This window comes from Novosphingobium cyanobacteriorum (assembly GCF_029436685.1).
GTDB lineage: Bacteria > Pseudomonadota > Alphaproteobacteria > Sphingomonadales > Sphingomonadaceae > Novosphingobium > Novosphingobium cyanobacteriorum.
Map to the genome: position 1 here is coordinate 1 of NZ_JAROCY010000011.1, position 111,959 is coordinate 111,959.

The 111,959-nt window shown below is 65.9% G+C and carries 107 protein-coding genes and 1 tRNA gene (1 of these 108 running past the window's edge); 57 read left to right on the forward strand and 51 right to left on the reverse strand.

The window, feature by feature from the left end; translation table 11 throughout:
* Positions 1-69 precede the first annotated feature (69 nt).
* The gene (locus tag POM99_RS12275) at positions 70-381 is read right to left on the reverse strand and encodes a hypothetical protein (protein WP_277278206.1); all 312 of its coding nucleotides are present in this window, start codon (positions 379-381) and stop codon (positions 70-72) included.
* A gap of 105 nt (positions 382-486) precedes the next feature.
* Between POM99_RS12275 and POM99_RS12280 the strand changes: the two genes are divergently transcribed.
* Positions 487-1,371 (forward strand): class I SAM-dependent methyltransferase, encoded by an 885-nt coding sequence (locus POM99_RS12280; protein WP_277278208.1) that lies wholly within the window; start codon positions 487-489, stop codon positions 1,369-1,371.
* 86 nt (positions 1,372-1,457) lie between these two features.
* On the opposite strand, the gene POM99_RS12285 is transcribed toward POM99_RS12280, so the two are convergent.
* Positions 1,458-2,639 carry a vWA domain-containing protein gene (locus tag POM99_RS12285; RefSeq protein ID WP_277278210.1) on the reverse strand — a complete coding sequence of 394 codons (1,182 nt, stop codon included), beginning with the start codon at positions 2,637-2,639 and terminating at the stop codon, positions 1,458-1,460.
* Positions 2,640-2,776: 137 nt separating this feature from the next.
* Between POM99_RS12285 and POM99_RS12290 the strand changes: the two genes are divergently transcribed.
* Entirely contained in the window at positions 2,777-3,703 is a 927-nt protein-coding gene (locus POM99_RS12290; protein WP_277278212.1) for a L,D-transpeptidase family protein, read from the forward strand.
* A 23-nt stretch (positions 3,704-3,726) separates the two neighbouring features.
* Here POM99_RS12290 and POM99_RS12295 read toward each other — a convergent pair whose 3' ends face one another.
* On the reverse strand, positions 3,727-4,155 hold the full coding sequence (locus POM99_RS12295; protein WP_277278214.1) for a GFA family protein: 429 nt from the start codon (positions 4,153-4,155) through the stop codon (positions 3,727-3,729).
* A gap of 105 nt (positions 4,156-4,260) precedes the next feature.
* Here POM99_RS12295 and POM99_RS12300 point away from each other — a divergent pair, with 105 nt between their 5' ends.
* On the forward strand, positions 4,261-5,001 hold the full coding sequence (locus POM99_RS12300) for a glutathione S-transferase family protein (RefSeq protein WP_277278216.1): 741 nt from the start codon (positions 4,261-4,263) through the stop codon (positions 4,999-5,001).
* Between the two features lie 156 nt (positions 5,002-5,157).
* On the opposite strand, the gene POM99_RS12305 is transcribed toward POM99_RS12300, so the two are convergent.
* Entirely contained in the window at positions 5,158-6,003 is an 846-nt protein-coding gene (locus tag POM99_RS12305; protein ID WP_277278218.1) for an AAA family ATPase, read from the reverse strand.
* Between the two features lie 127 nt (positions 6,004-6,130).
* Here POM99_RS12305 and POM99_RS12310 point away from each other — a divergent pair, with 127 nt between their 5' ends.
* From POM99_RS12310 to POM99_RS12320, 3 genes are all read left to right on the forward strand, one after another.
* Positions 6,131-6,361, forward strand: a complete 231-nt coding sequence (locus tag POM99_RS12310) for a hypothetical protein (RefSeq protein ID WP_277278220.1) — start codon at positions 6,131-6,133, stop codon at positions 6,359-6,361.
* Between the two features lie 66 nt (positions 6,362-6,427).
* A complete protein-coding gene (locus POM99_RS12315; protein WP_277278222.1) occupies positions 6,428-7,207 on the forward strand; it encodes a hypothetical protein in 780 nt (259 codons plus the stop codon).
* A gap of 79 nt (positions 7,208-7,286) precedes the next feature.
* Complete coding sequence (locus POM99_RS12320; protein ID WP_277278224.1) at positions 7,287-7,763, forward strand: cupin domain-containing protein; 477 nt, start codon at positions 7,287-7,289, stop codon at positions 7,761-7,763.
* Here the strand turns inward: POM99_RS12320 and POM99_RS12325 are convergent, their stop codons facing one another.
* The gene (locus POM99_RS12325) at positions 7,764-8,543 is read right to left on the reverse strand and encodes a sulfite exporter TauE/SafE family protein (RefSeq protein WP_277278226.1); all 780 of its coding nucleotides are present in this window, start codon (positions 8,541-8,543) and stop codon (positions 7,764-7,766) included.
* Between the two features lie 7 nt (positions 8,544-8,550).
* Entirely contained in the window at positions 8,551-9,069 is a 519-nt protein-coding gene (locus tag POM99_RS12330) for a rhodanese-like domain-containing protein (RefSeq protein ID WP_277278228.1), read from the reverse strand.
* Between the two features lie 89 nt (positions 9,070-9,158).
* On the opposite strand from POM99_RS12330, the gene POM99_RS12335 reads away from it, so the two are divergent.
* Positions 9,159-10,034: an MBL fold metallo-hydrolase gene (locus POM99_RS12335; RefSeq protein ID WP_277278230.1), complete on the forward strand. Its 876-nt coding sequence runs from the start codon at positions 9,159-9,161 to the stop codon at positions 10,032-10,034.
* Positions 10,035-10,043: 9 nt separating this feature from the next.
* Here POM99_RS12335 and parE read toward each other — a convergent pair whose 3' ends face one another.
* The gene (parE, locus tag POM99_RS12340) at positions 10,044-12,035 is read right to left on the reverse strand and encodes a DNA topoisomerase IV subunit B (RefSeq protein ID WP_277278232.1); all 1,992 of its coding nucleotides are present in this window, start codon (positions 12,033-12,035) and stop codon (positions 10,044-10,046) included.
* 102 nt (positions 12,036-12,137) lie between these two features.
* The gene (locus POM99_RS12345) at positions 12,138-13,349 is read right to left on the reverse strand and encodes a penicillin-binding protein activator (RefSeq protein WP_279644624.1); all 1,212 of its coding nucleotides are present in this window, start codon (positions 13,347-13,349) and stop codon (positions 12,138-12,140) included.
* Between POM99_RS12345 and rsmI the strand changes: the two genes are divergently transcribed.
* On the forward strand, positions 13,348-14,181 hold the full coding sequence (gene rsmI / locus POM99_RS12350; protein WP_277278236.1) for a 16S rRNA (cytidine(1402)-2'-O)-methyltransferase: 834 nt from the start codon (positions 13,348-13,350) through the stop codon (positions 14,179-14,181). The two genes, POM99_RS12345 and rsmI, sit on opposite strands and share 2 nt — an antisense overlap.
* Before the next feature lie 9 nt (positions 14,182-14,190).
* A complete protein-coding gene (locus tag POM99_RS12355) occupies positions 14,191-14,547 on the forward strand; it encodes a YraN family protein (RefSeq protein ID WP_277278238.1) in 357 nt (118 codons plus the stop codon).
* A gap of 22 nt (positions 14,548-14,569) precedes the next feature.
* Here the strand turns inward: POM99_RS12355 and POM99_RS12360 are convergent, their stop codons facing one another.
* The gene (locus POM99_RS12360) at positions 14,570-14,743 is read right to left on the reverse strand and encodes a hypothetical protein (RefSeq protein ID WP_277278239.1); all 174 of its coding nucleotides are present in this window, start codon (positions 14,741-14,743) and stop codon (positions 14,570-14,572) included.
* A 126-nt stretch (positions 14,744-14,869) separates the two neighbouring features.
* Between POM99_RS12360 and gshB the strand changes: the two genes are divergently transcribed.
* Together gshB and POM99_RS12370 are read left to right on the forward strand one after the other, a co-directional pair.
* The gene (gene gshB, locus POM99_RS12365) at positions 14,870-15,817 is read left to right on the forward strand and encodes a glutathione synthase (RefSeq protein ID WP_277278241.1); all 948 of its coding nucleotides are present in this window, start codon (positions 14,870-14,872) and stop codon (positions 15,815-15,817) included.
* Between the two features lie 85 nt (positions 15,818-15,902).
* Positions 15,903-16,529 carry a DedA family protein gene (locus POM99_RS12370; RefSeq protein ID WP_277278243.1) on the forward strand — a complete coding sequence of 209 codons (627 nt, stop codon included), beginning with the start codon at positions 15,903-15,905 and terminating at the stop codon, positions 16,527-16,529.
* Here POM99_RS12370 and POM99_RS12375 read toward each other — a convergent pair.
* The 6 genes from POM99_RS12375 to POM99_RS12400 form a co-directional block, all read right to left on the reverse strand.
* Positions 16,513-17,052, reverse strand: a complete 540-nt coding sequence (locus POM99_RS12375) for a hypothetical protein (RefSeq protein ID WP_277278245.1) — start codon at positions 17,050-17,052, stop codon at positions 16,513-16,515. The two genes, POM99_RS12370 and POM99_RS12375, sit on opposite strands and share 17 nt — an antisense overlap.
* Positions 17,053-17,308: 256 nt before the next feature.
* Positions 17,309-18,655 (reverse strand): acetyl-CoA carboxylase biotin carboxylase subunit, encoded by a 1,347-nt coding sequence (gene accC / locus POM99_RS12380; RefSeq protein WP_277278247.1) that lies wholly within the window; start codon positions 18,653-18,655, stop codon positions 17,309-17,311.
* Positions 18,656-18,665: 10 nt separating this feature from the next.
* Complete coding sequence (gene accB, locus POM99_RS12385; RefSeq protein ID WP_277278248.1) at positions 18,666-19,154, reverse strand: acetyl-CoA carboxylase biotin carboxyl carrier protein; 489 nt, start codon at positions 19,152-19,154, stop codon at positions 18,666-18,668.
* 257 nt (positions 19,155-19,411) lie between these two features.
* A complete protein-coding gene (gene aroQ, locus POM99_RS12390; protein ID WP_277278251.1) occupies positions 19,412-19,846 on the reverse strand; it encodes a type II 3-dehydroquinate dehydratase in 435 nt (144 codons plus the stop codon).
* Between the two features lie 77 nt (positions 19,847-19,923).
* Positions 19,924-20,277, reverse strand: a complete 354-nt coding sequence (locus POM99_RS12395; RefSeq protein WP_277278253.1) for a hypothetical protein — start codon at positions 20,275-20,277, stop codon at positions 19,924-19,926.
* Positions 20,278-20,485: 208 nt separating this feature from the next.
* Positions 20,486-21,394, reverse strand: a complete 909-nt coding sequence (locus tag POM99_RS12400; RefSeq protein WP_277278255.1) for an MBL fold metallo-hydrolase — start codon at positions 21,392-21,394, stop codon at positions 20,486-20,488.
* 62 nt (positions 21,395-21,456) lie between these two features.
* Between POM99_RS12400 and POM99_RS12405 the strand changes: the two genes are divergently transcribed.
* The 3 genes from POM99_RS12405 (at position 21,457) to POM99_RS12415 (ending at position 23,718) form a co-directional block, all read left to right on the forward strand.
* Positions 21,457-21,663 (forward strand): hypothetical protein, encoded by a 207-nt coding sequence (locus tag POM99_RS12405; RefSeq protein ID WP_277278257.1) that lies wholly within the window; start codon positions 21,457-21,459, stop codon positions 21,661-21,663.
* 223 nt (positions 21,664-21,886) lie between these two features.
* Positions 21,887-22,846 carry an MFS transporter gene (locus POM99_RS12410; protein WP_277278258.1) on the forward strand — a complete coding sequence of 320 codons (960 nt, stop codon included), beginning with the start codon at positions 21,887-21,889 and terminating at the stop codon, positions 22,844-22,846.
* 158 nt (positions 22,847-23,004) lie between these two features.
* Complete coding sequence (locus tag POM99_RS12415; RefSeq protein ID WP_277278260.1) at positions 23,005-23,718, forward strand: SDR family NAD(P)-dependent oxidoreductase; 714 nt, start codon at positions 23,005-23,007, stop codon at positions 23,716-23,718.
* Here POM99_RS12415 and POM99_RS12420 read toward each other — a convergent pair whose 3' ends face one another.
* The 3 genes from POM99_RS12420 to POM99_RS12430 all read right to left on the reverse strand — a co-directional run bounded on the left by POM99_RS12420 (position 23,719) and on the right by POM99_RS12430 (position 26,054).
* Complete coding sequence (locus POM99_RS12420; RefSeq protein ID WP_277278262.1) at positions 23,719-24,477, reverse strand: SDR family NAD(P)-dependent oxidoreductase; 759 nt, start codon at positions 24,475-24,477, stop codon at positions 23,719-23,721.
* A 117-nt stretch (positions 24,478-24,594) separates the two neighbouring features.
* Complete coding sequence (locus POM99_RS12425) at positions 24,595-25,113, reverse strand: cupin domain-containing protein (protein ID WP_277278264.1); 519 nt, start codon at positions 25,111-25,113, stop codon at positions 24,595-24,597.
* Positions 25,110-26,054 (reverse strand): fumarylacetoacetate hydrolase family protein, encoded by a 945-nt coding sequence (locus tag POM99_RS12430; protein ID WP_277278266.1) that lies wholly within the window; start codon positions 26,052-26,054, stop codon positions 25,110-25,112. The genes POM99_RS12425 and POM99_RS12430 overlap by 4 nt, the downstream gene beginning before the upstream one ends.
* Positions 26,055-26,215: 161 nt before the next feature.
* Between POM99_RS12430 and hisD the strand changes: the two genes are divergently transcribed.
* From hisD to POM99_RS12470, 8 genes are all read left to right on the forward strand, one after another.
* Positions 26,216-27,547, forward strand: a complete 1,332-nt coding sequence (gene hisD / locus POM99_RS12435; protein ID WP_277278268.1) for a histidinol dehydrogenase — start codon at positions 26,216-26,218, stop codon at positions 27,545-27,547.
* On the forward strand, positions 27,544-28,308 hold the full coding sequence (locus POM99_RS12440) for an SDR family NAD(P)-dependent oxidoreductase (protein WP_277278270.1): 765 nt from the start codon (positions 27,544-27,546) through the stop codon (positions 28,306-28,308). The genes hisD and POM99_RS12440 overlap by 4 nt, the downstream gene beginning before the upstream one ends.
* Before the next feature lie 4 nt (positions 28,309-28,312).
* The gene (locus POM99_RS12445; RefSeq protein ID WP_277278272.1) at positions 28,313-29,494 is read left to right on the forward strand and encodes a cytochrome P450; all 1,182 of its coding nucleotides are present in this window, start codon (positions 28,313-28,315) and stop codon (positions 29,492-29,494) included.
* Positions 29,495-29,508: 14 nt separating this feature from the next.
* Positions 29,509-30,660 carry an alpha/beta hydrolase gene (locus tag POM99_RS12450; protein WP_277278274.1) on the forward strand — a complete coding sequence of 384 codons (1,152 nt, stop codon included), beginning with the start codon at positions 29,509-29,511 and terminating at the stop codon, positions 30,658-30,660.
* A gap of 161 nt (positions 30,661-30,821) precedes the next feature.
* Positions 30,822-30,977 (forward strand): hypothetical protein, encoded by a 156-nt coding sequence (locus POM99_RS12455; RefSeq protein WP_277278276.1) that lies wholly within the window; start codon positions 30,822-30,824, stop codon positions 30,975-30,977.
* Positions 30,970-31,377, forward strand: a complete 408-nt coding sequence (locus POM99_RS12460; protein ID WP_277278278.1) for a VOC family protein — start codon at positions 30,970-30,972, stop codon at positions 31,375-31,377. The genes POM99_RS12455 and POM99_RS12460 overlap by 8 nt, the downstream gene beginning before the upstream one ends.
* Positions 31,374-32,018, forward strand: a complete 645-nt coding sequence (locus tag POM99_RS12465; RefSeq protein WP_277278280.1) for an O-methyltransferase — start codon at positions 31,374-31,376, stop codon at positions 32,016-32,018. Before POM99_RS12460 ends, POM99_RS12465 begins: the two co-directional genes overlap by 4 nt.
* Positions 32,019-32,028: 10 nt before the next feature.
* Positions 32,029-32,322 (forward strand): antibiotic biosynthesis monooxygenase family protein, encoded by a 294-nt coding sequence (locus POM99_RS12470; protein WP_277278282.1) that lies wholly within the window; start codon positions 32,029-32,031, stop codon positions 32,320-32,322.
* A gap of 26 nt (positions 32,323-32,348) precedes the next feature.
* Here POM99_RS12470 and POM99_RS12475 read toward each other — a convergent pair whose 3' ends face one another.
* The 8 genes from POM99_RS12475 to POM99_RS12510 form a co-directional block, all read right to left on the reverse strand.
* Positions 32,349-33,383, reverse strand: coding sequence for a VOC family protein (locus POM99_RS12475; RefSeq protein WP_277278284.1), 1,035 nt, complete (start codon positions 33,381-33,383; stop codon positions 32,349-32,351).
* Positions 33,384-33,523: 140 nt separating this feature from the next.
* Positions 33,524-33,754 carry a hypothetical protein gene (locus POM99_RS12480; RefSeq protein ID WP_277278286.1) on the reverse strand — a complete coding sequence of 77 codons (231 nt, stop codon included), beginning with the start codon at positions 33,752-33,754 and terminating at the stop codon, positions 33,524-33,526.
* On the reverse strand, positions 33,754-35,340 hold the full coding sequence (locus POM99_RS12485; protein WP_277278288.1) for a phytoene desaturase family protein: 1,587 nt from the start codon (positions 35,338-35,340) through the stop codon (positions 33,754-33,756). The genes POM99_RS12480 and POM99_RS12485 overlap by 1 nt, the downstream gene beginning before the upstream one ends.
* A gap of 2 nt (positions 35,341-35,342) precedes the next feature.
* On the reverse strand, positions 35,343-36,152 hold the full coding sequence (locus tag POM99_RS12490) for an SDR family NAD(P)-dependent oxidoreductase (RefSeq protein WP_277278290.1): 810 nt from the start codon (positions 36,150-36,152) through the stop codon (positions 35,343-35,345).
* Positions 36,149-37,189 (reverse strand): Rieske 2Fe-2S domain-containing protein, encoded by a 1,041-nt coding sequence (locus tag POM99_RS12495; protein ID WP_277278292.1) that lies wholly within the window; start codon positions 37,187-37,189, stop codon positions 36,149-36,151. The genes POM99_RS12490 and POM99_RS12495 overlap by 4 nt, the downstream gene beginning before the upstream one ends.
* 14 nt (positions 37,190-37,203) lie before the next feature.
* A complete protein-coding gene (locus POM99_RS12500) occupies positions 37,204-38,181 on the reverse strand; it encodes a LysR family transcriptional regulator (protein ID WP_277278294.1) in 978 nt (325 codons plus the stop codon).
* A gap of 33 nt (positions 38,182-38,214) precedes the next feature.
* A complete protein-coding gene (locus POM99_RS12505) occupies positions 38,215-39,132 on the reverse strand; it encodes an NAD-dependent epimerase/dehydratase family protein (protein WP_277278296.1) in 918 nt (305 codons plus the stop codon).
* Positions 39,133-39,145: 13 nt separating this feature from the next.
* A complete protein-coding gene (locus POM99_RS12510; RefSeq protein WP_277278299.1) occupies positions 39,146-41,599 on the reverse strand; it encodes a TonB-dependent receptor in 2,454 nt (817 codons plus the stop codon).
* A 162-nt stretch (positions 41,600-41,761) separates the two neighbouring features.
* On the opposite strand from POM99_RS12510, the gene POM99_RS12515 reads away from it, so the two are divergent.
* Complete coding sequence (locus tag POM99_RS12515; protein ID WP_277278301.1) at positions 41,762-42,901, forward strand: FAD-dependent monooxygenase; 1,140 nt, start codon at positions 41,762-41,764, stop codon at positions 42,899-42,901.
* Between the two features lie 474 nt (positions 42,902-43,375).
* Here POM99_RS12515 and POM99_RS12520 read toward each other — a convergent pair.
* Positions 43,376-43,452, reverse strand: a tRNA-Pro gene (locus POM99_RS12520).
* A 219-nt stretch (positions 43,453-43,671) separates the two neighbouring features.
* Here POM99_RS12520 and yajC point away from each other — a divergent pair.
* From yajC to secF, 3 genes are read left to right on the forward strand one after another with little or no spacing between them, the layout of a single operon-like run.
* Entirely contained in the window at positions 43,672-44,013 is a 342-nt protein-coding gene (gene yajC, locus POM99_RS12525) for a preprotein translocase subunit YajC (RefSeq protein ID WP_277278303.1), read from the forward strand.
* Positions 44,014-44,052: 39 nt separating this feature from the next.
* Positions 44,053-45,657, forward strand: coding sequence for a protein translocase subunit SecD (gene secD, locus POM99_RS12530; protein WP_277278305.1), 1,605 nt, complete (start codon positions 44,053-44,055; stop codon positions 45,655-45,657).
* A gap of 15 nt (positions 45,658-45,672) precedes the next feature.
* The gene (gene secF, locus POM99_RS12535; protein ID WP_277278307.1) at positions 45,673-46,650 is read left to right on the forward strand and encodes a protein translocase subunit SecF; all 978 of its coding nucleotides are present in this window, start codon (positions 45,673-45,675) and stop codon (positions 46,648-46,650) included.
* 263 nt (positions 46,651-46,913) lie between these two features.
* Here the strand turns inward: secF and POM99_RS12540 are convergent, their stop codons facing one another.
* Positions 46,914-48,104, reverse strand: coding sequence for a glycosyltransferase (locus POM99_RS12540; RefSeq protein ID WP_277278521.1), 1,191 nt, complete (start codon positions 48,102-48,104; stop codon positions 46,914-46,916).
* Positions 48,101-48,673 (reverse strand): helix-turn-helix domain-containing protein, encoded by a 573-nt coding sequence (locus POM99_RS12545; protein WP_277278309.1) that lies wholly within the window; start codon positions 48,671-48,673, stop codon positions 48,101-48,103. The genes POM99_RS12540 and POM99_RS12545 overlap by 4 nt, the downstream gene beginning before the upstream one ends.
* Positions 48,674-48,895: 222 nt before the next feature.
* On the opposite strand from POM99_RS12545, the gene POM99_RS12550 reads away from it, so the two are divergent.
* A complete protein-coding gene (locus POM99_RS12550) occupies positions 48,896-50,722 on the forward strand; it encodes a DUF885 domain-containing protein (RefSeq protein WP_277278311.1) in 1,827 nt (608 codons plus the stop codon).
* Between the two features lie 14 nt (positions 50,723-50,736).
* Complete coding sequence (locus POM99_RS12555; protein ID WP_277278313.1) at positions 50,737-52,542, forward strand: DUF885 domain-containing protein; 1,806 nt, start codon at positions 50,737-50,739, stop codon at positions 52,540-52,542.
* A 100-nt stretch (positions 52,543-52,642) separates the two neighbouring features.
* Here POM99_RS12555 and POM99_RS12560 read toward each other — a convergent pair whose 3' ends face one another.
* A complete protein-coding gene (locus tag POM99_RS12560) occupies positions 52,643-54,445 on the reverse strand; it encodes an ABC-F family ATP-binding cassette domain-containing protein (RefSeq protein ID WP_277278315.1) in 1,803 nt (600 codons plus the stop codon).
* Positions 54,446-54,628: 183 nt separating this feature from the next.
* On the opposite strand from POM99_RS12560, the gene POM99_RS12565 reads away from it, so the two are divergent.
* The 4 genes from POM99_RS12565 (at position 54,629) to POM99_RS12580 (ending at position 58,176) form a co-directional block, all read left to right on the forward strand.
* The gene (locus POM99_RS12565; RefSeq protein ID WP_277278317.1) at positions 54,629-54,928 is read left to right on the forward strand and encodes a PepSY domain-containing protein; all 300 of its coding nucleotides are present in this window, start codon (positions 54,629-54,631) and stop codon (positions 54,926-54,928) included.
* Positions 54,929-55,226: 298 nt separating this feature from the next.
* Positions 55,227-55,904 (forward strand): response regulator transcription factor, encoded by a 678-nt coding sequence (locus POM99_RS12570; protein WP_277278319.1) that lies wholly within the window; start codon positions 55,227-55,229, stop codon positions 55,902-55,904.
* Between the two features lie 97 nt (positions 55,905-56,001).
* Positions 56,002-57,327 (forward strand): sensor histidine kinase, encoded by a 1,326-nt coding sequence (locus tag POM99_RS12575; protein ID WP_277278523.1) that lies wholly within the window; start codon positions 56,002-56,004, stop codon positions 57,325-57,327.
* Positions 57,328-57,450: 123 nt separating this feature from the next.
* The gene (locus POM99_RS12580; protein WP_277278321.1) at positions 57,451-58,176 is read left to right on the forward strand and encodes a hypothetical protein; all 726 of its coding nucleotides are present in this window, start codon (positions 57,451-57,453) and stop codon (positions 58,174-58,176) included.
* Between the two features lie 25 nt (positions 58,177-58,201).
* Here the strand turns inward: POM99_RS12580 and POM99_RS12585 are convergent, their stop codons facing one another.
* The 4 genes from POM99_RS12585 to rph are packed head-to-tail and all read right to left on the reverse strand — an operon-like array spanning position 58,202 to position 61,642.
* Positions 58,202-59,095: a tyrosine recombinase XerC gene (locus POM99_RS12585; RefSeq protein ID WP_277278323.1), complete on the reverse strand. Its 894-nt coding sequence runs from the start codon at positions 59,093-59,095 to the stop codon at positions 58,202-58,204.
* Positions 59,088-60,290: a radical SAM family heme chaperone HemW gene (gene hemW, locus POM99_RS12590; RefSeq protein WP_277278325.1), complete on the reverse strand. Its 1,203-nt coding sequence runs from the start codon at positions 60,288-60,290 to the stop codon at positions 59,088-59,090. The genes POM99_RS12585 and hemW overlap by 8 nt, the downstream gene beginning before the upstream one ends.
* Before the next feature lie 9 nt (positions 60,291-60,299).
* Positions 60,300-60,929: an RdgB/HAM1 family non-canonical purine NTP pyrophosphatase gene (gene rdgB / locus POM99_RS12595; protein ID WP_277278327.1), complete on the reverse strand. Its 630-nt coding sequence runs from the start codon at positions 60,927-60,929 to the stop codon at positions 60,300-60,302.
* Entirely contained in the window at positions 60,926-61,642 is a 717-nt protein-coding gene (gene rph, locus POM99_RS12600; RefSeq protein WP_277278329.1) for a ribonuclease PH, read from the reverse strand. Before rph ends, rdgB begins: the two co-directional genes overlap by 4 nt.
* A gap of 129 nt (positions 61,643-61,771) precedes the next feature.
* Between rph and POM99_RS12605 the strand changes: the two genes are divergently transcribed.
* Genes POM99_RS12605 through POM99_RS12615 form a run of 3 tightly spaced genes read left to right on the forward strand, consistent with a single transcriptional unit; the run spans position 61,772 to position 63,971 of the window.
* On the forward strand, positions 61,772-62,338 hold the full coding sequence (locus tag POM99_RS12605) for a hypothetical protein (protein WP_277278331.1): 567 nt from the start codon (positions 61,772-61,774) through the stop codon (positions 62,336-62,338).
* A complete protein-coding gene (gene hrcA, locus POM99_RS12610; RefSeq protein WP_277278333.1) occupies positions 62,335-63,399 on the forward strand; it encodes a heat-inducible transcriptional repressor HrcA in 1,065 nt (354 codons plus the stop codon). The genes POM99_RS12605 and hrcA overlap by 4 nt, the downstream gene beginning before the upstream one ends.
* Positions 63,396-63,971, forward strand: a complete 576-nt coding sequence (locus POM99_RS12615; RefSeq protein WP_277278335.1) for a nucleotide exchange factor GrpE — start codon at positions 63,396-63,398, stop codon at positions 63,969-63,971. Before hrcA ends, POM99_RS12615 begins: the two co-directional genes overlap by 4 nt.
* Before the next feature lie 222 nt (positions 63,972-64,193).
* Here POM99_RS12615 and POM99_RS12620 read toward each other — a convergent pair whose 3' ends face one another.
* Entirely contained in the window at positions 64,194-64,868 is a 675-nt protein-coding gene (locus POM99_RS12620; protein ID WP_277278338.1) for a cysteine hydrolase family protein, read from the reverse strand.
* Positions 64,869-65,022: 154 nt separating this feature from the next.
* On the opposite strand from POM99_RS12620, the gene POM99_RS12625 reads away from it, so the two are divergent.
* Positions 65,023-65,280 (forward strand): YMGG-like glycine zipper-containing protein, encoded by a 258-nt coding sequence (locus tag POM99_RS12625; RefSeq protein ID WP_277278340.1) that lies wholly within the window; start codon positions 65,023-65,025, stop codon positions 65,278-65,280.
* Here POM99_RS12625 and POM99_RS12630 read toward each other — a convergent pair whose 3' ends face one another.
* From POM99_RS12630 to POM99_RS12640, 3 genes are read right to left on the reverse strand one after another with little or no spacing between them, the layout of a single operon-like run.
* Complete coding sequence (locus POM99_RS12630; protein WP_277278342.1) at positions 65,281-65,742, reverse strand: hypothetical protein; 462 nt, start codon at positions 65,740-65,742, stop codon at positions 65,281-65,283.
* Positions 65,743-65,776: 34 nt separating this feature from the next.
* On the reverse strand, positions 65,777-66,268 hold the full coding sequence (locus tag POM99_RS12635; RefSeq protein WP_277278344.1) for a vgr related protein: 492 nt from the start codon (positions 66,266-66,268) through the stop codon (positions 65,777-65,779).
* A complete protein-coding gene (locus POM99_RS12640) occupies positions 66,265-66,786 on the reverse strand; it encodes a copper chaperone PCu(A)C (RefSeq protein ID WP_277278345.1) in 522 nt (173 codons plus the stop codon). Before POM99_RS12640 ends, POM99_RS12635 begins: the two co-directional genes overlap by 4 nt.
* Before the next feature lie 167 nt (positions 66,787-66,953).
* Between POM99_RS12640 and dnaK the strand changes: the two genes are divergently transcribed.
* Both dnaK and dnaJ read left to right on the forward strand, forming a co-directional pair.
* Positions 66,954-68,861 (forward strand): molecular chaperone DnaK, encoded by a 1,908-nt coding sequence (gene dnaK / locus POM99_RS12645; RefSeq protein ID WP_277278348.1) that lies wholly within the window; start codon positions 66,954-66,956, stop codon positions 68,859-68,861.
* A gap of 74 nt (positions 68,862-68,935) precedes the next feature.
* On the forward strand, positions 68,936-70,072 hold the full coding sequence (dnaJ, locus tag POM99_RS12650; protein WP_277278350.1) for a molecular chaperone DnaJ: 1,137 nt from the start codon (positions 68,936-68,938) through the stop codon (positions 70,070-70,072).
* A gap of 214 nt (positions 70,073-70,286) precedes the next feature.
* On the opposite strand, the gene POM99_RS12655 is transcribed toward dnaJ, so the two are convergent.
* On the reverse strand, positions 70,287-72,605 hold the full coding sequence (locus tag POM99_RS12655; protein WP_277278352.1) for a patatin-like protein: 2,319 nt from the start codon (positions 72,603-72,605) through the stop codon (positions 70,287-70,289).
* Positions 72,606-72,728: 123 nt separating this feature from the next.
* On the opposite strand from POM99_RS12655, the gene POM99_RS12660 reads away from it, so the two are divergent.
* The 6 genes from POM99_RS12660 to POM99_RS12685 all read left to right on the forward strand — a co-directional run bounded on the left by POM99_RS12660 (position 72,729) and on the right by POM99_RS12685 (position 80,798).
* Positions 72,729-73,013, forward strand: coding sequence for a hypothetical protein (locus POM99_RS12660; RefSeq protein WP_277278354.1), 285 nt, complete (start codon positions 72,729-72,731; stop codon positions 73,011-73,013).
* Positions 73,014-73,156: 143 nt separating this feature from the next.
* A complete protein-coding gene (locus POM99_RS12665) occupies positions 73,157-74,542 on the forward strand; it encodes a TIGR03013 family XrtA/PEP-CTERM system glycosyltransferase (RefSeq protein ID WP_277278356.1) in 1,386 nt (461 codons plus the stop codon).
* A 16-nt stretch (positions 74,543-74,558) separates the two neighbouring features.
* Positions 74,559-76,709 (forward strand): XrtA/PEP-CTERM system histidine kinase PrsK, encoded by a 2,151-nt coding sequence (gene prsK / locus POM99_RS12670; RefSeq protein ID WP_277278358.1) that lies wholly within the window; start codon positions 74,559-74,561, stop codon positions 76,707-76,709.
* Between the two features lies 1 nt (position 76,710).
* A complete protein-coding gene (gene prsR, locus POM99_RS12675; protein WP_277278360.1) occupies positions 76,711-78,075 on the forward strand; it encodes a PEP-CTERM-box response regulator transcription factor in 1,365 nt (454 codons plus the stop codon).
* A 22-nt stretch (positions 78,076-78,097) separates the two neighbouring features.
* Positions 78,098-79,657, forward strand: a complete 1,560-nt coding sequence (locus tag POM99_RS12680) for a tetratricopeptide repeat protein (RefSeq protein ID WP_277278362.1) — start codon at positions 78,098-78,100, stop codon at positions 79,655-79,657.
* A 73-nt stretch (positions 79,658-79,730) separates the two neighbouring features.
* Positions 79,731-80,798, forward strand: coding sequence for a CaiB/BaiF CoA transferase family protein (locus POM99_RS12685; protein WP_277278364.1), 1,068 nt, complete (start codon positions 79,731-79,733; stop codon positions 80,796-80,798).
* Between the two features lie 3 nt (positions 80,799-80,801).
* On the opposite strand, the gene POM99_RS12690 is transcribed toward POM99_RS12685, so the two are convergent.
* Both POM99_RS12690 and panB read right to left on the reverse strand, forming a co-directional pair.
* Complete coding sequence (locus POM99_RS12690) at positions 80,802-81,887, reverse strand: DUF475 domain-containing protein (RefSeq protein WP_277278366.1); 1,086 nt, start codon at positions 81,885-81,887, stop codon at positions 80,802-80,804.
* 69 nt (positions 81,888-81,956) lie between these two features.
* Positions 81,957-82,826 carry a 3-methyl-2-oxobutanoate hydroxymethyltransferase gene (panB, locus tag POM99_RS12695; RefSeq protein ID WP_277278368.1) on the reverse strand — a complete coding sequence of 290 codons (870 nt, stop codon included), beginning with the start codon at positions 82,824-82,826 and terminating at the stop codon, positions 81,957-81,959.
* Positions 82,827-83,031: 205 nt separating this feature from the next.
* Between panB and POM99_RS12700 the strand changes: the two genes are divergently transcribed.
* A complete protein-coding gene (locus POM99_RS12700) occupies positions 83,032-84,555 on the forward strand; it encodes an amino acid permease (RefSeq protein ID WP_277278526.1) in 1,524 nt (507 codons plus the stop codon).
* Between the two features lie 76 nt (positions 84,556-84,631).
* On the opposite strand, the gene POM99_RS12705 is transcribed toward POM99_RS12700, so the two are convergent.
* A complete protein-coding gene (locus POM99_RS12705; RefSeq protein WP_277278370.1) occupies positions 84,632-85,114 on the reverse strand; it encodes a pyridoxamine 5'-phosphate oxidase family protein in 483 nt (160 codons plus the stop codon).
* Positions 85,115-85,332: 218 nt separating this feature from the next.
* Between POM99_RS12705 and POM99_RS12710 the strand changes: the two genes are divergently transcribed.
* Together POM99_RS12710 and POM99_RS12715 are read left to right on the forward strand one after the other, a co-directional pair.
* Positions 85,333-86,088, forward strand: a complete 756-nt coding sequence (locus tag POM99_RS12710) for a hypothetical protein (RefSeq protein ID WP_277278372.1) — start codon at positions 85,333-85,335, stop codon at positions 86,086-86,088.
* The gene (locus POM99_RS12715) at positions 86,039-87,586 is read left to right on the forward strand and encodes a DUF6504 family protein (RefSeq protein ID WP_277278374.1); all 1,548 of its coding nucleotides are present in this window, start codon (positions 86,039-86,041) and stop codon (positions 87,584-87,586) included. The genes POM99_RS12710 and POM99_RS12715 overlap by 50 nt, the downstream gene beginning before the upstream one ends.
* Positions 87,587-87,641: 55 nt before the next feature.
* Here POM99_RS12715 and POM99_RS12720 read toward each other — a convergent pair whose 3' ends face one another.
* Positions 87,642-88,538, reverse strand: coding sequence for an alpha/beta fold hydrolase (locus tag POM99_RS12720; protein ID WP_277278528.1), 897 nt, complete (start codon positions 88,536-88,538; stop codon positions 87,642-87,644).
* A gap of 118 nt (positions 88,539-88,656) precedes the next feature.
* Here POM99_RS12720 and POM99_RS12725 point away from each other — a divergent pair, with 118 nt between their 5' ends.
* From POM99_RS12725 to POM99_RS12735, 3 genes are read left to right on the forward strand one after another with little or no spacing between them, the layout of a single operon-like run.
* A complete protein-coding gene (locus POM99_RS12725) occupies positions 88,657-89,904 on the forward strand; it encodes a putative DNA modification/repair radical SAM protein (RefSeq protein ID WP_277278375.1) in 1,248 nt (415 codons plus the stop codon).
* Positions 89,901-91,337, forward strand: a complete 1,437-nt coding sequence (locus POM99_RS12730; RefSeq protein WP_277278377.1) for a UdgX family uracil-DNA binding protein — start codon at positions 89,901-89,903, stop codon at positions 91,335-91,337. The genes POM99_RS12725 and POM99_RS12730 overlap by 4 nt, the downstream gene beginning before the upstream one ends.
* A 3-nt stretch (positions 91,338-91,340) precedes the next feature.
* Positions 91,341-94,751: an error-prone DNA polymerase gene (locus tag POM99_RS12735; RefSeq protein WP_277278379.1), complete on the forward strand. Its 3,411-nt coding sequence runs from the start codon at positions 91,341-91,343 to the stop codon at positions 94,749-94,751.
* On the opposite strand, the gene POM99_RS12740 is transcribed toward POM99_RS12735, so the two are convergent.
* Both POM99_RS12740 and POM99_RS12745 read right to left on the reverse strand, forming a co-directional pair.
* Positions 94,745-95,527, reverse strand: a complete 783-nt coding sequence (locus POM99_RS12740) for an energy transducer TonB (RefSeq protein WP_277278381.1) — start codon at positions 95,525-95,527, stop codon at positions 94,745-94,747. The two genes, POM99_RS12735 and POM99_RS12740, sit on opposite strands and share 7 nt — an antisense overlap.
* 68 nt (positions 95,528-95,595) lie before the next feature.
* Positions 95,596-98,394, reverse strand: a complete 2,799-nt coding sequence (locus POM99_RS12745) for a coiled-coil domain-containing protein (RefSeq protein WP_277278383.1) — start codon at positions 98,392-98,394, stop codon at positions 95,596-95,598.
* 71 nt (positions 98,395-98,465) lie between these two features.
* Between POM99_RS12745 and POM99_RS12750 the strand changes: the two genes are divergently transcribed.
* The 4 genes from POM99_RS12750 (at position 98,466) to POM99_RS12765 (ending at position 102,445) form a co-directional block, all read left to right on the forward strand.
* The gene (locus POM99_RS12750) at positions 98,466-98,774 is read left to right on the forward strand and encodes an Hpt domain-containing protein (RefSeq protein WP_277278385.1); all 309 of its coding nucleotides are present in this window, start codon (positions 98,466-98,468) and stop codon (positions 98,772-98,774) included.
* Positions 98,775-98,846: 72 nt separating this feature from the next.
* Entirely contained in the window at positions 98,847-100,085 is a 1,239-nt protein-coding gene (locus tag POM99_RS12755) for a hypothetical protein (RefSeq protein WP_277278387.1), read from the forward strand.
* Positions 100,086-100,095: 10 nt separating this feature from the next.
* Complete coding sequence (locus tag POM99_RS12760) at positions 100,096-101,055, forward strand: hypothetical protein (protein ID WP_277278389.1); 960 nt, start codon at positions 100,096-100,098, stop codon at positions 101,053-101,055.
* A 1-nt stretch (position 101,056) separates the two neighbouring features.
* Positions 101,057-102,445, forward strand: a complete 1,389-nt coding sequence (locus tag POM99_RS12765; RefSeq protein ID WP_277278391.1) for a sensor histidine kinase — start codon at positions 101,057-101,059, stop codon at positions 102,443-102,445.
* A 13-nt stretch (positions 102,446-102,458) separates the two neighbouring features.
* On the opposite strand, the gene POM99_RS12770 is transcribed toward POM99_RS12765, so the two are convergent.
* The 3 genes from POM99_RS12770 to gltX are packed head-to-tail and all read right to left on the reverse strand — an operon-like array spanning position 102,459 to position 105,488.
* A complete protein-coding gene (locus tag POM99_RS12770) occupies positions 102,459-102,653 on the reverse strand; it encodes a hypothetical protein (RefSeq protein WP_277278393.1) in 195 nt (64 codons plus the stop codon).
* A 26-nt stretch (positions 102,654-102,679) separates the two neighbouring features.
* On the reverse strand, positions 102,680-103,966 hold the full coding sequence (locus tag POM99_RS12775) for a citrate synthase (RefSeq protein ID WP_277278395.1): 1,287 nt from the start codon (positions 103,964-103,966) through the stop codon (positions 102,680-102,682).
* A 43-nt stretch (positions 103,967-104,009) separates the two neighbouring features.
* Entirely contained in the window at positions 104,010-105,488 is a 1,479-nt protein-coding gene (gltX, locus tag POM99_RS12780) for a glutamate--tRNA ligase (RefSeq protein ID WP_277278397.1), read from the reverse strand.
* Between the two features lie 28 nt (positions 105,489-105,516).
* On the opposite strand from gltX, the gene POM99_RS12785 reads away from it, so the two are divergent.
* A complete protein-coding gene (locus POM99_RS12785) occupies positions 105,517-107,748 on the forward strand; it encodes a ComEC/Rec2 family competence protein (protein ID WP_277278399.1) in 2,232 nt (743 codons plus the stop codon).
* A 53-nt stretch (positions 107,749-107,801) separates the two neighbouring features.
* On the opposite strand, the gene lexA is transcribed toward POM99_RS12785, so the two are convergent.
* From lexA to moaC, 3 genes are read right to left on the reverse strand one after another with little or no spacing between them, the layout of a single operon-like run.
* Positions 107,802-108,497 carry a transcriptional repressor LexA gene (lexA, locus tag POM99_RS12790; RefSeq protein ID WP_277278401.1) on the reverse strand — a complete coding sequence of 232 codons (696 nt, stop codon included), beginning with the start codon at positions 108,495-108,497 and terminating at the stop codon, positions 107,802-107,804.
* Positions 108,498-108,554: 57 nt separating this feature from the next.
* Positions 108,555-109,784, reverse strand: a complete 1,230-nt coding sequence (locus POM99_RS12795; RefSeq protein ID WP_277278403.1) for a molybdopterin molybdotransferase MoeA — start codon at positions 109,782-109,784, stop codon at positions 108,555-108,557.
* Positions 109,781-110,257: a cyclic pyranopterin monophosphate synthase MoaC gene (gene moaC, locus POM99_RS12800; RefSeq protein ID WP_277278405.1), complete on the reverse strand. Its 477-nt coding sequence runs from the start codon at positions 110,255-110,257 to the stop codon at positions 109,781-109,783. The genes POM99_RS12795 and moaC overlap by 4 nt, the downstream gene beginning before the upstream one ends.
* Before the next feature lie 297 nt (positions 110,258-110,554).
* Between moaC and POM99_RS12805 the strand changes: the two genes are divergently transcribed.
* The gene (locus tag POM99_RS12805; RefSeq protein ID WP_277278407.1) at positions 110,555-111,760 is read left to right on the forward strand and encodes a serine hydrolase domain-containing protein; all 1,206 of its coding nucleotides are present in this window, start codon (positions 110,555-110,557) and stop codon (positions 111,758-111,760) included.
* A 67-nt stretch (positions 111,761-111,827) separates the two neighbouring features.
* Positions 111,828-111,959, forward strand: partial view of an NUDIX hydrolase gene (locus POM99_RS12810; RefSeq protein ID WP_277278409.1) — the 5' end (the start) only. Its footprint extends 501 nt past the window's final position; 132 of the gene's 633 nt are visible here — the first part of the coding sequence; it begins with the start codon at positions 111,828-111,830; its stop codon lies off the right edge, out of view.

Below are 111,959 nucleotides of genomic sequence, written 5' to 3' on the forward strand. Positions count from 1 at the left end.
CACCGGTTGTCTGGTCCGCTCTCCGGTCGGGGCTGCGCCCCTCCCTACGATCAGACCAGACAACCGATCCTACCGGCCATCATAGTCGCCGCTCAACCGGCCATCGTAGTTGTCGCCGCGCAGCGGATAGAGCCCGGTGCGCAGCGCCTGCACGACCGGCGGCAGGGGGTATGCGAAATAGCGGTATTCACCCTTGCCGAAGCCGTGGCGTGCCATGGTGACGGTGGAGCGGAAGCGGGTGTCATCGCCGTAGAGCGCGGCGAGGGCGGCGCAGGCTTCGCCATCGAGCAGGCGAGGAGTCAGGGCATAGCCGTGGTCGTCGAGGCTTTGGGCGAGCGCGGACCAATCCAGCGCGGCGATCTGGTCTTTCAGGGTATCCATGCATTCGGCGATAGCTGGCGCGTGGCCTCCGTACACTCCGGGTCTTGCGATGAAATCCTTGCGGGCTGAGCCTTCCTTAAGGGTTTTCGCGATAAGGCGCGGATATTGATCGACAATCGGGAAACCCTTGTGAGCTGCAACTGCTGCGCTTCCACCGGCGCCGACCACCTGTTCCGTGCCAAGGGCTATGATCTGGTGCGCTGCACCGGTTGCGGCCTTGCCTATATCGCCAATCCGCCGACGATGGAGGAATTGAAGGTCCTCTATTCGGCGGGCGCTTCCTATCACGCGGCGCTGTGCGATCCTTCGAGCGAGACTTTTGCAACGCAGGACCGGATCGCAGTGCGGCACCTGGCAGAGACGCGCCGGAGCGTGAAGAGCGGGCGGCTGCTCGATGTTGGCTGTTCGATCGGGCAGTTCGCGGCGCGGGCGAAAGCCACGGGATTTGCGGCGACCGGGCTGGAGATGAACGAAGCCAGTGCAGCCTTTGCGCGCTCCCACTTCGGGATCGAGGTTGCGGAAGGCACGATCCACGATGCGCCGCAGGAGGCGGGCACGCTCGACGTGCTGACGATGTTCGACGTGATCGAGCATGTGCCCGATCCGCTGGGCGATCTGCGCAAGGCCTGGGACCTGCTTGCGCCGGGCGGGCACATCGTGCTTTCGACGCCCAACATCGACGGACTGTTTCCCCGGGCTTCCCTGCCTCTGGCGAAGAAGCTGGACTATTGGCCGCATCCGGAACCGCCTTATCACCTCTACCAGTTCTCGGCGAAGACGCTGGAGACAATGCTGGAGAAGGCGGGATTCGCAGTCACCTCGACGCGGCATTTCGCCATCGATCTTGCCTATACCTTCGGCCAGATGCAGACCCTGCTGAAGATGCCGAAGCGGCTGGCTTATGCCGGGCTGTTTGCCCCGCTGGCGGCAATGGGGCCATGGCTGGGGCAGGGCGACTGGATCTATATGACCGCGCGCAAGGCGACCTGACCGCGCGGCTGGCCGATTGACCTTTGCGGGCCGAGCGGGAAAGGCGCGTCGCCCGTGGTCAATCGGTGCAGATGGCTCGGCTCCGGTCAGTGCTTCTTGCGGGTGAGTTCACGCATGGCGGTGTCCAGCCCTTCAAGCGTGAGGGGGTACATGCTGCCGCCGAGCAGGTCCTTGATCATTCTGGTGGACTGCGAATAGCTCCACTGCTTTTCGGCCACGGGGTTCAGCCAGACGGTGGCGGGATAGGTCTGCGCCACGCGGTGCATCCACACGGCGCCCGCCTCTTCGTTGAAGTGTTCCACGCTGCCGCCGGGGTGGCTGATCTCGTAGGGGCTCATCGCTGCATCGCCGACGAAGATCACTTTATAATCGTGGCCGTACTTGTGGAGGATGTCCCACGTATTGGTGCGTTCGGCCCAGCGGCGGCGATTGTCCTTCCACACGCCTTCATAGAGGCAGTTGTGGAAGTAGAAGAATTCGAGATTCTTGAATTCCGCGGTGGCGGCGCTGAACAGTTCCTCCACCAGCTTGATGAACGGGTCCATAGACCCGCCGACATCCAGAAACAGCAGCAGCTTGACCGCGTTGTGCCGTTCGGGGCGCATGCGGATATCGAGCCAGCCCTGACGGGCGGTGCCTTCGATCGTGCCCTCGAGGTCGAGCTCGTCGGCCGCGCCTTCGCGCGCGAAGCGGCGCAGCCGGCGCAGGGCGACCTTGATGTTGCGGGTGCCGAGTTCGCGCGTGTTGTCGAGATTCTGGAACTCGCGCTTTTCCCAGACCTTGATCGCGCGCTTGTGCCTGCTTTCGCCACCGATGCGCACGCCTTCGGGATTGTAGCCCGAATTGCCGAAGGGGCTGGTGCCGCCGGTGCCGATCCACTTGTTGCCGCCCTGATGTCGATCATGCTGTTCCTCGAGCCGCTTCTTCAGCGTCTCCATGATCTCTTCCCATGATCCGAGGGACTTGATCTTCTCCATCTCTTCAGGGGAGAGGAACTTTTCGGCGATGGCTTTCAGCCAGTCTTCCGGGATGTCTACCGGGCGCTGGCCGTAATCGGTGAGCACGCCCTTGAAGACCTTGTTGAACACCTGGTCGAAGCGATCGAGCAGGCCTTCGTCCTTAACGAAGGTGGCGCGCGAGAGGTAGTAGAACGCTTCGGGAGTCTGTTCGATCACCTGCTTGTCCAGCGCTTCGAGCAGGACGAGGTGCTCCTTGAAGCTGGCCGGGATGCCGGCGGCGCGCAGTTCGTCGACGAAGTTGAAGAACATGGATTGGTCCTTTGGCTTAACCGTGTGGTTAAGCTGCGGGGGCGCGTGGGGCAAGAGGGATCAGGGGACACGGCTTTTTCGCAGGCGCGCAAGGATTCGGTTGAGCGCGGCGCAGGACCGGGTAGCAATCGGAAAGTATGGTTAACGCCGGATTCGCCAGGAAGCCGCTGATCGTGACGCTGTGCCTTGCACTGGCGGGGATGGCTGGTGCCGTGGTGGCGGTGGTCCAGCCGATGGGGCAAGGGGCGAAGGCGCAGGTTCAGGCGCAGGTGCCGGTTCCGGCGCCGCCCGCCATGCAGGCCGCGCCCGCGCCGGTTCCGCCTGTGCCGCCGGAGGTCAAGCCCGCGCTGCCGCTGCCAGTGGCGGAGGTGCTGCAATCGGGCGTGCTGATTGTGGTGAGCAAGCCGACGCAGCGGATGCACGTGTTCAAGGACGGCGTGCCGTGGGCCGTATCCCCCGTATCGACCGGACGGCGCAGGCACGGGACGCCATCGGGCGTGTTCCCGATCCTGCAGAAGGCGCGGTTCCACCGATCGAACATCTACAGCAACGCGCCGATGCCGTTCATGCAGCGGCTGACCTGGGGCGGGATCGCCATCCATGCCGGCCATGTGCCGGGCTATCCCGCCTCGCACGGGTGCATCCGCGTGCCCTATGGCTTTGCCAGCGCGCTGTTCAAGCTGACGCGGGCGGACCGGACGACAGTGGTGGTGACAGGCGAGGCGGTGCGGGACGACCGGCACGCGGTGACGCTGGCGCTGGGCGGCACCGCGCCACCGCCGCGCGTGCTGCAGGTGGAGCAGGCGGCGCTGGAAGATGAGCCGGTGCTGCCGCCGGCGGGCGAGACGATCCAGCTGGCTGCGGCGCAGAGCGTGGGCGAGGCGGAGGCGCACTGGGCGGGCCTGGTGGCGACCTGGCCTGAACTTGCGCGGTTCCGCAAGACGGTGGTGCCTGCGGTGGTCGGATCGCGCCAGCTCTATCGCCTGCGCGCCAGTGCGCCGGGCGCGCGGGCGATGTGCAGCACGCTGAAGCGCGCGGGGCAGGACTGCTTCAGCGTGAGTTGAACAGGCTCAGCGGTTGAGCCGGCTCAGGCGGGCGGCGGTGGTGGCGCCGGTGGCTGGGCTTCGAACTGCTGCAGCGACGGGTCGATCATTGCCCATGGCGGGGCCTCGCTGATCCAGATGGCGGCATCGGGGGCAAGGCCATGACCGGTATCGAGAAAGCCCAGGCGCATGGTGCGGAAATGGGGGCGGGCGCTGGTCTGCGCCATGACCGGGGTTCCGCAGGCCGGGCAATAGGAATGGGTGAGCGTGTTGCCGCTGGCCGCGATGTAATCATGGGTGGCGAGATCGCCCGTGATCGCCACGGCATCGGTGGGGAAGATCGCGTTGCTGGTGGCGGCACCGCCGGCAACCTGCTGACACTGGCGGCACCAGCACTGGCGCACGGCGACTGGTGCATCGGCGGAAATCGTGGCGCTGACCGCGCCGCAGGCGCACTTTCCGGTGAACGACATGGGTTCCCTCCGATTGGGTATTGTTAGTGTTACATACTAAATGTAGGCTGCGATCAACCTGATGCGTTTCCGGCCCAGGCCGGCAGGGAGAGGATAACCGCAAACATGCTCAAGCTCTACAGTTTCGGACCCGGCGCCAATTCGATGAAGCCGCTGTTGACGGTGTTCGAAAAGGACCTGGATGTCGAGAAGCATCGACTGAACCCGGCGGCGTTCGAGCACCATTCGGACTGGTTCAAGGCGATCAACCCGCGCGGGCAGGTGCCGGCGCTGGTGGATGATGGAAAGGTCATCACCGAATCCACGGTGATCTGCGAGTACCTGGAGGACGAGTATCCGACCGAAGTGAAACTGCGCCCGGCGGACAGCTTTGGCCGGGCGCAGATGCGCATCTGGACCAAGTGGGTGGACGAATACTTCTGCTGGTGCGTCTCCACCATCGGCTGGCACCGCTATGTCGGCAACATGGTGAAGGGGCTTTCGGACGCCGAGTTCGAGGAGAAGGTGAAGGCGATCCCCGTGGTGGAGCAGCAGGTGAAGTGGCGGCGCGCGCGCGAGGGCTTTCCGCAGGACCTGCTGGACGAGGAAATGCGCAAGATCGGCTATTCGGTGCGCAAGCTGGACGATCACCTGGCCGACCACGAATGGCTGGTGCCGGGGCAATACACCCTGGCCGACATCTGCAACTTCGCCATCGCCAACAGCATGCAGTTCGGCTTTGCCGAGCTGGTGAACAAGGCCGACACGCCGCACCTGCTGCGCTGGATCGAGCAGATCAACGAACGGCCCGCGGTGAAGCGCATGTTCGCCGAAGTGGAGATGGAGAAGCTGGGGCCGCGGGAGTAGCGCCTGAAATTGGTTCGCGCGAAGACGCGAAGACGCGAAGACGCAAGGTGACCTGTTTCAGCGGACGGGTCACGCTTTGCTTCGGGCACAGCAAGCAAGCATCGGCCTGCGGCGCTACAGCCTTCGCGTCTTTGCGTCTTTGCGCGAATCCTTCAATCAGTTGCCCGGGCGGCGGGACATGAAGGCGAGGCGTTCGAAGAGCATGATGTCCTGCTCGTTCTTAAGCAGGGCGCCATGCAGCGGGGGAATCGCCTTGGTGGGATCGCGATTCTGCAGCACGTCGAGCGGCATGTCCTCGTTCAGCAGCAGCTTCAGCCAATCGAGCAGTTCGCTGGTGGAAGGCTTCTTCTTCAGGCCCGGCACATCGCGCACTTCGTAGAACACTTCGAGCGCGCGGGAGACGAGCGTTTTCTGGATGCCGGGGAAGTGGACATCGATGATCGCCTGCATCGTCTCGCGATCCGGGAACTTGATGTAGTGGAAGAAGCAGCGGCGCAGGAAGGCGTCGGGCAGCTCTTTTTCATTGTTCGAGGTGATGACCACGATCGGGCGCTCGACCGCCGCGATCCGCTCCTGCGTTTCATAGACGTCGAAGCTCATGCGATCGAGTTCCTGCAGCAGGTCGTTGGGGAACTCGATGTCGGCCTTGTCGATCTCGTCGATCAGCAGCACGGGCAGTTGCGGCGCGGTGAAGGCCTCCCACAGCTTGCCCTTCTTGATGTAGTTGCGGATGTCATGCACCCGCTCGTCACCCAGCTGGCCATCGCGCAGGCGGGCGACGGCGTCGTATTCATAGAGGCCCTGCTGCGCCTTGGTGGTGGACTTGACGTTCCATTCGATCAGCGGGGCGTTCACGGCCTTGGCGATTTCATGCGCCAAAACGGTCTTGCCGGTGCCGGGTTCGCCCTTCACCAGCAGCGGGCGGCGCAGGAGGACGGCGGCATTGACCGCGACCTTGAGATCCTCGGTGGCGACGTAGTTGCTGGTGCCTTCGAAACGCATGGGTACCCTCGAACCTTTTAACTGTGCGGTTAAGCGATAGGACGCGGCCGCGCGGTTTGGCAAGCACGCTTTTGGGGAGCTTTCAACCCGGAACGGCGTTGGCGAAGGGTATCAAGGAGACGATGGCATGGCCAAGCCTTTCAAGCTGCCGAAAACCATCAACGGCATCCGCCTTCCCAAAGCCACGCGCAAGCAGGCCAACCGCTTTCTGGAGAAGCTGCACGGCGAGGAGCTTGAAGCGCTGATCGCAGCGGTGGTGACGGCGGTGATCGCCCACATCGCCACCCGGCGGCAGGAGGGCGAGGCTTTGTTGAAGCGGAAGCTGGCGGGCGTGGTAGGAAGCCACCTGAAGCACTGAAACCTGCGACGCGCTGATACACATCGGCCAATTGCGCGGGAGTGCTGCCGGCTGTAGGCGCAGGCGATGCGTGCCGATCCCATGCCCCTTGCCAAAGGCTATGCGCCGAGCCGCCGGGGCCGGTCGGTTGCGGGCGGGTTCGCGCTTGCGGCGAGCCTGGGGCTGCTGGCCACGCTGATCCTGATGGGGCGGTTCGAGGCGCCGGGCGGGAAGGAGGCGGGGCAGCTGACCGCCGTGAACCTTTCCACACAGGGCGAAAAGGACAAGCCGCAGGCGAAGAAGCAGCAGCAGGCGGCGAAGGCGGTGACCGAGACGCACGCCGCGCCGCCGCCGATGACTCCGCCGCGCGTGGTTGTGCCGGCGCAGCAGCATTACGAGATGCCGCCGGGCTTCATCCACATGACACGGCAGGAGTTCGCCTCTTCCGATATCGGCCAGATGAAGCGCGCCGATGCCGGCAGTGCGGGCGCGGGCGCGCAGGGCGGCGGCGGATCGGACGAGGGCGCGGGCGAGGGGCCGGGCGGGGCGCGGGTCTATAACGCCGAATGGTATCGCAAGCCGCGCGATGCGGAGCTGGCGGGCTATTTCCAGGCGGGGCAGCGGCCGGGCGACTGGGCGATGATCATCTGCCGCACGGTGGAGCAATACCACGTGGAAGACTGCCGCGAAGTGGATGAATCGCCGCGCGGATCGGGCTCGGCCCGGGCGCTGCGCCGCGCGGCCTGGCAGTTCCTGGTGCGGCCGCCGCGCATCAACGGCAAACCACAGATCGGCACCTGGGTGCGCATCCGCTTCGACTTCACCAAGGGGAAAAGCGATGGCGAAGGCGATGCCGCTGGCCGGTGAAGCAAAGCCTTTTCGGGCAAGATGAAACCCGATGGGCGATCATGTGTTATGGCGTCGCAATCATCCAAGGGGAAATGACATGGCCAGCCGCATCAAGGACATCGGACCCGCACCGCAATCGTTCGACATCGAGGAAGCCACCAAGGACAACGGCGACTATCGATCCGTGGCGTGGAGCGGGAAGTATCTGCAAGTGACGCTGATGTCGATCCCGGTGGGCGGGGACATCGGACTGGAAGCGCACCCGGAAACCGACCAGTTCCTGCGGCTGGATGCAGGCCAGGGCAAGGTGCAGATGGGCCCGTCCAAGGACAACCTGAACTTTGAGAAGGACGTTTCAGATGGCTGGTGCGTGCTGGTGCCGGCAGGCACGTGGCACAACGTGACCAACACCGGCGACGTGCCGATGCAGCTCTATGCGATCTATGCGCCGGTCCACCACGCGGCCGGCCGCGTGCATGAGACGCAGGAAGCGGCCGAGGCCGACGAGCCGAACGACATTCCGCCGGAATGGTCGGTGCAGCCGGACGAGCAGGCCGAAGACAAGCACGGCTGATCAGAGCGACGACAGCGAGACGTAAGCGCCGACGGCGATGACGACGGCGGCGAAGCCCTGTTCGAGCAGGCGCTTGCGTTCGCTGAGGAGCTTTCCGGCGAACATGCCAAGGGCGGTGCCGACCACGCCGCCGGCGATGAGCACGGCGGTGACGGGCCAATCGAGCAGGCCCGAGAGGGCATAGGACGTGGCCGTGGTCAGGCCGAGGGCGCTGACCACCACAAGTGATGTGCCGACCGCGATCGTCAGTGGCATGCCGGTTGCGGCGATCAGGCCGGGCACGATCAGGAAGCCGCCACCGATGCCGAAGAACCCGGCGGCAAATCCCACGGCAAGGCCGATGGGAACAAGGCGGGGCAGCAGGGTGGCGGCGCTGGTCCGCGTCAGGCGTACGTCGGGCGCTTCGGCGCTTTTACGCTGGCGCAGCATGGACAGGCCGACGCCGATCATCAGCAGGCCGAACAGCGCCAGCAGGCGCTTGCCATCCACCGCCTTGCCCAGTTCAGCCCCCAGCGCCGCGCCCAGCACACCGGCCGCGGCGAAGACGGCGGCGCAGCGCCACTTCACACGGCCGGCGCGGGCATGACCGGCAAGGCTGGCAAGCGCGTTGACGGTGACCGCAAAGGCGGCGGTGCCGATTGCGGCGTGGGGTGAGCCGATCTTCACGAAGTAGATCAGCAGCGGCACCGCGAGGATGGAGCCGCCCCCGCCGACCAGCGCCAAGATGAAGCCGATCAGCGCGCCCGAGGCCAGCGCGGCGAGAATGGTGGCGAGCGCCATGGCGGCCTCACGCGCCGGCTCGGCGGTTCCACGGCATCACGCGCAGCAGTTGCGCCATGCCGCACCAGCCGCTGATCCCGGCAAAGGCCAGGCCCGCCCCAACGAAGGCGGAAAGGCCGAGAAAGGCGGGCGCGACGAACAGGCCGAGCAGCACGCCGGCAAGCACGAGCGTGCCAGCGGCGATCTGCACCTGGCGCATGATTTCCAGGGGCTGGGTCTTGTCGGCCAGCGTGGGGTGGCCTTCACGCCGCCATGCATCGAGGCCGCCTTCGAGGATGAAAGCGGGGCCATCGCCGGCAGCGCGGGCGAGGTCTTGCGCGGCGTTCCCAGTGCGCATGCCCGAGCGGCAGTGGAACACCACAGGGCCGCCATCGCAGGTGAAAGTGGGAAGCTTGTCCAGCGGCACGTTGACGGCGCCGGGGATGCGTTCGCGTGCGTGCTCGTCAGGCGAGCGGATGTCGACGAGGCGGGCGCCGTCCTGCACCTTGGCGCGGGCCTGGGCGGGTGAGAGTGTGGTGATCGGCATCTGTACGGTCCTCCATGGAGGTCTATCTAATTTCAGTGTTGCTAATTTAGAATATAGTAATATAATGTCAAGAGCTAATGGAGGAACCCGTGACCGAACCGCTGATCGAAGCCTTCTTTGACGAGCCGACCAACACCATCAGCTATCTGGTGGCGGACCCCGCGACCGGCGTTGCCGCGGTGATCGACCCGGTGGTGGACTTCGACATGGCCAGCGGCGAGGCCGACACGCGATCGGCAGAGCGCATCCTTGCGGTTGCGCAGGAGCGCGGCTGGCACATCGCGATGGTGCTGGAAACGCATGCCCATGCCGATCATCTTTCCGCCGCGCCGTTCATCAAGGCGCAAACCGGCGCGCGGATAGGCATCGGCGCGCATATCCGCGACGTGCAGCGCATTTTCCGCCCGGTGTTCGCGATGGACGACCTGAAGACCGATGGTTCGGACTTCGACCGCTTGTTCGAAGATGGCGAGCGCTTCGCGATCGGCGGGATGGAGGTGGAGGTGATGCACCTGCCAGGCCATACGCCGGCCGACGTCGCCTATCGCATCGGGAGCGCGGTGTTCGTGGGCGATACGCTGTTCATGCCCGACTATGGCACGGCGCGGGCGGACTTTCCCGGTGGCGATGCGCGCACGTTGTACCGCTCGATCCGCCGCCTGCTGTCATTGCCCGACGAGACGCGGCTGTTCCTGTGCCATGACTACAAGGCGCCGGGGCGCGAGGACTATCGCTGGGAAACCACGGTGGGCGAACAGCGCCGCAGCAGCGTGCACGTGCACGACGGGGTGAGCGAGGATGACTTCGTGGCCATGCGTGAAAAGCGCGATGCAGGGCTGACGGTGCCTAAGCTGCTGCTGCCCTCGATCCAGGTGAACGTGCGCGCGGGTCGCTTTCCGCAGGCGGAAGATAACGGGGTGAGTTATCTGCGGGTGCCGGTGAAGTGGAAGGGCGGGGCTGGCTGAGACAGTCCCTCAAGCGTCGATCATCTCCGGGTCGATCTCTGCCGCGCGGTTCTGGATGAACATGAAGCGTTGGGCGGGGTCGCGGCCCATGAGGCGGTCGACGAGGTCCTTAACCGCGGCGCGGCCTTCGTATTCGGGGGGCAGGGTGATGCGCAGCAGGCCCCGGGTGGCGGGGGCCATGGTGGTTTCGCGCAGCTGCTGCGGGTTCATTTCGCCGAGGCCCTTGAAGCGCGAGACTTCGACCTTCTTGCCCTTGAACTTGGTGGCTTCCAGCTCGGCCCGGTGCGCCTCGTCTCGCGCGTAAGCACTGACGGAGCCGGCGGTGAGGCGGTAGAGCGGCGGTTGGGCGAGATAGACGTGGCCGCGCCGCACGATGTCCGGCATCTCCTGGAAGAAGAAGGTCATCAGCAGGGTGGCGATGTGCGCGCCGTCAACGTCGGCGTCTGTCATGATGATCACGCGGTCATAGCGCAGCGCATCGGGGTTGCAGTCCTTGCGCAGGCCGCAGCCGAGCGCGAGCGCGAGATCGGCGATTTCCTGGTTGGCGCGGATCTTGTCGGCACTGGCGCTGGCGACGTTGAGGATCTTGCCACGGATGGGCAGGATCGCCTGCGTCTTGCGGTCACGCGCCATCTTGGCGCTGCCGCCGGCGCTGTCACCTTCGACGATGAACAGCTCGGTCTCGCCGCTGCCTTCGCCGGAACAGTCGGTCAGCTTGCCGGGCAGGCGCAGCTTGCGCGCGTTGGTGGCGGTCTTGCGCTTGACCTCGCGCTCCTGCTTGCGGCGCAGGCGCTCGTCCATCCGCTCCATCACCGCGCCGAGCAGCGCCTTGCCGCGCTCCATGTTGTCGGTAAGGAAGTGATCGAAGTGATCGCGCACCGCGTTTTCAACGAGGCGCGCGGCTTCGGGGCTGGTCAGGCGGTCCTTGGTCTGGCTCTGGAACTGGGGATCGCGGATGAAGACCGAAAGCATGACCTCGCTGCCGGTGATCATGTCCTCGGGCGCGATGTCCTTGGCCTTCTTCTGGCCGACCAGTTCGCCAAAGGCGCGGATGCCCTTGGTCAGCGCGGCGCGCAGCCCCTGTTCATGCGTGCCACCATCCGGGGTGGGAATGGTGTTGCAGTACCAGCTGTAGGACCCATCGGACCACAGCGGCCACGCGATGGCCCATTCCACGCGGCCCATCTGTTCGCCGGGAAAGTCCTGGCTGCCCGAGAAGGGCACGGAGGTGACGCATTCACGGCCCGAGACCTGTTCGGCGAGGTGATCGGCAAGGCCGCCGGGGAACTGGAACACCGCTTCGGCGGGCACATCGTCGCTGGCGAGCGAGGGGGCGCACTTCCAGCGGATCTCCACGCCGGCGTAGAGATAGGCCTTCGAGCGGGCGAGGCGGAACAGGCGCGCGGGCTTGAACCTGGCGTCCTCCCCGAAGATTTCCGTATCGGGGATGAAGGTGACGCTGGTGCCGCGCCGGTTGGGCGCATTGCCGATCTTTTCCAGCTTGCCGGTGGGCAGGCCACGGCTGAACTCCTGCGCGTAAAGCTCCTTGTTCCGCGCCACTTCCACGCGGGTGAGGGTGGAGAGCGCATTGACCACGGAGACGCCGACGCCGTGGAGGCCGCCCGAGGTGGCATAGGCCTTGCCCGAGAACTTGCCCCCCGAATGGAGCGTGGTGAGGATCACCTCGAGCGCGGATTTGCCGGGGTACTTGGGGTGTTCGTCAACCGGGATGCCGCGCCCGTTGTCGGTGATGGTCAGGCGGTTGCCTTCCTCAAGCAGAACCTCGATGCGGTTGGCGTGGCCGGCCACGGCCTCGTCCATCGCGTTGTCGAGCACTTCGGCGGCGAGGTGGTGGAACGCACGTTCGTCGGTGCCGCCGATGTACATGCCGGGGCGGCGGCGCACGGGTTCAAGCCCTTCGAGCACCTCGATCGCGGAACCGTCGTAGCTTTCGGTGGAGCTGCCGGCGGGCAGCTTGTCGAACAGATCGTCTGCGCTCATGCGAACGTGTATAGAACACGCGCGATTCCGGGCGCAAGCGGCGTGGACCACTTGCCCTGCGGTTTTCCAGCCTTTTTGTGGCCGTTTCCGTTAGATTAGGGCTTACTGGAACTTGGTGGGGGCCGGGCTGACGGTGACGAACGTGCCACCGCTGACCTGGCGCACTTCCATCGCGCGTTCGGCCACGCCGAAATCGTTGAAGCGGAACACGCCGTCGAGCCCGATGAAGCCTTCGCGGTCATAGAGCCGGGCGGTGGGGAACAGCGTGCCCGGCTTCCACCCGCGGGCGATGTTGAGCGTCAGCAGAACGGAATCGTAGCCCAGCGTGGCAAGGCGCGCGGGCGCGCCGCCGAAACGGGTGCGATAGGATTGTTCGAACTGGCCGAAGCGCCGGTCAGACACGGAGGCGAAGAGCGCACCCTTCATCGCCGGGCTCTTGGCGATGGTGGCTTCCCCGCTCCACAGCTCGGTGCCGAGCAGGTGGGTGCCGGTGGCAAAGGGTGCGGCCATCAGCGCCATGCGCGCGCTGTCACCAATGAGGATGGCGTCGATCTTGCCCTTGGCCTTGAGCCGGCGCACCGCGCTGCCGACCGAGGTGTTGGAGCGTTCGTAGCTTTCCACGCCGGCCAGCGTCACGCCGCTGGACCGCGCGGCGGAAACCAGCGCGGTGGACACGCGCTGACCATAATCGCCCGCCGGGATGATCGCGCCAACGGTGTTGACGCCGTTGGCGTGGGCATATTGCAGCACGCGGGCGACCGACTGGGCAGGGCTCTGGCCGAGCACGAAGACGTCACGATCGGCCACGGTGGTGTCGTTGGAGTAGGTGATCATCGGCACCTTGGCCGGGCGGGCGACGCCGGCCACGGCCAGCACGTCGTCACCCATAAGGGGGCCGAGGATCAGGCGATTGCCGTCCTTCACCGCCTTGCTGGCGGCGTTGGCCGCGCCAGTGGCGGTATCATAGGTGGTGATACGCAGGTTGGCGGCGTTGGTATCAAGCAGCGCCATGGTGGCGGCATTGGCGATCGACTGGCCCACGGTGGCGTTCGGCCCGCTCATCGGCACCAGCAGCGCGACGCGGTGGCGATCCTGATCAGTGGGTAGGGTGTTGGCCACCGGAGCGGTTTCGGTGGGCGTGGCCGCTGGCGGCGGGGCGCCCTTGGGGATAACGGTACAGCCCGCCAGCAGCGCCAGCGCGCCGATCGTGGCATAGCGCCGCGTGACCCGGATGCCGCCATTGCCGCCGCCTGTCCGTTCGCCCATCATCATCTGCTTGCCGCTCCCCGAAGCCCGGTCCATGAGGCGCCACATGGACACGCCGCACCTTGAACCCGGGCTGTATATTGTCGCAACGCCGATTGGCAATCTTGGCGACGTGACAAAGCGCGCCGTCGATATCCTTTCGGCTTGCGACCTGATAGCCTGCGAAGACACGCGCGTCACCGGTAAGTTGTTGAATCTTATCGGCGTGAAGAAGCCGATGCGGCGATACGACGATCACGCGAGCGAAGAGGCGCGTGAACGGCTGCTGGCCGAGATGGGCGAAAAAGCGGTTGTACTGGTTTCAGACGCGGGCACGCCGCTGATCTCCGACCCCGGATACAGGCTGGTGCGCAGCGCGCGCGAACGGGGAATCGCGGTGACGAGCCTGCCAGGGCCGAGCGCACTGGTGGTGGCGCTGACGCTGGCGGGCCTGCCCACGGACCGCTTCCTGTTCGCCGGGTTCCTGCCCGCCAAGGACAAGGCGCGCGGCGATGCCCTGATCGAGCTGGCCGCCATGCCTTTTACCCTGGTGTTCTATGAAACCGGGCCAAGGCTGGTGGACAGCCTGCAGGCGATGGCGCGGATCATGCCGGGGCGCGAGATTGCCGTGGCGCGCGAGCTGACCAAGCTGCACGAGGAATGCCGGACCGGCACGGCGGACGACCTGGCCGCGCATTACACTGCGCATCCGCCCAAAGGTGAGATCGTGCTGCTGGCCGGGCCGCCGCCCGCCGCCGAAGCGCCGGGCGAGGCCGACGTGGACGCGGCGCTGCGCGCGGCGCTGGAGACGATGAGCGTGTCGCAGGCGGCGGGCAGCGTGGCCAAGGCCACGGGGCTGGACCGCAAGGCGCTTTATGCGCGGGCGCTGGAGCTGAAGTGAAAGGTTGCGATGAATAGGGCCGAGGCCGAGCGGCAGGGGCGGCGGGGGGAGACGCTGGCCTGCTGGTGGCTGTGGCTCACCGGTTGGCGCGTGCTGGCGCGGCGGGTGCGGATCGGCGCCGGAGAAGTGGACATCGTGGCGCGCAAGGGGCGCACCGTGGCCTTCATCGAGGTGAAGTGGCGCGCGAGCAGAGCGGCGCTGGACGAGGCGATCGACGCACGGCGGCTGCGGCGCGTGGCGCGGGCGGCCGAGGGGCTGGCGGGCAAGTATGCGCGCCAAGGCGAGGATGTGCGGATCGACGTGGTGCTGATCGCACCGGGATGCCTGCCGCGCCGGATCGCCAATGTTTGGCAACCCGGCGCTTGAGGCTCAGATGCGATAGGCGAACTCAGTGGCCGTGGCCGTCCTTGTGCTCATCCTTGTGATCGCCGTCCTTGTGATCATCCTTGTGGTCGCCGTCCTTCGGATGTTCGGTGGGGTGCGGATCGGGGTTGGCGACGGCGGCGCCGGTCCAGCCGAGAATGGCGGTGGTGCAGGCGAGAATGGTGAGCGTCTTGCGCATGAGGTCCCTTTCATGGCGTTCGTTCGGCCCGGCTTGGGCACAGTGAAATTGGTCGCACTGCACCTAAATCCGCTTTAAGGCGGCGCTCAGCACTGCCACTTGCCATTCTGCCATGGAAATTAACCGATGACCCTTCGCGTCGCCGTCCAGATGGACCCGCTCCATTCCATCAACATCGCCGGGGATTCCACCTTTGCGCTGATGCTATCTGCGCAGGAGCGCGGGCACGAGATCTTCCACTATGACGTTGGCGCGTTGAGCCTGGACGAAGACGACCGCCTGATCGCCCACGCCCATCCGGTGACGGTGCAGCGCGTGGTGGGCGACCATTACCACGCGGGCGAGCGCCGCAGGCTGGACCTGGGGCGCGACGTGGACGTGGTGCTGATGCGGCAGGACCCGCCGTTCCACATGGGCTATATCACCGCCACCCACCTGCTGGAACGGATCGAGGGCGAGACGCTGGTGGTCAACAACCCGGTGAGCGTGCGCAACGCGCCGGAAAAGGTGATGGTGCTCGATTACCGCCGCTTCATGCCGCCGACGCTGGTGACGCGGTCGGTGGAGGAAGTGCGCGCCTTCCAGAAGAAGCACGGCGCCATCGTGATCAAGCCGATCCACGGCAACGGCGGCAAGGCGATCTTCCGCGTGGGGCCTGAGGGCGAGAACCTCGGCGCGCTGTTCGAGGTGTTCAACCAGACCTGGCCCGAACCACACATGGTGCAGGCCTTCCTTCCCGAAGTGGCCAAGGGCGACAAGCGCATCGTGCTGGTGGACGGCGAAGTGGCCGGAGCAATCAACCGCAAGCCGGGCGAGGGCGAATTCCGCTCCAACCTCGCCGTCGGCGGCTATGCCGAAAAGACCGAGCTGACGCCGCAAGAACAGGAAATCTGCGCCGCGCTGGGGCCGGAGCTGAAGCGGCTGGGCCTGATCTTCGTCGGGATAGACGTGATCGGCGGCAAGTACCTGACCGAAATCAACGTGACCTCGCCCACGGGGATCGTGGCGATCGACAGGTTCAACGGCACGGATACGGCGGGGATGATCTGGGACGCGATCGAGGGGCGGTTGTAGGATTTACCCCTCCACCACCCTGCGGGTGGTCCCCCTCCCCTTACAGGGGAGGATCAAGAACGCCCTTGAAGGTGTTACACCACGCATGAATGACTGGATCATCCATCTTGTCGAGGGCGGCGGGTACCTTGGCATCGCGTTTCTGATGGCGCTGGAGAACATCTTTCCGCCGATCCCTTCGGAACTGATCATGGGCCTTGGCGGCATCGCCGTGGCGCATGGGCGGATGGAGGTGGTGCCGCTGATGGTGGCGGGCACGCTGGGATCGACCGCGGGCAACTGGTGCTGGTTCGCGCTGGGGCGCAGGCTGGGCTATGAGCGGTTGAAGCCGTTCGTCGACCGGTTCGGGCGCTGGCTGACGCTGGACTGGACAGGCGTGGCGCAGCTGGTGGTGTTCTTCCAGAAGCACGGGCAATGGGTGGTCTTCGCCATGCGCTTTTCCCCCTTCATGCGCACGATGATCTCGCTGCCCGCAGGCCTCGCCCGCATGGGCCACGCGCGTTTCCTGTGCTTCACGCTGGCCGGCACGGCGGTGTGGAACGCGGTGCTGGTATGGGCCGGGTGGAAGCTGGGCCAGAATTTCGGCAAGGTGGAGGAGTACACCGGCCCCGTGGCGCTGGTGTGCTTTGCGGTTATGGGGCTTTGGTATGCCTGGCGCGTGGTGACTTGGAAGGGGCGCGAGGGGGGAAGCGTAGCTAGTCCTCCGGAATAAAGCCGTAGCGGTTCAGATAGTTCTTCTTCAATCTTCGCCATTGCTTGCGTGAAAGACGAGACTCCTGCCCACCTGCTTTCCAATAAGCTTTGCAATCCGGGTCGCATGCGATGGGTGGTGGAGGAGGTGGCGCCGAATACCGCTCGTTCCACTCAGCTTCCGAGTATTCATGGCACGCGGTAGCGCAGTTCACGTGCTTATCGAGGAAAGCCCTGACCATTCGCACCTTTTCGCAATTGGCGCTGGCGTGAAAGAGCACTTCGGACAGCGGGCTTGGCGTCAGCGTGGCCACGACGCCGACCAGCTCCCTGAACTTATCATCAGATATTGACGTCCGGTTCCATTGGATATTCGAATGCTCAACTTCGAGCAGGTTCTTCACGACAAGGTCTTGATCGGTCCAAATGACGTCGATCCAATTGATGGCTGGACCGCCGCAGCGATCCTGACCGTATGTCTCGGCGGCAGGTTCCGCATAGGAGACACCAGCCTGCAGTAGGAGGCAGGCATAAAGCAGCTTCAAGCAGGTTCCCCAGCATCGGCTCATGGCGCAATGGTACGAGGACTTTGAAAGTTTGCCAAGGACGGGGCATTGGAGACCAGCCCTCCCGTGATTTCACCCCCTTCCAAGCTCCGCTAGCCGGTTGCACTGGCAAGCGGCGTTGTCCTTCCCCCATCGAGGGGGAAGGCAGAGCTACTTCCTGCCCCCTCGATGGGGGAAGGACACGGAGGCTTGGCCGCTTGCGGCCTAGCCGCAGTTGGATGGGGGTGAAAGGCGCTCAGGCGTCCTTCGCCAGCCAGTCTTCCAGGTACTTGATGGTGTAGCCGCCATCGAGCACGGTGGGGTCGTTGAGCAGGCGCTGGTGGAGGGGGATGGAGGTCTTGACGCCTTCGATCACCATTTCTTCCAGCGCGCGCTTCAGGCGCATGATGCAGCCTTCGCGGGTGCGGCCATAGACGATCAGCTTGGCGATCATCGAGTCATAGTACGGCGGGATGCGATAGCCGGCATAGAGGCCGGAATCGACGCGCACGTGCATGCCGCCGGCTGCGTGGTAGCTCGTCACCAGGCCGGGCGAGGGGGCAAAGGTGAACGGGTCTTCCGCGTTGATGCGGCATTCGATGGCGTGGCCCTTGAACTCGATCTCGTCCTGCTTGACCGAGAGCGGCTTGCCATCGGCGATGCGGATCTGTTCGCGCACCAGGTCGACACCGGTGATCGCCTCGGTCACCGGGTGTTCCACCTGCAGGCGGGTGTTCATCTCGATGAAGTAGAACTCGCCGTTTTCCCACAGGAACTCGATCGTGCCTGCGCCGCGATAGCCCATGTCGGCCATGGCCTTGGCCACGATGCCGCCCATGCGGTTGCGCTCTTCCGTCGAGATGACGGGCGAGGGCGCTTCCTCAAGCACCTTTTGATGCCGGCGCTGCAGCGAGCAGTCGCGCTCGCCCAGGTGGATGGCGTTGCCGTTGCCATCGCCGAAGATCTGGAATTCGATGTGGCGCGGGTTGCCGAGGTACTTCTCAATATAGACGGTCGCATCGCCAAAGGCGGCCTTGGCTTCGCTGCCGGCCTGCTGGATCAGCGTTTCGAGCTGTTCGGGGCCGGTGCACACCTTCATGCCGCGCCCGCCGCCGCCCGATGCGGCCTTGATGATCACCGGATAGCCGGCGGCTTCGGCGATGGCCTTGGCTTCGGCAATGTCGGACACCGCGCCATCCGATCCGGGCACAAGCGGCAGGCCCAGCGCACCGGCCGTGCGCTTGGCCTCGATCTTGTCACCCATCGTGCGGATGTGTTCGGGCTTGGGGCCGATCCAGATCAGGCCGTGCGCCTCAACGATCTCGGCAAACTTGGCGTTTTCCGAAAGGAAGCCATAGCCCGGATGGATTGCGTCGGACTGCGTGATCTCTGCCGCGGAAATGATCGCGGCCATGTTGAGATAGCTGTCCTTGGCGGCGGGCGGGCCGATGCACACGGCATGGTTGGCCAGCCGCACGTGCATCGCATCGGCATCGGCGGTGGAATGCACCGCCACCGTCTCTATGCCCATTTCGTGCGCGGCGCGGTGGATGCGCAGCGCGATCTCGCCCCGGTTGGCGATCAGCAGGCGCTTTATGGCCATCCGTGCGGCCTCAGGCGATGACGACGAGCGGCTGGTCGAATTCGACCGGCTGCGCGTTTTCGACCAGGATGGCCTTGACCGTGCCGGCGGAAGGCGCGGTGATCGCGTTCATCACCTTCATCGCTTCCACGATCAGCAGGGTTTCGCCCGCCTTCACGCTCTGGCCCACGCTGATGAAGTTATTGGCGCCGGGTTCGGGCGAAAGATAGGCGGTGCCGACCATGGGCGATTTGACCGCACCGGCGAGGTTATCGGCCGGAGCGGCAGGCGCGGCGGCGGCGGGCGCAGCGGCCGGAGCCGGAGCAGCCTGGGCAGGCGCGGCGGCATACGTGACCGGCGCGGCCGCAGCGGTGAGGGTGCGGGCCACGCGGATCTTGCGCGTGCCGTCCTCGACCTCGATCTCGCTGAGGCCGGTATCGGCCAGCAGTTCGGCCAGTTCGCGCACCAGTGCGCTGTCGATGGCCATTCCTTCGCTCTTCGCGCCGCGATCCTGCGTCATTCGTTATCCTCGCGCGGGGTAATTGGGGTTCAAGCAGCGGCCCATGCCCGCAAGGCGGCGCGCTTGCAAGGCTTTGCGGGCGCGGATGGTGGAAAACGGGGATTCCGGCCCCGCTCGATGGTTGAAATTGTTTCGCGCAAAGACGCGAAGAGAGAAATTGGTTCGCGCAGAGACCGCAGAGAGAAGAGAGAGTGAAGGCGGCTGCTCCGCAGGCTTTATCTCTCTCTCTCTGCGACCTTTGCGGTCTCTGCGCGAAACTATAGCCGCGCGGCCGCTTCGAGCGCGACGAGGTAGCTGGTCGCACCGAAGCCGGCCACGGTGCCCTTGGCGGCCATGCCGACATAGGAGTGGTGGCGGAAGTCTTCGCGCTTGTGCGGGTTGGAGAGGTGAACCTCGATCACCGGGGTGCGGATCGCCTTGATCGCGTCATGCAGCGCCACGCTTGTGTGGGTATAGGCGCCGGCGTTGAGCAGCACGGCCCTGACCCCTTCCGCCTGCGCCTCGTGCAGCCAGTCGACCAGATGGCCTTCGTGGTTGGACTGCCGCATGTCGATTTCCAGGCCAAGTTCGCGGGCGCGGTCTTCCAGCATACCGGCGATGTCGTCCAGCGTGTCGGCGCCATAGATCTCCGGCTCGCGCGTGCCGAGCAGGTTGAGGTTGGGTCCGTTGAGGACATAGACGGTCTCGGTCATGCAGGCTCCGGCGCGGGCGATGGATCTGCGCCCTGATAGGGCGGACCGGCGCAGATGGCCAGATTGGCGTGACCGGATCAGCCGTCGTTGCTGTGGACTTCCGGCGCGGGCGGGGGATCGAGATCGTTGTCGAACGAGGGATCGTTGGCGCTGTCGTCGGTGACGGAGGCGGCGTCCTGGTCCACTTCCGGTGGACCGACATTGGCATCTTCGGCGGGGAAGGGCTGCGGCGCCCCGCGCTGGGCAAAGGATTCGGCCGCCTTGGCGCGCTTTTCGGCAGAATCGGCCTTGGCCTCCACCGCAACGAGGCGCTGTTCCAGCTCCGCCGTCTTGCCGGAATCGCCACAACCGCCGAGCGCCAGCGCGGCGATGGCGAGAAGCGGGAGCCCGATCGTGCGGACGGGGCGGACGAGAGAGGTGGTCTTTTCCATGCCGTTCACGGGCATAGCAGGCAAAGATTACCCGAAACTAACCAAGCCGGTGCGCGAGAGCGAAATATTCGGTCGAAAGGTGTTGTAAGAATCCGGGAGCGTCGAACCCCCACCCCCAACCCCTCCCCGCGGGGGAGGGGAGCGAGACTTGCTGCGCTGTAGGCGCGGCCCAGTCGCAGCGGGGAGGGGGCTCGACGCTGGTCTGCGGTCACTTTTCCGGGCCGAAATCGGGAAGGGGGTGGTCCTTGTAATAGCCCGAGACCTTGGCGAGGTTCTCGCCGTGCGCTTCGCGATAGGCCCACCACAGGCTGACGGTCCCGTCCGCCAGTGCCTCGGGCAGGAAGCGTTCGATCGGCTGGGCCAGGATGTCGGCATCGCGCGCGTGTTCGGCCAGGCGACGGATATAGGTGCGGGTCATGTCGATCAGCGCCGGGGTGTATCCGCCCTTGGCGATCACGGCGGGATTGCCATGGTTGGGCAGGATATGGTCGAAGCCCCAGGTCTTCATCGCCGCCAGGTTGCGGTATTGTTCGCCCAGGCTTTCGGGCTCGGCCACGAAGGTCAGCGTGTCCTCCAGCGTGTCTCCCGCCAGCAGCAGGCGATCGCCGGGCAGGAACAGCACGAGGCCGTCGGCCGAATGGATATTCACCGGGCGCAGTTCCACGGTCACCTTGCCGATGGTGACGGTGGCGGGCGCGAGCAGGCCCACACCGGGCACCACAAGCGGCTTCACCGCCGGTGGGCCGGAATAGGCGCCGGATTCGATCGCGGCGCGATTGGCGATCAGGTTCTGCCGGGTCTTCTCGGTCGCCATGATCGTGCTGTCGGCATACACGGCGTTGCCGCCCACGTGATCGAGATGCCAGTGGCTGTTGGCCAGCACGAAGTGGCGCACGCCCTTGCGCGTCAGCCAGTCGCGCACCCATTGCGCCTGCGCGGTGCTGGGGAACGCATCATAGACCAGCGCGGCATCGCCGCTGAACACGGCATAGGTGGCGACGCCGACATAGTTCGCGCCGTGATCCGCCCAGGTCGCCTTCGACTGGTCCACGCTCGCTTCGGCGGGGCGCCCGTCATAGAAGGCGACGAGGTGATCGTTGATGGGCAGCACACGCATTTCGGCATGCGCGACCGGCCCGCAAAGGGCAGCGGCAAGCGCGGCAAATGACCTGATCAGGAATGAAAATCGCACGCGCCAATCCCTCCATCCGCAACCGGCATCAAGGCGGCTTGGGGCGCAGCGGACAGGCGGGCAATAAGCCGAATGGCGCAGGCGTCATCGCCCCCGCAGGGAAGGTGTGGCTTTGTGATCTGGGGATGCGGATCTTTCCGTCTGGTCTGCATCAGATCATCAATCTGCACCAGCACAGCAACTCGGGAATTTGATGGCATCGATTGCTACGATCGTATGCAATGAATTGGTCAGGCGCTCAAAAATCTGCGAACCGCAACAAGGCTCATCGCTTGATCCGGGTTAACCCGGGCGTCTGAGCCATTGCAGCGCGTGCTGCGGTGATCATTGGGGAGGCACAGCGCAGATATGGCGGTTCGCCGCATCCCCGATTGGCGGACCGGGACAGCCTTGCTGCTACCCATAACGCTGACAACCATGGCGATAGTTCTGTTGGCGCCAGTCGTGCCGCAGATGATGCAGGCATTCGCCGACGTGCCAGCACACGAATACTGGGTGCCGATGATCGTGACGGTGCCTTCGCTTTGCGTGGCGCTGCTGTGCCCGTTCGCCGGGATACTTGCAGATTGTTTCGGGAGGCGCACGCTGCTGCTCATCGCTCTTGCAGTTTATGCAGTGGTTGGGGTCGCGCCCGTCTTTCTCCATACACTGCCGGAAATCCTGGTCTCGCGTGTGGGTGTCGGCGTCGCCGAGGCTTTGATCTATGTGGTGTCCACAACGATGATCGGCGACTACTACGGCGGCGCAGCACGTGATCGCTGGCTTGCTGGCCAGACCGCGTTCGCCTCGATGTCGGCGCTTCTGTTCTTCAATATTGGCGGCTTTCTGGGCGAGGGCGGCTGGCGGGCACCATTCTGGGTTTACCTGTCCGCGTTGGCGATGTTCGGACTGGTACTGGCATACACGTGGGAACCGGCACCTGATGACGCGGCAGCACAGACAGAGCGAGCCGTGCCTTCCCGGAGTTGGCATGGCTTCCCTTGGGCGATGACAGCGCTGATCGCGGCGATCACCGTCTATGGCTCGGTATTCTTCTACACTGTGCAGATCCAGGCATCGAGCGGGCTGGTGGCGCTTGGCCTGACAAGCCCTTCGAGGATCGGCTTCCTCACCTCCATCGCCAGCATCGGCGTGCCGCTGGGCACCCTGCTCTATTCGCGCATTGGCGGTGCGCAGTTGGCCCGATTGCTGGTTGCGGAGTTCCTGATGCTGGCGGTGGGTTTTGCGCTGATGGGGCAAACCGCGTCGGTGAACGGTTTTCTGATGGGCTGCTTCATAAATCAGCTTGGTGCGGGAATGCTGCTTCCAACCTTGCTGGTATGGTCGATGAGCGTCCTGAGCTTCGAATATCGGGGACGCGGCACAGGCCTCTGGTAATCCGCATTCGCATTTGGACAATTCCTGAGCCCGATCGTCGTCACCACGGCGGGCAAGATCATGGGAGGGATCATGGGGGCATTCACATTTCTGGCGGCGGCCGCGGCTTTTGGAGCCTGCGCCGTGCTGATCGGGCCAATGCTGGGAGGCAGGCGGGCATGACCGGGCGGCTTGCGGGCAAGGTAGCGGTGGTCACCGGGGCCGGCAACGGCATCGGGCAGGCCTGTGCGGAACGGTTCGCCGAGGCAGGCGCGGTGGTCATCGCCCTTGATCTGGTGGGAACCGGGCACCCGTGTGACTTGCTTGATGAAGCGGCAGTGGCGGCAAGGTTTGCGGCCATCGGGGCAGAGCACGGCAGGATCGACGTGTTGGTGAATGCTGCTGCATTTGCGGTGTTCGACTGGATCGAGACCCTGTCCTACGCCGACTGGCGTCGGACCTTGCAGGGTGAGCTCGATATCGTGTTCCTGCCGACGCGGGCGGCATGGCCGTGGCTGAAGGCCAGCGCGAAGGCGAGCGTGATCAACTTCGCCTCGGCCAATGCGCGTCATGCGCTTGCGGGTTCGCCCGCACTGGCGCACTGCGCGGGCAAGGGCGGGGTGCTGGCGATGACGCGCCAGCTTGCGATGGAAGGCGCGCCCCACGGCATCCGCGCGAACACGATTGCGCCGGGCTTTATCCAGACTGCCGCGACGACGCGCCATCTGGAAGTGGACCCCGCGTTTGCCGGGCGGGTTCTGGAGAAGAACATGCTCAAGATGCTGGGCGATCCCGACGACATTGCCTGGTGCGCGGTGTGGCTTGCCTCGGACGAGGCACGCTTCGTCACGGGCGCTGATCTCGCGGTCGATGGCGGCGCTACAGCCTGGTGATCAGCTGCCGTCGGTGATCAGCGTCCCGCCATCGACGACCAGATTGTGTCCGGTGACGAATGCACCGGCACTGGACGCGAGGAACACGGCCGCACCCGCAACTTCGGCAGGCGTGCCGGGCCGGCGCAGCGGAGTCATTGCCATGCGGTGGGCCATGAAATCAGCGTTTTCGAGCAGTGGCTTTGATAGCTCGGTGGCTATGAAGCCGGGCGAGATCGCGTTGACACGCACATTCTGCGGGCCCCATTCGACTGCGAGATTGCGCGCCAGCTGCGCCACCCCCGCCTTGCTCAGCGCATAGGCATTGATCCGGCCATTGCCGCGCAGGCCCGACAGGCTGGAAATGAGCACCGCAGCGCCACCGCCTCGCCTTGCGATGCGTGGGAGGGCATGATTGCACAGCACGATCTGCGCGGTGAGGTTGATGGACATCACGCGCGCGTAGTCTGTCATGTCGAGATCGGCGAATGGGCCGGGCTGACCCGTGATCCCTGCATTGCCGACAAGCACGTCGAGCCCGCCGAGCGCTGCTTCGCCTTCGCCCACGAGTCGTTCAAGTGCGGCATGGTCAGTCACGTCGCAAGGCACGCCGGGCATACCGAGTTCGGCGGCGACGCGCGCCGTGTCAGCGGCATCCTCGCTCGAGATGACCACCTGTGCCCCGCTGGCGATCAGCGCCTCGGCGATGGCGCGGCCAATACCCCGGGTCGATCCGGTGACAATGGCCCCCTTGCCTGAAAGGTCGAACAGCCCGGTCATTTCAAGGGCAATGCCTTGGCGGGCGGCATTACCACAACGTCAGGGCCGAGTTTGAGGGCGTGACGCAATGCGTGCTGGAACATTCGACTGGCTCTCCGGATAGGCACGCCCCCGATGCTAGAGCTTGTGATCCGGCTTGTCTTCCGGAAGTGGCGCACCGTCGTGGAGATAGGCCGGGGCCTCGATCAGGATGAAAGCGATGCGGCAGACCTTGTCGGTGGTGTTGCGCCACAAGTGGTTGGTGCCGCGCTGAACGATAATGCCGCCCTGCCGCACGGTGCGCTTTGCGCCGTCATCCAGTTCCAGCTCGATTTCGCCTTCCAGCACAATGCCATAGTCGATCGAGTTGGTGCGGTGCATCGGGCTTTCCTTGCCCGGCAGCATGTCGACCACCCGGATCACCGAGCCGCCGTTGAGCGTGAGGCCCGCCTCGCGGTGGCGGCCGTCGGTCTCGTCGTTGTTGTCGGCAGGGACGGTCGCGGTGGTCCAGATCAGGAGAAATGCGGCATCGCCCGAAGGGATCATCCGGGTGGGGGTGACGTCCTCGGACCTGAACACGGCGCGGCCCTGCGCGTCATGGCCGGTGACGACACGCTGGACCGGCGGGAGACCGGAATCGGAAAAGATATCGCTCATGCCTTGACCACCTTCTGCTCGATCATGCCGAAGGGCGCACGGCCTGCGGCGTCCACCGCGACCATCCGCACCGTATCGCCGAAGCGCATGAATTCGGTGCGCGGGGCACCTTCGTCGATCACTTCGATCCCGCGCCGTTCGGCAATGCAGGAGGAGCCGACCTCCCGGAAATCGGCGTTGGAGACCGTGCCCGAGCCGATCACCGTGCCCGCCACCAGATCGCGCGTGCGCGCGGCATGGGCGACAAGTTCGTGGAAGCCGAAGCCCATCGGCTCACCGTTCGCAGCACCGAATTGCCGGTCGTTCCAATCGACTTTCAGCGTCAGACAGACTCGGCCATTGCGCCAGTCATTGCCCAGCTCGTCCGGCGTGATCGCAAAGGCGGCCATGCTGCACGGCGGCTTGGCCTGGATCCAGCCAAAGCCGGTTTTCATCTCCGGCCCCGCCAGCGTGCGCAGCGACCAGTCGTTGATCTGGACGATGAGCTTGATGTGGCCGAGCGCCTGTTCTGGCTTGACCCCCATGGGCACGGCATCGACGATCACCCCGAACTCGCCCTCGAAATCGATGCCGAGCGCCTCATCGGGAAACTTAACATCGTCGCCCGGGCCATAGAACTTGTCCGAGGTGCCCTGATACATCAGCGGCAGGTCGGTCTCGGGCTTGGCGATGCCCAGAACAGCATTCATCAGGTCGCCGTGGCTCTGGTAGGCCGAGCCATCGAGCCACTGCCACGCGCGCGGCAGGGGAGCGATGATCGCTTCGGGATCGAGTGCATCGGGAAACGTGGTGACTGCGGCAAGCTGCGGCGCGGCGTTTGCCCAGTTCTCCAGCGCGGACTGCAAGGTGGGATAGGGCGCGGGCGCGCACGAACCGCCGTCGGGCGATACAACCACGAGCCGGCCATCGGGCGACCCATCCCGAAGCGTTGCGAGACGCATGACTTCTTCTCTCTCCTTGCAATGCAAGCCGGTTTCCTACTGGGCTTGGCGGGGGCGGACAACGTGTTCGGATCGATAGGAAACCATCGACGCAATGCGTTGGTCCACCTGCGGCTCGGCTGGCAAGGAGCAGTTCAATCAGGGCAATCGTGGGAGAGTTCATGGCCATCTGGCTGAAGCGCGGCATGGCGGCGCAGGCGAAGGCCGATGCGGATCGCAAGGTGCGTGATATCGTCGAGGCGGCGCTCGTTGATATCCAGGCACGCGGCGATGCTGCGGTGCGTGAGATGAGCATCCGCTTCGATGGCTGGGACCGTGAGGACTACCGCCTTTCGCAGGGCGAGATCGACGCCGCGGTCGAGAGCCTGACCCCGCAAGAGCGCAAGGACATCGAATTCGCGCAGACGCAGGTGCGGAACTTTGCGCAGATCCAGCGTGCGAGCATGCAGGACGTGGAAGTCGAAACGATGCCTGGCGTCGTGCTGGGGCACAGGAACGTGCCGATCAACGCCGCTGGCTGCTATGTGCCGGGCGGCAAATACCCGCTGCTTGCCAGCGCGCACATGAGCGTGATCACCGCCAAGGTCGCGGGCGTGAAGCGCGTGATCACCTGCGCACCGCCGTTTCAGGGCAAGATCGCCCGCGCCATTGTTGCGGCGCAGGCGATGGCTGGCGCGGATGCAATCTATGCGCTGGGCGGGATTCAGGCGATCGGCGCGATGGCGCTCGGCACGCAGACGATCGACCCGGTCGATATCCTCGTGGGTCCGGGCAACGCCTATGTCGCGGAGGCGAAGCGCCAGCTTTTTGGCCGCGTCGGCATCGATCTGTTCGCCGGGCCGACCGAGACACTGATCATTGCCGATGAAGCGGGCTGCGATGCTGAACTCGCTGCGACCGACATTCTGGGCCAGGTCGAGCACGGGCCCGATAGCCCCGGCGTATTGCTCACCAATTCGGAGAAGCTCGCCCGCCAAACCATGGCCGAGATCGAGCGCCTGTTGCAGATCCTGCCCACCGCAGACCACGCGCGCAAGGCGTGGGATGCCTATGGCGAAGTCATCGTGGCGGAAAGCTACGAGGAAATGGTGCGCATCGCCGACGATATTGCCAGCGAACACGTGCAGGTGATGACCGGCGATCCCGATTACTTCCTTGAGAACATGACGAATTACGGTGCTCTGTTCCTTGGCGCGCGCACCAATGTCTCCTTTGGCGACAAGGTGATCGGCACCAACCATACCCTGCCGACGAAGAAAGCCGCGCGCTACACTGGCGGTCTCTGGGTCGGCAAATTCCTCAAGACCTGCACCTATCAGCGGGTGCTGACGAATGAGGCTTCAACGCTGGTCGGCGAATATTGCAGCCGCCTTTGCGCACTGGAAGGCTTTGCCGGACATGGCGAGCAGGCCAACATCCGCGTGCGGCGCTATGGCGGGCGCAATGTGCCCTATGCCGGGCAGGCCGAACCGAGCGAACTGACCCGCGCATGAGCCTGCCGCGCACGCCCGGCTTCCGGCTCGATGGCCGCCGTGCGCTGGTGACGGGCGCGGGACGGGGCATCGGCCTGGCCCTGGCTGCGGCGCTGGCCGAGGCGGGCGCGGAAGTGACACTGGCAGCGCGCACGGCAGCGGAAATCGAGGCCGGAGCAGAGTCGATCCGCGCGGCGGGCGGCAAGGCTCTGGCCGCGTTGCTCGACGTGTCGGACCTTGCAGCGGCCCAAGCCTTTTTCGCCGCGCGTCCGGCCTTTCACGTTCTGGTCAACAACGCAGGGACCAACCGGCCCAAGCCGCTCTGGGACGTAACCGAGGCGGATTTTGACGCGGTGTTCTGGCTCAATGTGAAATCGGCATTCTTCGTGGCGCAGGCCTGCGTGAAAGCCATGATCGCCGATGGGATATGCGGTAGCCTGATCCATATCGGCAGCCAGATGGGCCATGTCGGCGGGCCGAACCGCTCGCTCTATTGTGCCAGCAAGTGGGCGCTTGAGGGCATGAACAAGGCCTTTGCGCTCGATCTTGCACCCCATGGCATCCGCAGCAACACCATCGCGCCCACGTTCATCGAAACGCCGATGACCAGGCCGTTCTTCGAAGACCCGGACTTCAAGGCCAGCGTGCTTGCGAAAATCAAGCTCGGCCGGCTGGGCACGGTGGAAGATCTGATGGGCGCGGCGGTGTTCCTCGCCTCTGATGCCTCGCAATTGATGACCGGAACCAGCCTCATCGTTGATGGCGGCTGGACGGCGGAGTGATGTGATGATGATCTCGCTCGACTTTGATCCGTTCGATCCTGCAGTGCTTGCCGATCCTTTCGCCCATCACGCCGCTGTGCGAGATGCCGGGCCAGTGGTGTTCCTGCCACGCATCGGATGCTTCGCGATGGCGCGTCATGCTGAGGTTCAGGCCGCGCTCAAGGACTTCGAAACCTTCTTGTCCGGGCGGGGCGTGGGACTGGCCGATTTCAACCGCGAGGAACCATGGCGGCCGCCCTCGCTGCTTCTGGAAACCGATCCGCCGGTCCACGACCGCACCCGCGGCCTGATGAACCGCGTCGCCTCGCTGGCATCGCTGCGCAAGGTCATGCCGGAATGGCAGGCCAAGGCCGAGGACCTGGTGGCAGGCCTGGTGGGGTGCGGGCCGTTCGATGCCGTGCCAGCAGTGGCCGAGGCGTTTCCCCTTTCGGTGTTTCCCGATCTCATCGGCCTGCGCGAGGATGGGCGAGAACACCTCATTCCCTATGGCACGGTGGCCTTCAACGCCTTTGGCCCGCGCAACGCCCTGCTTGCCGAAGCCATGGACAGGGCGCAGGCGGCGACGGCCTGGGTGGCCGAAAGCTGCCGGCGCGAGCATTTGCGCCCCGGCGGGTGGGGGGCGCAGGTCTATGAAGCGGCGGACCGGGGTGAATGCAGCCATGCGGAGGCCGAACGGCTTGTCCGCTCGTTCCTGACCGCCGGGGTCGATACCACGGTCAACGGGATCGCCACCGCCATCCACGCGTTCGCGCGGTTTCCTGCCGAATGGCAGCGGCTGCGCGCCGATCCCACGCTGGTGAAGCGCGCCGTGGAGGAATCGCTGCGATGGGGCGGCACGGTGCAGACCTTCTTCCGCACCACCGCGCGCGATGTTGACGTGGCCGGGGTGGGCATACCCGAAGGCTCGAAGGTTCTGCTGTTCCTCGCCGCTGCCAACCGCGATCCACGCCACTGGAACGATCCGGACCGCTTTGACGTGACCCGCCAGGCAAGCGGCCACGTTGGCTTCGGTTTCGGCATTCACCAGTGCCTGGGTCAGATGGTCGCGCGAATGGAAGCCGAGGCCGTGATTGGCGCCATGATCCCGCGCGTCGCTGACATCCGCGAGGCCGCACCCGCGCGGCGTCGCCTCAACAACACGCTGCATGCGATCGACGCGTTGCCGGTTGAATTCATCCCTGCCTGAGGAAAGTCCTGCCGATGTTCGAACCGTTTCCCGGAAACTATGTCTGGAACCTCGCCACCAACCTCGCGCTGGTGTGCGGCGGCAACCACGGCGAGATCGATGCGGCCAATCGGCCGATCATCGAGGCAGCCAAGGCCGGGGCGGACGCCGGGTCTGCGCTGATGTTCGACAGCTGGGTGCGCGTTGCCGATCAGGTCGCGGCCAACGGCGCGGCGGACGAGGCCGCGGGCTATCGGCTCTCGGCCGGGACCAAGTACCTGCGCGCCTCGGGCTATTACCTTGCGGCCGAGCGGATGCAGAGCCGTGACTACGCACCGCGCTGGGAGGCCTATGCCAGGGGTCTGGAACTCTACCACAAGGGTTGCGCGCTGCGCGGTCTGCACGTCGAAAAGGTCGAGATCCCCTACGAAGGCAGCGCCTATACCGCGATCTTTGTCCACGACGGATCGGGCACGCCGCGCCCCACGCTGGTCTCGGTCAACGGGCTCGATTCGATGAAGGAGCAGGTCAACATGGCGGGCCATGGCCTCGCCAATCTGGAGCGCGGGATGAACACCTTGTTCCTCGACCAGCCGGGCACGGGCGAGGCGATCCGGCTGCGCAGCCTGCCGGCGGTCTATGATGCGGAGCGCTGGGGGAGTCCCGCGCTCGACTATCTGCTGACACGCGCCGACGTGATCCCCGGCAGGATCGGCATCTTCGGGCTTTCGTTCGGTGGCTACCACGCGCCGCGCATCGCCGCCAGCGATCCGCGCTATGCGCTCTGTGCCGTGATGGGCGCGAACCATGTGTGGGGACAGCGCCAGCGCCAGCGGGTGCTAAGCGAGGGTGAAAACCCGGTGCCGCATTATTGGGACCACGTGATGTGGGTGTTCGGTTTTGATGACCGCGATGCTTTCCTCAACTACGCGGACCAGATCACGCTTGATGGTCAGGTGGAGAAAATCCGCGTCCCGTTCCTGATCACCCACGGCGAGAACGACCGCCAGATCCCCGCGTTCAACGCGCAGATGAGCTACGATCAGGCGGTGAACAGCCCCAAGCGCACCCTGCGCATGTTCACGACGTCTGATTTCGAAGTGGAACATTGCGGCGCAGACAACGGCACCGGGATGCGCGACTACATCGCAGACTGGTGTGCCGAGACATTTGCAGAGATGGGGTGAGGGCGATGGATCGGTATCTGCGCACATGCTGGGGCAGGGCCGGTTGGGCGGACGAGACCGGCGAGGCTGGTCTGGTGCGCCGGGTCTTCGGGCCAAAGTCGGCGTTACTCCCCATGGAGTTGGCCGTAACGCGGGTTTTGAGGCCCCTCAGGCGCATATCCTTGTACCTGCGGAAGATCGAGGCTGCGTGTACCCATGCGCGGGGGGAAGACTTCTGGGCCGAAAAGCCTCTTTCGCCGGGTATCGACCATGGTGGCACCCGGGCAAGGCGATTGATGGAAAGCCTGATCGCGCGCGAGGCAGCTGCCAGTGGCTGACTTCTCGTTTCACCACGGCGGCGTCTCAGTGCCCAGCCTCGATGAAGCCATCACCTGGTATGGCGATGTGCTCGGCTTCGAGCTGGAGAAGCGCTTCTATATCGAGGCGGCGCGCAGCCACACCGCGATGGTGCGCAAGGGGCCGCTGCGCTTCGAACTGTTCGAGGTGGAAGGCGCGGCGTGCTTGCCCGAGGATCGCCGCCATCCCCCGCGCGATCTGCAGACCCACGGAAACAAGCATGTCGCCTTCCAGGTCGATGATCTGGAATCGTTTCTGACCGAGATGGAACAGAAGGGTGCGGATGTGGCCTTTGTGGTGCGGGAAGCGTTTGGCAATGGCTGCTTCATCCGCGACTGTGCCGGCAACCTGATCGAGTTTGTCGAGGAAGCGAACCCATGAATTTCACCGATCCTTGCGTCACCGCAGTGTTCGAGACGTATCGGCAACGCGAGGTGGCCGATCAGGCTCGGATGCGCGAATTGGGGCCTGCCGGTTTTGCCCTGCGTGATGAGTTCCTGCTCCCCATCGGCGAGGATGTTGGCGCAGTGCTCCATGCGCTGGTGCTGGCGCGCCGACCGCGGGTGATCCTCGAACTGGGTACGAGCTATGGCTATTCCACGATGATCCTTGCCGATGCGGCGCGCGCGGTTGGCGCGCGGGTGATTTCGATGGAACTGGCCGACTACAAGCAGGCCTTCGCGCGCGCCCGGCTGCAGGAAGCTGGTCTCGCCGATGTGGTGGACCTGCGCTGCGGCGATGCGCCAGCATTGCTTGCCGCGGAGACCGGGCCATTTGACTTCGTGCTGCTCGATATCTGGAAGGAGCTTTACCTTCCCTGCTTCGAGGCATTCTATCCCAAGCTCTCGGACGAAGGCGTGATTGCTGCTGACAACATGATCGAACCGGAGCACGACCGTCTCAAGGTACGAGCCTATCGCGAAGCCGTTCGCGCCAAGGCCGACCTGCAGACGGTTCTGCTTCCCATCGGCAGCGGCATCGAACTGACGATGCGATGGGACGCCGGCAATTCCAAGCTATGAGGAGATCTGCATGATCCAGGAGATCGCATCAATCACCATCGACCCGGCGCGCGCCGCCGAATTCGAGGCGGCTGTCGCCCGTGCCCGCCCGCATTTCGAAGCAGCAAAGGGCTTTGTCTCGTTCAGTCTGAAACGGGTGATAGAGCATCCGGCTTGCTATCAGCTGGTCGTCGGGTGGGAGAGCGTTGAAGCACACATGGTGGATTTTCGTGCGTCTCCCGGATTTCAGCAATGGCGCGCCCTGGCCGGCCCGTACTTTATCGAAGCGCCCACGGTGATCCACCTCCAGACGGTGATCTCGTAGGCCGGTCATCTCGGCTGCAGCCCCTATCAGAGGGCGTGTTCGTCGTCGGGTGTCAACTCGGCAAGCGCGCCGCTGAGCTGCTGCTTTCCCGGCGTGCTCTTTCGATACGGTTCAAAGCTCTGGCGGTCAGCATCGAAGGTCATGTCCCACGGAATGTTCGGTGCGCGGAAAATTGCCGGCGCGTTGTGGGACCACAGCAGCGAGCCGAATTTGAAATCCCACGCGCGGGGTACCCAGCTGTCGTCCACATAGTCGGTATCGGCGTGGTATTCCGCCTCGCCCGCGTGGCCGGGGATCTCGCAATAATAGTAGATCGCGCTGGAAATGCGGTGGCGTGAGATACCGCCGCTGGTGTTCATGGTGGTGTTTTTCCAGCCCTTGTTGTCCATGATGTTGGCGCCGAGCATGACTTCATCGATATCATCCATGCCGAAGGCGATGTGCATGAACTTGAAGTGATCGGGCGCGATCGGCAGGTCGCAGTTGACCCAGAAGATCGAGTGGTGCTCGTAAGTGCCGTCAGCGCGCGCGAAGATGCCGGTGCCCTTGGAGTGGTCGACGTAGCGGAAGCCCAGGTGCCGCTCGTAGAACTCGAAGCTGCCCACATAGTCGGGGCTGAAGAACACGACGTGGTTGATCGTTTTCGGGATCGCGCGTGCGCGCCAGATACGGTGTTGGTTGAAACGCGGCCATTGCGCTGGCGTGTTGACCGGGCTTGCTTCGGAAACGACTGGGCGCTTGTTCCACACGCGCAGCGCAATCGGCTGACCATCGGGGCAGACGCAGCGCACGGTGCCGTCTGCTGCCTGCGTGATGGCGACTTCCGTGGCGAGGCTGGCGGCGATCCTGTCCAGACTGGCCGCGGTATCGACGCCCCAGATGGTTTCCTTGACTCCGTCACCCGCGAAAGGATCGGGCGAGGGCAGGCGCTCGTCGCCGTGGCGCAGGAGGATCACCGTGCTGCCGGAGGGCAGGCGGAAGACGGACTCGCGCTCGTCGCCATGCTCCAGGGTCAGGCCGAAATCGGCCCAGAACCGGGTGTGCTCGGCCAGATCGGCCACGCCGAAAACAACGCTCTCAACGCCAAGAACGGACATGACTTCTCCCGAATTCCATTCAAACGAAGGTATGCCGCAGCGGACCGCCGGGCGGAAACCCATGTTTTCGGTCGTTACCTATCCATGGCAGCGATTGGGCCGGATCACTTGCGGAACGGCAACGTCAGCAGGAACAGGATCGTGCGCAAATCCAGCAACTTGAGCGCTGCACGGGCCTCGGCCGGGGTAAGCCGCGCAACCATCGGCATCGCGCCGAAGATCTTGCCGCGGATGACCAGCGTATTGCCATCCTGTTCGATCTTGCGCACGGCCATCAACTCATTGCCCTGCGCATCGAGGATCGTGGCGCTGGGCACTTTGCGTCGCTGGGTCATCACACAGCCCTCCCGCAGACCTTGTCGTAATCGAGGCCCATGTCATCCATCATCTGGATCGCCGTCGCGCGCCCGGCGCCGAATACGCCGCCGCCCGGATGCATGAACGGGCCGGTGAGGTAGAGTCCCTCCACCCCCGGAACGCGGAAGCTGCCGAGATCGGCGGTCGGGCGATGTCCTGCCGACTGGTAGAAGAACGGCGCACAGCCATGCGCATCGCCTTCCACCATGCTGTTGGGGCTCCCACGTTCATGATCGAGCGGCGAGCAGACCTTGCGACCGAGGATGTTGTCGTCACCCAGGTTGACGAAGAACTTGCGATATTGCTCCAGCGCGCGGTCGGCGTGCTCTTCCTTGGCGGCGTCCCAGCTGGAGGGACCATGCGGGTAGAGGTTGTAGGGCGCGAAATTGACCCCGTAGAACACGCCCGCGCCCTGGGGGGCGCGGCTGGGGTCGGAGATCGTGTTGTCGCCGCCCGCGATCAGCCGGTGCGAGACTTCGCCGCGGCGGAGCTTGTCGTACTCCAGGCACATGTCGCGCACGGTGTAGAAGTCCATCAGCTCGGTCATCATCGCGTTGCAATCATTGCCGGCCTTGAGCCGCAGCTGCTCCTTGAGCGCCAAATGCGTGAGATTGATCGAGAAGGTGGACTGGGTGACACGCTCGGCCCGCGCCAACACGGGTTCGGGTGTTTCGCCAACGAACTGGCGCAGCTTGTGCGGGTGGATCTGCCCGATCACGCCTTCCCGCGCCATGATCTGTTCGCCGTCCTCGAGTTCGAGGCCGACCGCCTTGCCTGAGGAAACCAGCACGCGCTTTACGGGCGCATTGACGCGCACTTCGCCACCGAAATGCTCGATCGCGCGAACGAGCGCGTGGCTAAGCTGTCCGGAACCGCCTTTTGGCATGGAGCAGCCGAACGTGTGCACGATCCCCGGCATCACGAACGCGCCCATGCCGGTGCCGAGCTCATCGGGCATCTGCAGGTTTTCGGTGACCATCCGCACGATGTGGACCTTGAGAAGGTCGCTGTCGAAATAGGCATCGACAATATCGAGCGCGGTGCGCTGCATCAGATCAAGCAGGAAGCGGCCTTCGTCGGACTGGTCCATCATCGCCACGAAGGCGCCAAGCGGGAAGGGCGGGCTGTACATCCCGCTCATCAGCATCGGCAACGCCGTCTGGCTCATCTTCACGAACTTGCGATAGGCCTCGGCGTCCTTCTCAGAGGTCACGCGTGCGAGTTCTTCGCAGGTCCGATCAAGGTCCTTGTAGCTGCGGATGACCGTGCCGTCCTCCCAGATGCTGACATGCACGAGATCGGGGTAGATGTATTCGAGCCCGAACTTGGAAAGGAGGCCCAGTTCGTCGTCACGCAGCAGGGGGTTGCCCTGGATCATGATGTGGACGTTCGAGTGTTCGTCGTGCCAGAAACCGGGCCGGATCAGCTCGCGCGTGGAAACGCCGCCGCCGTAGAAGGGCTTGGCTTCGAGCACGAGCACCTTCTTGCCCGCCTTGGCCATATAGGCGGCGGCGGTCAGGCCGTTATGGCCCGCGCCCATCACAACGACGTCGTATTGGCCCATGCTCAGTGTTCTCCGGAAACGAAAGCGCGGAAGCCGGTGAGGCCCGGCACGTGGCTGGCCGATCCGCCATCGCAGACAAGGACTTGGCCAGTCACGTTGCGCGCTGCGTCAGACGCGAGGAAGGCGGCAGCCTCTGCTATGTCTTCGGGATCGCCGAGCTGGTCGCGCAGCGTTTCATCCTCCACAACCTGCTGCAGCGCGGCCGGGAACGCTTCGCGTAGCGCCGGAGTCATCGTCATGCCGGGGGCCACGGCATTGCAGCGCACGCCCGCCTTGCCGTGGCTGGCGGCAATCGCGCGGGTCAGCTGGATGATCGCCGCCTTCGAACTGCTGTAGGCAGCCTGGATCAGGTGACCTTGAAGTGCGAGGTTGCTGACAGTGTTGACGATATTGCCGCGCGTGGCCTTGAGGTGCGGCAAGGCTGCGCGGCAGGCGATCATCGTGCCGCGCACGTTCACCGCGAACGTGCGGTCCCACAGCGCGGTGTCCATGTGCTCGATATCGCCGTCATGCTGCGCAATTTCCGGGGAGAGCAGCGCTGCGTTGTTGTGCAGCACATCGAGCCGCCCGAAATGCTGCACCGTCTGCGTGATCATCGCCTCGGTCGACGTCTCGCTTTCCAGATCGAGCGCGATGGCAATGGCACCGTGCAGTTCGGCGGCGAGCGCCTCGGCACGATCAAACGCGATATCGGCAATGGCAACGCGCCCGCCGCGTGCGGTGATGAGCCGCGCAGTGGCGGCCCCAATTCCGCCCGCGCCGCCGGTAATGATTGCCACTTTGCCATCGAAGCGGGTTGCGTCGCTGGTCATGCTGCGGCCGCACGTTCGGTGGCGATAAGCCGGTCAAGCGCGCGGCGCACCAGCACGTTGCCCTTGTCCGATGGCAGGAGCGCGGGGCGTAGCGACCAGAAGTCCTGTCCACCGATCCGTCCGGATTGGGCTTCAAGCATGGGCTTGTCCTCGTTGGCAAAGGCATGCAGCAAACTGCTGAGTACGAACGGCGCAATGCCGGGATCGGCGCTCACCGCATCCGAGGTGTGGCAGAAGAAGTAGTGGCTGCTTGTCGCCGTTTCGGGGGTCATGACGTGGCAGGTCATGCTGTCGACCGGCGCGGTCTCCATCTGTCCCGGCAGTGCCAGCATGATGCGTTGGACCATGTTTCCGGGGGCCTCCCACAGCACACGGTTGTAGAGATCCCCGCGTCCATCAGGCGTGCCGAGGGCCTGTGCGTGGAGCGGGGCCAGCATGTCATCCTCAGCGGTCCAAGTGATGGAAATGGCATCGCCCACCTGTTCGACCTCTGCCTTGGCGCGGGTGTTTATCCCACCGCCAAGCAGTTCCGCATGAAGATAGTCGGCGTGAGTCAGGTCCATGATGTTGTCTACCAGCAGGCGGTAGTCGCAGGCTGAATGCAGGTAGCCCTTGACCCGGGCCTCGGGTGCGGTGCGATCGATGAAGCTGTAGTCGGGGATGCGCGCCGGATCGGCAGGCTGCGTGCCAAGCCAGACCCACAGAGCAGCATGACGCTCGATGCAGGAAAACGTGCGGACATTGAGTGCGGAGGATAGGGGACCGTGGGGATTTTCGACGCACTGACCGTTCAGCGCGAAGCGCAGGCCGTGATAGCCGCAGGTCACCGTATCTTGAGCGCAGGTGCCGCGCGATAGCGGCACGAGCCTGTGCGGGCAGGTATCGGCCATGGCATGGACTTCGCCCGCAGCGGAGCGGACAAGAAGGAGATGTTCCCCGGCTATCCGGCGCGCAAGCATGCCGCCCGGGGCGACCTCGTCGGCCCAGGCTGCCAATTGCCAGCAGTTGCGCAGCATCACGTGTGAGTCTACCTGCATGTGTCCTGATTTCCCTAAAGGAGGTCGGCTCGCCTGGCCGGGTCGAACGCGACCACGGTCGGGGAGTTTTCGGTTTTCAGCCGCTCGTTGGATTCCGAGGCGACCAGCGCGATGCGCTCCATCACCCAACGCAGGCATGCATCATTGTTGCTGGCGATGTGCCACTGCACCGCTTCGCGGATCGGTGGCACGAAGAAAGGCAGTTCACGGATCACCAGCGGACCGAACCTGGCGAAATGGCGGGCAAGGCGGCGGTGCATCGTGGCGATGCGGTTGGTTCCCGCAACCAGACCCGGCACGGACAGGAACGACGGCGCGATGACGTCAACTTGCCGTTGCTGCTTCATCCGGCACATGAAGTTGTCTTCGAAAGCGGGAACGCGGGTCTTGCCGAAGCGTGAAGTGACATGGCTGAGGCTGAAGTAGAGATCGCGCGTCATCGGCTCGTGCATCGCCGGATTCTGATCCCAGCCTACAACGACGTGATCATCCTCGAACAGGATGCGCGAGGGGTGATCGGGGCCGAGCGAAGTGTCGATTGTCAGCAGCAGGTCGATCATGTTGCGATCAAGTGCCTCGACCGGCTGATCGAGCATCGGCTGGATCTCGAAGCGCATGAGGGGGGCCGCGGCCGTCATGTCACGCAGCACATCCGCCAGCAGGACTTCGGTGGCATAGTCCGAGGCCATGATCCGGATCTGGCGGTCCGAGGTGAGGGGATCGAAATCCGGTGCGACCGCGATCGTCGAACTGATCTGTGCGAGCACGGCCCGGACCGGTTCGATCAGTTCTTGCGCCCGCGCGGTCAGCACCATGTTGCGCCCGCGCACCACCATCAGCTCGTCACCGAAATAGTCGCGCAGGCGACCGAGCGCGCTCGACGTGGCAGACTGCGAAAGGCACAGCCGCTCCGCCGCCAGGCTCACGCTGCGTTCGGTCAGCAGCGCGTCAAGCGCCACGAGCAGATTGAGATCAAGCCTCTGAAATCGCATTGCCATCTCCCGCGTGCTGTTTTTGGGCCGCGATCAGATCGCCGCGAGCGCGCTGGTGACAAGACGGGCGACGTCCCCGTCATGTGAAAAACCGGCGCGAAACGCGGCGGGGGTTTCCAGCGGCGGCTGCGCTCCGAAGGCGGCTTCGAGCGCGGCATCGGGCGCGTAAGTCACAAGATCTGCCCTCATGCCGCACTGCCGGGCGATCTCAGCGGCGAGGTCGCCCATGGTCAGGCGAAGCGCAGGGAGCGTCACCGCCCGGGTGGGCGGCAGCAGCCCGCTATCGAGTGCCAGGGCATGGACGAAGTTGGCGGCACAGCGCGTCACCGATTGGGCCCAGATCGTCGCCCCAGCCGAAACCGGGCATGTAAACGATTGTCCAGCCTTCAGCGCGTGAAACAGATCGCTCATGAACGCCGATTTCATGCCTGAGGGCCCCTGGGGCCGCGCGAGAATGCCCGGCAGTCGCACCGTTACACCGTCGACAAGTCCGCGATTGGAGAACATCGCAACCACGTCCTCCATCATTGCCTTGTGTCCGCCATAAATCATCTTTGGCGAAAGCGGGGTCGCATCATCCACATGCGCTGGCAGGGGATCACCGAACACAGCGATCGAGCTGGCATAGACGACACGTGGCCGCTGGCCTGCTGCCGCAGCCTCCAGCAGCAGATCGTACATTGCATCGACGTTGATACGGCGCGATGCGGCCGGGTCGGCTTCTGCCGCCCCGCCTGGCACGGTTGCGAGATGGACGAGCGCATCGCACCCATCCGCCAGCGCGGCCGCGCGCACCGCCGGTTCGCCCAGATCCCCGACAACGGCGCGCGCCCCATCAGGAATGCCGCCCGCCGCCGTATCTATCCCCACCACGGTGTGACCGGCGCCAATCAATTGCCCGACGAGCATTCGCCCGATGAAGCCGCCAGCGCCAGTCACCACGATTGTCATCGCAAGCTGTCCCTCAGAACGTCGCGGAAAGACGCAGGCCATAGGTCTGCGGTGCGCTGTAGTGGCCCACCGCAACGCCCAGCGGCGAGGCCTGCGGCGCCAGGTTGCGGCGCTTGTTTTCGATGTTGCGGATATAGCCGGTCAGCGACCATTGCCCATCGGGTTGGCGCAAGGTTAGCGCTGCATCGGTAGTCCAATAAGCGGGGATCCTTTCGAAATCGAGGTACTCGAACGCGCCCCACTGGGTATCGCGCCAGGCTGTGTTGACGTTGGCCACCAGTTCCAGCTTGCTGCCGAGCGGCACAACTTGCTCGGCGCCAAGGTTCACCGTCCACTTCGGGCTGAACAGCAGCGGATTGCCCGAGCAGTTGAAATCCTTGACCGGCGCACCGCCTGCCGTCGCGCCGGTGAAAGTGAACGGGCAGCCGAAGTTGTCGCGCGGAGCAGCGGTGAAGAGGTGCAGGTCGTTGTACACAGCGTCGAGGTACTGCACCTTGCCGTTCAGCGTGGTGCCGGAGAAGGGCTTGGCGAGAATGTCGATGTCCGCCCCCTTGATCGTTGCGCGACCGGCGTTCTCGTTCGAGCTGATCAGCGTGCCGCTGGTGTCGACGGTGAAGTAGGTGATCTGCTGATCGCGATACTTCCACCAGAATGCTTCGACATTCACCTGCAGGCGATTGTTGAGGAAGCGGTTCTTTGAGCCGACCGTGTAGGCCGTGATGAACTCGGGCTTGTAGGTGGTCTTGCTCTCGGTCATCTGCAGACCGCCCGCGCGATAGCCCGATTCCGCCGTCGCATAGAGCAGGCTGGTCGGCGACAGGTCGAACTCGGCCGAAGCCTTCCACGTGACGCGCGAGAACGACTTGGTGTCCACCACCGGATTGTAGGTCTTGAGGATTGCGCCCACGCCGTTGACCAGCGGGAACACCTGATAGCCTGGCTGGTCACTGCTCGTCGGCGCGATCCAGCCGTTGGATTTGAGCCAACCGATCGTATCGCCTGTATTCAGGAAGTTCGGATAGTAGGGCATGTTTCCAGGGGTGGCGCAGCCGGCACCGAATGATGCAGGCGGCGTCAGCAGGAACGGCGGCGGCCCGCCGCAGAACGTGATGAAGTTGTTGATCAGGCCATCGATCGACTTCTTGTCGTGCGTGTAGCGCGCACCGCCAACAAGGCGGACCCGTTCACCCAGATGTGCGGTCAGCTGGCCGAAGGCGGCGTAGCTGTCGGTCTTGTGGCCATAGGCCACGATCGGGAGCACGAACTCCTGATTGTACTGGTTGTTGGCCTTGATCTTCTCACCAAAATAGAATCCGCCGACCACGTAGTCGAACATGCCGGCCTTACCCGCGAGCCGCGCCTCGAGGCTGGTCTGCTTGACCTTCTCGTTGGTGTTTGCGGTGTTGAACGCCGGGCCGTAAAAGAAGGTATGGTCCGTGCTCTCGCGGTAGGCCGGGATCACGGTCAGCGTGCCGAGGCCGGTCTTCCAGGTGAGTTCGGCGTTGACGCCCCAGTACGTCGTATCCAGCTTCTGCGAACGGTTCATGGCGCTCAGGAAGGCGAACGCAGGCGCGCCGAGGTTCTGCTTGCGAAACGCATTGCTCGCCGCGCTGTTGAAGCCTTCGCTCACATCGAGGCCGGAGGGAAAGAAGGTGTAGGTCGCGCCGGGGATGAACCCGCCAACGTAGTTCCCGCCAACCCCGTAGCCGCCCAGCTTGGTATAGTCCGCACCGATCCGCAGCGAGAAATCACTGGAGGGTTCGATCAGAAACTGCGCGCGCAGCGAATCGCGCTTGAGATCATCGGTGCCGTCCTTGTTGTAACCATCGCGCGATGCGTGGGCTGCTGACACGCGCAGGGCGGTCGTCGCACTGGTTGCAAGGTTGACATGCGCGTCCACATCGACGGCATCGTAGTTGCCATAGCCGAGGTTGAAACCCATCCCGTTCCTGCCGATTTCCGGCCGGGCAGGGATGATGTTGACCGCGCCGCCAGTGGCATTGCGGCCATAGAGAATGCCCTGCGGCCCCTTCAGTACCTCAACGCGTGCTAGATCATAGAACGCTGCGCCAAATACGCCCGCGCCCCGACCCAGCACAACGCCGTCATAACTCGGCGTTACTGCTGGATCATTGTAGCTGCTGGTGGTGATATTTCCGACGCCGCGGATGAAGATGGAGGCGGTGTTGCCGCCTGCAGCCGGAACGGACAGAGCCGGGACTGTCTTGGTGAGATCAGATGCATTGCCGATCCCGCGCTGGATCAGGTCATCACCTTTCACCGCATCGATGGCAATGGCTGCCTTCTGAGCCGATTCCACGCGGCGCTGCGCTGTAACAATGATCTCGGAGATGCCTTCTTCCGGACCAGATGCGCCCTCTGCCGCTGCGGCTTCGTCTGCGGCATGAGCCGGTTCGACCAACCAGAACGCGGCCATGGCGGTGGTGACAAGAAGTGCCGTGCGCATCGAAATCCTCCCCAACTGATTGGCGCTTCAGCCCATTGTTCTGGGCTTTCATCACCGCGGTCGATACTCCACGCGCTTCGCAAGGTCCCTCCGATTATATCAATAGCGTCCCATCCACGGTTCGGATTTGCGTCTGCAGAGGTGTCTCAGCAGGAAAGCGGAATGAGCACGCAGAGCATCAGCAACATGAATCGGGCGTTGGTCGTGGGCGGCGGCATCGCCGGCATGGCCAGCGCCATCAGCCTCGCGGAACGCGGCGTGGCGGTGGACCTTATTGATCTCGATCCGGAGTGGCGGGTCTATGGCGCCGGAATCACCATCACCGGCCCCACCTTGCGCGCCTATCACCGGCTCGGCCTGATCGATGCGATCAAGCAGCAAGGTGCGATCACCAACAAGACCCGCCTGTTCCGCTTTGATGGCACACACCTCCAGGATCTGGAGGAACCCGTGATCGAGGAAGGCCTGCCTGCCACCGGCGGGATCATGCGGCCTGTCCTGCACCGGATCATGCAGGCGCGGGTGCACGAGCTTGCCATTCCCGTGCGCCTCGGGCTGACGGTAGATGTGCTCGAAAACACCGGTACCGGAGTTGACGTCACCTTGTCAGACGGCACACGCGGTCACTACGATCTCGTGATCGGTGCCGACAGCGTGGCGTCGCGCGTTCGGGAGCTGGCGTTTCCGCATATGGCTCCTGCACGGCCCACCGGGCAGGGTTGCTGGCGCATTTCGATCGCCAGACCGCCGGGCTTCAATGCCGCGGAGTTCTTCCTTGGCCACGCCAACCCATGCGGGATCACCGCTTGTGCCGCCGACAAGGTCTACATGTGGCTGCTCACGCCGCACATCGAGCGTGATAGCTTCATGAATGATGAAGAGCTGTTTACAACGCTTCATGGGCTGCTGGCGGACTTCGGCGGGCATGCCGGCTGGATCCGCGAGACGATGACGAGCGGGGACTGGATCAACTATCGCCCCTTGGCTGCCGCCCTGCAGCCCGCTCCGTGGTCAAACGGTCGCATTGTTCTGGTGGGCGATGCCGTTCATGCCACGACGCCGCATCTCGCCTCAGGGGCAGGGATGGCCGTAGAAAGTGCGATTGCACTGGCAGAGGAAATTGCGAGAGCAGAGACGGTCGAAGGTGGCCTCGACGCCTATGAGGAACGCCGGTTCGAGCGCTGTCGCGATGTGATCGAAACCAGTGTGCGCATGGGCCAGCTCCAGCTTGAGCACGGGCCGCCTGAAGAGTTCGCCCGGCTGTTGCAAGGCGCTTTGGCAAGGCTCAACGAACCCTTCTGACAAGCCACCAAGCCGACCGGCACAGGCCGGGCAGCCTCGGATGAGGTGGCGCGCCATTGCGATGTCTGAATGGGTCAACTCTCGCCCCACGCGGCGGCATTGATACCGCAACATTGCGACCATGAGATCTTTTGCAGGTGATGCTCATCGGCAGCGGTCGACCATGGCTCTTCTGCCTATGCAGACAAGCCCTTGGCGATGGCTGAGGCTTTGCTCTCGACACATCTCACAACGCCAAAAGCGCTTCCCGACGGCGCAGGGTTTGGGTTGTCCGCAGGTCCCATGATGGACACTTGAGCTGGTCGGAAAATCAAGGGCCCGGGCCCAGCGCACCGACTCTGGCGTGAGCCCCCATTGCAATTGGGCGCAATGCGCTTCGCCTTGTTTCGAAGGCCTGCACCACCACCGCACCATCAGAGGCGATCTTTTTTCGCCTGTGGACTGGAGGATGAGGTGCTGAGTATCTGAAATTGTTGGTCGGGACGAGAGGATTCGAACCTCCGACCCCCACACCCCCAGTGTGATGCGCTACCAGGCTGCGCTACGTCCCGACCGGAGCGCGGGCCTATAACACCGGATTTTCGGATGGCAAGCCTTTCGCGCTCGGTGATTTCCACATCCGGTCGGCAGGGGCGCGAAACGCGGCGGTGAGGTTTGCTTAACCTCTCCCAAGGTGCTAGGCGCGCGGGCTTGAATTCCGTCCCCGGCGTTGCGGCGCGGCATTTATTGCCTCCGCGCCCGCCCGGCCCAACACGAGTCGCGTCGATCCCATGAACGGACCCGCCATGCTGAGCTTTCTCGCTTCCGCCGCCCCCGCCGCCGCAGAACCGCCCCAGTGGCTGAGCTTCCTGCCGCTGGTCGCCATGGCCGGCGTTTTCTATTTCCTGATCCTGCGCCCGCAGATGCGCCGGCAGAAGCAGCACCAGGAGAAGATCGCCGGGATCAAGAAGGGGGACCAGGTGGTGACCGCCGGTGGCCTGATCGCGCGCGTGATCAAGGTGGACGAAGGCACCGTGGATCTCGAGATCGCGCCCAACGTTCGGGTCAAGGCGGTCAAGTCCACGCTGGGCGATGTGGTGGCACCGGGCGCCACGCCCGCCGCCAACGATTGATCCCGCTTTCAAGATTCCCGCGCGAGGACTGACTCCGCCATGCTCGAATTTCCCCGCTGGAAGGTGATCTGGCTCTGGGCGGTGACGCTCCTGTTTGCCGCGGCCTCCCTTCCTTCGATCTTTTCCGTTGCCGGGCTGCCCTGGCCCAGCGCGCTGCCCGCGCCGCGCGTGAACCTGGGGCTCGACCTTGCCGGCGGCAGCCACATCCTGCTGGAGGCCGATCCTTCGCAGGTGCGCCAGCAGCGCATCGAAGGCATGGATGAATCGGTCCGAAGCAAGCTGAAGACCGCCGCGCCCGACGTCCGCATCAGCGACATTTCCAACCGCGACGGATCGCTGACCTTTCTGGTGGAAAACCCCACCAAGGTGGACGCGGTGCGTGAGGCGATCCTGCCGTTGACCAGCGGGGCGGGGCTGACCGGCCAGCGCGACTGGGATATCCAGGTTGTCGATGGCAACCGCTTCGTCCTTACCCCCACGCAGGCGGGCATCGACCAGGCGGTGACCCAGGCCATGGACACCGCGGTGGAAGTGGTGCGCAAGCGTATCGACGCGCTCGGCACCAAGGAGCCGACCATCATCCGATCCGGCGCACAGCGCATCGTGGTGCAGGTGCCGGGGCTGCAGGACCCGCAGCAGCTGAAGAACCTGCTGGGCCAGACCGCCAAGCTGGAATTCAAGCTGGTCGACCAAGCCGCGCTGCCGTCTGACATCGCCAAGGGCATCGCCCCTCCGGGCAGCGAGATCGTGCCCTATGCCAACCCGCGCGAAGGCTTTGCCGGGGCCATTGCGGTCAAGCGGCTGGGAGGCATCCGCGGTGACCAGCTGACCAACGCGCAGCAGACCAACAACCCGCAGACCAACGAAGCGACCGTCTCGATCACCTTCAACACCGAAGGCGGGGCCAAGTTCGCCAAGCTGACCACGCAGAATGTGGGCAAGCCCTTTGCCATCATCCTTGATGGCAAGGTGCTGTCCGCGCCCAACATCAACGAGCCGATCCTGGGCGGCAGCGCCGTGATCAGCGGCAGCTTCACCACCGAAAGCGCCAACGCGCTGGCCATCTCGCTGCGCTCGGGTGCGCTGCCGGTGGATCTGAAGGTGGTGGAAGAACGCACCGTGGGGCCTGACCTTGGCGCGGATTCGATCCGCAAGGGCATGATCGCGATGGGCGTCGGCACGCTCGCGCTGGTGACCTTCATCCTCATCACCTATGGCCGCTTCGGCGTCTATGCCACTGTCGCGCTGGTCTTCAACGTGATGATGATCCTGGGCGTGATGGGCATCATCGGCACCACGCTGACCCTGCCCGGCATCGCCGGCTTCGTGCTGACCATCGGCGCGGCGGTGGACGCCAACGTGCTGATCAACGAACGCATCCGCGAGGAGCGCCATCGCGGCCGCCGCGTCGTCGCCGCGGTGGAGATGGGCTACAAGGAAGCCAGTCGCGCGATCTTTGACGCCAACATCACCAACGTCATCGCGGCGGTGCTGATGTTCGCATTCGGATCGGGCCCGGTGAAGGGCTTTGCGGTGGTGCTGATGATCGGCATCGTCACGTCGGTGTTCACCGCGGTCACGCTCACCCGCATGTGGGTGGCCCAGTGGCTGCGCCGCGCGCGCCCGGCCGACCTGAACCTGTAAGGGGAGGACAGACCCATGAAGCTCCTCAAGCTCGTTCCCGATCACACCAACATCCACTTCCTCAAGTGGCGCGTGCCGTTCTATGTCGTCAGCATCATCCTGATGGCGGCAAGCTGGGGCCTGGTGCTGACCAAGGGCCTGAACCTGGGCGTCGATTTCATCGGCGGCCAGATGATCCGCGTCACCTTTGAACGCAGCGCCGAAGCCCCGGTGGGCGCGCTGCGCGAAGAGGTGAACAAGCTCGGCTATGGCGAGCCGATCATCCAGCGCTACGGCAAGCCCAACGAGATCTCGATCCGCATGAAGCTGCCCGCCGGCGCGGATCACGATGCCTCGCTGTCAGACAAGATGGCGCGCACGATCACCGCCGACGTCAAGAAGAACCACCCCGATGCGCGGATCGACGGCGTCGATTCGGTTTCGGGCAAGGTTTCGGGCGAACTGGGGCAGAGCGCCGCGCTGGCGCTGGGCCTCGCCGCGCTGGCCGTGGCGGCCTATATCTGGCTGCGCTTCGAATGGCAGTTCGGCGTGGGCGCGCTCTTCGCGCTGGTGCACGACGTGACGCTGACGCTCGGCCTCTTCGCGCTGACGCAGATGGAGTTCGACCTCAACATCGTGGCCGCGCTGCTGACGCTGATCGGCTATTCGCTGAACGACACGATCGTGGTCTATGACCGCATCCGCGAGAACATGAAGAAGTTCCGCAAGATGCCGATGCCCGAACTGCTCGATCTTTCGGTGAACGAGACGCTGGCCCGCACCATCGTGACCGCGCTCTCCATGCTGATCACGCTGGTGGCGCTGCTGCTGCTGGGGCCGGACGTGATCTTCGGCTTCACCGCCGCGATCACGCTGGGCATTTTCGTCGGCACCTACAGCTCGATCTACATGGCCTCGCCCATCCTGATCTGGCTGAAGGTGAACCCAAACAGCTTCGTGCCCACCGAAACCGCACAGGAAAAGCAGGAACGCCTGGCGCGCGAAGGCTACTGAGCGCGCGCATCAAGCGTGCCGCGCGAAGGGTTCTGAGGCGGGGCTTCATGGAATTGACGGGCGGGCCGGAGGGGTGACTTCCGGCCTGTTTCCGTCTGCCGGCGAGCTATTTGGGTTCTCGCAAAGGCGCAGAGGGAAAAGAGAGCGCAGAGAAGTCATGGGCGCCAAAGGCGCCAGCATGTCCGTTCCAAAGGTGCAGATCAGTGTCAGCTGCACACTTCTCTGCGCTCTTCCTTCTTTCTCTGCGTTCTCTGCGAGAAACGCTATGTGATGGCGTGGTAGATCCCGGCCAACGCATCCGCATTCGCCTCCCAGCTGAAGCGGGCTGCCGCCTGCGCCACATCGGCCTGTGCAGGCGGATTGGCCAGCAGGTCCTGCACCGCAGCGGCAATCGCGGCCGGCGTCCGCTCAGCAATGCGGCCCACGGCGGGGCGGTCCACCACTTCGCGCGCACCGCCGATGTCGGGGATCACCACCGGCGTGCCGCAGGCGAGCGCCTCGATCCAAGCGTTGGCCAGCCCCTCTCTTTCCGAAGGCAGGACCATCGCATCGGCTGCGCTGAGCAGCGCGGGCAGGGATTCGTGCCCCACCGCGCCAAGGAAGCACACGCGCGAAGACAGGCCAAGCCGCTTGGCCAGCGCTTCCAGCCGCGCCCGCTCCGCGCCTTCGCCGGCGATGGCGAGCACCACGCTGGCAGGCAGCAGGCCCAGCGCTTCGATGGCGAGTGCGGTGCCCTTCACCGGCACCAGCGCGCCCACGCTCAGCAGCAGGTGACCCTGCTGGGGCAGGTCGATGCCGGGCCGGGCGGACACCAGTTCCCGTGCGGCGGGGCGCGGCAGCACCTGGAAACGGGCACGGTCCAGCCCGGTGTAGTGGACGGCGATCTTGTCCTCGGGCAGGTCCAGCGCCGCCATGTCCCTGGCCAGCGCGCCAGACACCGCCAGCAGCGCATCGGCCTGTGCCGCGGCCTTGCGCATCTGCGCCAGCGCGGCGGGCTGATCGCCCCAGTAATGGATGTCCGATCCGCGCGCCTTGATCGCCAGCGGGAGGCCCAGCGCCTGCGCCACCCGCGCGGCGGCAGGACCATCGGGATAGAAGAACTGCGCGTCGACCAGATCGAACGGGGCCTGCGCATGCAGCCTGCGCGCCAGGGGCAGCACCGCGCGCGCCACCAGCCACGGGTTGTAGCGCCCGGAAAGCCCCGGCAGCAGCATGAAGCGCGGGTGATGCACCTCTACCGCGCCGGTTTCCTGCGGCGGGATCGCGGCCAGCGGGGCATAGCGCCTAGGCAGGATGGCCTTGGGCAGCGGGGGCAGGCCCACCGGGTTGATCACCGTCACCTGCCAGTCGCCACGCGCGGCCAGCGCCTGCATCTGCCTTTGCACGAAGCGGCCGAACCCCGGCCGGCCCGGCGCGGGATAAAGCGTGGACAGCGAGAGCAGGCGCTTCGTCAGAGCTTGCGCACCAGCATTTCGGCCACGCCGATCCAGGCCGGGCGGTCGATCACCACCTGGCGCTGGCCGATTCCGGGCGGCAGCAGGGCGACGCGGCCATCATCGCGGTCGATCATCCGGCCAAAGGCGAAGCGGCCGCCGGGGCGGGGGGCCAGTACGTCACGGTTCAGCGCCTTGCCAAAGTCCTCGGGCTCAAGCTGGCGCAGCCACACCTGATCACCGGATCGGTACTCGCCCGCACCGGTATCCACCGCCAGCACCACCAGCGGCGTATCGCCGTTCGTCGCAATGGGGATCACCGCTTCCATCGTGCGGGGCAGCGCCTCGGGCCCGTTGGGGCCAAGACGTGCGACCAGCGAAGGCTGTCCATCGCTTTCCGCCTTCACCAGCAGCTGGGGATCAACCTCCAGCGCGGCGGCGATGCGGTTCATCCAGGATAGCGAAAGCGAGCGCATGCCGGTTTCGAGACGGCCGATGGTCTGCGCTGTGGTGGGTGGCGAACAGCGTGCCGCCACGTCGGCAAGGGTCAGCCCCTTTTGCCGGCGGATATCCCGGATGCGGTTGATCATGGACTGCTTCTCGGACTTTGTGTGCGGCGCGCAATACGGTGAATACCTATATTAGACCCTTATGGGCAAGCGGCACGTAACACCCTTGTGAGCGCGGGGCCGCAGGTATGGCGCGTTTCATCGTTTGAAACGATCGGCACGCTTTGCCGCATCGGTGCTTGCCCTTCGTTGGATGCCGTGCCACCCCGGTTTCCAATGAAACCGGACCGGATCGCTAACTAAATGAACCGTAGAGAGATTATCGTCGGCGGCAGCGCTGCTGTTGCCGCCTGCCTGTTTGCCGGATTGGGTTGGCCGCTTCCGGCTCTGGCGCAGGATGGCGCGGCAAAGGATGGCCCCTTGCTGGCCGCCTTTGACCACATTTTTGCCGACATGCTGGCGGTGATGCCACAGACCGCCACCAGCATGGGGCTGGACAAGGGTGATCTTGCTGCACTGCGAAGCAAATTGAATCGCCGTGGTGCGGCAGGTGTTGCCGAACGCACCGCCTTCTATCGCCGCGCGCTGGCGATGGTGAAGGGGGTAAACCCGGCGGAATTGACCGAAGGCGGGGCGCGCCTGCGCGAGATTGCGCTCTATCGCTTTGCCGACGAAATCGCGGGCGCGCCCTTCGGCATCGAAGAGACGCAGCGCCCCTATCCGATCACGCAGCAACAGGGTGCCTACTTCGATATTCCCGATTTCCTCGACAGCCGCCACCCGGTGGAAACGGAGGCGGATGCGGAAGCCTATCTCGTGCGGTTGCAGGGCTTCGCCCGCGCGCTGGACGACGATACCCGCCTGCAGCGCGAGCTTGCCCCGCGCGGCCTCGTTGCACCGATCTGGTCCCTCGATCTGGCGCTGGGGCAGATGGAGAAGACGCGGAGCGTTGCGGCTGGCGAAAGTCCGCTGGTAACCTCTTTGGTGAAGCGTGCGGCGACCAAGGGCCTTGCCGGCAGCTGGCAGGCGCGGGCCGAAGCGATCGTGTCCCGGCAGGTCTATCCTGCGCTGTACCGGCAGATGGCGCTGCTGCGCAGCCTGCGCGCCGGCACGCCCAAGGGGGATGGCGCGTGGCGGCTGAAGAACGGCGCGGCGATCTATGCCGCTGCGCTGCGATCGGCCACCACCACCGACATGACGCCCGAGCAGGTCCACCAGACCGGGCTGGAGCAGGTTGCGGCAATCACTGCGCAGCTGGATCAGATCCTGCGCACGGCGGGTTACACCACCGGCAGCGTCGGCGCGCGGCTGGCGGAGCTCAACACCTCGTCCGATCAGCTCTATCCCGATAGCGCGGAAGGGCGTGCGGACCTGATCTCCGGGCTCAACGCCGGCATCGCCGCCATGGCGACCAAGCTGCCGCGCGCGTTCGACGATGTGCCGCAGGTGCCGCTGCAGATCCGCGCCGTGCCGGTGGAGATCCAGGACGGGGCCTCGAACGGCTATTACTACAGCGCCGCCATCGATGGCTCGCGCCCGGCGATCTACTGGATCAACCTGAAGCAGGTGGGGGACTGGCCGAAGTATTCACTGCCTGCGCTGACCTATCACGAAGGTGTTCCCGGCCATCATCTGCAGGGCAGCTATGCGCAGCAGGGTGGCGCGTTGCCGATGCTGATGCGCGACTACTTCATTTCCGCCTATGGTGAGGGCTGGGCCCTCTATGCCGAGCAGCTGGCCGATGAGCTGGGCGGCTACACCGGCATCGAGCGCGCCGGTTACCTGCAGTCGTTCCTGTTCCGCGCGGTGCGGCTGGTGGTCGATACTGGCATCCACCACTACCGCTGGAGCCGCGAGCAGGCGACCGCCTACATGGTCGAGCAGACCGGCTTCACCCAGGCGCGCAGCCAGCGCGAGGTGGAGCGGTACTGCACCATGATCGGGCAGGCCTGCAGCTACAAGATCGGCCACACCGCCTGGGTCAAGGCGCGCGAAAAGGCGCAGGCGGCGCTGGGTCCGAAATTCAGCCTGCCATGGTTCCACGCGATCTTAAAGGAAGGTGCAATGCCGCTTTCGATGCTGGAAAAGCGCATCGAACAGCGCACCGCACAGCGGCTGGCGCAAGGCTGAGGGAAGGACAGACCATGGACCGTCGTCAATTCGTGATCGGCAGCGGGGCCGCAGCTGCCGCCACTTTCACCATGCCCGCATGGGCGGCAACGCCTGCCAGCGGCGACGCCGCGCTCAACGCGCTGTTCGATCGCATCTTCAACGAAGGGCTCGATCTCTCGCCGGAATCGGTCAGCGGATATGGCCTGGACAAGGGCGCGCGTGCCGGGGCGAAGGCGCTGCTCGACGATCGCACTGCTGCCGGCAGGGCCCGATCCGCCGACGTTGCCCGCCGCGCGCTGGCAGACTTCGCCAAGGTGGACCGCAGCAGCCTTTCGGATTCGGCCAGGGTCAATCTCGACGTTGTCGCCTACCTGCAGCAGATGCGGCTCGACGGGCCACGGCTGAACGTGGATTCGGTGCAGCAGCCCTATCGCATTTACCAGCAGGGCGGGGCCTACTTCTCGCTGCCCGATTTCCTCGACAGCCGCCACACCATCGATACCGCCGCCGATGCCGAGGCCTACCTTGCGCGGCTCAGCCTGATGGGCACGGCGCTGGATCAGGATAGCGCCGAACAGCGCGCGCAGGCGGCGCGGGGCCTCGTGGCGCCGGGGTGGTCGCTCGATCTCGCGCTGGGCCAGATGCAGAAGCTGCGCGCCGTGGCCCCGGCGGACAACACCATGGTCCGCTCGCTGGTGCGCCGCACCGCGGCCAAGGGCATTGCGGGAGACTGGCAGGGCCGCGCGGCAGGGATCGTGGCGGACACGGTCTATCCCGCGCTCGACCGCCAGATCGCGCTGCTGCAGGACCTGCGTGGCAAGACCCGGCCCGGTGACGGCGCGTGGCGCATTCCCGGGGGTGACGCGATCTATGCCGCCGCCTTGCGGCAGGCGACCACCACCGAATTCAGCGCCGAGGAAATCCACCGCATCGGGCTGGAACAGGTGGCCGACATCACCGCCCGGCTCGATACCGTGCTCAAGGCGGCGGGCCTGACCACCGGCACCGTTGGCGAGCGGCTTGCCGCGCTCAACAAGCAGCCGGCGCAGTCCTATCCCGATACGCCCGAAGGTCGCGCCGCGCTGATCGCCAGCCTCAACGCCGGGGTGGCGAAGATGAACGCGCTGCTGCCGCGCGCCTTTGCCACGCTGCCGGGCCTGCCGCTTGAAATCCGCGCGGTGCCGGTGGAGATCCAGGACGGCGCCTCGAACGGCTATTACTACCGCGCCGCGCTGGATGGTTCGCGCCCCGCGATCTACTGGATCAACCTGAAGGAAGTGAGCGACTGGCCGAAGTATTCGCTGCCCGCGCTCACCTATCACGAAGGCGTGCCCGGCCATCATCACCAGCTCAGCGTGGCGCAGACCGCGCCCGACGTGCCTATGCTGCGCAGGACCGCCGGCCTTTCCGCCTATTCCGAAGGTTGGGCGCTCTATGCCGAGCAGGTGGCCGACGAGCTGGGCGGATATGACGGGATCGAGAAGGCGGGCTACCTGCAGTCGTTCCTGTTCCGCGCGGCGCGTCTTGTGGTCGATACGGGCCTGCACACCAAGCGCTGGAGCCGCGAGCAGGCGACCGACTATCTGGCCACCACCACCGGCTATGCCCGCCCGCGCTGCCAGCGCGAAGTGGAGCGCTACTGCACCCTGATCGGGCAGGCCTGCAGCTACAAGATGGGCCACATCGCCTGGACCCGCGCGCGCGAAAAGGCGCAGAAGACGCTGGGGCCGAAGTTCGACATCCGCGCGTTCCACGAAGTGCTGCGCGAAGGCGCGATGCCGCTGTCGATCCTGGAAAAGCGCATCGACGAACGCACGGCGGCGGCGCTGAAGGGATAAGCCCCACCCCCCGGCCCCTCCCGCAAGCGGGAGGGGAGCGATATGGCGCTGATTTCCCCCCTCCCGCTTGCGGGAGGCGTTGGGGGTGGGGCAGTCGAGCCTACCCCTCCACCATCTCCGCCAGCTCCAGCCAGCGCTCTTCGGCCGCGTCCTTCTCGCCGCGCACCTTTTCCAGCGCGGCCATCAGCGCGTCGAACTTCTTCGGGTCCTTGGCATAAAGGTCCGGATCGGCCAGCTGCGCCTCGCCCCGGGCGATCGCCGCGTCCAGCTCCTCTATACGCTTGGGCAGCAGCTCGTAGTCGCGCTGGTCCTTGTAGGAAAGCTTGCCCTTCTTCGCCGGCGGCGGGGGAGGGGGCGGTGGTGCAGCTTCGCCCTTGTCGCCACCATTCCTGGCAACCGGCCTGCCCGCCTCGCGCTGCTTCCTGATCTTTTCCCAATCGGCATAACCGCCGGCCACGATGTCCACCCGGCCGCTGCCGTCCATACCCAGCGTGATCGTCACCGTGCGGTCAAGGAAGTCACGGTCGTGGCTGACGATCAGCACCGTGCCATCATAGTCCGCGATCACTTCCTGCAGCAGGTCCAGCGTTTCCAGGTCGAGGTCGTTGGTCGGCTCGTCGAGCACCAGCAGGTTGGATTTGCGCGCGAATTCCCGCGCCAGCAGCAGGCGCGACCGCTCCCCGCCGGAAAGCGTGCCCACCCGCGCCTCGACCAGGCCGGGGTCGAACAGGAAGTCCTTCAGATATCCCTGGATGTGCTTGCGCACCCCGCGCACGTCTATCCAGTCGCCGCCGTCGGCCAGCACGTCGCGCACGCGCTTCTCGGGCGCCATCAGGCTGCGCTGCTGGTCGATCATCACGCCCTGCAGCGTCTTGGCCAGGGTCACCGTGCCGCTGTCGGGCGCCAGTTCGCCGGTCAGCAGCTTGAGCAGCGTGGTCTTGCCCGCGCCGTTCGACCCCACCACGCCGATGCGGTCCTTGCGCGTGATGCGCAGGGTAAAGTCCTTCACGATGGCCCGCTCGCCAAAGGACTTGAACACCTTGTCCGCCACGATCACGGCCTTGCTCTTGGCCTCGTCGTCGCTTGCCAGCGCCAGCTTGGCGGTGCCCTGCGGGCTGAGCATCGCCGCCCGCGCCGCGCGCATTTCATACAGCTTTTCCAGCCGGCCCATGTTGCGCTTGCGCCGCGCAGTCACCCCGCGTTCCAGCCAGTGCGCCTCGATCTTCAGCTTGGCGTCCATCTTTTCCGCCGCGCGCGCTTCCTCTGCATAGACCTGCTCCATCCACGCCTCGTACCCGCCAAAGCCGATGTCCTTGCGGCGCAGCGATCCCCGGTCGAGCCACAGCGTCGCCCTGGTCAGCCGTTCCAGGAACGTACGGTCGTGGCTGATCACCACGAAGGCGCCGCGATAGCGCTGCAGCCAGTCCTCCAGCCAGTCGATCGCAGCCAGGTCCAGATGGTTGGTCGGCTCGTCCAGCAGCAGCAGGTCCGGCTCGCTCGCCAGCGCGCGGGCCAGCGCCGCGCGCCGCCGCTCACCTCCGCTGGCGCTGTCCGCCTTGCGCGAAAGGTCGATGCCCAGCTGCCCGGCGATGGCCTCCACCTCGTGCTGCGGTGGCGCATCCTTGCCTGACAGGGCAAAGTCCATCAGCGTGTCGAATCCGGTGAAGAACGGATCCTGCTCCAGAGTCACGATCTTCGTGCCCGGCTGGATCGATCGCACGCCCTTGTCCGCGTCCACCTGCCCGCCCAGCAGCTTGAGCAGCGTGGTCTTGCCTGCGCCGTTGCGTCCGATCAGCGCCAGCCGGTCCCGCTGCTGGATGTTGATGTTCAGGTCCTGGAACAGCCAGCCATTGCCCTGGACAAGGCCGAGGCCTTCCCAGCTGAGTATCGGTGCGATTGCCATGGGCCAGCCCCTATACGTGCAAAAAGGCTGGGTCCAGCACTCCCGCGACCTTGCGCATACCCTCGGTGATCTGCCACAGCGGTTCGCGCAATGCGCAGCCTGAACTCGACCGGATGCCTGAATTCTGCCGGACGATAGCGTTCACAGCCTGTTCAATGCCGGGGGACTATCACGTTGCACATCATGCGTTGGACCCAAGCCATTCTCGCCCTTGGCCTTTTCTCGCTCGCCGCACCCGCGGCGGTGGCGCAGCAGCGCGCCGATGAGCAGAACGAGGTGCGGCGCGACCTGCGCCGCGGCAACGTGCAATCGCTGCGCGACATCGAACGCCGCGTGCTGCCCACCAAGCAGGGGATGCAGTACCTCGGCCCGGAATATGACCCCGACGCCATGGCCTACCGCCTGAAATTCATCCGCGATGGGCGGGTGGTGTTCGTCGACGTCGATGCGCGGACGGGCCAGGTCCGTGGGGAATCGCGTTAGGCTCAAGACGGTTTCTCGCCGAGTGCGCAGAGAAGAAGGGGAGACCGCAGAGACGTCGCTCCTGCAGCTAAGCTGCTTGCCTGATTTGACCGTGTGAATTGGCAATTCGTGCAATTTGGGGCCTTTTGGCACCGTTCGACCTCTGCGATCTCCTTTTCCCCTGCGCTCTCTGCGAGAAATATTAAGAGCCACCGAGCCTGAACGCCCGCCAACGCCCACGTTCCTTGACCGTTCAGGTTTGTCGCTCCATCTAGCCTGCAAGTGATCGCGCCGTGATGCGCGCAACAAGGGGCAAGCGATGCGTATCCTGATCGTCGAGGACGAACCCACCCTGGGCCGCCAGCTGAAGTCGACGCTCGAACAGAACGGCTATGCCGTCGATCTTTCCACCGATGGCGAGGACGGGCACTTCATGGGCTCGACCGAGGAATACGACGCCGTCATCCTCGACCTTGGCCTGCCGGAGATTGACGGCCTGACCGTGCTCGGCATGTGGCGCAAGGAAGGGCGCAAGTTCCCCGTGCTCGTGCTCACCGCGCGTGACAGCTGGTCCGACAAGGTCGCCGGCCTTGATGCCGGGGCCGACGATTACCTTGCCAAGCCGTTCCAGACCGAGGAGCTGATCGCCCGCCTGCGCGCGCTGATCCGCCGCGCCTCGGGCAATTCCAGCAGCGAACTGATCGCGGGCGATGTCCGCCTCGATACCCGCTCGGGCCGCGTGACGCTGAATGGCGAGCCGGTGAAGCTGACCGCGCAGGAATACAAGCTGCTGTCCTACCTGCTCCATCACAAGGGCAAGGTGGTCAGCCGCACCGAACTGATCGAGCATATCTATGATCAGGATTTCGATCGCGATTCCAACACGATCGAAGTCTTCGTCACGCGCATCCGCAAGAAGCTCGGTCCCGATGTGATCACCACGATCCGTGGCCTCGGTTACAGCCTCGACGATCCCGCACAGCCCGGTCGCGGCTGATCCGGCGGTGACGCGCGCACCGGCTGCGGCAGCGACGGCAGCCGCCGCGCCGGAAGAGCCCGTGCGTGCGCCGCATACGGGCTCGCTCACCCGGCGTATGCTGCTGATCGCGTTCGCGTGGATCACGCTGCTGTTGCTGGGCGGCGGGATCGCGCTCGATCGCACGCTGACGGGCCTTGTCACCCGCAACTTCGACGATCAGCTCACCAATATGCAGACCGCAATGGTCGCTGCGGCTGAAATCGGCCCGGATGGAGAGGTGTTCTTCAACCGCCCGCTGGGCGATCAGCGCTTCCTTGAGCCCAATTCGGGGCTTTACTGGCAGATATCGGGGCAGGGGCACGATGATTTCCCTTCGCGCTCGCTGTGGGATCGCACGCTGAAGCTGAAGGGCGATCATTTCGACAAGGCGCCGCATATCTATGACAGCGAACAGTTCGATGGCGAAGGCCTGCGCGTAATCGAACGCAGCATCATCCTGCCGGGCAGCAACACGCTTTGGCAGTTCGCCGTCGCCGCCAACCGGGGCGAGCTGGACGCGCAGATCCGCCGCATCCGTTCGATCCTGCTGTGGTCCTTCGCCGTGCTGGGCATCGGCCTTGCCGCCATGGCCAGCCTGCAGACGTGGTACGGCCTTGGCCCCCTGCGCCGGGTCCGCCGCGCCATTGCCGGGATGCGCGAAGGTGGCAAGCAACGGGTGGACGAGCCGCTGCCGCTGGAGGTCCAGCCGCTGGTGCAGGAAATCAACGGGTTGCTCGAACATTCCGAGCGGCAGGCGGAAGAGGCGCGCACCCATGCGGGCAACCTGGCCCATGCGCTGAAGACCCCGCTCACCGTGGTGATGAACGCGGCGACCGCCAAGGCGGATGACCTTGCCGACACCGTGATCCGTGAAGCCGCCGTCATGCGCCGGCAGGTCGATCACCATCTGGCCCGGGCCCGCGCCGTGGGCCGGCGCGCCATTGGCCTGTCACGCTCCAGCGTGTGGGAAAGCGCCGAGGCGGTGGAGCGCGCGGTGGTGCGGCTCTATCCGGCCGTGCGCTTCGACATGGACGGCAATCGTGACGCGCAGGTCGCCATCGAACGGCAGGATCTCGACGAGATCCTCGGCAACCTGATCGAGAACGCGGCCAAATATGGCGGCGGATCGGTGTTCATCACCATCGACGCCGCGCCGACTGACCCGAAGTTCTGCGACATCTGGATCGAGGATGACGGCATGGGCATCCCCGAAGACGCCCGCGAACGCCTGTTCACCCGTGGCGCCCGGCTCGATACCGGCAAGCCCGGCACCGGCCTGGGCCTGGCCATCGTGCGCGATGTGGCGGAGCTTTACGGAGGCTCGGTGCAGATCGCGGAAAGCGAAGACCTGGGCGGCCTGCTGGTAAACCTGCGCCTGCCACGGGCGGCGGTGGGGAAGTAGCACCAATCTGGATTGCAATCCCCGGTTGCCAATAGGGGTGGAAAAAGGAAGGTAGTCTTGCCGGGGGGCGGGATGAGCCACTCTCGGCTTGAGGGGGAATCCATCTTGAAGAAATCGGTTTTGATGGCCGCCGCTGCCCTTTGCCTGGTCCATGCAGGCAATGCCGCCGCGCAGGAACAGGCGGCGGCTGCCCCGCAGGACGCAGCAGCTGCGCCTGCAGCGGACGCACCGGGTTGTGAACTCCATGTGTTTCCGACTGAAAACTACATCGGCTTCAACAGCGGCCTTCTCAGCGGCTTGGGGCCGATCGGCGCCGTTGCCGATATGGACGCCCACAAGGGCCGCGTCGCCACGGTCAAGGAGCTGATGAAGGACTATCTTGGGCCGGAGATCCAGTTGCAGGAGCTCGAAAAGGTCAACTATCGCGCCAAGCTTGGCGTGGAGAACTACCGCGTGATCATTGAACCGCCCACGCCTTCGGCCGATGCGGTGAAGGCTGATCCGGCGCTCAAGGCGCGGGTCAAGGCGCTGAATGCGGACCTGAAGGCCGGAAAGCGGATCACGGCGTCCACCAATCCCTGCTACGCCGAATTCCTGCTGGTCAGCGTCTTCTACTTCAAAGCGATGATGTATGGCAGCAACCTGCTGGTCGGCACGCAGTTTCGCGATTTCAGCAAGGGCGGTGCCCCGATGATCTCGATCGGTGCGGTCAAGAACCCGCTGGAGAACTTCCCGCCCAAGACGCCGGAAATGGTCGAGGCGGCCAAGGCCGAACTGCGCGATGCCTTCGCCAAGGACTTTGTTGAGTGGACCGAGAAGAAGCTGAAGGTCGATCGCGCGGCGAAGTGACTGAGCGTCCTGCCCTGCTTGGCCTTCAAGCGCGCGGGTGTGCGTTGCGATAGACGTCGAGCAGGGTGGCGGCGTCCACCTTGGTGTAGATCTGGGTGGAGGACAGGCTGGCGTGGCCGAGCAGTTCCTGCAAGCTGCGCAGGTCCGCCCCCGCGCCCAGCAGGTGCGTGGCAAAGGAATGGCGCAGAGCGTGCGGCGTCGCGCTGGGCGGCAGACCCAGCACGGCGCGTGCGCGGGCCACGGCTTTCTGCACCACGCCCTGTGACAGCGGACCGCCCTTGGCACCGCGGAACAGCGGCTCATCCTTGGGCAGGGGCCAGCGGACCTTGGCGGCATAATCGGCCACTGCATCGCGCACGATCGGCAGGATCGGCACCACCCGCTGGCGCCCGCCCTTGCCGGTGATGACCAGTGTCTCTCCCAGTGGCAAGGCATTGGCGGGCAAGGACAAAGCCTCGGCAATGCGCAGCCCCGCGCCATACAGCAGCAGCAGCACGGCACGATCGCGTGATGCGATCCATTCCTCTGAGGCATCCTCCGCCACGGTGGCGGCCAGGTTCACGGCGTCGTCGGGGGTGACCGGGCGGGGCAGGCCCTTCTTGATGCGGGGGCCGCGCAGGCGGGGCGGGGCGGCAAGGGGATCGCCAGCCTGCGCCCGCGCGAACGCAAGAAAGGCTTTCAAGGCAGAGAGTTCGCGCGCGGCGGAAACGTTGCCGATGCCATCGGCGCGGCGTGCGGCGAGCTGCTGGCGCAGAGTTGCCGCGTCCAATCGGGCGAGCTGGCCCCAGCTGTGCAGGGCGGGATTGGCATCGAGCAGGCGCTGCGCCGCCTTGTGATAGGCGCGGACGGTGTGGGGGGAACGACGCCGGGCGAGGGCGAGGTGATCGTGCCAGGCGAGGAGGATATCGCCCTTATCCATCGCTTTCGACCAGCGCCGCGGGGATCAGGTCGGCCAGCAGGGCGTCGAGCAGCGGCATGCCCGTTTCAGTCACCGAAAAAACGGTCTCAATCGACTTCAACCCCGTCTCAGTCGATTTCAACCCCGTCTCAACCCGCCTCAAGTAACCTAACTTATGGTGAAAATTTGCCTTGTCAAAATCGAAGAGATCAGCCTCGGCAAGCCCGAACCGACTGGCCAGCCGGGTCACATTCACCCCTTCGGCCAGCCGCAGGCCCATCAGCATCGCCTCGGAGGCCTGCTCACGCTGACCCAGTGGCCTTTCCTCAACGATTCCATGGGCTTGTTCACCCACGGCGCGCAGGTAGTTCTCGGGCTTGCGGTGCCGCACAGTCGCCCGCCCCAGCCTGCGCCCATGTGCGCCCGGCCCGATTCCAGCATAATCGAGATAGCGCCAGTACGTCAGATTGTGGCGGCTCTGCTCCCCGGCGCGGGCATGGTTGCTGATCTCGTAGGCCGGCAGACCCGCTGATCCGGTCATTTCCTGTGTGATATCAAACAGTTCGGCCGCCGCGTCGTCGTCCAGCGGGGTGAACTTGCCCTCTCGTACCAGGGTGGCGAAGCGAGTACCCGGCTCGATGGTCAGCTGATAGAGCGAGAGGTGCCCGGTGCCATAGGCAAGCGCTTGGGAAAGCTCGTTTTTCCAGCTCTGCGGGGAGTGATCGGGACGGGCATAGATCAGATCGAAGCTGACCCGCGCGAAGTGCCGCTGTGCCACCTCCAGCGCGGCGATACCTTCCTTGGCGTCGTGCAATCTTCCAAGGAATTGCAAGGACTTGTCGTCCAGTGCCTGCAAGCCAAGCGAAGTCCGGTTGATCCCCGCATCGGCCAGCGCGGCGAAGTTTGCCGCTTCTACCGACGAGGGATTGGCCTCAAGCGTGATCTCGATATCCGGCGCGAAGGTCCAGTATTCGCGCGCTTTTTCAATCAGAGCGGCGACCAGATCGGGCGGCATCAGCGAAGGCGTGCCCCCGCCGAAAAAGATCGAAGTCAGCAGGCGTGGCCCAGTAACCGCCGCCTCATGCCCCATGTCCGCAAAAAGCGCGGCTTTCCATGCGCTTACGTCCGTCCGTTCGCGAACATGGCTGTTGAAGTCGCAATAGGGGCACTTCGCCAGGCAGAACGGCCAGTGGATGTAGAGCGCGAGCGGCTGCATCCGCGGTCTTTAGCCTGCAAACTGCTCCGCGACCAGCTTGGCGAAGGCGTCGGCGCGGTGGCTGATGGCGTGCTTTTCTTCCGGGTCCAGCTCGGCGAAAGTGCGGGTGTCACCCACCGGCACGAACACCGGGTCATAGCCGAACCCCATGGTGCCGCGCGGTGGCCAGGTGAGGGTGCCGTTGGCGCGGCCTTCATAGGTCGCTTCCGCGCCATCGGGCCAGGCGATGGCGAGGACGCAGGAGAACCAGCAATCGCGCGGGGCGGCGGGGCCCTGTTCGGCCAGCTTCCCTTCGACCTTGCCCATCGCCATGTACCAGTCACGCCCCGGACCGCCTTCAAAGGGCGCAGCCTCGGCCCAGTCGGCAGTATAGACACCCGGCGCGCCGCCAAGGGCGGCGACCGAGAGGCCGGAATCGTCGGCGAGGGCGGGCAGGTTGGCGGCCTTCGCGGCGGCATGGGCCTTGATCAGCGCGTTCTCGACAAAAGTGGTGCCAGTCTCGGCCGGTTCGGGCAGGCCGAGTTCGCCGGCTGACAGGCACTCCATGCCATAGGGGGCAAGGAGCGCCTGGATTTCGCGCAGTTTCCCGGTGTTGTGGGTGGCGATCACCAGCTTGCCGGGAAGCAGCTTCCTGCTCACCGGGCGACGGCCTTTTCCTGCGCGGCGAAGATCTGGTCGCAGCCCATGCGGGCGAGGCGGAGGAGGCGCAGCAGGCCTTCCTCGTCATAAGTCGCGCCTTCGGCAGTGGCCTGCACTTCGGCGATGTGGCCGCCCTGGATCAGCACGAAGTTGGCGTCGGCATCGGCGGAGCTGTCCTCGATATAATCGAGATCGAGCACCGGGGTGCCATTGTGGATGCCGCAGGAGACGGCGGCGACCTTGCGGGTCAGCGGGTCTTCCTTGATCGCGCCGCTGTCGATCAGCCCCTGCACAGCAAGGCGCAGGGCGACCCATGCGCCCGAGATCGAGGCGGTGCGGGTGCCGCCGTCTGCCTGGATCACATCGCAGTCCAGCGTGATCTGGCGTTCGCCAAGCTTCTTGAGATCGGTGACGGCGCGCAGGGAACGGCCGATCAAACGCTGGATTTCCTGCGTGCGGCCAGACTGCTTGCCCTTGGCCGCTTCACGGCTGCCACGGGTGTGGGTGGCGCGGGGGAGCATGGAATATTCCGCCGTGACCCAGCCTTCACCCTTGCCACGCATGAACGGGGGCACGCGTTCTTCGACAGAGGCGGTGACCAGCACCTTGGTATCGCCGAAGCCGATCAGCACCGAGCCTTCGGCATGCTTGGTGAAGCCGGTTTCGATGGTGATGGCGCGCATTTCGTCAGCGGCACGACCCGAAGGGCGCATGGGAATCCTTTCACTTGAGTTCGCCGCGCCCTATCTCGTAACCACGAGGCTGACAATGCGAGGCAAGACGGGCGAGGCAAGACGGGCGAGGCAAGACGGGCGAGGCAAAGCGAGCGAGATGGAGCAGTGATGCGCGTGGGGTTGGCGACGGTGTGGTTCTTGCTGGCGGGATGCGCCGCGCCGGCGGTGACGCCGGTGGCGAGCGTGACCCAGCCTGTGCCGGCGGCGTCCGAGCCTGCGGGCGAGAGCGGCGAGACCATCACGCTGAGGCTCAACACCTGGGGCCTGCCGCTGGCATGGTGGCAGGTGAAGGATGACGGAACGGGCGAAATCTGGCGGATTTCAACGCGGGACCCGCGCGGGAACTATGACGTTTCCCGATACCACTTCGTGCTGCCCGAGGAAGCCGGGGTGCCGTTCATCGCCGCGACCGAGGAAGTGCGCGAGGCGGCGGTGAAGGGGCTGGAGTGCCGGCGGACGATTGCCGACATGCCCTATGGCGCGATGACCTGGACCTATCCGGCGGCGGAGCGGAAGCTGGACTTCGACTTCGGCTGCACATCGGATTCCGCCGGCAAGGTCTATCAGGCGATCGGCCGCGCGACGCAGGTGATCGAGAAGATGGCCAGGATCGACAAGGAGCCCTTCGCGGTGGATCACTATGTGGGCGGACAGTTGCAGAGGCCGACGCCATGAGCGGATCGACACTTTCCGAACTGACCACCCGCGCGCGGGATATCTTCCGGCTGGTGGTGGAAGGCTATATCGCCAACGGGCAGCCGGTGGGATCGAAGACGCTGGCCGGGAGCGGCGGGGTGAACCTTTCACCCGCATCGATCCGGTCAGTGCTGCAGGAACTGCAGGATGCGGGCCTGCTGGCTGCGCCGCATACCAGCGCGGGGCGGATGCCGACCGAGGTGGGGCTGCGCCTGTTTGTGGACGGAATCATGCAGGTGGCGGAGCCTTCTGCCGCAGAGCGCGCGCAGATCGAGCGCGGGGTTTCCGCCGGTGGCACGATCGAGCAGGCGCTTGCGGCGGCAACATCGGCGCTGTCGGAGCTTTCCGCCGGAGCCGGCGTGGTGATGGTGCCACGGCGCGAACCGCGGCTGATGCAGATTTCGTTCGTGCCGCTGTCCCCGATCCGCGCGCTGGCGGTGCTGGTGGCCGAAGACGGTGCGGTGGAGAACCGGATCATCGACCTGCCGGTGCAGGTGATGCCATCGACGCTGGAGCAGGCAGGGAACTACCTGACATCGCGCCTGGCTGGGCGCACGCTGGGCGAGGCGGTGGCGGGCATCCGGCGCGAGATTGCCGAGGGCCATTCGGCTCTGGATTCGGCCAGTGCAGACCTGGTGCAGCGCGGCCTTGCGGTATGGTCAACCGACGCGGCGGCGCGGCCGGTGCTGGTGGTGCGCGGGCAGGCCAACCTGCTGGACGAGGCGGCGCTGCACGACCTTGAGCGGGTGCGGCAGCTGCTGGACGAACTGGAGAGCGCGGAGGCGATTGCCGGCGTGCTGGACGCCGCGCGCGAGGCGCAGGCGACGCGCATCTTCATTGGCAGCGAGAACCGGCTGTTCTCGCTTTCCGGCTCTTCGGTCATCGCCTCTCCATGGCGCGACGGAGAAGGGCGCGTGGTGGGCGTGGTGGGGGTTATCGGCCCGACGCGGTTGAATTATGCGCGGGTTGTCCCCATGGTGGACTTCACGGCTCAAAGCTTGAGCAAACTTATCGGACAGGACGGATTTTCCCGGAAATGATGGACAACGACACGCGCCCGACTGAACAGACCGCCGATGAAGCGGCGGCCGCCGAACTGGAAGGCGTGCCTGAGGAACTGCTGGAAAAGGGCGATGCGCAGGCCGAGCTGGTCGAGGCGCTGAAGGCGGACCTCGAAGCGGCGAAGCAGGATGTGCTCTATGCCAAGGCGGAGACGCAGAACGTGCGCCGCCGCATGGAAAAGGACATTGCCGACGCCCGTGCCTATTCCGCGACGGCCTTTGCGCGCGACATCCTTTCAGTGGCGGACAACCTTTCGCGCGCGCTGGAATCTATTCCGGCGGAGCTGCGCGAGGACGACAAGATGAAGAACCTTGTCGCCGGGCTGGAAGCCACGGGGCGCGAGATCGACAAGGTCTTCGCCAGCCACGGCATCAGCCGCATTGCCGCCAAGGGCCTGCCGCTGGACCCGCACCAGCACCAGGCGATGCTGGAAATCCCCTCTGCCGACGTGGAGCCGGGCACCGTGCTGCAGGAACTGCAGGCCGGCTACATGATCAAGGACCGCCTGCTGCGCGCGGCGATGGTGGCGGTGGCGAAGAAGCCGGATTGATCCTGGCTTGTCCCATTGGCGGATGAAGGCGCGCTCCCGGTTTGGGGGCGCGTTTTCGTTTGGGCGGAGGGAAGAAGTGGGTTTCGCGCGAAGACGCGAAGGATTTGGTTCGCGCAGAGTGCGCAGAGGGCGCGGAGAAAAAAGGGAAGAGGGAGAGAGGGCGGCTGCGCCGCAGGCTTTCCAACTCTTTGCGGGCTCTGCGCGAAACTCGACGGGGATGCCTCAGGCCAGCAGCCCGACCACTTCATCCGTGGAATAGATGTCCGCGAAGACCATGGCCATGATGTGGAGGGTGGCGGCGTGCTCCTCGTCAGACAGGGCGGCATTGGCGTCGGCGGCGATGAGGACGCGGTAGTTGAGCTGCATCGCATCGCGTGCGGTGCTTTCGCAGCAGCAGTTGGTGAGGGTGCCGGTGATCAGCAAGGTGTCGATGCCGTGCGCCCGCAGAACCGCGTCGAGCCCGCTGGTGCCGGGGGTGAAGCCGCTGAAGCGGTGCTTGTCGACTATGGCGTCGCCTTCGTCCACCCGCACGTCGAGCGTGGGCCAGAACTGGTGGTGGTGCGCGCCGGGGGTGAAGGCGGCGCGGTGCTTGGCGGCATCGGCGCCCATGCGGCGGGCGAAGTTGGACCAGCTTTCATCCCCCGGCGTGGTGAAGCGCAGGAACACATTGAGGCCGCCGGCGCTGCGCACCGCGGCGGATATGCGGTTGATGTTGTCGACGATGGTGCGCGCTTCGGGCACTTCCACCGGGGCACCCGGTTCCATGAAGCCGTTCTGCATGTCGACACAGATGTGGGCCAGCCGCCTGGGATCGATATCGGTGAAGATGTTGGCGGCGCCGCCGCGCGAGGCTGCGAAGCGGGCGAGGATGGCGTGGTGATCGACGGCGTGGGGCATGGCTGAAATCCTTCTCCTGCCGGCAAAAATGCCACGGTCAGGGGGCTTTGCGCCAGACCTGCCCAAAGGGGCTTTCGCGTGGCGGAACCGGAAGGGGGGCAGCGCCGTTTTTCGGATCAACGGGGCGAAGGACGGAGCCCCAGGAGATTGAGCCATGACCCGTAAATTCCTTCTTCCCGCAATCGCCGCTGCGGCGCTGCCGCTGGCCGGATGCGCCAGCAACTATGCCGGCGAAGGCGCGCTGGCCGGTGTCGCCGGTGGCGCGCTGATCGGCGCGGCGACTGGCGGCAATGTGGCGACCGGCGCGGCCATCGGCGCGGCGGCGGGCGCGGCTGGCGGTTCGCTGATCAAGAAGAACGGCCACTGCTATCGCCGTGACAACAACGGCTATGAGTACGAAGTGCGCTGCTGATCAGGCCGAAGGCACTGCCGGTTTGGGTTGAGGCGGCCTGGCAGCCGTCTCAATCCGTACGGCGATTTCGAGTGCGGTTCCGGCAAGCGCCTTGATTTCGCTTTGCGTCAGCAGGCGAGCCATCAGGCCGAAGCCGCCCTGTTCGCGCGGATTGGTGAAGCAGGCGACCGCCCCCGACCCCTGCAGCAGCTTCATCTCGGCATGGACCAGATCATTGCGGATAGACTGAAGCTTCTCGTACTCGTCGATGGCGAGATGCATTTCTACCCGGCTGGCCTTTGAATATCTGGGGCTGGCAGGGATGCTTCGCACTTTCTTGAGCCGTTGACCGCACTGTTCGGTCTGCTTGAACAGGTTGTGCCGGGAGAGAAACGCCGCAATCGCTGCTTCGGATCGGGCGAATGCGTCGATGCACTGGCTGCGGTAAAGGTGAAACAGCAGGTCCGGTTGGGGCGCGCTCATGGCGTGGCCTTAGCCGCCAACCGTCAACATTTTCCTAGCCGATCGGAAAGGGCAGGACCGCCTTGAGGTCTGCCAGCGGGGGCGCTGCCGGGTGCGGGGCGCCCCTTTCCGCGAGATAGGCGTGGGCGACGAGTTCGGCCTGTTGTTCGATGCCATAGGCGGTGAACGGCTTGCCGGGCACGAAGCGGTATTCGTAGCGGCAGAACGGGTGGCGCATCAGCGGCAGCCACCAGCGGCCGCGCACCTGCGCCTGCCACACATGCACCATTTCGTGCACGAAGAGCGCCTGCGCGCTTAAGGGGGCATGGGCGAAATCATCGCACCAGTGTGGACCGGCCGGATGGAAATGGATGTGGCCCATCGGCGCCATCACGGTGCCACGGGGCTGGAACGGAAAGAAGCGTCGGCGGATCAGGCGGACCGGCGCCGGATCGATGGCAGCGCCGAAGACGGCGCGCACCAGCGCGGTTTCACCGGGCGTGAGCGCGCGCCTGGGAGAGCCCTGGCCGCCGGCCAAGGCGATCACATGTGGTCCATGTGGCCCATCTCATCACCCCCGGGTGCCTCCACCTTGGCGCGGACGCTGGCCTTGTCGCCATTGTCGAGGGTGATGGTGAGTTCGGTGTCGCCGTCCGCCTTGAGCGAACCATCGGCATCGAACAGCATGACGTGATAGCCGCCGGGCTTGAACTCGATCGCCTTGCCCGCCTCGATCGGCACCTGCGTGACGGCTTTCATCGACATCACGCCGGCTTCATCGACGGTCTGGTGCATCTCGGCCCTGGCGAAGCCATCGACATGCACGGCGACGAGCTTACGCGGGGCGCCATCGCCTTGGCTGAGCGTGAAATAGGCGACGCCCGGATTGCCGGAAACGGCGGGCAGGCGGACCATGGCGTCGGACAGCATCATGCCCGGTGCGGCGCTGGGCGCATCGGCGGCGGGTGCGGCGGAACTGGCCCCGGCTGTGGGCGCATCGCCCTTGCCACATCCCGAAAGCGCCAGCACGGCAAGGGCGGCGGCGGGCAGCAGCAGGTGGCGCATCGGGGAGGTCTCCTCTTTTACAAACCTGTCTTCCGGTAACTTGGCCGGGGCCTTGTGCCAAGCGGAACCGCACCTATATCGCCCGGCGTCGGAGCCGCGAAACCTTGTTCGCCCGGCAGGGGAACAGACCCACGCGCGGCGTCCATTCTGGAAGGAAATGGGGAAACATGGCAAAAGTAATCGGTATCGACCTCGGCACGACGAACAGCTGCGTTGCGGTGATGGACGGCGGTACGCCGAAGGTCATCGAGAATTCGGAAGGCGCGCGCACGACGCCCTCGATCGTTGCATTCACCAAGGACGGTGAACGACTGATCGGGCAGCCGGCGAAGCGCCAGGCGGTGACGAACCCCGACAACACGATCTTTGCGGTGAAGCGCCTGATCGGCCGCCGCTTTGACGATCCGCTGACCCAGAAGGACACCGAGCTGGTTCCCTATTCGATCACGAAGGGGAAGAACGGCGACGCATGGGTGAAGGCGGGCGGGCAGGATTACAGCCCTTCGCAGATTTCCGCCTTCACGCTGCAGAAGATGAAGGAAACCGCCGAAAGCTATCTGGGCGAGACCGTGACGCAGGCGGTGATCACCGTTCCGGCATACTTCAACGACGCGCAGCGCCAGGCGACCAAGGACGCCGGGCAGATTGCCGGCCTGGAAGTGCTGCGCATCATCAACGAGCCGACTGCGGCGGCGCTGGCCTATGGCCTCGACAAGCAGGACGGCAAGACGATCGCGGTCTATGACCTTGGCGGCGGCACCTTCGACATCTCGATCCTGGAGATCGGCGATGGCGTGTTCGAGGTGAAGAGCACCAACGGCGACACCTTCCTGGGTGGCGAGGACTTCGACACCGCGCTGGTCGAGTACCTGGCGGACAAGTTCAAGTCCAAGGAGAACATGGACCTGCGCGGCGACAAGCTGGCGCTGCAGCGGCTGAAGGAAGCGGCGGAAAAGGCGAAGATCGAACTGTCTTCGGCCCAGACCACCGAGATCAACCTGCCGTTCATCACCGCGCGCATGGAAGGTGGCAGCACCACCCCGCTGCACCTTGTGGAAACGATCACCCGCGCCGACCTTGAAAAGCTGGTTGCGGGCCTGATCCAGCGCACGCTGGAGCCCTGCAAGAAGGCGCTGGCCGATGCGGGCGTATCCGCCAAGGACATCGACGACGTGGTGCTGGTGGGCGGCATGACCCGCATGCCCAAGGTGCGCGAAGTGGTGAAGGACTTCTTCGGCAAGGACCCGCACACCGGCGTGAACCCGGACGAAGTTGTCGCCATGGGCGCGGCGATCCAGGCCGGCGTGCTGCAGGGCGACGTGAAGGACGTGCTGCTGCTTGACGTGACCCCACTTTCGCTGGGCATCGAGACGCTGGGCGGCATCATGACCAAGATGATCGACCGCAACACCACGATCCCGACCAAGAAGAGCCAGGTCTATTCGACCGCCGAGGACAACCAGCAAGCGGTGACGATCCGGGTGTTCCAGGGCGAGCGCGAAATGGCGCAGGACAATAAGCTGCTGGGCCAGTTCGACCTTGTGGGCATTCCGCCCGCCCGCCGCGGCGTGCCGCAGATCGAGGTGACGTTCGACATCGACGCCAACGGCATCGTGAACGTGAGCGCCAAGGACAAGGGCACCGGCAAGGAGCAGCAGATCCGCATCCAGGCTTCGGGCGGGCTTTCCGACTCCGACATCGACCAGATGGTCAAGGATGCCGAACGCTTTGCCGAGGAAGACAAGAAGCGGCGTGAAGGGGCCGAGGCGAAGAACAACGCCGACAGCCTTGTCCACGCCACCGAGCGGCAGCTTGAAGAGAACGGCGACAAGATTGACGCCGGCCTCAAGAGCGAGATCGAGGCTGCCATCGCCGAGGCGAAGACCGCGATCGAGAGCGGCAATGTCGACGAGATGAACGCCAAGACCCAGGCCCTGACCGAAAAGGCCATGAAGATGGGCCAGGCGATCTACGAGAAGGAGCAGGCCGCCGCTGCCTCGCCGGGCGCGGAAGCGCCGAAGGGCGATGACGACGTGGTCGATGCCGAGTTCTCGGAAGTCGACGACAACAAGTGATGTTGCGATGAACCGGCCCGCCGCCTGCGAATCGACCGCAGGCGGCGGGCTGTCGTTCTTGGATGGGAAACGCAATGTCGGCTGAGATCGATTTCTACGAGCTGCTCGAGGTGGAGCGCACCGCGGACGACAAGGTGCTGAAGTCCGCCTACCGCAAGCTGGCCATGAAGTTCCACCCTGACAAGAATCCGGGGTGCAAGGACAGCGAGGCGAAGTTCAAGCAGATCAACGAGGCCTATGCCTGCCTCTCCGACCCGCAGAAGCGGGCGGCCTATGACCGTTATGGCCATGCCGCGTTCCAGCAGGGCGGGCCGGGCGGCGGTGGCGGCTTTGCCGGCGGCGGCGACTTCGGCGATCTGGGCGATATCTTCGAGACGATATTCGGCGGCGCGTTCGGTGGCGGCGGAGGCCGCCAGCAGGCGCGGCGTGGCGCGGACCTGCGCTATGACATGGAAATCACGCTGGAAGAGGCGTTCCACGGCAAGCAGGCCGAGGTTTCCGTGGAGGTTTCGGAGAAGTGCGAGCCCTGCGACGGATCGGGCGCGCAGCCCGGCACCGGTGCGCGGCGCTGCAACCTGTGCGGCGGGCACGGCAAGGTGCGCGCGCAGCAGGGTTTCTTCATGGTGGAGCGCACCTGCCCGACCTGCCACGGCCGGGGCGAGGTGATCGAGAAGCCGTGCCGCAGTTGCCGCGGCGAAGGCCGCATCGATGCCGAGCAGAAGCTGGAAGTGAACATTCCAGCAGGCGTGGACAATGGCACGCGCATCCGGCTGGCCGGCAAGGGCGAGGCGGGGCCGTTCGGGTCTCCGCCCGGGGACCTTTACATCTTCCTGCATGTGAAGCGGCACCGCGTGTTCGAACGCGAAGGCACGACGCTGCTGACGCGGGTGCCGATCAGCTTCACCACGGCGGCGCTGGGCGGTGAGATCGAGATTCCGGGGCTGGATGGCCAGCGCCATGCGATCGAGATTCCTGCCGGCATCCAGAGCGGAAAGCAGCTGCGCAAGCGCGGGGCGGGAATGCCGGTGCTGCAAGGGCGCGGTACGGGTGACCTGGTGGTTGAAGTGCAGGTGGAAACACCGACCAGGCTGAGCGCGCGGCAGAAGGAATTGCTGCGCGAGTTCCAGGCAACCGAAACCGGGGAAGAATGCCCGCAATCCAAGGGCTTCTTCGAGCGCATCAAGGATGTGTGGACCGATCTGACGGATTAGGTCTTCTGCCCGGTCTTTTGGCGGGACAGGTTCTCGCGAGGACGCCGGGCGAAGAAATTCTGTGGTTCGCGCAGAGTGCGCAGGGGGTGCGGAAGAATAGAAGAAGAGGATTTTGGCGGCTGCGCCGCAGGCCGATTTTTCCCCTTTTTACTTCGCGTTCTCCGCGCTCTCTGCGCGAAACATCCCTTTTCATTTCGCGCCCTGATGAGAGACTTTACTCCGCGAAGGCCGTGCGGACTTCCTCGATCACGCGATCGACCATGCCGGGTTCTGCCTTGAGGTTGTCCTTTTCCTCCTCCAGGATGGCGAGGAACGCGTCGCGCTTGAAGGCGTGGATCGTGGCTTCGTCCAATGGCGGCTGCACGGTGCTGCACAACAGATCAAGCGTGCGCTCCGCGCCGTGGAGGCGGCCCCAGAGGTAGTCGTTTTCGCGATAGGCGCGGCTGAAGAAGGCCCCGAAGTTGAAGAATTCCACCCCGCGCAGGCAGGCGAGGGTGCCCCCCTTGCGAATGGCGGTGGCATCATCGGGCGAGATTCGGTCGATGCGGATGGGATCGAATTCGCCCATGCCTTCACCCTGCAGGAGCGGCAGGGTGGCGATATCGTAGAACGGAAAGCCGAGGTAGGCATGGAGAAAGCGGCGGCGCAGCGGCTTGTCCATGCCGGCGAGCGCGCCCACGATCATCGCGTCCACTTCCAGATCGATGCCGGTGAGGTTGCGCGCGCTGGCGATGGCACCAAGCACGGCAGCGGGATCGGCACAGGCGACGGGCGCGCTGGTGGTGATCGATGGGCCAAGCCCGCCGGCGGTCTGTCGCCCCTGATAGAGCGCCTGCGCGCGATAGACCACGTCACGCGCGGCATCGCGGGCCTGATCGGTAATGCCTTCGGCCTCGTCCCAATCGTGGGTGAGCCGGCGGGCCAGCAGCTTCAGGCGGCGAATGCGGAAGGCGACATCATGCGTGCGGAAGAAGGCAATCGCTTCGGGCGAGGCGCCGCCGCCGGCATGGCTGAGGTGGTCAAGCCCGAGCGCGCGGACATGGTTCCACAGCGCGGCTTCGACCTGCGCGCGGGTTGCCGCCTGCGGCGCGGCATCGAAGATCACTTCGGCCAGATCGGCGACGATGCCGCCAAGCTTGACCTGCGCATAGCCATGGAAGGCGAAACCGGCCTGTTCGGCCGCGGCCTGCTGCGCCTTGTTGCGCCATGACGTCAACCGGCGTTGCGTGGGGGAATCGAAGAACAGCGTGTGGCCGAACAGCTTTTCCACCGCGTGTTCCACTTCGGGCCGCAGTGCATCGACGATGGCGCGCAGGCGGGCGCGTTCGCGCGATTGCTGCTCGATGGTTTCCAGGTTGTCGCGGATCGGCTGTTCACGCGGGATCGAGGACAGCGAGCCGAAGATGGCTGAGAAGAAGCCCACGCTCCTGGCGCCGCGCGGGCCGAGGCGCATGTGATCCGGGCTGGGGTCGATATAGACGAAGCGGCGGTCCACCTCGCGCTGGGCGGGGCGATCGCGCAGCACGGCCATGGCCTGTGCGAAGGGGCGGTTGACCAACACCGCGCCATCCACCAGCGCGGCATCGGCGATCTGCCCGCGCTTCCACCGGCTGGGCATGATGCGCTGCAGGAAGGCGTCGCGCCCCGGCCAGCCGATGCCGCGTTCGCGCGCCATGCGATCGATCTCGTCCACCATCAGCGGGGGAAAGGCACCCGGAAAGCTGGCCGTGGCGCGTGCGGCGAAGACGAGGTCGGCAGCGTGCGCGAGCGGTTGGTTGCGCGCCACGGCGTGCCGGAAGCCGATGGCGAGGCGGTGCTCGCTTTCTTCGACAACGGGCGGGCTGTTGAGGTGCAGCTCTTCCGGGTGGCCGTTGAAATCGGTGGCGGTCACCTGCAGATCAAGCGGGTGGGCCGGTGGCAACAACGGTTCGCCATCGCCATCGGATGCGGCCATCGCCTCGAGCGCCTCGGCGATCAGGTGGGAAAAGCCGATGCCGCTGAAGGGTGGGGCGAACCAGCGGGCGCGGATCAGGCGGGAGACCTTGCGGCGCACTTCGGCCCGCGTGCCCTGTGCCACGGTGCGTGAGACGACGCTGCCGGGAAAGCGCAGCGCAAGCCACACGATCGGCTGCGCCCATAGCTTGGCAAAGCGGCTCCACGGCTTGGCATCGGGATCGAGCAGGACGTCGATATCCGCCTTTTCCAGCCAGAGCCGGGTGAGCGGGGCAAGGCTCTGCCCCGTGGCCAGCGCCTGCGCCAGGAAAACGCCGTTGATGCCGCCGGCGCTGGCGCCCGAGACGATATCGGGCAGGAAGCGCAGCTTCAGCCCACGGGTCCGGACCACGGTTTCGAGCAGGCGGCGGTAGACGCCTTCGACGCCGGAGCAGCGCGGATCATTGGGAGGATCGGCACGATGCAGCGCGCGGCTGGCGCGGGTGGCGTGCCAGATCTCCCGCGTAACGCCATGCATGTAGACCGCGAGGCTGATGCCGCCAAAGCACACCAGGGCCACGCGCAGTTCCTTCTGCCGCATGGGCGCAGCATGGCACCGGGGCGGGCGGTGCGCCAGCGGGATTGTTGCGGAGGCCGTCAGGGAACGATCGGTCCGTTCCGGGCATTTTCACTCTGTAACGGGAGCCAGGAGAGGACCAGGCACATGGTTGAAGAACGTGTCGTAGAAGTGGAGCGCCCGGGCGGCGCGACCCATACCCACACCACCGTCTATGACGATGGCGCGCGCAGCAGCGGCGGGGCCGGCTGGCTGATCGCGGTCGTGCTGGTGGTGGCGGTACTGGTGGGGCTGTACATGTTCTCCAACATGTCGAGCAGCAGCGCGCGCAAGGACAACGCCATCGCCGCAGCGGCGGACGACGTGGGCAAGGCGGCCAGCAAGGTGGGTGATGCGGCGGAGACCGCCGCCAACAAGGCCACGTCGCAGTAACGCAATCCCTGTAAAACAGGCCGACAAAAATCGCGCCACTCCACCCGGAGAGGCGCGATTTTTCGTTGTTGGGCCCGAATTGCCCTGCATCGAAGGGTGTCAGATTTACCGACGGTTTACGCCTTGGCGCGTATGGCCACAGCATGTTCCGGCTGTTCAAGCACTATATCCCCAATGCGGTCCTGTTGCTGGGCCTGCTCGACTTCGTGCTGCTGCTCGCCTCGGGCGAACTGGGCTGGACGGTGCGCGCGCACCAGATCGGCATGGACAGCGGGGTGATTCACGATCGCTGGGTGCCGTTGCTGATGTTCGCCGGGCTGGTGCAGGTGGCGATGGTATCGGTCGGGGTCTATGGCTCGGACGCGCTGCGGTCGATGCGCTATGCCACGGCGCGGCTGATGGTGGCGATCAGCCTGGGGATCATCGCGCTGTCGGTGGTCTATTTCCTGCTGCCGGGGCGCACGCTGTGGCGGTCCAACCTGTTCTACGCGATGTTCATCGCCATGGCGCTGCTGGTGCTGATCCGGCTGCTGCTGTCAGGCCTGCTGGGCACGGCGGCGTTTCGCCGGCGCGTGCTGGTGCTGGGTGCGGGGCTGCGCGCGGACCGGCTGCGCAAGCTGGCCGAACGGCCGGAGGCGGGGTTCGCCATCGTCGGTTATGTCGGCATGAGCGACAGCACGCCGGTGGTGGAAGAGGCGATCAACCGCAACGCCATCCACAACCTGACCCGCCACGTGGAAAACCTGGGCGTGAGCGAGGTGGTGCTGGCGCTGGAAGAGCGGCGCAACGCGTTGCCGCTGAAGGACCTGCTGCGGATCAAGACAACGGGCGTCCACGTCAACGACTTCTCCACTTTCATGGAGCGCGAGACGGGGCGGGTGGATCTCGATACGGTGAACCCGAGCTGGCTGATCTTCTCGGACGGGTTCTCGTCGGGCCGCGCCATTTCCAGCGCGATGAAGCGCATCTTCGACATCGTGGCGAGCCTGGTGCTGCTGGCCATGACGGCACCGGTGATCGTGCTGTTTGCCCTGCTGGTGAAGCTGGACAGCAAGGGGCCGGCGTTCTTCCGCCAGACGCGGGTGGGGCTGTTCGGCCAGAACTTCGACCTGATCAAGCTGCGGTCCATGCGCGTGGATGCCGAGGTGAACGGCGCGCAGTTCGCGCAGGAGAACGATCCGCGGGTGACGCGGGTGGGCCGGGTGATCCGCAAGCTGCGCATCGACGAGCTGCCACAGGCGTGGACGGTGCTGAAGGGCGAGATGAGCTTCGTCGGCCCGCGTCCGGAACGGCCCGAATTCGTTTCGGACCTGGAAGAGCAGCTGCCCTATTACGCCGAGCGCCACATGGTGAAGCCGGGCATCACCGGCTGGGCGCAGATCAACTATCCTTATGGCGCGTCGATCGAGGATTCCCGGCACAAGCTGGAATACGATCTCTACTACGCCAAGAACTATACCCCATTCCTTGACCTGCTGATCCTGCTTCAGACGCTGCGGGTGGTGCTGTGGAACGAGGGGGCGCGGTGATCCGTGCGAGCGCGCCATGATCGCCAGCCCGCTCGGCTGGACCGGCTTCGGCCAGTGGATGTTCGTGCTTTCGGCATTCGCGGCGATGCTGCTGGCGGTGTGGCTGTGGGACCGCCGCCGCCGGGGCAAGCCCGCCAGCCGCGCGGAAATGTCTGCGCTGGCGCTGGGCGGGGTGTGGGCGCTGTTCGTAGCCGGGATCGGCGCGGGCACGTTCGTGGCGCAGCTGGCCGAAGTGGCGCGCAACCTGGGCTGGCTGTTCGTGCTCTACAGCCTGTTCGCACGCGACAACCGGCACAATACCGTTGGCCCGGTGCGACCGGTGCTGATCGTGCTGGCGATGGTGGAACTGCTGCAGCCGGTGCTGCTGCTGCTGAACCTGCGGGCACAGGGCATTCCGGCAGCGATCACCATGATCTTCCAGATCTCGGTGATGTTCCGCCTGCTGCTGGCCACGGGTGCGCTGGTGCTGGTGCACAACCTTTATGCCGGGGCGATGACGGCGCAGCGCGCGGTGGTACGCTGGACGTGCCTCGCGCTTGCGCTGATGTGGGGGTACGACCTCAATTACTACACCATCGCCTATCTGGGCGGGGCGGTGCCAGCCGAACTGGTGGCGCTGCGCGGGCTGGCGCAGGGGCTTTCGATCCTGCTGCTGGCGCTGGGCACGCTGCGCGGCGGATCGGCGCTGCGCTTTTCGCCCAGTCGCTCGGTGGCGTTCCAGTCGCTGAGCCTGCTGGTGATCGGCGCGTACCTGCTGGTGATGGTGGGGGCGGCGCAGTCGGTCTCGTGGCTGGGCGGCAATGTGAGCCAGCTGGCGCAGCTGGGCTTTGCCTTCGCCACCACGGTGGTGATCCTGGCGCTGGTGCCTTCGGGACGCCTGCGCAGCTATCTCAACGTGATGCTGGCCAAGCACTTCTTCCAGCACCGCTATGACTATCGCGCCGAATGGCAGCGCTTTACCCGCACGATCGGGCGCGGCGGGGCCAATGCCATGCCGCTGCATGCGCGCGTGGTGCAATCGCTGGCCGACATCACCGACAGCGCGCGCGGGCTGCTGCTGGTGCCGGGTGACAATGGTGACCTGACGCTGGCGGCGCGCTGGCAGTGGCACACGCTGGAAGTGCCGGCCGAGGCGATGGATGCCAAAGCCGCCGCCTTCTTCGAGAAGCGCGGCTTCATCGTCGATCTCGACGAGGTGCGCGCGGGCATAGACCACCAGGGTGAGGCAGAGGCGATGCCGCGCTGGCTGGTTGCGGAAGAGAGCGTGTGGGCGCTGGTGCCTTTGCTGCACTATGATCGGCTGGTCGGACTGGTGGTGCTGGGCCGGCCGGCGCTGGCGCGCAAGCTGGACTGGGAAGACTTCGACCTGCTGCGCGTGGTGGGGCAGCAGCTGGCAAGCTACCTGGCCGAACACAACGGGCAGGTGGCGCTGCTGGAGGCGAGCCGCTTCGACGAATTCAACCGGCGCATCGCCTTCGTGATGCATGACATCAAGAACCTGGCGAGCCAGCTTGCGCTGCTGTCTCGCAATGCGGAGCGGCATGCAGACAACCCGGAGTTCCGCAAGGACATGCTGGTGACGCTGCGCAATGCGGCGGACAAGTTGAACGGGCTGCTCGCCCGCCTTTCCCGCTATGGCGCGGGCAATGTGCAGGGGCTGGAGGAAGTGGACGCGGCGGGCGTGATCAATGCGATCGCCGCGCGCTATGCCGCCGGGACCAGCGGCAACATCGATATGCCGCAGGTCTATGTCACCGATGCGCAGCAGTGCCCTGTGCTGGCCAATCGCGAAACGTTGGAACAGGTGCTGCTCCACCTGCTGCAGAACGCCATCGATGCGAGCCCGCCGGGCATGGCGGTGTTCCTGCAGACGCGCGTGGACGGGCTGAACGGCGTTATCGAGGTGATCGATACCGGATGCGGGATGAGCGCCGACTTCGTGCGCAACCGGCTGTTCAAACCATTCGTTTCAACAAAGTCCGGCGGCTTCGGCATCGGCGCGTTCGAAGCGCGCGAGCTGGTGCGCGCGATGCGTGGACGGCTCGACGTGGAAAGCCGCGAAGGGCTGGGCAGCCGCTTCACCGTGCGCCTGCCGCTGGCCGCCGCCGCCAATCTTGCCCAATCACTTGAAAATGCCGGGGAAGCCGGCGCGCAGAAGGTTGCCTGACATGACCGATATCCGCCCCAAGCTGCTGATCGTTGAAGACGATCCCGGCCTGCAGGCCCAGCTGAAGTGGGCTTACGAGGATTTCGACGTGTTCATCGCCGGGGACCGGGCGACGGCGTTGACCCTGCTGCGTTCGGAAGACCCACCGGTGGTGACGCTGGACCTTGGCCTGCCGCCCGATCCCGACGGGACGAGCGAGGGCTTTGCCGTGCTCGACGAGATCATGGCATTGCGGCCAGAGACCAAGGTGATCGTGGCATCGGGCCATGGCGCACGCGAATCCGCCCTGAAGGCGATCCAGCGCGGCGCGTACGATTTCTATCAGAAGCCGGTGGACATCGACGCGCTGGGGCTGATCGTGCGGCGGGCACTGCACGTGCACAAGCTGGAGCTGGAAAACCGCCTGCTGGCCGAGCGTGCGCCCGAGGACAACCGGGTGCTGGGCCGCCTGATCACCGCCGCGCCCGAGATGGTGAAGGTGGCGCGCACGATCGAGCGCGTGGCCAATACCAGCGCATCGGTGATGCTGCTGGGCGCCAGCGGCACCGGCAAGGAACTGCTGGCCAAGGGCCTGCATGACGCATCCGGCCGCGCAAAGGGCGCCTTCGTGGCGATCAACTGCGCCGCGATCCCGGAAAGCCTGCTGGAAAGCGAACTGTTCGGACACGAAAAGGGTGCGTTCACCGGTGCGGTGAAGACCACCGAGGGCAAGATCGAGCTGGCCAACGGCGGCACGCTGTTTCTTGACGAAGTGGGCGACATTCCGCTGCAACTGCAGGTGAAGCTGCTGCGCTTCCTGCAGGAGCGGACGATCGAGCGCATCGGCGGCAGGCGGTCGATCGAGGTTGACACGCGCATCGTCTGCGCCACGCACCAGAACCTTGAAGCGATGATCGCCGACGGCCGGTTCCGCGAGGACCTGTTCTATCGCCTGGCCGAGATCGTGGTGAAGATCCCCGGCCTTGCCGACCGGCCCGGCGATCCGACGCTGCTGGCCAAGGCTTTCCTCACCCGGTTCGCGGCCGAGATGAACCCGCAGGTAAAGGGCTTTGCCCCCGATGCGCTGGCGGCGATCGATGGCTGGGCCTGGCCCGGCAACGTGCGCGAGCTGGAAAACCGGGTGAAGCGCGCGGTGATCATGGCCGATGGCAAGCTGGTGAGCGCGGTGGACCTTGATCTGGCCAACCCTGCGGATGGGGAGTCGAACCCGCTGAACCTGAAGAGCGCGCGCGAGGCGACCGACCGCAAGGTGATCCGCCATGCGCTGGCGCGCAGCGAGGGCAACATCTCCAGCACCGCAAGGCTGCTGGGGATCAGCCGGCCGACGCTGTATGACCTGCTCAAGCAATACGACCTCCAGCATTAGGCGCCGGCTTTCCGGCGCGCTGATGCTGGCAGTGCTGGCCACCGGGCCGGCGCTGGGCGGGGAATCGCGTCTGGATGCGGTGCGACGGCAGGCGGCGGCGGCGCTGGAACGGCGCGATCCGATTGCGGCCGAAGTCCCCCTGCGCGAGGCGATCCGCCAGGGTGTGCCCGCCGATGCCGTGCGCGCGCAGCTGGCGCAGGCGCTGCTGGCGCGCAATGACCGGCGCGAGGCGCGCAAGGTGCTGGGCGAAGGCGGTTTCGCGCCCGACACGGTCGAGCTTGGCTGGCGGATCAAGGGGCAGCTGGAACTGGCCGAGGGCAACCTTGGCGCTGCGGCGCAGGCCTTTGACGAGGCGCTGAAAATTGATCCGCAGGATTCGGACCTGTGGGTCCAGATCGCCTCGATGCGATTCACGGCGGGCGAACAGGCGCTGTCGATCGAAGCGGCCGAACAGGCGGTGCAGCTTGGCCCCCGCAACCCGCGCGCGCTGGCGCTGCGGGGGATGCTGATCCGCGAACAGTTCGGGCTGGCGGCGGCGCTGCCGTGGTTCGAGGCGGCGCTGGGCGTGCTGCCCGATGATCCCGCGCTGCTGGGCGAATATGCCGCCACGCTGGGCGACATGGGCAAGTATCGCGACATGCTGGTGGTGTGCCGCAAGCTGGCGCTGGTCGATCCCAAGAACCCGCGCCCGCTGTTCCAGCAGGCTGTGCTAGCGGCGCGGGCAGGCAAGACCGACCTGGCGCGCGCCATCCTGTTGCGGACAGGCAGCGCGTTTCGCGACATGCCGGCGGCGATCCTGCTGAACGGCATCCTGGAATACCGCGCAGGCAACACCAACCTGGCGGTGGAGCAGTTCGACCGGCTGGTGCGGCTGCAGCCCGACAATCTGCAGGCGCGTGCGCTCCTCGCCCGGGCGCTGGCGCGGCAGGGGGACTGGCGGCAACTGGCGCAGCGCTTCGATGCCGATGCGCAGTCAGCTTTCGCGCGGCCATATCTGAAGATGCTGGTGGGGCAGGCTTGGGTCCGGCTGGGGCAGAAGGAGCGCGGGCAGGCGCTGATCGCCGCAGCTGGCAGGGCTGGCCCGATGCCTTATACGCCGATCCGCGCCGATGCACCGCTGGCGGTTCTTGCGCTGCGCTATACCGATGCGCCCAACTTCGCGTCCAATGCGGTGCCCTATATCCGCGCGCTGCTGGCGGCGGGGCAGGGCGTGGAAGCACAGGTGGTGGCCGACAGGCTGCGCGATGCCAATCCCGGCGCAGCCGAGGCCAACCTGTTGGCGGGTGACGTGCGCATGATGCGTGGCGATGCGGCGCACGCGCTGGTGGATTACGGCAACGGCGCCGCGATCCGGTTCAACGAGCCGGTGCTGTGGCGCATGGATGCCGCGCTGCGCGCGCTGGGCCGCGCGGCCGACGCGGATTCGATGACATCGCGCTATCTGCTGCAGAACCCCAACAGCGTGTCCGCGATGAAGCTGCTGGCGGCAAGCTGGACGCAGGGCCCGCATCAAGCCGCGGGGCCAGCGATGAAGGCAGCACTGATGGCGCGCGGCATTCCCCTTTCCGCCACATCGCAATGAATTCCGCCGGTTGACGGCAACGCGCCGCTGCGCCAAACGGAATTCAATTGATCGATTAAATTTGGAGGATGGGATGCCTGGCGCGCTGGAAGGCCTTACCGTGATCGAATTCGCCGGCATCGGGCCCGGCCCCTTCGCCTGCATGATGCTGGCCGATCATGGCGCGCGCGTGATCCGTATCGAACGACCGTCGAAGGGTGACCGGGTGGGCGACGATGGCGAGCGGGATATCCTCAATCGCAACCGGGAGCGCCTTGAACTCGATCTCAAGGACCCGGCGGCGATTGCCCGTATCCGCGAGCTGGTGAAAGGGGCCGACGCCATTATCGAAGGCTATCGCCCCGGGGTGATGGAGCGGCTGGGGCTGGGGCCTGACGTGCTGCTGGCAGACAACCCGCGTCTCGTCTTTGGCCGCATGACCGGCTGGGGGCAGGACGGCCCGATGGCGCCGCTGGCCGGGCACGACATCAATTACATTTCCATCGCCGGTGCGCTGCACACCTATGGCCAGGCGGGCGGCAAGCCGCAGTTCCCCGTGAATGCGGTGGGCGACTTCGGCGGTGGTGGCATGCTGATGGCCTTCGCGGTGATGGCCGGCGTCTTTTCCGCGCAGCGCACGGGCAAGGGGCAGGTGATCGACTGCGCGATGGTGGATGGCGCGGCGATCCTTTCCGCGATGACATGGTCCTTCTTCGGCAATGGCACCTGGCAGGACGAACGCGGAGTGAACCTGCTCGATGGCGGGGCCCACTTCTATGACACCTATGAAACGGCGGATGGCAAGTGGATCTCCATCGGCTCGATCGAGCCGCAGTTCTATGCGCTGCTTATGGAAGCGACCGGTCTGAAGGATGATCCGGCGTTTGCCGCGCAGATGGACCCGCGCCAGTGGCCCGACCTGAAGCAGCGGCTGACCGCGCTGTTCAAGACAAAGAGCCGTGATGAATGGTGCGCGATCATGGATGGCACCGACATCTGTTTCGCTCCCGTGCTCAGCCTTGCCGAGGCGCCGGCCCACCCACACAATGCCGCGCGCGGTACTTTCGTTGAGGAAGGCGGCATGATCATGCCGGCCCCGGCGCCGCGCTTCACCGGCACGCCTGCACCCGCACCGAGGCTGGCGCCGCAACCGCTGGCTTGAGCGTCAGTCCGCCCGGACGGCGGCTTCGATCTCGGCGTCCGGGTACTTGCGCTTGTGGCGGACCGACCACCACAGCGAGAGGCCGATCAGTGCCGCGCCGATCAGGCCGGTGATGGTTTCCGGGATTTCCCACCGCGCCGATGCAAGCATGATGCCGCCAAGGGCGACGATCGCCCAGAAGGCGCCGTGCTCCAGATAGCGGTATTCCGCCAGCGTGCCCTGCTTCACCAGCAGCAGCGTGAGCGAACGCACGAACATCGCGCCGATCGAAAGGCCCAGCGCGATCACCACCATGTTGTTGGACAGGGCAAAGGCGCCGATCACGCCATCGAAGCTGAACGAGGCGTCGAGCACGTTGAGATACAGGAAGCCGCCAAGGCCCGACCGCACGACCATGCCCGCGGCCTTCTGTGCCTCCTCGCGCATTTCCAGCACGGTGCCGATGGCTTCCACCGCGATGAAAGACACGATGCCCAGCGTGCCGGCCACCATGAACACCAGCGCTTCATGCTGGGGCAGCAACAGCGAAACACCCCACAGCGCCAGCAGCAGCAGCGCGATTTCCGCCGCCTTGATGTTCGAGATCAGCGCCAGCTTTTCCTCGATCACGGTGATCCAGTGCACGTCCTTCTCCCCATCGAAGAAGAACGACAGGCCGACCATGGCAAGGAACGCGCCGCCAAAGCCGGCGATGCCGATGTGCGCGCCGCTGACGATTTCCTCGTAGCGCTTCGGTTCGGTCAGCGAGAGGTGCAGCGCGTCGACCGGGCCGATCCCGGCGGCGATCGCCACGATGGCCAGCGGGAACACGATGCGCATGCCGAACACGGCGATCAGCATGCCCCAGGTGAGGAAGCGCTTCTGCCAGACCTCGTCCATCTCATCGAGCACCGCGGCATTGACCACTGCGTTGTCGAACGAGAGCGAGATTTCCAGCACCGACAGGACGATGACGATCCACACCAGGCCGGCTGTGGCGCTGGCCGAGCCTGTCTGGAGCCAGCCGTAGGCCACCGCCGCCGCCAGGCAGACGAGGGTGAAGAGGATCGATCCCTTGAAGTTCTGAAGCAAGGCGCGTGTTCCTGCCATGACGGTCGCCCGCTCCTTTAACGGCGCAGGCGCTTCACGCAATCCTGCGCCGGGGGGAAAGGTCCCGGACTATTTGGGCTGGTAGGTCTGTTCCACGCCGGGGAATGTGCGGGCGCGCACCTCTTCGGCATAGGCGATGGCGGCGCGTTCGATCACATCGCCAACGTTTTCGTAGATCTTCACGAAGCGGGGCACGCGTTCGAACATGCCGATCATGTCGTCGATCACCAGCACCTGGCCATCGCACTGTGCGCTGGCGCCGATGCCGATGGTCGGGCACGGGATGGCCTGCGTGATGGCCACCGCGATGGGCTCCACCACGCCTTCCACCACCACCGCAAAAGCGCCGGCCTCGGCCAGAGCCTTGGCGTCGCCCACGATCTTGGCCGCTTCGGCCTCGCTGCGGCCGCGCGCGTTATAGCCGCCCAGAACGTTCACGGCCTGCGGTGTCAGGCCGACATGGCCCATCACCGGGATGCCACGGCGGGTGAGGAAGGCCACGGTTTCGGCCATGGCCTCTCCGCCTTCCAGCTTGATCGCGGCACAGCCGGTTTCCTTGAGCACGCGCGATGCGCTGGCGAAGGCCTGCTCGGGCGATGCTTCATAGGTGCCGAACGGCATGTCGACCACCACGGCCGAATGATACGATCCGCGCACCACGGCGGCCCCGTGGGCGATCATCATGTCGAGCGTGACCGGCACGCTGGAAGGCAGGCCATAGATCACCTGACCCAGCGAATCCCCCACCAGCAGCAGGTCACAATGCGGATCCAGCAGTTGGGCCTGCCGCGCGGTGTAGGCGGTCAGCATCACGATCGGCTGTTCGGTCACCCCGTCCTTCTTGCGCTGGCGCACGGCCGGAATGGTCAGCCGCTTCATCGGCGCAGGAGTCGGGTTCGCGCGGCTCGTCGATGTATCGAGCTGGAAGGTGGTGGACATGGGCTGGCTCCTTTTCCTGCAGACCTTCCCTGGGGGACCAGCCTTCTAGACGATAGCGCCTGCGGGGCAAGCGCAACGCGACTGGGGAAAAAGCGCTTTGCGTGCGCCATGGGTGCGGCTAGCGTTGGGGCCATGAACCTGGTTGCCGGTGCAACCGCTTGGCCACGGGGGCGTGGCCGATGTACCGGGCCGCAGGTGGGAGATCCTGATGTTTGGACGCGTCAAACCGCTCGACGCCATTCTAGCCACTGCCGAGAAAAAGTCGCTTCACCGCTCGCTCGGCGCCTTTCAATTGACCATGCTCGGGGTCGGCGCCGTGATCGGCACGGGCATCTTCGTGCTGACGGCAGAGGCCGCGCAGAAGGCGGGGCCGGGCATGATGCTCAGCTTCGTCATCGCCGGCTTCGTCTGCGCCGTGGCGGCGCTGTGCTATGCCGAAATGGCCTCGATGGTGCCGGTTTCCGGCTCCGCCTATACCTACAGCTATGCCGTGATGGGTGAACTGGTCGCCTGGATGGTCGGCTGGGCGCTGATCCTGGAATACGCGGTTGCCGCAGGGGCGGTCAGCGTCGGCTGGTCCGGCTATGTCGTCGGCCTGATCGAGAACATCTTTCATATCGACATACCCGATCTTCTGGTGCGCGGTCCGTATGATGGCGGTCTGGTGAACCTTCCGGCGATGCTGATTGCCGGCCTGGTCACCTGGCTGTTGGTGATCGGCACCAAGGAAAGCGCTTCGGTCAACGCCGTGCTCGTGGCGATCAAGGTGTCGGCGCTGACGCTTTTCGTCGCGCTGGCCCTGCCGGTCATGAAGATGCAGAATTTCGAGCCCTTCGCCCCGCTGGGCTTTGGCGGCATCGGTGCGGCGGCGGCTTCGATCTTCTTTGCCTATGTCGGCTTCGATGCGGTTTCCACTGCGGCGGAAGAGACCAAGAACCCCCAGCGCAACATGCCGATCGGCCTGATCGGCAGCCTTGGCATCTGCACGATCTTTTACCTGCTGGTTGCGGCGGGCGTGATCGGTTCGATTGGCGCTCAGCCTATGCTCGATGCATCGGGCGTGGGCATGGAGCCGGGCAGCCGTGAACTGGCGGCGCAGTGCGCAAGCATCAGCGATCAGGCCGTGGTCTGCTCCAAGGAAGCGCTGGCCTGGACCCTGCGCGAAATCGGCTGGCCGCAGATCGGCAACCTTGTCGGCCTCGCCGCCGGTCTGGCGCTGCCCTCGGTCATCCTGATGATGATGTTCGGGCAGACGCGCATCTTCTTCGTGATGAGCCGCGACGGGCTGTTGCCCGAATCGTTTTCCAGGATCCACCCGACCTACAACACGCCGCATGTGATCACGATCATCACCGGTGTGTTCGTGGCCCTGTTCGCCGCGTTCTTCCCGGTGGGGCTGCTGGCCAACATCTCCAACTCGGGCACTTTGTTCGCGTTTGCTGCGGTGTCGATCGCGGTGGTGGTGATCCGTCGGAATGAACCGAAACGGCATCGTCCGTTCCGCACGCCGGCAATCTATGTGACCGCGCCCCTGTCGCTGGCGGGTTGCCTCTACCTCTTCTACAAGCTCGATCCGAAGAGCCAGATGCTGTTCGTGATCTGGGCGGTGATCGGCCTGGTGGTCTATTTCGCCTACAGCCGCAGCCGCAGCCATGTGGGCCGTGGCTTGGTGGAAGTGCACGAGGAAGACGCCGACGTGCCGCCGCAGCCGGTACCGCCGATCGACTGATCGCAATCCGCCGGCACATACAGAAAGGGCCGCTTCCACCGGGAAGCGGCCCTTTTCGTTTGGCCAGAGGCTCTGGTCAGAGCGTGGTTTCGGTAAAGCCGCCCTTGATGGACTTGGTCACGTCCATGCCCAGCGCCATCTTCACGGTGTTCAACGCGCCCAGTTCACCCGCCCAGATTGACGCGTCGCCCAGGTTCATGCGCAGCATCAGCAGGTCGGGCGCATCCTTGCCGCCGGGAAACCACGCCTCCACGAAGTTGTTCCAGTGCTCGTCCAGCACTTCGCGGCTGGTTTCTTCCACCAGAACGCCGTGAAAGCGGGCGAAGACATCATGGCCCTTGCTGGCGAAGGTGGCGGTGGCCCCGCCCATCGCGGCAAAGCGGTTGGACCGGTTGGTGAAGAACCAGATTGCGCTGTTGGCGTCCTTGTCCAGCTGCGCGGTCATCGGCGCGGCCGAATCCGGATCGTCGTCCAGCTGCAGCATCACATAGGGGGAGGCGGCCATCGCCTTCCAGAACTTGTCCTTCAGCTCCTGCGGGTCGCCCTGGTCGTACTTCATCGGTTTGCCTTTCGTTTTCCGGATCTTGACCGGGCAACGGCAGGGCGCGGGGCTGGTTCCGATCCCCGCCTCTTGGGGCGATCTGTGGACAGCATGTGGACAAGGCCGTGGGTAAACCCGTGGGCAAGGCTGGGGAGAATGCACCCGGAATGGCGCGAGGGGTGGATTGCGTACTGATGAAAACGGAACATAATAAGAACAAACGAGTCGATTCGCCCATGGACCTTGCTTCTCTTCCTTCTTCGCTTGCCGGTGTCGTGCGCGGCCTTGGCGCTTCTGCGCATGTCGCGCGCTGGCAACCCGGCGTGCCCGCACCCTGCCGCCATGGAGAGATCTTCGCCTCCATGGGTGAGGCCAGCGGGGCCGGGCTGGCGCTCGCCTTGGCGCGCGATGCCCTGGCGCTCGGGCCGGATGACCAGCGCGCCTGGCTGTGGGTGCAGGACAAGGCGGCGCTGCGCCTTTCGGGCCGGCCCTATCGCCCCGGGCTGCCCACACCCTTGCGCCATCGCCTGATCCATGTGGCGGCGGAAAAGCCCGAGGACGCGCTGTTCGCGCTGGAGGAAGGGCTGCGCTGCCGCGATCTCGCCTTCGTGATCGGGGAGATTGCCGGCAATCCCCGCGCGCTGGATTTCACCGCTTCGCGCCGGCTCAGCCTCGCCGTCGAAAAGCACGGCGTGCCACTGTGGCTGGTGCGGCTCGATGCGCGGCGCGATCTCGGCTCGGCCCGCATGCGCTGGCAGGTGGAGGCGGCGCCTTCGCCCCCGCCGCGCTGGAACCCGCAGGCGCCCGGCGCCGCCAGCTGGCGCGCCGAACTCTTCCGTTCCCACACTTTCCAGCCCGGACAATGGACCCTGCGCGATGACGGCCTCTCTCTCGCAGCCGACCAGCCTGCCATCATTGACCCCACCCCCGGCACGCCGGATCATGGCGATCTGGTGCATGCACCTGGCGGTCGATCGCTGGCGGCTTCTTGAAGGCTGCGCGCCGGGGCAGGGGCCTGATGCCGCTCCGCTGGCGCTGATTGCCGAAACCGCGCACGGCCCGCGCATCGATGCCGCCAACGCTGCAGGCCTTGCCGCCGGGGCGCAGCCGGGTATGCGCCTCACCGATGCGCGTGCGCTCTGTCCCGATCTCGCCGTCCACCCCTCCGATCCGGCGGGCGATCTCGCCTTCCTTGAAAAGCTGGCGCTGTGGGCGCAGCGCTGGGGGCCGTGGAGCGCGCTCGATCCGCCCGATGGCCTGATCGTCGATGCCACCGGCGTCGCGCATCTGTTCGGCGGAGAGGCGGCGCTGCTGGCCGATGCCCGTGCCCGGCTGGCGGCGCGGGGCCTTGCCGCGCGGGTGGCACTGGGCCCCACCGCCGGTGCGGCCTGGGCGCTGGCGCACTTCGGCCGGGCCGATGATCCCAAGGGGGGCGCCATCCTCGAAGCCGGGCCCGACCTGTTCGATCACCTCTCGATGCTCCCCGTCGCGGCGCTGCGGCTGGATGACGATGTCCTGCTCCTGCTGCGCCGCCTTGGCCTCAAGCGGCTGGGCGACCTTTCGGGCATCGCGCGCGAAAGCCTTGCCCGCCGTTTTCGCAATCGCCGCGCGCCTGCCGCCAATCCGCTGGTGCGGCTGGATCAGCTGCTCGGCCTCGTGCCCGAACCGCTGCTGCCGGTGCTCGGCCGCCCGGTGCCGATGGTGCAGCGCCGCCTGATGGAGCCGATCCGCCACCGCCCGCTGCTCGATCGCGTGGTGGCTGACCTTGCCGCCGATATGGCGCGCCAGCTCGAAGGGCTGGGGCAGGGCGCCCGCCGTCTCGAACTCGCGCTGTGGAAGGTGGATGGCGATGTGCTGCTGCGCCGGCTGGAACTGGCCGCGCCCACGCGTGAGGCCGCCCACGTCTGTCGCCTCTTCGCCGCCCGGCTCGATGATCTCGACGTCGGCTTCGGCATCGAACTGGTGCGCATGGCCGCACCGTGGACCGAACCGCTCGCGCTGGCGCAGGCCGATCTCGATGCGGCGGCCGAACGCCATGGCACCAGCCTTGCCGCCTGTGTCGATCGGCTGTCGGTCCGCCTTGGCCCGCAGGCGGTGCGCCGCCCCGTGCCTCACGCCAGCCACCTGCCCGAACGCGCCCAACGCTGGGTGCCGCCGCTCGATCCGCCCGGTTCACAGGAAGAGTTCGCTTTCCATGCCAGGCCCTTGAAAATGCTGGACCGGCCCGAACAGATCGGCGTGATCTACGCCGCGCCTGATGGCCTGCCTCGCATGTTCCGCTGGCGGGGCAACATCCACGAAGTTGCCCGTGCCGAAGGGCCTGAACGCATTGCGCCCGAATGGTGGCGCGAACGCTCCACCACCCGGTTGCGCGATTACTACCGTATCGAGGACCAGGCCGGCCGCCGCTACTGGATCTATCGCCTCGGCCTGCCAGACGATGGGCGCGGCGGCATGCCGCAATGGTTCCTCCAGGGGCTATGTGCCTGATTTTCCCACTCACGTGGGCCGGTGCCGCCCCTGTTTCAGCCTGGCTGAAACCGCTTCAAAGCACCGGCGGCACCATTGCGCTGGCGGTCACCGCGTCGATCACCTCATGATCGCCCGCCTCGGGCGTGCGGCCGGAAAGGAAGGCCAGCAGGTCGCCGATCAGGCGGTCGGTCTGCGTGGCAAACACGCCATGCGGCTCGCCATCGTATTCCAGCAGCGTGGCATGGGGTACGGCGCGCACCACCGCATGGGCCGTCGCCTTGATCGGCACGGTGGCGTCTGCGGTGCCGTGGATCACCAGCGTCGGCACGGTGAACGCGGGCAGGTCGTCGCGGAAATCGGTGGTGGCGAAGGCCTGCGCTGCAGCCAGCGTCGGACGCAGCCCGGCCATCATCGCCATGGCCCACGAATGCTGCAGCACCTCTTCCGAAACCGGCTTGCTCAGCAGACCCACGCCATAGAAGTCGCGGAAGAACTGGCCCATGAACTTGGCCCGGTCCTCCAGCATGCCCTCGGTCATCTGCGCAAAGACCTGCGGGTCCACGCCGTCGGGATTGTCGTCCGTCTTCGGCATATAGGGCACCACCGAGGAGACCAGCGCCACCCGCGCCACGCCGCGGCCACCATGGCGCGAAAGATAGCGCGCCACTTCGCCGCCACCCATGGAAAAACCCACCAGCGCAGCGCCCTGGCTTACGCCGAATGCGGTCATGACGTCACTCAGGTCGTCGGCAAAGGTGTCATAGTCGTATCCGCCCGATGGCTGGTCGGAACGGCCGAAGCCCCGCCGGTCATAGGCGATGGCGCGAAAGCCGGCTTCGGCCAGCGCATGGCTCACCGGGTCCCACGAATCGCCCGAAAGCGGCCAGCCGTGGATCAGGATCACGGGCGGCCCGTCACCCCAGGCCTTGGCATAAAGGCGCGTCCCGTCACGGGTTTCGATCATCGGCATGGCAGTCTCCGTCTCGTCCCGTCCGTGGCCCCCAACCATGCGCATCCCGCCCGGTTCCGCACACCGCTTGTCCACAGGGGCACTGGTCATCGCAGAAACTGGAACGTATAAAGAACAAATGTCGCAACCCACTGTTCTGGAACGTCTCGAGATCCTGGCCGATGCCGCCAAGTACGACGCCTCCTGCGCCTCGTCCGGCACGTCCAAGCGCAACAGCAAGGGCGGAAAGGGCATCGGCTCCACCGAGGGCATGGGCATCTGCCACGCCTATGCGCCCGATGGTCGCTGCATCTCGCTGCTGAAGATACTGCTGACCAACCACTGCGTGTTCGATTGCCATTATTGCGTGAACCGCAAGAGCTCGAACGTGCGCCGCGCGCGCTTCACCCCGCAGGAAGTGGTGGACCTGACGCTGGCCTTCTACCGTCGCAACTACATCGAGGGGCTGTTCCTCTCCTCGGGCATCGTCAAGAGCGGCGATCATACGATGGAACAGCTGATAGAAGTCGCGCGCATCCTGCGGGAAGAGCACGATTTTCGTGGCTACATCCACCTCAAGACGATTCCCGAGGCCGACGCTGAACTGGTCGCCCGCGCCGGGCTCTATGCCGATCGCGTGTCGATCAACGTGGAACTGCCCACCGTGGCGGGCCTCACCCGCCTGGCGCCCGACAAGTCCGCGCCGCGCATCGAAGGCGCGATGACCACCATCCGCAGCGCCATCGTGGAATCGAAGGATGCCCGCAAGCGCTTCAGGAACGCGCCGAAATTCGCACCCGCGGGCCAGTCCACGCAGATGATCGTGGGTGCCGATGCCGCCAGCGATGCCGATATCGTCGGCCGCGCCGGCGCGCTCTATGATCGCTTCGGCCTGCGCCGCGTCTATTATTCGGCCTTCAGCCCCATCCCGGACGCCAGCGCGGTCCTGCCGCTGCAGCGTCCACCGCTGGTGCGCGAACACCGGCTGTACCAGTCCGACTGGCTGATCCGTTTCTATGGCTTCACCCCGGCCGAAGTGGGGCAGGCGGCCGATCCCGGCGGCATGCTGCCTCTGGATATCGATCCCAAGCTCGCCTGGGCGCTGAAGTTCCGTGATCGCTTTCCGGTTGACGTCAACCGCGCCCCGCGTGAGGCGCTGCTGCGCGTACCGGGGCTGGGGGTGAAGGCGGTCAACGCCATCATCGCGGCGAGGCGGCAGCGCACCCTGCGGCTGGACGATGTGGCGCGGCTGACCGTGTCGGTGGTCAAGCTGCGCCCCTTCATCGTCACCGCAGACTGGCGCCCGGTGCTGCTCACCGACCGGGCGGACCTGCGCCCGGTGGTCGCGCCCAAGGCGGCGCAGCAGCTTGAACTGTTTGCGGCATGAAGCCGTTTCGTGACATGCGCATTGCCGAAGGCTATCTGGCGTCGCTGGCCGAGCCGGACGATTTCGACGGCTGGCGCGATGTGGCGCGGCGGCTGGTGCAGGCAGACGTGCCGCCCGATCGCGTGGCGTGGGATGTTCCGGGCGGGCAGGGGGCGGATCTCTTCGCCACCGGCAGCCGCCGCCTGCCGGTTCCGCGCCCCGATGCACCGCAACCGCGCGCCTCGGTGCGATTCGTGCAGGTTGCCAAGAGCGCCATCCTTCATTCTGATCCTACACGCTTTTCGCTGCTTTATCGCCTGCTCTGGCGGCTGCAGGCCAACCCGCGCCTGATGGATGATGCCGCCGATGCCGATGTGCGTGTGGTGGAGGCGCTGGCCCGCACCGTGCGGCGCGATATTCACAAGATGCGCGCCTTCGTGCGCTTTCGCAGCATGGCCGAACCCGATGGCGGCGAACGTTTCGTCGCCTGGTTCGAACCCGAACACCACATCCTGCGCGCCAATGCCGGCTTCTTCGTCCGCCGCTTCACCACCATGCACTGGTCGATCCTGACACCGCAGGGCGCCTTGCACTGGGATGGAGAAACCCTGCTCGAAGGGCCGCCCGCCACGCGTGCCGATGCGCCCTCGGGGGATCCGGTGGAGGCGCTGTGGCGCGGCTACTATGCGTCGATCTTCAACCCTGCGCGTTTGAAGATCGGGGCCATGCTCAAGGAAATGCCCCGCAAGTACTGGAAAAACATGCCGGAGGCGGCGCTGATCCCGCAGCTTGTCGCCACGGCGCAGGCGCGCGAGGCGACGATGGTGGAAAAGGGTGCGATCGATTTCGGCGAAAGGCCGCACAGCCTTTCCGGCATTGCCGATGCCATCCAGGCCTGCCGCCGCTGCCCGATCGGTTGCAACGGCACCAATGCCGTGGCGGGAGAGGGGGCAGATCACGCGGCGCTGATGATCGTGGGCGAACAGCCGGGCGATACCGAGGAGCAGCAGGGGCGGCCCTTCGTCGGCCCCGCAGGCCGCCTGCTGCGCAGCCATCTGGAGCAGGTGGGGATATCGGATTCAAAAGCTTATGTGACCAATGCGGTAAAGCACTTCAAGTTCACCGATCGCGGAAAGCGGCGGTTGCACCAGTCACCCACCGCCAAGGAGATCGACACCTGCCGCTGGTGGCTGGATGGCGAACGCGCGCTGGTCCGCCCCCGGCTGATCCTTGCCCTGGGTGCCAGCGCTGCCCGCAGCCTTCTGGGCAAGACCGTGTCCGTCCAGAAGGAACGAGGTGTCGCGCATCCGCTGGACGATGGCGCGGAACTGTGGATCACCACGCACCCCAGCTACCTGCTGCGCCTGCAGGATGATGGCCGCACCACTGAAGAACGCCGCTTTTCCGAAGACCTGCAACGCGTTGCCGCGCGTATCGCAGAACTGGCGGGATGATCCGTGCCAGAGGGGCCGCTCACCCCGGACCGCCGCCGGCTTGAGCCTGAGGAGGGCGCACCGCTGCCACGTGCGCCCTTCGTCGAACTGGGCGTGGCAAGCTGCTTTTCCTTCCTGCGTGGCGCGTCGGACCCGGTTGACCTGGTGGTGGCAGCGCGGCGGCTGGGTTATGACGCCCTTGGCATTGCCGACGTCAATTCCATGGCGGGCGTGGTGCGCCTGCATACCGAAGCCACTGCACTGCGCCTGCGCACGGTGATCGGCTGCCGGATCGAGACGGTGGAAGGTCTCGCCTTCCTGGCCTATCCGGTCGATCGCGCCGCTTATGGCCGTCTCTGCCGGCTAATCTCGGCGGGGCGCATGGCCACGCTGGACGGCGAATGGCAGGCCAAGGGGCAGTGCCACATCGATCTGGCCATGTTGGCCGCCCATGCCGAGGGTGTGCAGTTGATCCTGTTGCCGCCAGGCCATCTGGATCAGGTGTTTACGATCGAAACCGCAGGCAATGTGGTAAGTCTGGAAGCGGGCGGGAAAGCCTTGCCCACAACCTTGTCCCGCCCTTTTGCCGAACTTGTCCCCGATCTTGTCCACAGGTTTTCCACACTGCGCCATCTTGGCGCCACGCTGGTCCACGGGGGTGACGACATGGCGCGGATCGCCGCGCTCGATGCGCTGGCGCGCGACAACGGCCTGTCGCTGCTCGCCACCAACGACGTGCTCTATCACGAACCCGCGCGCCGCCCATTGCATGACGTGATGACCGCGATCCGCCACAAGACCACCGTGGCGCGGGCCGGGCACCTGCTGCAGCCCAATGCCGAACGGCATCTCAAGTCGCCCGAGGAGATGCTCCGCCTGTTCGAACGCTGGCCCCATGCCATCGCTGCGGCGCGCACGGTCGCGGATGCGTGCTGCTTCAGCCTGGATGAACTGCGCTACGAATATCCCGAGGAAATCTGTCCTGAAGGCAAGCATCCTCAGGAATGGCTTGAAGAGCTGACCTGGGCGGGAGCGGCAGGGCGCTACCCCTCTGGCGTGCCTGAAAGCGTGCGCGATACGCTGGCGCGCGAACTGGCGCTGATCGGCAAGCTGAACCTCGCCACCTATTTCCTCACCATCAAGGACATCGTCGATTTTGCGCGGAATGCCGATCCGCCGATCCTGTGCCAGGGACGCGGTTCGGCGGCCAATTCGGCGGTGTGCTATTGCCTCGAGATCACGGCGGTCGATCCTGCCCGGCACGCCCTGCTGTTCGATCGCTTCATTTCCGAAGAGCGCAAGGAGCCGCCCGATATCGACGTCGATTTCGAGCACGAGCGGCGCGAGGAAGTGATCCAGTACATCTACCGCCGCTTCGGGCGCCAGCGCGCCGGGCTCTGCGCCACGGTGATCCATTATCGCCCGCGCATGGCCATCCGCGAGGTGGGCAAGGCGATGGGCCTGTCCGAGGACGTCACCAGCGCGCTCGCCCGCACCGTATGGGGCGGATGGGGGCGCGAAATCGGTGACCAGAACGTGGCTGAGACGGGGTTGAACGCGGCTGACCCGCACCTGAGACGGGTCCTGAAGCTGACCGAGCAGATGATCGGCATGCCCCGCCACCTGTCGCAGCACGTCGGCGGCTTCATCCTCACGCAGGGCCCGCTGACCGAGACCGTGCCCATCGGCAACGGCGCCATGGCGGACCGCAGCTTCATCGAATGGGACAAGGACGATATCGATGCGCTGGGCATCCTCAAGGTCGATGTCCTCGCGCTCGGCATGCTCACCTGCATCCGCAAGTGCCTGAACCTGCTGGAGGAACACCACGGGCGGGACCTGACGCTCGCCACTGTCCCGCGTGAGGACCCGGCCGTCTACGACATGCTGTGCAAGGGCGATTCGCTCGGTGTGTTTCAGGTGGAAAGCCGCGCGCAGATGAACATGCTGCCCCGCCTGCGCCCCCGGCAGTTCTATGATCTGGTGGTGCAGGTCGCCATCGTCCGCCCCGGCCCGATCCAGGGCGATATGGTCCACCCCTACCTGAAGCGGCGGCGGGGGGACGAGGCGGTGACCATCCCCGCGCCCCATCCCAGCCATGGCCCGCCCGATGAGCTGACCTCGATCCTCGGGCGCACCTATGGCGTGCCGATCTTCCAGGAACAGGCGATGAAGATCGCGCTCGATGCGGCGAAATTCAGCAGCCTTGAGGCCAACCGCCTGCGCAAGGCCATGGCCACCTTCCGCAGCCGGGGCATGGTCGACGAACTGCAGGACATGATGGTCGGCCGCATGATCGCGCGCGGCTACGATCCCGATTTCGCCGCGCGCTGCTTTGACCAGATCAAGGGCTTTGGCGAATACGGCTTTCCCGAAAGCCACGCCGCCAGCTTCGCCCACCTCGTCTATGTCTCGTCGTGGCTTAAGTGCCATTACCCGGCGGCCTTCGCCTGTGGCCTGCTCAATTCGCAGCCGATGGGCTTCTATGCCCCGGCGCAGATCGTGCGCGATGCGGCCGAGCACGGCGTGCGCGTGCTGCCGGTGGACGTGAACCATTCCGATTGGGACTGCACGCTTGAGCCGATGGCGAACGGCAGCATCGCGCTGCGGCTCGGCCTGCGCCAGATCGACGGATTGGCCGAACATCTTGCCGCCGCGCTCGTCTCCGCTCGGGCGGAGGGCGGGCCATTCCGCGAAGCCGCCGATCTCAAGCGCAGGGCCGGGCTGTCCCCCGCCGTGGTCGAACGGCTTGCCGCGGCCGATGCGCTCGGCTCGCTCGGCCTGTCCCGGCGGCAGGCCCTGTGGGAGGCGCGCAGCCTTGTCGCCGCGCGCGAACTGCCGCTGTTCGCCGCCATGGCGTCATCCAGCGAGGGCGCCGAGCCACGCAAGGCTGCGCTTCCGGCCATGCCGCTGTCGGAAGAGGTCGTGGCCGATTACCAGACGCAGCGCCTGTCGCTGAAGGCGCACCCCATGGCCTTCCTGCGTGCCGGTCTTGCCGAACGCGGCTTCGTGCGCGCGGTTGACCTGAAGGAGCGCAAGTTCCGATCCATGGTCAACGTGGCGGGCGTGGTGCTGGTGCGTCAGCAGCCCGGCAGCGCCAAGGGCGTGTGCTTCATCACGATCGAGGACGAGACCGGCGTGGTCAACCTCGTGATCTGGCCCGACCTGAAGGCGAAGCTGCGCAAGGTGGTGATGGGCGCACGGCTGATCGAGGTGCGCGGGCGGGTGGAGGCGGACGATGACGTGATCCACGTGATCGCCGCGCACCTCACCGACGCCAGCCACCACCTTTCCGCGCTGTCGGACGCTGACCTCATTCCCGCCATGGCCCGCGCGGACGAAGTCAACCGCCCGATCCCGGAGCGTACCGGCCCCGCCCCGCGCACCCACCCGCGCAACGTGCGCGTCATCCCCAGGTCGCGCGATTTTCACTGACCATCAGGCGCGGGGGCAGGTGGCACCTGCGCCGGCACCGGCTTGCGCCCGCTCCACCACACATGCGTTTCGCGCACCCAGTCGGGCGTCGGCCGGCCCGCCGCATCGCGCGCAGGGGAGAATACATAGCGTTCGCGCACCAGCTGGCAGGTCATGTCGTCAAGCCGGGGCACCCCGCTGCTGCGCACCACCTTGCAATCGTCCACCCGGCCCGAAATGCCGATGGTCACCGCGATCGAAACCTGCCCGCCGATCCCTGCCTTGCGCATATCGGATGGATAGTCCGAGCGGGACAGTTTGCCCCGGATCTGCCGCGCATGCACTGCAACGCCACCCCCGCCGGATCCAGCGCGATTGCCGCCCGTCCCGCTGCCGCTCCCGTTGCCCGCTCCACCTGCTCCGCTGCCCGCTCCCGTCGCTCCGTTCCCACCGCCTGTAACGGGCGCAGCCGGAACCAGCTCGGGCAGGGGAACCATGACCGGGGGCAAGACCGCCACCTCCGAAGCCTTGCGCCCCTCGGGTGCCGCCGCCGCGGCTGGCCGGGCTGCGTCGCGCAGCTTGGGCATCGGCTGCGGCGTGGCTGATGGCGTAGGAGTTGGCGAGGGGGAAGGGCGGTCCAGCGGCAGGTCCACCGCGTTCAGCTGCTGCACCACCTGCTGCACCGCGCGCCCGGCCAGGCCCGTCACCAGCGCCCAGATCGCCAGGGCATGGAGCGCGGCCACCGCAATGGCGATCACGCTGCGCTGAAAGGCATGCCGGCCGGGCGGGCGGTACAAGGCGATCTCCCACGAATGGGAGATTCAACGGCGCTGGCGGGTCAGGGTTTCACGCCTGCCCAACGCCCTCAGGTGCGCAGGCGTTCGATCCCCTGCGCCAGCGCGACATAGAGCTTGCCCATGTCTGACGAGAGCAGCGTGACGCCCAGCGCATTGCCGTCGCGGGTGGACAGCAGCTGCCGCAGCATCGCTTCGAAATCGTGGATGTAGCGGTTCACATGCTCGCGGAACTCGGCGTCGGTCTCATAGTGCTGCTGCACCGCCTTGGCCTCGGCATTGTCGAGCAGCGCCACCGCGCGCCGGGTGAAGATGCCACGGTCGCCCCGCAGATATGAAGCCCAGGCCGTTTCCGAAACGTCGGCAGACAGCACCTTGGCGATGTCGATCGCCGTGGAATTCAGCGATTCGGTGATCAGCGCGGTGCGCCGGGCCAGGTCGTTGTCGACCTGCTCTTCCGCGCGTTCGCGCGCCCGCGCCACGCGATTCTCCAGGTTCCCGGCCAGTTCGTCCACCTTGGCCAGCTGGTCGCGCATCTGGATCGCCGTGTCGCGCGCCGAAGCCGCCGTCGCGTCGATCGCCTGCTCCAGCCGCGCGATCAGTTCCGCGCCGCGGCCCTGCAGCACCCGGCCGATGGCGGCGCTGGTTTCCTCACCGATGCGGCCCGCCAGCGCCTCGATCTCGCCCGATGCGTTCTCGCCCAGCGCTTTGCCGGTCTCGTCTGCCGCCTGTGCCAGCTTGTCGATCGCGCCCGAAAGCCGCGCCTCTATGTCTGAGGAAAGGCCGTCGCTGTCTGCCCGCGCCGTTGCCAGGGCAGACCGAAGCGCCTGCAGCCGGGCTTCCTGCTCGGCGGCCTGTGCGGTGAACGCCTCGTGGATGCGCTTGATCTCGGCCAGCGCTTCGCCAAGCTCGCCACGGGTCGCACCCACGCTTTCGGACAGGCTGCGCCCGCTGTCGCCCGCTTCGCGCAGCGTGTCGCGCAGCGCCACTACGCGGTCTTCGATCTTGCCAAGGCCCGCCTCGGTGCTGCGCAGCGCTTCGGGGATCTGCGTGCGGGTATGTTCCCCACCCGCCTGGATCAGTTCGAGCAGGCGCACCGCCGAATCGGTGAGATCGGCCACCTGCCGGTCGGTGCCCGAAAGCGCGTCGCGCATGTCGACCAGCCGCTGGTTGAGCCCGGCAATGGCGCGATCCACCGTGGCCGATGTTTCCGCCCCCTGCGCGCCCGAAGCGTTGAGCGTGGCCGTGAACGCGGCCACCCTGTCGGCAATCGCGTCGCAGTGGTTGCCGAGCAGGCGCGCTTCCTCGCTCTGGCGGGCGCGCTGCTGTTCGATGGCGTTGTCCAGATCGGCCAGCTTGCGCGCCAGGTCCTCTGCCGCTTCCGCCCCGGCGGCGGCAATCGCCTGGCGCCGCTGCGAAATCGCCGCATCCAGTTCGCTGAACCGCTTGGCCAGCGCCGTGCGCTGTTCCGCCATTGCGGCTTCCAGCGACGTGCGCCGGCGCAGCACCTCGCCGTCCAGCGCGGTCGCTTCCTCCACCAGTCGGCGGGTGAGCGATGCCGCGCTTTCCTCGAATGCGGAAAGCCGCTCGCGCGATCCTGAAAGCAACCCGTCGTGATCGCGACCGATTTCCTCGATCGCGCGGCGCAGCGCCGCCACTTCGCCCTGGGCCCGTTCGCCAAAGGCGCGCAGCGCGGCCTGTTCGGACGCGGCGAGTTCCAGCCCCAGCGCGGCGCTTTCGCTCCGCAGCGATTCGAACCGGGCATGCAGCGCCGCCAGCGTGTCTTCCTCGGCCGTGGCGATCACGTCGCGCTGTCCGGCGATTTCCTGCGCCAGCGCATCGGCGCGGGCGTGCAGGGCCTGCAGCGCCTGCTCTTCCGAAGCGGAAGCCGCGCTGCGCAGGCTGGCCAGTTCCTCGCCCAGCGCCTGCGCGCGGGCGCGGATCGCAGCAAGCGCGGCCACTTCCTCGCCATCCAGGCGCGAACGGTGGGCCTCGGCCTCCTGCGCCATCGCTGCAAAACGCGCCTCGGCCAGGCTGGCAAGCTGCGTGGCGGACTGGTCGAAGGCGGTCATCGCCTCGTCCACCCGGCTGCGCACTTCAGCCACCTGTCGTTCGCTGGCAAGGCCGAATTCGTTGAGCCGCTGGAAGCCCGAGATCAGGTCTTCCAGCTGCAGGTGCGCGGTGCGCCCGGCGTTGCCGATGGAATTGGTCAGGTCCTTGGCCGAATTGGTCAGCACGGGCAGCTGGCCACGCAGCTTCTCCATGTTCTCCAGGGCGTTGGCAGACACTTCGCCAATGCGGTCGACTTGCGCGCCGTTGCCCGCGATCAGCTCCTGCAACCGGCCTGCATTGCTGCTCAGCCGCTCCACCGCCACGCGGCCCAATGATTCCAGATCGCGCGATTGCGCGGCGATGAAGTCGCGCGCCAGCGCCAATTCGGTGTTCGCGGCGGAAAGCCGCATTTCCAGCCGCTCTGATTCGACCGAAAGGCTGCGGGCGATATCGGTAAAGCGGTTGGCCTCGCGCTTGCTCGTGCGGATAGCAAGCAGCAGGCAGACCAGCACCACCAGCGTCGGGGCAGACCATGCCGCCACCAGTGCGCTCACTTGTGCCGGGGTGATCGCGCCCTGCATTTGCGGCACGTTCGCCACGATGAAAAAGCCGGTCCAGCTCAGGATCACCAGCGCGGCTGCACCGGGCGCAATCCAGTCGCGCAGCGTGGGCCGCATCGTCTCGCCAAACTCGGCATCCTCGATCTCGGCCCATTCCGTGGCGGCATCGCCCAGTTCGAGCACACTTTCGACCTCGGCCGGCTCGTTGGTTGCAGCGGCGCTCTTTTCGAGCGAGATTATCCTCGGTCCCCCGTTCATGCCCTTGTCATATCACGAAAAGGGCAAAGGGTTAAACCCCGCCTTAACTCCGATCGCGTCATAGCGGAAACATGGCTTATCTTGGCGATGCGATCGATGCTGCACTGGCGGCTGCTGCGGGTGATGATCCCGCCCTGTTCCGCGAACTGGCCCAAGCCTTTGTCGAAAGCGCAAATGCCTATCTCGATCTGCTGGAGCGTGCCCGCTGCGATGGCAACTGGTTGGTGGCTGCGCAGCGTCTGAAGAGCCTTGCCGCCAGCTTCCATGCCGCCGAATTGGTGGCATTGGCCGAGGATGCGCTGGCCGGTGCCCCGGGTGATCCCGTGGTGCTGCGGCGGTTGCGTCAACAGCTCGCCGCGCTCACCCCTGCCTCGGAATAGTCCACACCCGCGCAAGGCTGCGCTTGGCACGGGTAGATGGTTTCGCGTACCATGCGCGCAGGAGGCCTTCGCTTGCGGGTTGCATTGCTGTCGATGATGGAGCCCGCGGCCGGTGAGCCGCAGGGGTTGCGTGGTTACCTGCCCATTGGCGGGCGCTCGGTTGCGCGCCACCAGCTCGGCCTTGCCCTGGCCTTCGGCGCCACCCGCGTGGTCGTGCTGGCCGACAACCTGACCGGCGAACTCGTGGCGCTTCAGCACATGGCCGAAAATGCCGGTGCGCGCTTCCACGTCATCGCCACACAGCGCGCGCTGGTGCCGCTGGTATCCCCGGAAGATGAACTGCTCGTCTTCGCCGATGGCCTTCTGGCCATGCCTGATGACGCGCTCGGCCTGCTGGCCGATGGGCCGGCGGTGATCACCCTGCCGGTGGAAACCGGCCTGCCGCTCGGTTTCGAACGGATCGATCTCAACAATGCGCACGCGGGCGCCATGCGCCTGCCGGGCCGGCTCGTCGCCAGCCTCGGTGATCTGCCCTCGGAATGGAACCCGGTCTCGGCCCTGTTGCGTATTGCGGTGCAGGCCAAGGTCCCCCTGCGCCCGCTGCCCGCCGCCCTGCTTGATGAAGGCCGCTGGCGCCTGCTGCGTGACGAAGGGGAGGCCCTGCGTGCCGAACCGGCATGGCTGCGCCTTCACACCGCCAGCGCGCATGTCCGCTCGCCGGGTGAATGGATCGCGGCGCTGGGCATGCAGCGGCTCGGCCCGGCGTTCCTTCATGCCGGCACGCGGCCATGGGTCCTGGCGCTGGCCGCGCTGGTCAACGTCCTGCTCGCGCTGGGGGCAGGGTGGTTCGGTTGGCGCACGCCTGGCTTCGTGCTTTTGGCCATCGCGTGGCTGCTGCTCGTTTCTGCAGGGCTGCTGGCGCGGATCGAACGTGATTCGCTGCTCTCGCGCGGCAGCAAGGTCCCGGCCGAAAAGGCCGCCCTGCTCGGGCTCGATGGCGCGTTCCTCGCGCTGGCCGCCTGGCGCAGCGAGATCCCGGCCGTGGTCGGCGTGCCGCCGGCCCTGGCCTGGTTCGCGCCGCTGGTGCTGCTGATGCTGCTGCATCTCCTGCCCGATGTCCTGCCCGAAAGGCGCTGGAACTGGTGGCTGCGTGATCGTTTTGTTGCAGGAATGGTCTTCGCGCTCACCAGCATGGCCCTGCCTTTTGACAGCGCGATCCGTCTTTTCGTGGTCGGTTTGCTCGGGTTCGGACTGTTCACCGCCCGGGCAAGGACGTCTGCTCCTAACCGCGAATTAACCACCGAGGGTTAAGAGCCGGGGCATGGCACAACCTGCATCTTCCGGCAGCGCACAGGGCGCGATCGAGGCGTTGCTGCGGGAAGAACTGGCCGTGGCCGATCGCGCCGTGGCCAGCAATGGACCGATCCTGCGCCACCTCCTGCGCAATGACGACAACTCCATCTTCAGCGACGAGATCGTCGCGCGGGTGCGCGGCATGTTCCACGATGTGGCGCGCCAGCTCGTCGCCGCGCTGGGTGAGGCGGCAGGCCATGCCGATCCGCAGGAATGGTCGTTCAGTTCGACTGAAGGCCTTGCCCGGGTGCTGGCCGAAAATGGCGCGTTCCTTTCGCATTTCCACGCGCTGGCGCTGGAATGGCAGCTGACCGAGCGCCTGCAGTCGCGCCTCGGGCTTGATCCCGTGCTGCCGCCGCTGCTGCAGGCGCGCATTGCCGATGCCGATCCCGAAGTTTCCGCCACGGCGATGAACCTGCTCGCCGCGCAGGCCCGCTTCGGCCAGGCCGAACGGCGCATGCAGCTGCCGCTGGGTGAACTGCCGGGGGATCTGTTCCACATCGCGCTGGTCACCATGCGGACTTTCGTGGGCGATGATGCGGGCGGCGATGGCTATGCCCTTGTTGCCGAACGCACCCTGCGCGCCCGCTTTGATGAAGAGCGCGGTCGTCTTGGCCTGCTGCGCCGGGTGCTGCGCGCCACGGGCACGGAAGCGGTGCAGGCGCTCTCGGTCGAACAGGCCGGCGTCGCCCTGTTCCTCACCGCGCTCGCCACCGGTTCCGGCCAGACACGTGAGGCGGCTACTCTTTCCACCTGCGAAGTCCAGTTGCCGCGCCTCGCTCTTGGCCTCAGCGCCTGCGGCCTGCGCGCCGAAGCGATTGCCGCCCAGTTTCTCGCCCTCCATCCCGAAGTGTCCCTGCCGGATGGGTTCGCCGCACTCGGCCCCGATGGCGCCGCAGCCATCCTTGCGGCGGCCACTGGCCATTGAGATGACGGGCCGCACCCCCATCCGCGCGCGCTGTGATGCGTCAGACCGGCTGGTCAGCGCCGACGAGCCGCTGGCCGGGCTGCAGGAACGCTGCGGCGGGGCGTTGCCGGGGATCGTCGCGGTGCCGGCGCTGCTGGCGCTGGTGCGCAAGGCGCGGGTCAGCAACCTGCCGCTCGCCCGCCGCATCACCGCCATTGATGATGGCAAGCCCATTTCGGTCTGGGTCGCCGCCGCCCCTAAGCAGGATGGCGTCGATCTCGAACTGTCCGACTGGCGCCTCGCCGGGGATCGGGCCGAGGATGCCGGCGCCCCGGAAGACCTGCTGCGCCAGCTGGCCGAAGGTCACTTCCTGCTCGATGCCGATCAGCGCCTGCTCGCCGGGCACGTGCGCGCCCCCGATCTCGCCCAGCTGGGCAAGCAGATCCAGCACGGCCTCGGCCTTTCCGGCCCGCGCAAGCTGTGGACCGAATATGTCCGGCTGGAACAGGGGGCTGAAAGGCCTGGCCGCGCCCAGCCGCTGCACTGGCGCCTGCTTGATGATGCCCTGTTCACCGTGATCGGATCGCCCCGCCGCTGGCGCGCGCGTTTCCTGCCGCGCCCGGGCAACACCGGGTTCGAACTGCTGGCGATCCCTGAAAGCATCGAACGCCTGCCGCACGAACCCGTTGGCATCGAACAGGCGATGCCGGCGTGGAACAGCCTGCTCGGCCGTGATCTCGCCCCCGCGCTGCGCCAGCCGGTCAGCCGCATCATCGCCAATGCCGAAACCATCCGCACCCGGCTGGCGGGGCCCCTGGCAGAGGAATACGCCAACTACGCGGCCGACATTGCCGAGGCCGGGCGCCACCTGCTCGGGCTGGTGGAAGACCTTGCCGATCTCGAAGCCGTGGAAGCGCCTGATTTCTCGCCCGCGCCCGATCAGATCGACCTTGCCGATTGCGCCCGCCGCGCCGCCGGCATCCTGTCGGTCCGCGCGCAGGAGCGTGGCATTGCGGTCAAGGTGCCGGGTGATGACGTCCATGCCCCTGCCATCGGTGAATTCCGCCGCGTGCTGCAGGTCCTGCTCAACCTGCTCACCAACGCCATCCGCTACACCCCCGGCAACTCGACCGTCGTGCTCGCCTGCGGCACCGAAGGCGGCACCGCATGGATTTCCGTGGCGGACGAAGGCGAGGGGTTGAGCTTCGAACAGGCCGAGCGCGTGTTTGACAAGTTCGAGCGGCTCGGCCGCAGCGGCGATGGCGGATCGGGGCTGGGGCTCTATATTTCGCGGCGTCTGGCCCGCGCGATGGGCGGCGATCTCAACGTCGCCAGCACGCCGGGCGAAGGGGCCTGCTTTGTGCTCAGCCTGCCTGCCGATATCCAGGGCGGCATGGCCTTGAGGGGCTGATTTCCAAGTCCGGTCAGCCGCGTCGGCGGCCCGATCGCCAGATCAGCAGCGCACCCAGCGCCGCCAGCAGGCTTCCCCACAGCATCCATTGCTTCTGCGCCAGCATGAAGCTCGATGCGGGCCACATGATCAGGCCGGCTCCCTGGCCAACCCACAGCAGCCCCATAAGAAGAGCGGCCACGCCGATGATCCGCAGGAAAATCGTCATGGCCGCTGCCTCCTTGTTCTTTCAGCTCAGCGCTGTTCGACCGGGATGTAATCGCGCTGCGTCGGGCCGGTGTAGAGCTGGCGCGGTCGGCCGATCTTCTGGCCGGGATCGCTGATCATTTCGTTCCACTGCGCCACCCAGCCCACGGTGCGGGCAAGGGCGAACAGCACGGTGAACATCGTGGTGGGGAAGCCGATCGCCGAAAGGATGATGCCCGAATAGAAGTCCACGTTCGGGAACAGCTTCTTTTCCACGAAGTAGGGATCGTTCAGCGCGATCTCTTCCAGCCGCAGCGCGGTCTCGAACAGCGGATCGTTGACCTTCAGCGCGTCGAACACCTCGCGCACGGTCTTCTGCATCACCGTCGCGCGCGGGTCATAGTTCTTGTACACGCGGTGGCCGAAGCCCATCAGACGGAACGGATCGTTCTTGTCCTTGGCGCGCTCGATGTAGTGCGGGATCTTGTCGGGCGTGCCGATCTCGCGCAGCATGTTCAGCGCTGCTTCGTTCGCGCCGCCGTGCGCCGGGCCCCACAGGCAGGCGATGCCCGCCGCGATGCATGCAAACGGGTTCGCGCCCGAAGAACCGGCAAGGCGCACCGTGCTGGTCGATGCGTTCTGTTCGTGGTCCGCATGCAGGATGAAGATGCGATCCATTGCCTTTTCGACCGCGGGGATCACTTCATACTCTTCCGCCGGCACGCCAAAGGTCATGCGCAGGAAGTTGCCGGCATACGACAGGTCGTTGCGCGGATAGACGAAGGGCTGGCCCACCGAATACTTGTACGCCATCGCCGCGATCGTCGGCATCTTGGCGATCAGGCGGTGCGCCGAAATGCGCCGCTGTTCCTCGTCGGCGATATCGGTGCTGTCGTGATAGAACGCCGAAAGCGCGCCCACCACGCCGCACATCACCGCCATCGGGTGCGCATCGCGGCGGAAACCGCTGAAGAAGCTGCTCAGCTGTTCGTGCACCATGGTGTGGCGCGTGATCGTGGTGTTGAACTTGGTCAGCTCGTCCGCGCTCGGCAGTTCGCCGTTCAGCAGCAGGTAGCACACTTCCATGAAGCTGGAGTGCTCGGCCAGCTGGCCGATGGGATAGCCGCGGTGCAGCAGCACGCCTTCGTCACCATCGATATAGGTGATCGCGCTGTCGCAGCTCGCCGTGCTGGTGAAGCCGGGGTCATAGGTGAACAGCCCGGTCTGGCCATACAGCTTGCGGATGTCGACCACGTCGGGGCCAATCGTCCCGCTGCGCACCGGCATCTCGATGGTCTTGCCATCGGCGCTCAAGGTTGCCTGGTTTTCGCTCACGCTAAGCCCTCCTGTTGTTCGTCAAATGCCTATGTGCCGCCCGTCAGGCCGCCTGTTCCCGGATCCGGGCCAGCGACTCGTCCTTGCCGAGCAGCGTCAGTACGTCGAAAATTCCGGGGGAGGTAGTCTGTCCGGTCAGGCTGGCGCGCAATGGTTGGGCCAGCTTGCCCAGTCCCAACCCCAGCTCTTCGGCCATTGCCTTGAGATTTACCTCAAGTCCCTCGGTTGTCCAGCCGGATTCCCCTTCCAGCCGGTCCGCAATTCTGCCCAGCAGGGCCCGCGCCTCGTCGGTCAGCAGCCCCTGCGCCTTTTCTTCCAGGGTCAGCGGTCGCTGTGCGAACAGGAACGCTGCCCCCTTGGCAAGCTCGTTGACGTCCGCCGCCCGCACTTTCAGCACCGGCATCGCCTGTTCCAGCAGCGCCGATCCGCTCTCGGCGCTGAAGGCGGGGGCCAGCGCGGCCAGCTTCGGCGCCACCAGTGCGGCCAGCCGCGCATCGTCGGCCTCGCGGATGTAATGCCCGTTCAGGTTCAGCAGCTTCTTCAGGTCGAAACGCGATGCGCCCTTGTTCACATCGCCGATGTCAAACCATTCCACCGCCTGTTCGCGGCTGATGATTTCCTCGTCGCCATGGCCCCAGCCAAGCCGGAGCAGGTAGTTGAACACCGCTTCGGGCAGCAGGCCCATCTCGTCGCGATAGGCGTCCACGCCCAGCGCGCCGTGCCGCTTGGAAAGCTTGGCCCCGTCCGCGCCGTGGATCAGCGGGATATGGCCATATTCCGGGTCGGGCCATCCTTTGCCATCTTGGCCGCCCTCGATGGCATGCATCGCCCGGATGATCACGATCTGGCGGAACGCATTGTTGATGTGGTCGTCGCCGCGGATCACGTGGGTCACGCCCATGTCGTGGTCGTCCACCACCACCGCCAGCATATAGGTCGGCGTGCCGTCGCTGCGCAGGATCACGTAATCGTCGATCTCGGCGTTCTGCACCGTGATCGTGCCCTGCACCAGGTCGGGGATCGAGGTTTCGCCCTCGCGCGGAGCCTTCACCCGCACGACATAGGGCTTGTCCGCCGGCCAGCTGTCCGGCCCGGCATCGCGCCACGGGCTCTCGATGCGGAAGGGGCGGCGCTCGGCTTGCGCCTTCTCGCGCATCGCCGCCAGTTCTTCCTGCGTCAGGTAACAGCGATAGGCGTGCCCGGCGTCGAGCATCTTGTGCGCCACTTCGGCATGGCGGTCGCTGCGGGCAAACTGGAACACCGCCGGCTCGTCACCGCCCAGGCCCAGCCATTCCAGCCCGTCGAAGATCGCCTCGATTGCGGCATCGGTGCTGCGCGCACGGTCGGTATCCTCGATGCGCAGAAGATAGGTGCCGCCGTGGTGCCGTGCGAACAGCCAGTTGAACAGCGCGGTGCGTGCGCCGCCGATGTGCAGGTAGCCGGTGGGGGAAGGGGCAAAGCGGGTGACGACGCGCTTTCCGGCGTCCGATCTCGCAGAAACGGTACCAGTGGCGCTTGCCATCCCCTACGTATTCCTTCCTATGCGACGCATGGCGCACGAAGCTCCCGTTGCCCAGGATGCCCCTGCCTCCGGCAGTCCCCCAGGCGTTCCTGCGGGCCGCTCGGCGCGGCCTTGGGACAGTTTGCGCCGCTTGGCAAGGGTGCACTGCACCATCGAGCAATTCCTCGCCAACCGTCCTTTTGAACGGGGGCCATGGCTCGCAGTCGCCTTCGGCCTTGGAATTGCGGCATGGTTCGTGCTGCCGGGCCCCTGGCAATGGGCCATGTTCCTCGCCTTGTGCGGTGCGGCGGCAATCGCCGGCGTGCTGGTGGACCAGACCGGTGAACTGGACCGCGATCTTGGGCACCTGCGGCTGGCTATTCTGTCCACGGCGCTGATGGCGGCGGCGGGTTGCGTCACCGTCTGGGCCAAGTCCTCGCTCGTCGGCGTCCCCGGCATTGCCCGCCCGCAGGTCGCGTGGCTGGAAGGCCGCGTGATCGACCGGCAGGACGAAGCCGCCGACAACCGCGTGCGCCTCGTCCTCGTCGCCCGGGTGGAAGGCGCCGAAGCGCCCATGCGCCTGCGCGTCAACGTGCCGCTCGCCGATGACGCGCCCGGCGCGGTCGAAGGCGCGGTGGTCCGCATGCGCGCCCGCCTGATGCCGCCCGCACCGCCGATGCTCCCCGGCGGTTATGACTTCGCCCGCGCCGCCTGGTTTCAGGGGCTTTCCGCCACCGGTGCCGCGCTCGGTCCGGTGCAGGTGGCCACGCCTGCGCAGGGCGCCGGCTCGCTGCGCGCGGTGCAGCAGGCGCTGGCCGATCATGTCCGCGCCCGCCTGTCCGGCTCGCCCGGCGCCATCGCCGCCGCACTTGCCAGCGGCGATCGCGGCGCCATCGCCCAGGCTGATGAGGACGCGATGCGCGATGCCGGCCTCACCCATCTCCTGTCGATCAGCGGCCTGCATGTCAGCGCGGTGATCGCGGCGGTCTATTTCATCGCCCTGCGCCTGCTTGGCCTGTTCCCGTGGATCGTGCTCCGCCTGCGCCTGCCACTGGTCGCCGCGCTGGCCGGTGCGCTGGCTGGTGTGGCCTACACGCTGGTGACCGGGGCCGAAGTGCCGACCGTGCGCTCGGTGGTCGGTGCGCTGCTCGTGCTCACCGCGCTTGCCTTGGGCCGCGATCCGCTGTCGCTGCGGCTGCTGGCGGTGGCGGCGGTGTTCGTGATGCTGCTCTGGCCAGAGGCGGTGGTCGGCCCCAGCTTCCAGATGAGCTTCGCCTCGGTCATCGCCATCATCGCCTTCCACGCCTCGGCCCCGGCGCAGCGGTGGTTCGCCCGACGGGACGAGGGCTGGCTGGCAGGCGCGGGCCGCCACCTCGCCATGCTGCTGGCCACGGGCGTGGTCATCGAACTGGCGCTCACGCCCATCGCCCTGTTCCACTTCCACCGGGCCGGGCTGTATGGCGCGGCGGCCAACGTCGTCGCCATCCCGCTCACCACCTTCGGCACGATGCCCCTGATCGCGCTGGCGCTGCTGCTGGATGGCGCGGGCCTCGGCGCGCCGGCGTGGTGGCTCGCGGGCAAGTCGCTCGATCTGCTGCTCGCGCTCGCCCACTTCACCGCCGGCCTGCCGGGCGCGGTCACGATGATGCCCACGATGTCCTTCGCGGTCTTCGGCCTGTTCCTCGGCGGCCTGCTCTGGCTGGCGCTGTGGAGCGGGCGCGTGCGGCTCTGGGCCTTGGCCCCGTTTGCTCTGGCGACACTGGCCACCCTGCTGGCCCGCGCGCCCGATGTGCTGATCTCGGGCGATGGCCACCACGTGGGCATCGCCAATGAAGCGCCGAACCTGCTCATGCTCCGCGACGCCAAGGCCGATTTTGCCCGTGACAACCTGCTCGAAAGCGCCGGGATGCGCGGAGAAGCGGTGACCCTCGAAAGCTGGCCCGGCGCCCGCTGCAACCGCGACTTCTGCAGCCTGATGCTCACCCGGAACGGCCGCGCCTTCGTGCTGCTGATGGCGCGCGGGAAGGACCGCATCGACACCCTGGAACTCGCCGCCGCCTGCGAACGCGCCGACATCGTCGTGGCCGACCGCCGCCTGCCCATGGCTTGCCGTCCCCGCCTGCTCAAGGCCGACCGCGCCCTGCTCGACCGCACCGGCGGCATGACCCTGGACCTCACCACCGGCAAGATCCGCACCGTGGCCGAGACCCAGGGCAATCACGGCTGGTTTCGCATCCCGGAGCGCCCGGTCTATCCGCCCCGTCCTGCGGTTACGCCTTAAGCGCAAGCCAGGCAGCCGAACGGGACGCCGCCAGCGGCAGCGCCCCTTCCGGATCAGTGGTAGCGGCGGAGCAGGCCGGCGAGCTTGCCCTGCACCTGCACTTCGCTGGGCTGATAGTACTGCGGGTCATAGGCGGCGTTGGCAGGGTCTAGGCGGACCATGCCCTTTTCGTGGCGCAGGTACTTCAGCGTCGCTTCCTCGCCGCGGACCAGCGCGACCACAATCTCGCCGTCGCGGGCGGTCTCGGTGCGGCGCACCAGTGCGAAGTCGCCATCGAGGATGCCGGCCTCGATCATGGAATCGCCCGAGACTTCCAGCGCATAGTGCTCGCCCGCGCCGAGCAGCGCGGCGGGGACGGGCAGGGTGGAGGTGCCCTCAAGCGCCTCGATCGGCGCACCGGCGGCGATGCGGCCGTGCAGCGGCAGCTCGATCACGTCGTTCGCCGGTTCGGGCGCACGGGCGGCAGGGCGCAGCGGGGCGACGGTGTTGCTGGTCGCGGCTGCGGCGGCGCGCGCCGCAGTCTTGGTCGTAGCGGTGTCCGGCTCGCGGATCACTTCGAGCGCACGGGCGCGGTTGGGCAGGCGGCGGATGAAGCCGCGCTCCTCAAGCGCCGAGATCAGGCGGTGCACGCCGGACTTCGACTTGAGATCCAGCGCCTCCTTCATCTCCTCGAACGAGGGTGAAATGCCCGACTCTTCGAGCCGGGTCTGGATGAAGGTGAGCAACTCGTGTTGCTTGCGCGTCAGCATCGGCGCATCTCCCGCAGTGAACGAATGCGGAACGAATAGTAAACCAAAACGAACCCGTCAAGCAATTCCGCCGGTTTCGAGCAGATAGACCGGAACATCCGTTCCCGCCGGAACCGCAGGGGCGCGGGCGGCACGCACCACCAGCGCATTGGCCCGCGCCAACGGCGAAAGCGCACCCGAATCCTGGAGCGGATCGAGCGACACGGATGCCCCGTCCCAGTGGGCGCGCAGGAACTCGGTACGGCTGCCGCCGGCGGGCATGCCATGCGCAAGGCGGGCCGGGATCGTGCGGGGCAGGGGGCTTTCCGCGCCCAGCGCGGCGCGCAGCAGGGGCAGCAGGAAGAGAAATCCGGTGACGAAGGCCGAGGCAGGATTGCCGGGCAGGCCGAGGATGACCTGCGTGGCATTGTTGGGCCGGTTGCGCCGGGCAACCAGCAGCGGCTTGCCGGGCTTGATCGCCACGCGCCAGAAATCGATCGTGGCCCCTGCCGCTTCGAGCGCCGGGCGGACAAGATCGTGATCGCCCACCGATGCGCCGCCGCTGGTGACGACGATGTCTGCGCCGTGTGCGGCCTCCAGCGCGGTGGCAAGGCTTGGCAGGTCATCGGGCACGGGGCCGATGCGGGTGATCTTGACCGGCATCGTGGCGGCCATTGCGGCCAGCATGGGGCCGTTGCTGGCAGGGATCTGGTGCGGGGCCAGTGGCTGGCCGGGCCGCCCCAGTTCATCGCCACTGTCGATCACGGTCAGGTTCACCGGGCGGCGGACACGCAGGTACTGGTGGCCGCCGGCAATGGCCAGCGCGATCTGCGCCGCGCCGAGCCGGAGGCCTGCGGGCAGCAGCGGCGCGCCATCGGCAAAGTCCATCCCGGCAGGCCGGATGTGGCGGCCGGTGGGATCGGGCGGGGTGCCGGTGAGGGTGACGGTGTCATGCTGCCGGCCAGCATCTTCCTGCAGCAGCACCATGTCCGCCCCGGCGGGCAGGATCGCACCGGTTGAGATGCGCACTGCCTGCCCGGCCTCTACCGTGCCGGCGAAGGGATGGCCCGCCGCGCTTTCTCCCACAACCGTCCATGGGCCGGGCAGGTCGGCTGCGCGCAGGGCATATCCGTCCATCGCCGAAAGCGGGGCGGCGGGCTGGGCGCGGTGGGCGGAGATGGGGTGGGCGAGATAGAACCCGGCGCATTCCGCCGTGGCGCGGTGTTCCACCGGCAGTTGCGGAGCCAGCCACATCAGCCGCCGCTGCGCTTCTTCAAGGCTGAGCGGCGGGGACGTCACCCCGGTCATTCCGCTGCCGCCTTCCACGTGCCGGACTTGCCGCCCCGCTTTTCGATCAGGCGGACGGCTTCGATCACCATGCCCTTGTCGATCGCCTTGGCCATGTCATAGACCGTCAGCAGCGCCAGCGAGACGGCGGTGAGCGCTTCCATCTCCACCCCGGTGCGCCCGGTGAGCGAGGCGCTGGCGGTGCAGGACAGCCCGGTTTCAGTAAAGGCGAAGTCCACCGTCACCGCATCGAGCGCGAGCGGGTGGCACAGCGGGATCAGGTCCCCGGTCTTCTTGGCGGCCATGATCCCGGCGATGCGGGCGGCGGCGAGCACATCGCCCTTCGGCACGCCACCATCGCGGATGGCGGCGAGCGCCTGCGGACCCATGCGGATATGGCCCTGCGCGATGGCGACGCGGTGCGTTTCCGCCTTGCCGCCAACATCGACCATGCGCGCCTTTCCCGAATCGTCGAGGTGGGTGAGCGTTTTCATTTGCGGGCCTGTTTTGCGGTCGAGGTTGACACGGTTGACGGGGTTTGGCGCAAGTGGTGGCCGGTCGCCGGAGGGCCTTCAGGAAGGCTTTCCGAAAGGGGGGTAGGGTGGAGCGAAGCGCGGAAATGCATGGGGTTGCGCTTGTGCCAGATTGGCTGCGTGTAGGACAGCGGGAATTTGCGCAGCCGGAATAAATGACAGCTGTGTCTGTTATCGGCGCCTTTCGTGTCAACCTGGATTCCTGCGTCTCGACTTCGCTCGACGCGAACGGTTAGGGTGGGGAAAAGGAGAGAGCGGATGCGGAAGCGGTCAATCGTTCTGGGTGTTTTGGGAGCGCTCGCCCTTGCGGGGACCGGGTGGTTCTGTACCCAGGACAAGGAGACGCGCGGGCTGCTGCTGGCGATGCCGACGGATCGCGACGTTCTGTCATGGTCAATCAGCCAGCGCGACGCCGCGTTCCGGGCGATGGACCGGCTGCCGGTGCTGGCGAAAACGCGCATGATAGAACCGGCGGCCCAGCCGCTGCTGCTTCCCCAGGGCAGGCCGCTGACCATCCCCGGCGTGGAAAACTACATGGCAGGCCAGCGCACGGCCGGGCTGCTGGTGGTGCAGGATGGCAAGGTGCGGTTCGAACGCTATGGCCTGGGCTTTGACGCCAAGGGGCGTTGGACCAGCTTTTCGGTGGCCAAGTCGTTCACCTCCACGCTGGTGGGTGCGGCGATCAGGGATGGGAAGATCCACAGCCTTGAGGACAAGGTCAGCCAGTATATCCCCGGCCTGAAGGGCAGCGCCTATGACGACGTGAGCGTGCGGCAGCTGCTGACGATGAGTTCGGGCGTGAAGTGGAACGAGGACTATGAAGACCCGAACGCCGACGTGGCGCGGTTCAACAATGCCGAGCCCGAGCCGGGCATGGACGCGACCGTGAGCTATATGCGCAAGCTGCCGCGCGCGCACCCGCCGGGCGCGGTGTGGCATTACAACACCGGCGAGACCAACCTGATCGGCGTGCTGGTGTCATCGGCCACGGGCAAGACGCTGAGCGCGTACCTGCAGGAAAAGATCTGGCAGCCCGCAGGGATGGAAGCGCCCGCCACATGGCTGCTGAGCAAGACCGGGCACGAGATAGGCGGTTGCTGCCTGCAGGCGGCAACGCGCGACTATGCGCGGTTCGGCCTGTTCGTGCTGGCCAATGGCAAGGCGCGCGACGGGCGGCAGATCGTGCCCGAGGACTGGTTCGGGCAGGCCACGGTGAAGCAGAAGGACATCGGCCAAGGTTCAGACAAAGGACCGGGCAAGGGCTATGGCTTCCAATGGTGGACCTATGACGACGGATCGGTGGCGGCGCAGGGCATCTTTGGCCAGGGCATCTTCATCGATGCCAGGCGGCGGCTGGTGATCGCCAGCAACGCCGACTGGACCCGCGCCAGCAAGGGGCCAGAGCCCGAAGCGCGCGAGGCGTTCTACCGGCAGGTGCAGGGCTTGATCGACGCGGGTCGATAAAAGGACGTTGGCGGCGCTTTCACCCCCATCCAAGCTTCGCTAGCAGGCAGGCCTTGCAAGCCGCGCCATGCTTCCCCCCATCCTGCGACAGGACCAGGATGACATGGGGGCAAGTGGCCGGTGGGGGGACTTCTTGATGGCCGAGATCGTGGCGCGAAAGCTGGTTTATGACGGGTGGTACCGGTTTTGGCGGCTGGAG

Excerpts from the sequence above, each read along its gene's own strand:
- POM99_RS12445 (WP_277278272.1), top strand. The coding sequence starts at position 28,313 with ATGATGATCTCGCTCGACTTTGATCCGTTCGATCCTGCAGTGCTTGCC.
- POM99_RS12745 (WP_277278383.1), bottom strand. The coding sequence starts at position 98,394 with ATGAACGGGGGACCGAGGATAATCTCGCTCGAAAAGAGCGCCGCTGCA.
- POM99_RS12630 (WP_277278342.1), bottom strand. The coding sequence starts at position 65,742 with ATGAGCGCGCCCCAACCGGACCTGCTGTTTCACCTTTACCGCAGCCAG.
- POM99_RS12345 (WP_279644624.1), bottom strand. The coding sequence starts at position 13,349 with ATGTGGCGCCTCATGGACCGGGCTTCGGGGAGCGGCAAGCAGATGATG.
- POM99_RS12420 (WP_277278262.1), bottom strand. The coding sequence starts at position 24,477 with ATGACCGGGCTGTTCGACCTTTCAGGCAAGGGGGCCATTGTCACCGGA.
- POM99_RS12360 (WP_277278239.1), bottom strand. The coding sequence starts at position 14,743 with ATGCGCAAGACGCTCACCATTCTCGCCTGCACCACCGCCATTCTCGGC.
- POM99_RS12400 (WP_277278255.1), bottom strand. The coding sequence starts at position 21,394 with ATGCGTGTGCTGCCCATCAACGATCACCTCGTCGCCTTCTATGACGGG.
- POM99_RS12685 (WP_277278364.1), top strand. The coding sequence starts at position 79,731 with ATGCCTGGCGCGCTGGAAGGCCTTACCGTGATCGAATTCGCCGGCATC.
- panB (WP_277278368.1), bottom strand. The coding sequence starts at position 82,826 with ATGTCCACCACCTTCCAGCTCGATACATCGACGAGCCGCGCGAACCCG.
- POM99_RS12665 (WP_277278356.1), top strand. The coding sequence starts at position 73,157 with ATGTTCCGGCTGTTCAAGCACTATATCCCCAATGCGGTCCTGTTGCTG.
- POM99_RS12585 (WP_277278323.1), bottom strand. The coding sequence starts at position 59,095 with ATGGATAAGGGCGATATCCTCCTCGCCTGGCACGATCACCTCGCCCTC.
- POM99_RS12440 (WP_277278270.1), top strand. The coding sequence starts at position 27,544 with ATGAGCCTGCCGCGCACGCCCGGCTTCCGGCTCGATGGCCGCCGTGCG.
- POM99_RS12465 (WP_277278280.1), top strand. The coding sequence starts at position 31,374 with ATGAATTTCACCGATCCTTGCGTCACCGCAGTGTTCGAGACGTATCGG.
- secF (WP_277278307.1), top strand. The coding sequence starts at position 45,673 with ATGAAGCTCCTCAAGCTCGTTCCCGATCACACCAACATCCACTTCCTC.
- POM99_RS12770 (WP_277278393.1), bottom strand. The coding sequence starts at position 102,653 with ATGACGATTTTCCTGCGGATCATCGGCGTGGCCGCTCTTCTTATGGGG.
- POM99_RS12765 (WP_277278391.1), top strand. The coding sequence starts at position 101,057 with ATGACGGGCCGCACCCCCATCCGCGCGCGCTGTGATGCGTCAGACCGG.
- POM99_RS12565 (WP_277278317.1), top strand. The coding sequence starts at position 54,629 with ATGCGTTGGACCCAAGCCATTCTCGCCCTTGGCCTTTTCTCGCTCGCC.
- POM99_RS12720 (WP_277278528.1), bottom strand. The coding sequence starts at position 88,538 with ATGCCGATGATCGAAACCCGTGACGGGACGCGCCTTTATGCCAAGGCC.
- POM99_RS12805 (WP_277278407.1), top strand. The coding sequence starts at position 110,555 with ATGCGGAAGCGGTCAATCGTTCTGGGTGTTTTGGGAGCGCTCGCCCTT.
- POM99_RS12785 (WP_277278399.1), top strand. The coding sequence starts at position 105,517 with ATGGCGCACGAAGCTCCCGTTGCCCAGGATGCCCCTGCCTCCGGCAGT.
- gshB (WP_277278241.1), top strand. The coding sequence starts at position 14,870 with ATGACCCTTCGCGTCGCCGTCCAGATGGACCCGCTCCATTCCATCAAC.
- dnaJ (WP_277278350.1), top strand. The coding sequence starts at position 68,936 with ATGTCGGCTGAGATCGATTTCTACGAGCTGCTCGAGGTGGAGCGCACC.
- POM99_RS12290 (WP_277278212.1), top strand. The coding sequence starts at position 2,777 with ATGGTTAACGCCGGATTCGCCAGGAAGCCGCTGATCGTGACGCTGTGC.
- POM99_RS12555 (WP_277278313.1), top strand. The coding sequence starts at position 50,737 with ATGGACCGTCGTCAATTCGTGATCGGCAGCGGGGCCGCAGCTGCCGCC.
- POM99_RS12510 (WP_277278299.1), bottom strand. The coding sequence starts at position 41,599 with ATGCGCACGGCACTTCTTGTCACCACCGCCATGGCCGCGTTCTGGTTG.
- POM99_RS12605 (WP_277278331.1), top strand. The coding sequence starts at position 61,772 with ATGCGCGTGGGGTTGGCGACGGTGTGGTTCTTGCTGGCGGGATGCGCC.
- dnaK (WP_277278348.1), top strand. The coding sequence starts at position 66,954 with ATGGCAAAAGTAATCGGTATCGACCTCGGCACGACGAACAGCTGCGTT.
- POM99_RS12795 (WP_277278403.1), bottom strand. The coding sequence starts at position 109,784 with ATGACCGGGGTGACGTCCCCGCCGCTCAGCCTTGAAGAAGCGCAGCGG.
- POM99_RS12370 (WP_277278243.1), top strand. The coding sequence starts at position 15,903 with ATGAATGACTGGATCATCCATCTTGTCGAGGGCGGCGGGTACCTTGGC.
- POM99_RS12570 (WP_277278319.1), top strand. The coding sequence starts at position 55,227 with ATGCGTATCCTGATCGTCGAGGACGAACCCACCCTGGGCCGCCAGCTG.
- POM99_RS12285 (WP_277278210.1), bottom strand. The coding sequence starts at position 2,639 with ATGTTCTTCAACTTCGTCGACGAACTGCGCGCCGCCGGCATCCCGGCC.
- POM99_RS12660 (WP_277278354.1), top strand. The coding sequence starts at position 72,729 with ATGGTTGAAGAACGTGTCGTAGAAGTGGAGCGCCCGGGCGGCGCGACC.
- POM99_RS12295 (WP_277278214.1), bottom strand. The coding sequence starts at position 4,155 with ATGTCGTTCACCGGAAAGTGCGCCTGCGGCGCGGTCAGCGCCACGATT.
- POM99_RS12395 (WP_277278253.1), bottom strand. The coding sequence starts at position 20,277 with ATGGAAAAGACCACCTCTCTCGTCCGCCCCGTCCGCACGATCGGGCTC.
- POM99_RS12355 (WP_277278238.1), top strand. The coding sequence starts at position 14,191 with ATGAATAGGGCCGAGGCCGAGCGGCAGGGGCGGCGGGGGGAGACGCTG.
- POM99_RS12405 (WP_277278257.1), top strand. The coding sequence starts at position 21,457 with ATGAAAATCGCACGCGCCAATCCCTCCATCCGCAACCGGCATCAAGGC.
- accB (WP_277278248.1), bottom strand. The coding sequence starts at position 19,154 with ATGACGCAGGATCGCGGCGCGAAGAGCGAAGGAATGGCCATCGACAGC.
- POM99_RS12680 (WP_277278362.1), top strand. The coding sequence starts at position 78,098 with ATGCTGGCAGTGCTGGCCACCGGGCCGGCGCTGGGCGGGGAATCGCGT.
- POM99_RS12275 (WP_277278206.1), bottom strand. The coding sequence starts at position 381 with ATGGATACCCTGAAAGACCAGATCGCCGCGCTGGATTGGTCCGCGCTC.
- POM99_RS12545 (WP_277278309.1), bottom strand. The coding sequence starts at position 48,673 with ATGATCAACCGCATCCGGGATATCCGCCGGCAAAAGGGGCTGACCCTT.
- POM99_RS12625 (WP_277278340.1), top strand. The coding sequence starts at position 65,023 with ATGACCCGTAAATTCCTTCTTCCCGCAATCGCCGCTGCGGCGCTGCCG.
- aroQ (WP_277278251.1), bottom strand. The coding sequence starts at position 19,846 with ATGACCGAGACCGTCTATGTCCTCAACGGACCCAACCTCAACCTGCTC.
- POM99_RS12620 (WP_277278338.1), bottom strand. The coding sequence starts at position 64,868 with ATGCCCCACGCCGTCGATCACCACGCCATCCTCGCCCGCTTCGCAGCC.
- POM99_RS12470 (WP_277278282.1), top strand. The coding sequence starts at position 32,029 with ATGATCCAGGAGATCGCATCAATCACCATCGACCCGGCGCGCGCCGCC.
- POM99_RS12485 (WP_277278288.1), bottom strand. The coding sequence starts at position 35,340 with ATGGGCCAATACGACGTCGTTGTGATGGGCGCGGGCCATAACGGCCTG.
- moaC (WP_277278405.1), bottom strand. The coding sequence starts at position 110,257 with ATGAAAACGCTCACCCACCTCGACGATTCGGGAAAGGCGCGCATGGTC.
- POM99_RS12330 (WP_277278228.1), bottom strand. The coding sequence starts at position 9,069 with ATGCCGATCACCACACTCTCACCCGCCCAGGCCCGCGCCAAGGTGCAG.
- POM99_RS12515 (WP_277278301.1), top strand. The coding sequence starts at position 41,762 with ATGAGCACGCAGAGCATCAGCAACATGAATCGGGCGTTGGTCGTGGGC.
- hemW (WP_277278325.1), bottom strand. The coding sequence starts at position 60,290 with ATGCAGCCGCTCGCGCTCTACATCCACTGGCCGTTCTGCCTGGCGAAG.
- POM99_RS12305 (WP_277278218.1), bottom strand. The coding sequence starts at position 6,003 with ATGCGTTTCGAAGGCACCAGCAACTACGTCGCCACCGAGGATCTCAAG.
- POM99_RS12495 (WP_277278292.1), bottom strand. The coding sequence starts at position 37,189 with ATGCAGGTAGACTCACACGTGATGCTGCGCAACTGCTGGCAATTGGCA.
- POM99_RS12750 (WP_277278385.1), top strand. The coding sequence starts at position 98,466 with ATGGCTTATCTTGGCGATGCGATCGATGCTGCACTGGCGGCTGCTGCG.
- POM99_RS12430 (WP_277278266.1), bottom strand. The coding sequence starts at position 26,054 with ATGCGTCTCGCAACGCTTCGGGATGGGTCGCCCGATGGCCGGCTCGTG.
- lexA (WP_277278401.1), bottom strand. The coding sequence starts at position 108,497 with ATGCTGACGCGCAAGCAACACGAGTTGCTCACCTTCATCCAGACCCGG.
- POM99_RS12655 (WP_277278352.1), bottom strand. The coding sequence starts at position 72,605 with ATGCGGCAGAAGGAACTGCGCGTGGCCCTGGTGTGCTTTGGCGGCATC.
- POM99_RS12415 (WP_277278260.1), top strand. The coding sequence starts at position 23,005 with ATGACCGGGCGGCTTGCGGGCAAGGTAGCGGTGGTCACCGGGGCCGGC.
- POM99_RS12640 (WP_277278345.1), bottom strand. The coding sequence starts at position 66,786 with ATGCGCCACCTGCTGCTGCCCGCCGCCGCCCTTGCCGTGCTGGCGCTT.
- POM99_RS12580 (WP_277278321.1), top strand. The coding sequence starts at position 57,451 with ATGGCCGCCGCTGCCCTTTGCCTGGTCCATGCAGGCAATGCCGCCGCG.
- POM99_RS12615 (WP_277278335.1), top strand. The coding sequence starts at position 63,396 with ATGATGGACAACGACACGCGCCCGACTGAACAGACCGCCGATGAAGCG.
- hrcA (WP_277278333.1), top strand. The coding sequence starts at position 62,335 with ATGAGCGGATCGACACTTTCCGAACTGACCACCCGCGCGCGGGATATC.
- prsR (WP_277278360.1), top strand. The coding sequence starts at position 76,711 with ATGACCGATATCCGCCCCAAGCTGCTGATCGTTGAAGACGATCCCGGC.
- POM99_RS12310 (WP_277278220.1), top strand. The coding sequence starts at position 6,131 with ATGGCCAAGCCTTTCAAGCTGCCGAAAACCATCAACGGCATCCGCCTT.
- POM99_RS12450 (WP_277278274.1), top strand. The coding sequence starts at position 29,509 with ATGTTCGAACCGTTTCCCGGAAACTATGTCTGGAACCTCGCCACCAAC.
- POM99_RS12560 (WP_277278315.1), bottom strand. The coding sequence starts at position 54,445 with ATGGCAATCGCACCGATACTCAGCTGGGAAGGCCTCGGCCTTGTCCAG.
- gltX (WP_277278397.1), bottom strand. The coding sequence starts at position 105,488 with ATGGCAAGCGCCACTGGTACCGTTTCTGCGAGATCGGACGCCGGAAAG.
- rsmI (WP_277278236.1), top strand. The coding sequence starts at position 13,348 with ATGGACACGCCGCACCTTGAACCCGGGCTGTATATTGTCGCAACGCCG.
- POM99_RS12710 (WP_277278372.1), top strand. The coding sequence starts at position 85,333 with ATGGACCTTGCTTCTCTTCCTTCTTCGCTTGCCGGTGTCGTGCGCGGC.
- accC (WP_277278247.1), bottom strand. The coding sequence starts at position 18,655 with ATGGCCATAAAGCGCCTGCTGATCGCCAACCGGGGCGAGATCGCGCTG.
- POM99_RS12760 (WP_277278389.1), top strand. The coding sequence starts at position 100,096 with ATGGCACAACCTGCATCTTCCGGCAGCGCACAGGGCGCGATCGAGGCG.
- POM99_RS12725 (WP_277278375.1), top strand. The coding sequence starts at position 88,657 with ATGTCGCAACCCACTGTTCTGGAACGTCTCGAGATCCTGGCCGATGCC.
- rph (WP_277278329.1), bottom strand. The coding sequence starts at position 61,642 with ATGCGCCCTTCGGGTCGTGCCGCTGACGAAATGCGCGCCATCACCATC.
- POM99_RS12705 (WP_277278370.1), bottom strand. The coding sequence starts at position 85,114 with ATGAAGTACGACCAGGGCGACCCGCAGGAGCTGAAGGACAAGTTCTGG.
- yajC (WP_277278303.1), top strand. The coding sequence starts at position 43,672 with ATGAACGGACCCGCCATGCTGAGCTTTCTCGCTTCCGCCGCCCCCGCC.
- POM99_RS12315 (WP_277278222.1), top strand. The coding sequence starts at position 6,428 with ATGCGTGCCGATCCCATGCCCCTTGCCAAAGGCTATGCGCCGAGCCGC.
- parE (WP_277278232.1), bottom strand. The coding sequence starts at position 12,035 with ATGAGCGCAGACGATCTGTTCGACAAGCTGCCCGCCGGCAGCTCCACC.
- POM99_RS12500 (WP_277278294.1), bottom strand. The coding sequence starts at position 38,181 with ATGCGATTTCAGAGGCTTGATCTCAATCTGCTCGTGGCGCTTGACGCG.
- POM99_RS12325 (WP_277278226.1), bottom strand. The coding sequence starts at position 8,543 with ATGGCGCTCGCCACCATTCTCGCCGCGCTGGCCTCGGGCGCGCTGATC.
- POM99_RS12300 (WP_277278216.1), top strand. The coding sequence starts at position 4,261 with ATGCTCAAGCTCTACAGTTTCGGACCCGGCGCCAATTCGATGAAGCCG.
- POM99_RS12550 (WP_277278311.1), top strand. The coding sequence starts at position 48,896 with ATGAACCGTAGAGAGATTATCGTCGGCGGCAGCGCTGCTGTTGCCGCC.
- hisD (WP_277278268.1), top strand. The coding sequence starts at position 26,216 with ATGGCCATCTGGCTGAAGCGCGGCATGGCGGCGCAGGCGAAGGCCGAT.
- secD (WP_277278305.1), top strand. The coding sequence starts at position 44,053 with ATGCTCGAATTTCCCCGCTGGAAGGTGATCTGGCTCTGGGCGGTGACG.
- POM99_RS12715 (WP_277278374.1), top strand. The coding sequence starts at position 86,039 with ATGGCGATCTGGTGCATGCACCTGGCGGTCGATCGCTGGCGGCTTCTT.
- POM99_RS12425 (WP_277278264.1), bottom strand. The coding sequence starts at position 25,113 with ATGAGCGATATCTTTTCCGATTCCGGTCTCCCGCCGGTCCAGCGTGTC.
- POM99_RS12575 (WP_277278523.1), top strand. The coding sequence starts at position 56,002 with ATGCTGCTGATCGCGTTCGCGTGGATCACGCTGCTGTTGCTGGGCGGC.
- POM99_RS12490 (WP_277278290.1), bottom strand. The coding sequence starts at position 36,152 with ATGACCAGCGACGCAACCCGCTTCGATGGCAAAGTGGCAATCATTACC.
- POM99_RS12410 (WP_277278258.1), top strand. The coding sequence starts at position 21,887 with ATGGCGATAGTTCTGTTGGCGCCAGTCGTGCCGCAGATGATGCAGGCA.
- POM99_RS12320 (WP_277278224.1), top strand. The coding sequence starts at position 7,287 with ATGGCCAGCCGCATCAAGGACATCGGACCCGCACCGCAATCGTTCGAC.
- POM99_RS12480 (WP_277278286.1), bottom strand. The coding sequence starts at position 33,754 with ATGACCCAGCGACGCAAAGTGCCCAGCGCCACGATCCTCGATGCGCAG.
- POM99_RS12690 (WP_277278366.1), bottom strand. The coding sequence starts at position 81,887 with ATGGCAGGAACACGCGCCTTGCTTCAGAACTTCAAGGGATCGATCCTC.
- prsK (WP_277278358.1), top strand. The coding sequence starts at position 74,559 with ATGATCGCCAGCCCGCTCGGCTGGACCGGCTTCGGCCAGTGGATGTTC.
- POM99_RS12730 (WP_277278377.1), top strand. The coding sequence starts at position 89,901 with ATGAAGCCGTTTCGTGACATGCGCATTGCCGAAGGCTATCTGGCGTCG.
- POM99_RS12505 (WP_277278296.1), bottom strand. The coding sequence starts at position 39,132 with ATGACAATCGTGGTGACTGGCGCTGGCGGCTTCATCGGGCGAATGCTC.